This is a genomic window from Microbacterium amylolyticum (genome assembly GCF_011046975.1).
Lineage (GTDB): Bacteria > Actinomycetota > Actinomycetes > Actinomycetales > Microbacteriaceae > Microbacterium > Microbacterium amylolyticum.
The window spans coordinates 1,424,150-1,536,221 of the sequence record NZ_CP049253.1 but is presented as its reverse complement, the minus strand read 5'-3'; the positions used below and the strand labels follow the sequence as shown (position 1 = coordinate 1,536,221).

Below are 112,072 nucleotides of genomic sequence, written 5' to 3'. Positions count from 1 at the left end.
GTCTCGAGCAACACACTCTGACGCTGCTCGCGCAAATGCGCAGCTGACATCCCGACCCACGCCCCGGAAGCCTGCTGAGTGACTGCCGGCATCGCCAGCGGATTCGAGCGCATCAGCGCCCGAAAATCCGGATGATATGGACGCAGATCATCCCCAATCACGGGCACCACATCCGGATGCTCGCGCCGCACCGCTTCGATCGATCGAGATTTGCCGGCACCAGGTTGCGCCCCAATGATCACGAAGAGCGGACGCTCACGCGTCGGCGACGATGCGGCATCCAGACTCGGCCGCACCTGGGCTTCAAACAGCGCCCGAAGCTCAGCCTGGTCCAGGTTGCTACGCCTCGCCACTAGATCGACCGCAGCTCACTGGTGCGGCCGCGGAACTCCGCGGTCAATGACTCGACCGCCGCCCGGTCATAGCTATCAACCGCATCCACCTCGCGAGACACCGCTCGCTCAGCTTTAAGAAAGCGCGACCGCTCCGGCTCCGCCGACTCGTTCGCCAAGCCGATGTACTCACCGCGCAGGACGTTCGCTGCCTCCCGAAGGAGGTCATAGATCATCGGGTCGTAGTCGTACAAACGCTGACCCTTGCTGGAAGGAAGACTCTCTGTCATTGTGTCCTCTCAATTCTTTTCTGGTGGCGATCTGCCGCGCGATAGACGCTCGCACGTGACGTGCCGAACATCTGGGCGATCTCCATGGCGCTGAACTCGCCGTCGGCGAGGTGGCGGGCGATCGCCGCGTCCTGCTTCGGCGTGAGGCTCGGGCGACGGCCCTTGAGTTTCGCGCGGACTGACGGACGCGCCATCGCCTCCTGAGTGCGGAGGCTGATCCACCCGCCTTCCGCTTCGGCGATCGCGGCGAGGAACGTCAGGAAGAGCTTCGAGAACGGATCCGCAGGGTCGTAGACCGTCTTCCCGAACTGGAATGCGACACCGCGATCTGCAAGTTCGCGCACGATGCGCAGCGTCTCCTCAACGTTGCGCGCGAGTCGATCGAGCTTCGGGACCGTGAGCTTGTCGCCCTCGCCAAGGACCCCGAGTACCGTCCGCAGACCATCGCGATCAGCCGTCTTCCCCGAGAATCCGTGATCGAAGAAGATTCGCCCCTCGGGGATCCCCTCACCGAGGAGGAATGTGCGCTGCACCTCGAGATCTTGCCCGACGGTCGAGACCCGGGAGTAGCCGAAATCCATCAGTGATCTCGACGAGGCCGCAGCGTCTGGGAGATCTCGGTCTCATCCTCAGCCCGGCGAACTGTCGGCACCCACGTCTCCTGCTGGTTGTCTTCATCGCAGACCATTCCGGTCTCCTCTTCGATCACGTGGGTGCGTCTCATATAGGCGGGCATTAATGAGTTTTCCTATGGTCACCCTATATGAGACGAGGGTGTCGCGCTATGGCGCAGGATGTGACTCTCGGCTTTGAATGACGGTTTGACCGCGCCGCTAAATGTCGCTTTCGACGGGCATCGCACGGGGACTGGAGTGCTCTTCTTCGCTCGAAATCGGCACCGGCAGCGCCTTGAAGTCGCGAAGTACATGACTTGCGGTGAGGCGCATCCAGAGACCGTACGTGCTGGTGACAATCGCCGCACCAAGGCCGGAGACACCCCATACGGTCTGCCACGACACCGTTCCCTGAGTGGAGAGATAGAGCCCGACAGCGGCGACGATGAGCATTGCAGTTCCGAGGTAGAAGTCGATGGTTCGGCGGAAGATCCACGGCATAGGAAAGAAGTGCAGCGCGACGACCAGCACCACGACCGGGAGTATCCAGGTCCACAGTCCGAGAAGAGCTAGCGTCACGCCCGAGGTGAGTATGAGACCGCCTTGGATGCTGCTGACGATTGCCATGCACGTATGCCGGGTCGGTGTAGTGAGCGTTGATCGTTGTTCGTTGGGCTGCGTCGTAAGACGCTTCATCGAGCAACGTCTGTAGCTCGGCACGTTCGTGCGCCCAGCTTTCTTTCGCCGGGTCGAACACGTCAGGCACTGCGCCCCAGGAACCGTATCGGGCGAGGGTGCGTTGCTCGTCGGCGGTGGCCAGGCGCTGCTCACGATCGAGTTGCTGGGCAACACGGATCGCGGCGACGTTTGCTGCGAAGCGTGCTTTCGCACCTGATGGTGCGAGGTCATCCTGCGTGGCCGGCAGGAACCGGGCTACACCGGGAGAGGCCGCCCGAGCTTCTCCCACAACTTCCGATGCGCCTTCGTGATCTCTGCGCGTGACTGAGCCGACTCCAGTTCCAGCTCCGGGAACTTCGCGTCCCAGATCCGCTGCGTCATTTCCTCCGACAGTCCGAGCTCCTCGGACATCTGTTGCGGGCTCAGCAGCTCTGCTTCCTCGCGCGCCTCCGGAGTGTCCGCGGACTCCAGTGACCTCGCCCAAATGTGAAGGGGACCGCTGATATCGCTCTGGCCCGCCATCCACTCCTCGAACGTCTCGTCGTCCGTCGTCTCGGCCGGGATCCACACCAGGTCGGACAGGACGATCTCCTCCGCCTGCTTCCGCGCGGCGTTCAGCCGGCCCACCTTCTCGAGGTACCCCTCGGTCTCCCGATCGGTCCCCTCGAGCTTCGCCGCGAGCGACGTGATCTGCTCCATCGCCTGTTCCCCGAGCATCTCGAAAAACGTCGTTGGATTGTCGATTTCCGCGTATCGCTGCGGGGCGTGAGTCTGCCAATGACTCATCGCCAGCTGTCCGTATTGGTTCATCATTTCCTCCCTCGAATTCGTCAAGAAGTGAGAAGCCGAGCAAGCCGTCTACGAGCGCCGACTCGGTGGGGGTGGCTGAAGCCTCCCGCACCGCCCGTACTTCCGTATCTGCTTCCGATGGTGACATTCCCCACAGGTCCAGCTCCGGTTGCTGAAACGACTTTGAGCTGTTGGGCCGCCCCCTTCATTCGGTCCGGACGCTCTGTGAGTCGTCGGTTTCCATTTGATGAGTGCACTGCCGAGCGTACTCGGCTGGGGGTAGGTAGCCGAGCGAGGAGTGCCGGCGGTGATGGTTGTACTCGTCCTTCCAGTCGCCGATCACGACCTGCGCGTGCAGCAGCGAGTAGAAGCTGTTGATGCCCAGACACTCGTCGCGGATCCGGCTGTTGAACGACTCGACGTATCCGTTGCGCCACGGCGATCCTGGTGGGATGTAGGACAGGCCGGTGCGGGTGCCTGCTCAGTCGGCCATCGCTTCGCTGATGAACTCCGGCCCGTTGTCCGACCTGAGCGCCGCCCGGGGCGCCCCAGCCCTCGGCGCGACGTCTGCCCGGGCCTAGAAGTTTCCCTCAGCCAACTCCTTCAGCGCGCTGTTCGACATGATCTGACCAGTCTCCCTGCCCGCGACTCCGGGCGACAGGACGACTCTCAGAACCACCGGACCTACGAAACGGGGTCAGCCCACAGGCGTCGCGATGGCGGCTGTGCGCTTGGCATACTCCGCGGCCACCGGGTCGGCCTGTGTCACCTTCACATCGTCGGCGCTGTCCCAGCGGGCGATGTTGATGACGCGGCTCTTGTCGGCGCTGGCGAGCATCGTGACCGAGATGAACCCGGGCCGCCAGTGCGTCATCATCGCTTACGAGAGCGGACTTCTTATTCCGGATAGTGCCGAGGTGTAAGGCGCTGGGATACTTGTTTAGAATCCTTGCGAGGCCAGCCAACCGCGTAGTTCCGTTTCGCGTTGGGTGCGCTGTTCTGGCGTCCATTTGCCGATGCTCGCGGTGTCGAGAATCTGCCCGTCGCGAAGATAGATAACCCGGTCGGCGCGCGCCGCGCAATTCGCATCGTGGGTGACCATGACGATTGTCGTACCTGAGCTATGCATCGTGGTCAGCGCGTTCAGCACTTCTTCCGTCATGCTGCTGTTGAGTGCTCCGGTGGGCTCGTCTGCGAACACGATCCGGGGTCTTGTCGCGAGCGCGCGGCAGAGTGCTGCGCGCTGAAGTTGCCCGCCCGAGACACGGGTGATGCTGTGATGTGCGATGTGAGTGAGGCCGAATTGCTCGATGAGGGCGTCGACGTGCGCTTCGGCCTCGGCAGTGTCTCGACCGGCTGCTTTCGCTGCAGGGAGCAGGATGTTGTCTCTGGTGCTGAGGTTCTTCAGAAAGTGCGGTTGTTGGAACACGAACCCCATGGTGGTGAGTCTGAGGCGGCTGAGCTCGGTGTCGGTAAGGGTAGTGAGGTCGTGCCCGTCGAGGGTGACGGTGCCGCTGGTGGGCTGATCCATACCGCTCAGGGCGTAGAGCAGCGTGGACTTGCCTGATCCGGAAGCGCCCATGATGGCAAGAAATTCCCCTGCGCACACGCTGAGGTCGATACCGTGGAGCACCTGCGTTGGCGGGTCGGTGGTCGAGAAGGTTTTCGTGAGTGCTCGCGCCTCAAGCACGTAGGTATCTGGCCGGTGGGGGCTCTCCGGTGTTGTGCTCGTCATGGTGAGTCCTTTCGTCATCGAAGCCACTCGCTTCGATTGGTGTGGCGGAGCGTTCGGGTGAGGATGATGGCTCCGACGGCTCCTGTGGCAAGGAGCAGGGCGGGGTACCCGAGGTAGGAAAGCCACGGGTTCGGGATGAAGCTGAGCTGGCGGATCCCGGTTCCGGATGCGCTCAGCAGGGCAGATATGATCTGCTCACCGAGGGTGGCGGCGAAGAGCGTTCCGAGGACCGTCCCCACTGCCACCAGAAGCAAAGCTTTTGCTCTGAACTGGGCGATGATCTCACGGGCCGAGAATCCCAGCGTCGTGAGGACACCGACTTTGGTTCGGTCTTTGGTGAGACGGAGGCGGAGGAAGAGCACGGTGATCAGCGCGGCTGTTCCGATGCCGAAAGCAAGGGTGATGAGCGCTACCGCACGCAAGGATCCGATGATGTAGGAAAGCGTCTGCGAAAGGTAGGACTGCATGGCGAGCACAGCAGCGTCCTGATACTGCTCTTGATACTCCCTTGCGATCTCCTGGGGATCAGTCCCCGATGCGAGATCCGCGTAGATCGTCCACCGATCAGCGTGTTCTCCCACGTTGCCCTGGAGCTTCGCCGTGTATCCGCCGCTCGTGACATCTTGATACACGCCGCTGACGGTGACCGTGCGCTCGCTCTCCTCCTCTTTGACGGTGAGACTATCGCCGGGGCGCAGCCCGTATTTCTCGGCATTCAGCGTCGAGAGCGCAATCTCTCCCTCGCCGGGCGCATGGCCGGTGGCGAAAGCGAGACTGGTGTCTGTGTAATCTCCCACCTCGACACGAAACACTTCCCAGCCCTCTTCGCCCTGGATTTCGTAGAGCATCCCCGCATAGGGGTAGACAGCGGTAACTCGGGAGTCCTGTTCGAGCGTGGAGCGGATGTTCGCGCTCACGGCATCTCCGTCTTCGACGAAGTTGATGTCGACGCGAAGGTCGCGATCGGGAGCACCCAGGTAGGTCACAAAGCGGGGGCTCTCGAATGTGGTGAGGAGGTTCAGCGGGATAGTCACGAGGATCGCGACGAGGAAGAACACCAGAGGGAGAATTGCCCAGTCGCGCCGTTCGGCACGCAGATCACGCAGCACTAAGCGCGCTCCGATGCCACTCGGACGTGCACGGCTAAACAGCGACCGTGAGACGCGCTTTGCCCCGCGTCTCGCCTCGCGCTCAGCCCGCTTTCCCGCGGAGGAGATACCGTGGATGAGCGCACCGACCACATCAGCACGCGCTACCTGGCGGAGCGTGCGTGCGCAGATTCCGATGACGATAAAGAACATCGCGGCGAGGGCAGCGAGAGGGACGAGAATCGTCACAGCCGTCACTGGTGCCTCCGAGAAATTCGCTCGGATGCTCGCGGTAAATCCGCTGATAGCAATCGTGCTCAACGCACCGCCGAGCAGGCAGGCCACGAGTGTGATCACGGCGTACTGAGAGAGGTAGAGACGGGCGATAGTGCGGGGCGGCAAACCGATCGCGCGCATCGCTCCTATCTCATGTATTTCGTCTTCCAAGGAACCGCGAATCACGAACCTCGCGTTGAGCAGCGCAATGACGATGAGCAGGAACGCAGCAAACGCGAAGGCGATAGCAACAAGTCCGTCGCTGAGCATGTTGATGATGCGGATCATCACTCCGGTAACGGCTTGCCCATTCTTCGGGAGCGCGGAATCCGACTCGTAAGCCCGTTGGAAACTTGCGAGGTCTGCGCCGTCCGTCAAACGATATTCGACCATGATCTCGGGGGAAGCGCCCCCGGCGGCTAAAAGGTGATCGAAGTCCTTATCTGAGATGAGAAATCGGGTCGCCGACGACATCGAGGAAGCCATCTGCGCATCACGCACCGCTCCCGCAACTCGAAACGACTCTTCCTTTTCGTCAGTCTGGACCGTGAGCGTGTCGCCGATGCTGAGCTCGAACTGTTGGGCGACGGCAACGGGAATGAAAACCTCGCCGGCAGCCGGGGTAGGGATGGAGTCATCGTCAGCGTTCAGGAGGAAATCGAAGTTGGGGTTTTGAGTGACGAACAGATTGTCGATCTGGCTCTCGGAAAGATCCCCTTGAGAACCGTCTGCCTGCTTTGTCCAACTGACCAATTGCCCGTCGTTTCCGAGCATTTCTTGGACGACCCAAGAGTCGATGTCGGAGCGTTCCGCCGCGAAGGAGTCCAGGGCTTCACGGTCGTACTCTCCTGTGTGCATTTGGAGAAAGTGCGGTGGTTTCGCGACGGAGAACATCTGTCCCACCGACCCCGCGAGGCGTTCCATGACCATCGCCCCGCTGGAGAGGAGAAAGGCGCTGAGTGCGAGCACGGTCATGAGCGCTATGGTGACGCCCGGGTTCTGGCGCAGGTCGCCCATAGCCCGGCGTAGATAGAGTCGGCGGATCACTGATCCTCCTTCGATGAAGTGACGGATAGTCGGAAGCCTTCTTGCGCGTGACGCAGCCGCTGGTTTCGAGGAATGAGTATTGGGCCGCCCCCTTCATTCGGTCCGGACGCTCTGTGAGTCGTCGGTTTCCATTTGATGGGTGCACTGTCGAGCGTACTCGGCTGGGGGTAGGTAGCCGAGCGAGGAGTGCCGGCGGTGATGGTTGTACTCGTCCTTCCAGTCGCCGATGACGACCTGCGCGTACAGCAGCGAGTAGAAGCTGTTGATGCCCAGGCACTCGTCACGGAGCCGGCTATTGAACGACTCGACGTACCCGTTGCGCCACGGCGAGCCCGGAGGGATGTAGGACAGGCCGGTGCGGGTGCCGGCCCAGTCGGCCATCGCCTCGCTGATGAACTCCGGCCCGTTGTCCGACCTCGTCGCCGCCCGGGGCGCCCCGGGCGGCGACGAGGTCCTCGAGGTGGGCGGTGAGTCGGTCGGCGGTAATCGAGCGCTCCACGAGGCCGCCGATGCACTCCCGGGTGTGTTCGTCGACGATCGAGCAGATCTTGATCGGTCGGCCGTGCTCGTCGGCGTCGAACTGAGAGTCCACCGCCCACACCACGTTCGGCGCGTCCGCCCCGACTTTTATCACCGTGAGGACGGTTCGTGATGTCGGGGTGTCTTGACCTGGGGTTTTCTCGCGATGCGGGCCCGTTTCGGGGCACTAATCTTGAGGGGTGTCTCCGTATCTGCGCACCGTGAAGACCGCCTCTGGCGCGACCGCGGTGCAGATCGTGGAGAAGAAGCAGGGCTCGCGGCGGATCGTCGAGCACCTCGGGTCCGCGCATACGCCCGAGGACGTCGCGCTGCTGAAGGCCGCGGGGAGGCAGAAACTCGCAGGCTCCCAGCCCGAGCTGGACCTCGGGCTGGAGCCAGATCCAGACCGGGGTGGACCGTTGCCGATGCGGTTGACGATGGGTCCGCTCTGGAGGTGTCTGAATCTCGCGTTCGATGCGCTTCGGTTTGGCGATGTCGATGGGGCAGATGACGTCTTCCGGCAGCTCGTGCTCGCGCGGATCATCGAGCCGACCAGCAAGCTCGATACCCCGCGGGTGCTCGAAGAGGCGGGTGTCTCATCGGTGTCGTATCCGACGATCAATCGGCGGTTGCCGGTGTTTGCAACCGACACGTTCCGAGATGATCTCGCGCGAGTTCTCGCCTCGAACGCGGAGCTCGGTCCTGCGGCGCTGGTGCTCTACGACGTGACCACGCTCTACTACGAAGCTCACGAGGGTGACGGGTTCCGTGAGCCCGGGTTCAGCAAGGAGCGGCGCCTGGAGCCGCAGATCACTGTTGGCCTGCTCACTGATGCGGCGGGATTCCCGTTGCGGGTTGAGGCGTTCGAGGGCAACAAAGCAGAGACTGCGACGATGCTGCCGACGCTTGAGGCGTTCATGACGGCGCACGGCCTGTCAAACATCACGGTCGTCGCGGACGCGGGCATGGTGTCCAAGGCGAACCAGAAGGCCATCGAGCAGGCGGGGTTGAACTTCATCCTCGGCGCGAAGACCCCGAAGGTCCCGTATGTGATCGAGCGCTGGCGGAACGAGCATCCCGGGGAGCCGATTCCCGACGGACACGTGTTCACACAGCCCTGGCCCGCCGGCCCCACGGATGGCCGACGTGATCAGGTCTACTACTACCGCTACAAGCACGACAACGCTCGCCGGACGCTCAAAGGCATCGCGGAGCAGGTCTCGAAGGCCGAGAACGCCATCGCCGGGAAGACACCGGTCAAGCGCAACAGGTTCGTCAAGCTCACCGGCGGCGACAAGACCGTCAACCGTGAGCTCGAGGACAAGGCACGCGCATTGGCGGGCATCAAGGGCTACGTGACGAATCTCGTCGATGAACCAGCAGAGTTCGTCATCGCTTCGTATCACCGGCTCCTGCAGGTCGAGAAGAGCTTCCGCATGTCGAAGGGCGACTTGAAGGCGCGGCCGATCTACGCGCGATTGCGGGACTCGATCGACGCACACCTGCAGATCGTGATCGCGTCCCTCGCGGTGTCGCGTTGGATCGAAGAGACCACGGGCTGGTCCATCCGGAAGATCGTCCGGACGCTACGCGTCTACCGCGAGGGCGTCGTGACCATCGGCGACCAGGAGGTCGCGACCGCGGTCCCTCTCGACGAGGACGCCGCGGCAGTTGTTGAGGCGATCAAAACCCGCGTCTCCGCGGGGCACTAACCTGATAAAAGTCGGGGCGTCGAACTGAGAGTCCACCGCCCACACCACGTTCGGCGCGTCCGCCGTCGGCGCGTCGACGGTCGAGGACCCGACGTGCTTGCGTCAACGCCGCATCCGCGACCGCTCGCGGCGACGGTAGCCGGTTCACCCACTCGTAGTAACCGGAGGTCGAGACGTTCAGGAACCGGCAGGCCACCGCGACGGGGATCCCGTCCGCGGCGAGCTCCTGGACCAGCCGGAACCCTATTTTGGGAGCACGTTCTCCCGCGCGAAGTACGCCGACGCACGCTTGAGGATCTCGATCTCCATCTCCAGCACGCGGTTGCGGCGACGCAACTCGAACAACTCCTTGTGCTCGTCAGTGGTGACGCCGGCCTTGCGGCCGGAGTCGACCGCGTCACGGTTCATCCAGTTCCGCAGACACGACTCGCTGATCCCAAGATCACGAGCCGTCTGGCCGACAGGGTTTCCCTGCGCAACAAGGTCAAGGGCACGACGCCGAAACTCCGGCGGGTGAGCAGCAGGCATTACACGGACTCCTTCCGAGACGATCATCGCCTCAACTCAGGTGTCCGGGAAACCGGGTCAGGCTCCACCCAAGGATCATGTCGTTGAGGTTGTGCCGCCCAGCAGATCTCGCACTCGAAGTGTTTGGGCATAGGTCGCGTACGGATAGAGCTGGACGGCGAGGATCGACCGAAGGTCTTCAGGTAGAGCGTCGATGACTTCCGTGACGATCGATTGAAGGTTGGTCGCGACGTGCAGAGCGAAATCTTCGAGGTGTCCGCTGGGAAGCTCGGCGTCTTGCTCCAAGGCGCGGAGGCTCCCGACATTGACCTCGCCGATCGTTGCCGACCCGCCCATGCTGAACGCAAGCGAGACGCCGTCGTATGCTCGGTAGTCCTTCGCTCGGACGACATCGGGCAGCTCGAAAGGGAGGACAGTGTTGAGGTCGTAGAACGGAGAGAGGAATGACGCGTCGGGCGCATGAGTAAGTGAATAGTTCTTCGAATGCCCATCGTTATGCCCGATGATCCAGGAGAACGTGAGGCATTCTGAAAAGCGACGCTTCGCTTCCCTGGCCAGTGCGGGTGCGAGGTCGCGATCGAAGACGGCGAAGATCGTCCGATAATTCGGGCCCGCGTCACGCTCGTACTTGTTGAGATGTGACGTGCCGGTCGCTTGAGCGAGATCCTCCTGGTGCAGACGAACGTAGCTGTCGTCGATAAAGAATCGATCGAACCGTTCAACGACGAGGACATGCTCGCCGTCGAAACAGCCGATCTCGGTGCTCGCCACGATTAATCCGAGTCGACGTGCCACCTGCAGGGTGATGTGCTCGGTGACATCTGACCCGTCGAGATTGTGGACGCCGGGCTTGAAGATGTGGGTCGACGGGTGTCGACCCGTGGGCTCGAACCACTGTCCATCTCGTCTGGCCAGGGCGAACTTGCCCTGTGCACCGCCCAGCGAGAACCCTTCTTCGATCGGGTGATGTTCGAGCCAGTTCGAGTCATCGGCCCGAATCTGGCGGGTTCGAGCCGCGATCGCTTCGTCCGTCACGGGCGACAGCTTGGCGTCCACGCGCGGGATAGTACCTTCGCGGTAGAACTCAAGGGCGCCTGCGACGTCGGCCCCGTACACGGAGAGCAGATCGAACGCGCTCTCGCTGGTGAGCTTGGCTTCTCTGGCCCACCGGGTTCTGACATCTGCGCGGTCGGGGAGGAGGTTCTCCAGGAAACGCTTGGTCGTCTCGCTAGGGGCGACGCCTGCAACAACCGGAAGCTGCACCGATATGGGAACTGGATTCTCGCCCTGCACATAGTCTGGCAGGTAGCGCAACCGCAGGTTGTCTCCTCGACGTGAGATCGTTGCGACTCGCTGACCGTATAGATAAACGTCGAGCGTGTCAGCCATTGCCTGCACTGCCTGACAGATCCGCCAACGAATTTTCTCCGGAAGCCGTTGGCTTCTCCCGATCCGGATCTGCTGCCTCGATCGCGGCGTTCAGACGCGCCCTCTGTGCTGATCTCGCGCTGAGGTGGGATGCGGTGTGCGTAGCGGGTGCGTGAACGCCACGGATGAGATCGTGGATGGTCTTCGGCAACCGGGAAGTGGGGCGCGGATCGTCGGAGGGGGTTTGGGCGTTAGCCGTTGCGTCGAGACGGATCCCCAGCGTCTCGAAGATCCGAAGTACGGTTTCGAAAGACGCACCGCCGTGGCCACGCTCGATTCGAGCCAATGATTGCCGGGTAACCCCGACCGAGTCTGCAAGGCTCTGCTGGGTGAGATCCTGTATCTGTCGCTGCGTCTTCACGATGCGGGCAAGGTCAGCTGGCTTCTGAATCTGCACGGCGCCTCCCGGATCAGTGGATGTTCGAAAAATATAACACGCACCTCATGTTAAAGAAAAGTGACATCGCGGAAGGCTCCGTTCGCGCGGTGCCGGGAGACATGTGCCTCATCCGTGAGCGGAGCGGGTGGTCAGTCAACGCCGCCGCCGACGGGCGGCCTTGCTCCATCCAGTAGTGGGCGGGGCGCCGTTCTCGGACGGCTCATGATGTGTTGGTCGCCCGGCGCCCGAGGGTCGCAATATCAGGGTCAAACCGTCGATGTCGACGGGTGCCCAGTGGTGTCCGTGGACGCGAAAATCCAACCCCTGCTCGGTCTTCGCTTGAGTATCTGTGCCGCTCGGCAACACGGACCCCGCTCGCGCCACTTACCGCCGGCGCATGTTCCGGAACTGCAGCACGGCCGCCGCGACGGCGATCGCGGTGAAGCCGACCGCGTTTGCGAGGCCCACCGCGGTGGCCTGGGCGGCCCAGACGATCGCGGAGGCGGCCAGGCCGGATGCCGTCCACCACCGGGTCGTGCGCCCTGCGCCCAGGGCGGTGACAACCGCGACCGTCAGCAGCACGAATGCGAGCGCCGCGAGCCCGGGCAGCGTTGTGCGCGCCGGCGTGAGAATCGAACCGAACATGACTGCCGCGCTGCTTGCGCAGATCACGGCGTCGATCCAGGTCAGGTGTGGCCGTGAACGTGCGGCGAGGCGCTCCGGCGATACGTGCTGTCGCTTCTTCCACCGTCGCCCCTTTGCCACCGTGCCCAGCGCGTAGACCACCGTGGCGGCAGCAAGGCCCGCCCAGACCGGGGCGATCGGCGACGCAGCGGCGACCGCGAGGAAGGCAATGAACGCGGCGGACCCGCGCAGAACACGGTCGGTGCGCACCGCCGCCACCTGCTCACGGCGAGCGGCGCGCAGCATCGGCGTCGGCGCCACGCCTGAGAGGTGCCGTTCCACCTCAGCCATCACATCGACGCGGTTGTCGAAATAACGAACATGGTCGGCGATCGACGCGGACTGGGTGATCCGGTGCAGGCGCTCTGGCGCTCCGAGAACCGTCATCGGGTGCGAAACAGGATCGAACGTGGCGCAGATGTCAACGCCCGCCAGGCGCACCCGCGTGAGAGCGCGTACGTCATCCGAAAAGGACGCGACGGTTGCGGCGTACACGAGCATGACCACGGCGACCGCGGGAACGCAGAACGCGAGCAGCAGTAGATCCGGTGTGAGGGCGTCGAACGAACTCGTCAACGCCGCGAGCATCGTCTCCGCGGCGTGATTGATGTGGTGGCCGGCGACCTCCAGGTTCAGCGCGGCCGCCCACATCGCCGAGCCGGCATCAAGAAGCGCCACGGCCCCGCTGGAGGCGAGCGTTCCGGCGGTCAGGGCGATAGTTCGGATCACATATGCCGCAACGGCGACGTAGACAAGGATCGCTGCGATCAGGGCCGCGAAGGACCAGGGGCCAACATGAACCGACGCCCGAATGGGAGCCAGCAGGGCCTGGCCGCTGCCGATGGTGACAAGCGTCGTTCGCGCCGGATCGAGGCCACGGGCGGCGTTGCTCGCAATCGCCCCACCCTGTGAGTGGCCGATCAGAACAGTGCGATCGGCGGGGGCCTGTTTCGCTCGTGCATGAACGCGATCGATCACGGCCTGCCGGGTTTCGGGGTCGCTGGTCCACCCGAGCGCGTCGGCGACGAGGATGCGCGCCCAGGGGATGAGAAGAACCGCGAGCGTGAGGGGGACGACGAGCGCGAGAGCGGCGCTCCCCAGCGCGAGCATCCACACCATGGCCCGCAGTGCGCGCCAGACCGATCGGGCCAGATCACGAAGGCGCCCGCGCGGGAGATCGCGCAGCACCAGTGCGTTGACCAGCAGATGCACGGCGCACAGAACGAAGAGCGTGCGCAGAAGCCACCATGTTGCTCGCCACCGTGAGGGTTCGCGGATCTCGTCGAACCAGGTGACGGGGTCGAGAACCAGCTCGTCGCCATCGACACCGTTGAGGTGACGATGGCCGGGCTCGAATCCCGTGCACGCATCGGTGCACGCCGTTTCCTGCCATCGCCCGTTCGACGTGCCGAGATGCTCGGCGATACGGTCGACCGTCTGTTCGGCAAATTCGCCGTGGTGACGAATGCCGATCCCGTGCACGACGAGACCGTGAATGCGCCCGGCGGGGGCGGAGTTCGTGATGTCGCGCGGAGACGTCGCCATCGTTGCGCGGTCGCTCACGTGGTCGCGGCCGACTGCGTCCACTTCGGCGTCGGCGGCGTCCACCCGCGCAGCTGCGCGAGCAGGTCTTCCGGGGTGGTCGTCACGATGAGTCCCTCGCGGAAGCGTGCATCGACGAACCCTTCGCGAACGAGCGTGTCGACCAGGGCAAGCAGCGGCTCCCAGAATCCGTTGACGTCGAAGAGGGCAACCGGCTTGGCATGGATGCCCAGTTGCAGCCATGTCCACACCTCGAACAGTTCCTCCAGTGTGCCGATACCGCCGGGGAGCGCGACAAAAGCATCACCCAGTTCGGCCATGCGCATCTTTCGTTCGTGCATGTTGTCGACCACTTCGAGGCGCGTGAGATCGTCATTGGCGATCTCTTTGTCCACGAGCACGCGGGGGATCACGCCGATCACCTCGGCTCCGGCGCCGCGAGCGGCCGTTGCAACGGCGCCCATGAGCCCGACATCGCCGCCGCCGTACACAACGCCGACGCCCTCGCCGGCGAGCGTCTTTCCGACGTTCTCGGCTGCGGCACGATAGGCGGGGGAGCTCCCCTCGGAGGAGCCGGTGAAGACGGTGACGAGCGTGAGCGAAGCGGACATGACATCAGCCTATTTGCCGCGGGCGTTCTGCCGCCGTTCAGCAGGGCGAGAGACGGTGGAGAAATGATCACCCCTCCTCTCGATGTCGACACCTCCGCCCTGGACAACCCGGCATGGTCTGCGCTGACGGGCGCCCACGCACGGTTTTCCATCGGTGGCGATCGCGTCAAGCGGTACCAGGACGATGTTTCGCCCTTTCTCGGCGTCTCCAGCTGGGAGGACCCCCTCGTCTGGTCGGCTCTTATCGACATGCACGGGCCGGCTGCGACCGTGACGATTGCCGGTGCCGATCCGGCTCTTCCCGACGGATGGAGCGAGGTCTGGCGTGGCGCCGGCGTGCAGATGATCGAGACGGATCGCGTGATCACGGAGCGGTTCGATGAGGCTGTCGAACTGGGAGCAGAACACGTCGCGGAGATGCTCGCCATCGTCGAGCGCAACGCACCGGGTCCGTTCCTGCCCCGCACTCACGAGCTGGGCCGCTATATCGGCGTCATCCGCGAGGGACGGCTGGTCGCGATGGCGGGTGAGCGGCTGCGTCCCGCGGGGTGGACGGAAATCAGCGCCGTATCGGTGGACGAGTCTCATCGGCGCCAGGGGCTTGCCTCGCGGCTGGTGCTCGACGTTGCGCACGGCATTCGAGCGCGCGGAGATCGCGCATTCCTGCACGCAGCCGAGACCAACACCGGAGCTGTCGCCGCTTATGAGCGGATCGGCTTCGAGGTGCGCACCCGCGTTCCGTTCATCTCGGTCCGCACACCGGGCGCGGTGTGAGGCGACGCCGTCAACGCGCTCGGTAATGCCACCCCTGACGCAAACGTCTACTTCCTGACATCATGAGGGCATGTCCGTTATGGAGAGTCCGAAGGTCACGGTTGTTGGTGCGGGAGCCGTCGGATCGGCGACCGCCTACGCAATGCTCATTCGCGGCACCGCGCGCACGGTGGTGCTGTACGACATCGATGCTGCACGGGCCGAGGCCGAGGCACTCGATCTGACGCACGGGTCGATGTTCACGGGGTCGAACCCGGTTGTCGGTTCCAGCGACATTGCGGCGACCGCTGGCTCGCATGTGATCGTCGTCACGGCGGGAGCCGCGCAGAAACCCGGTCAGACGCGACTGGAACTGATCGGAACAAACGCACGCATCATTTCGTCGATGATTCCGCGGCTCATGGCGGCGTCGCCGGACGCGATCATCATCATCGTGACGAATCCGTGCGATGTTCTGGCGACCCTCGCGGTCCAGGAAACCGGCGCTGATCCGGCGCGATTGTTTGCTTCGGGCTGTGTGCTCGACACCTCTCGGCTGCGGGGGATCCTTGCCGAGCGCGCTGGCGTTGCGACGCAGTCGGTGCACGCGCACATCGTGGGTGAGCACGGTGACACCGAGTTCCCGCTCTGGTCAACGGCGAGCATCGGCCCCGTCCCGCTGCTGGAGTGGACACGCGACGGCCAGCATGTTTTCTCCGCCGATGATCTCCATGACATCGCCGAAGACGTGCGCACAGCCGCCTATCGGATCATCGAGGGCAAGGGCGCGACGAACTATGCCATCGGTCTGTCCGCAACGCGCATCACCGAGGCCGTGCTGCGCGACGAGAACGCGATTCTGCCCGTCTCGCCCGTGCTGAGCGACGTCGATGGCGTCGATGGCGTCGCGCTGTCCGTGCCCTGTGTGGTCAACCGAAACGGAGCTGTTCCCGTGCAGCAGATGCGGTTCTCCGACCGTGAGCGCGAACTGCTTCACGCGTCGGCCGAGACCCTGCTGCGCACCGTTGCCGACGTTCGCGGAGCCTGACGGCGGGGCGGTTCGCCCCGCTCGCTACAGGATGTTCCGGATCACCTGGTAGACGATGATCGCCGCGATGCCGATGCCGATGCTCCACGAGAAGCGAGTGCGCTGCAGGCGCCGGCCCTCGTGGGCGACGCCGTGCGGCGGGCGAAGCGCCTCCGGACTCTGGATGGCGGAGTGTTCGACGTGATCGGGTGAGACAGGGGTCGGCCCGCCGGCTCCCGCGGGAACACCGGCCGCGCGCAGCCGCTCGTCTCGCCACCTGCCCCACTGTGCGAGCTTGTCGAGCATGGCGCCGACAACGCTGAACGTCCACGCCCACTGGTCGGCGTCGAGCGTGACGAGGTTTCGTCGCGAGTAGAAGAACAACCAGTCGTCGACGATCTCCACATCGAGCTGTGCCGCCGAATCCAGAAAGCGCTGCATCACATCGGGCGTGAAGAGATAGAGCGCATCGGTTTCGTACCCGCCGGGGCAGTACAGGCTGAAGTGCGTATTGAAGTCACCCTCGAGATCGAGCCGTTGATCCTTCCGAAAGCCGATCGGCAGACTCGAACGAAACAGGCCGTTGTTGCTTTCGGCGTCGAGAACGATGTGCGGAAGGGGCGTATCGAGTTTGACGGCGATGTAGCCCCAGGTGTGCGTCGTCCGGTTTTTGCCCGATCCCGTTGTGTATTGATAGTTGCCGAATTCGACGAACCGCGGCTGATCGCCGTATACGAGGTGGCGTGAGGCCCGACTGCTGCCGATGTGGAAGATCATCCCCGGCAGGTTCGGGGCCCGGCGGCCCGGGTGATAGTGCATCCCGTTTGCTCGTGCGAACGCGTCGAGACGGTATCCGGTTGTGCTTTCTCCGCGGACGAGGATGAGGATGCCAACGCTGGCGAAAACGATGCCAACGAACGCGAACAGGATCGGGATGAAGGCGATCGTCATCGACGGGAAGAGGCCGCCGCTGGCCATGCCAACGCCAATCATGGTGATCCCCACGATGGCGAAAATCGAGCCCATGATCGTGAAGATCACGCCGCCGAGAACCCGTGACATGGTTCCGCCCGACCCCGCCGAGGCCTCGGACTGGCGCAGCGCCTTCATCCGCTCGGCGAATGCCTGCTTCGCCTGCGCGTCGACGGGGCCGGTGAGCGCTGTCGGGTCGAAGCGGTAGGTGGGTTGCGTCGGGACCATGGGTCCACCGTACGGCGAGGGTCCGTGGACGAAGCGCCGACAGCGTAGCGTGGCGGAATGGAATGGGTGAGTGATGTCGCGGTCGGTCAGTGGTTGCGAGACCAGCGGGCAGGTGCGTGGGGAGTGCCGGAAGGATTTCCGGCCTATGCACGCGTTTTCCACCCCGCCTATCGCGAACGCCCCGTCGGGACATCCTGGCCACCTCCCGAAGATGCTGCCGCGTGGGAGAGTTTCGCCGAGCGGCAGCCTGAGGTGGATCAGGAGCGCGTGACGTGGCGCGAGACGGCAGACGCGCTCGGCGTTCCGATGCATCCGCTCGTGCGCTGGAACGACCTGGTCGGTGTTGATCCCCATTCCGGCAGCGGCGATGTGCGCGATCTCGCAGGCTGGCGCTACCACGATCCGGAGGACGGAAACCTCGAACCGGACGTGCTGGCCGCCACCTCCCGGCATTTCATCGCCCACACTCCGACGCCCGACGACGCATACGCCGCCGTGTGGGATGGCTGGGCCGAGATCGTTGGCGCCCCGCTGTCCGGGGGTTCCGGCGCCGCCATGCGATACGCGGGAGGAAAAGATCCGCGCCACGACGCCGTTCTCGCATCGAGTTTCCGCGACGCGTTCGGCAGCATCTTTCGGAAGCCGCGATGGCGAGCGGGGATCCTGCCCGACGACGTTTCTCGGGGACCCCGCCTTCCGATGGTGGGGCGCGACCACATTCTCTTCCGTGCGCCCCTAGGTCACTGGGAGCACGACTCCTGGCCCGAGAGCACGCCCTGGTGTGCGCCCGAGCGGATGCGCGTTTTTTCGCCGAGCCTGATGTGGCCGGAGGATCGATCGTGGGTCCTCATGACGGATCCGGACGACAACTCGACGATCATTGCGGGTTCCGAGGCGCTGATCGACGCGATCTGTGCGGATGACGCGATCGAGGCGCTGCGCCTGGCGGAGCTTACGTAAAACTTGCCGCGACGCTGTTGCGGTGGTACTCGAAGATGATGCTGGTGCGGGTCGAGGCGACGATGCTGTCGTGGCGCGTTCCGCCGCGCAGGCTCACGCCGATGATCGCCTGTAGGCCGCGGCCGATGCGACCGTGGTCGACGGCGGCGTGGAACCCCTGAATAACACCCCTGTCCACGAGAGCGCGCATCCGGGCATGGGCTGTCGACGGTGCGATGCCGACCGCCGCCGCAAGATCGGCGATGGTGATGCGCCCCTCCTTGTTGAGCGCATCGACGATCTTTCGGTCAACATCATCGAGTTCAACCGTGCGCAGATTCTTCGACCCGGAGGCGCTTTCGGGGCTTGTCATGCGGGAAATCCTAGGTTCTCGTGCCACGCCACCGAAGAATCCACAGGCTTCGTACACAAGTGGCGAACGTCCTGCGAAGCTCAAAAGACGTCCCCGGCACGACAAGGCCGTCGTAGGAGAGGAAAAGCCATGAGGATCGCTGTCCCCACCGAAGTGAAGAACAACGAAAACCGCGTTGGGCTCACGCCCGCCGGTGTCGACCTGCTCGTGCGATCGGGCCATGAGGTGTTTGTGCAATCCGGGGCGGGCGAGGGGTCACGCATTCCGGACGAGGAATATGCGGAGTCAGGGGCGACGCTGCTGCCGGACGCCGCATCCACGTGGGCAGCGGCCGAGCTGCTCATCAAAGTGAAAGAGCCCGTTGCCAGTGAATACGACTTCCTGCGGCGAGACCTCGTGTTGTTTACCTACCTGCACCTGGCGGCCGAGCGTGCCCTGACGGATGCGCTGATCGCGGCGGGAACAACGGCCGTCGCCTATGAGACGGTGCAACTCGCGGACGGCTCGCTACCGCTTCTGACGCCCATGAGTGAGGTGGCGGGCCGGATGTCCATCGTCGCCGGCGCCTTCCACCTGCTGCGCTCGCAGGGTGGGCGCGGCGTCTTGATGGGCGGCGTTGCTGGCGCACCGCGAGCAGATGTGGTGGTGATCGGCGGCGGAGTTGCCGGAGAGCACGCCGCCGCAAATGCACTCGGACTCGGCGCGCGTGTGACGGTTCTCGACGTCAATCTGCCCCGTCTGCGCGAACTCGATGCGCGATACGCGGGGGCGCTCGAAACGCGCTATTCGACGCCGTACGCGATCGCCGAGACGCTGCAGAGCGCCGACCTCGTGATCGGTTCCGTGCTGATTCCCGGAAATGCCGCCCCCAAGCTCGTTACGGACGACATGGTGGCGGGGATGAAACCCGGATCGGTGCTCGTGGACATCGCGATTGATCAGGGTGGGTGCTTTGCGGGCTCGCGCCCGACAACGCACGATGAGCCCACATTCACGGTGCACAACAGCATCTTCTACTGCGTCGCGAACATGCCGGGCGCTGCCCCGGCCACGAGCACCGTTGCCCTGACCAACGCGACGCTTCCGTACATTCGGCGGATCGCCGACGTGGGATGGGATGCCGCGGCGGCGTCCGACGCCGCGCTCGCCCGTGGTCTCAACGTTCGCAGGGGAGAGGTGGCCAACGCCGGCGTAGCCGAAGCGTTCGGATACGCACTCCGCGCATGAGCGGGCCCCGTGCACTCGCCGTACAGGAACGAGTCGGGTAGACTGGACCGGTTGCCCGGCGTGCATCCGATTCCGGAAACCGCCAGGCAACGTGCACCACACCCTCCTGATGCCCGGAAGTACCGGGTATCCGTTCGAGTCCGAAGGAGGTGGGATAGTGACGCACGCACACCAGTACGAGCTGATGGTGATCATCCAGCCCGAGGTTGACGAGCGCCAGGTTCCCGCGTACCTCGACAAGTTCCTCAAGGTCATCACTGACTCTGAGGGAACCATCGAGAACGTGGACATCTGGGGCAAGCGCAAGTTCGCCTATGAGATCCAGAAGAAGCACGAGGGCATCTACGCCGTCGTCAACTTCACCGCAACCAGCGAGGCGACCCAGGAAATGGACCGCCAGCTGAACCTCTCCGAGCAGATCATGCGCACGAAGGTTCTGCGTGCTGAGGAAGCCATTGCAATGGTTGCTTCCGAGGCAAAGCGGGCCGAGGCGAAGGCTGCTCGCAAGTCGGCGGCGAAGGCCTAAGGTAATCGCATGGCAGGCGAAACCGTCATCACCGTCGTAGGCAATCTGACCGCCGACCCCGAGCTGCGCTATACGCAGTCCGGTGTTCCCGTGGCGAACTTCACGATCGCTTCGACCCCGCGCACGCTTGATCGCGCGTCGGGCGAGTGGAAGGACGGGGACGCCCTGTTCCTGCGCGCCAGCGTGTGGCGCGACTTCGCGGAGCACGTCGCGGGTTCACTGACGAAGGGCATGCGCGTCATTGCGCAGGGCAACCTCCGTCAGCGCGACTATCAGGACCGTGAAGGCAACCGCCGCACGTCGTTTGAGCTTGATGTCCAGGAGATCGGCCCGTCGCTGCGATACGCAACGGCGCAGGTCACCCGCGCAGCAGCCAGTGGGAACTTTGGTGGTCGCTCCGGCGGCCAGCAGCAGGTTCCCCATGGCGGCGGCAACGGCGGCGGACAGCCCGCTCAGCAGCCTTCGAACGAACCATGGGCAACGCCCGGTTCGGCCGGCGGCGACGCGTGGAGCACCCCGGGGTCGTTCTCAGACGACACCCCCTTCTGAATCTTTATCACCCGTAAGGACCCACAATGGCTGGAAAGTCTAGCGGCGACCGCCGCAAGCCGCGGAAGGGCGGCAAGAACGCCGCTCCCGCGAAGCACATCCGGGTCGGCGTCATCGATTACAAGGATGTCGCCACCCTTCGTAAGTTCATTTCGGAGCGCGGAAAGATCCGTGCCCGTCGCATCACTGGTGTCTCCGTCCAGGAGCAGCGCCTCATCGCACGCGCCATCAAGAACTCGCGCGAGATGGCACTTCTCCCCTACGCCGGCGCTGGCCGCTAAGGAGCACCCATGTCGAAGCTGATTCTCACTCACGAGGTCGACGGCCTGGGCAGCGCCGGAGACGTCATCGAGGTCAAGGACGGGTACGCCCGTAACTACCTCATCCCGCAGGGCTTTGCTGTCGCGTGGTCGCGCGGCGGCGAGAAGCAGGTCGCGCAGATTCGTGCGGCTCGCGAAGCTCGTGCGATTGCTACTCACGAAGAGGCCGAGGCTCTGAAGCAGAAGCTCCAGAACGCACGCGTGAAGGTGTCGGTCAAGGCCGGCGCCGAGGGCCGTCTCTTCGGTTCAGTGAAGCCTGCTGATGTCGTTGCTGCCGTTTCGGCTGCTGGCATCGGTGAGCTCGACAAGCGCAAGGTCACGATTCCTTCGTCGATCAAGGCTGTCGGCGACCACGAGGTTCTCGTTCGTCTGCACGACGACGTGACCGCGGTCATCAACCTGCAGGTCGTCGCTCTCAAGAAGTAGCGACCTCCGCGTCAAGCGGCGCCACCCCTCGTGGGTGGCGCCGCTTGACGCATTTCGGAGAGCGCAGGCCGAGAGACTCATCCACATGTGTGGGGAAAGCGTCAACCTTCAACCCCAACTTGATCCGAACCTGTTTCCACAGGGTGTGGACAAGAAAAATCACTGCTCATGCGCACAATATGACCTGATAATCGCCCCTGTCCTGATGGTTGTCCACAGGAGTTTTCCACACCACGTCCCCGGTTGTACCCAGGTCTCTCCACAGAGTTATCCACAGGTTGCCTTGAGAGGCGCGGGAGACACTCTTAATGTGAGTCGGCGGTGGTCCGTCAGGGGAATGAGACCGCGCGCGTCGAACGATTGTCAGGGGCTGGTGCTGTGATGAACAGCGTCACCACGAGAGCTGTGCACCCAGCTCCTCAGGGAGGAAAAAACTGTGACGTCGATCGCTGATATCGCCGCCGAACGTTTCGGAGAGCCTGCCGAGCCCCGCGGCGGACGCGAGCAGGAGCGCACCCCGCCGCACGACCTGCTGAGCGAGCAGTCTACGCTCGGCGGCATGCTCCTCTCGAAGGATGCCGTTGCCGACGTTGTCGAAACCCTGCGTGGCGTCGACTTCTACATTCCCAAGCACGAGGTCATCTTCGAGGCGATCCTCACGCTCTACTCGCACGGCGAGCCCACTGACGTCATCACGGTCACCGATGAGCTGATGAAGTCGGGCGACCTTCAGCGTGCCGGCGGCGTCGACTACCTCCATTCCCTGACCTCCATCGTTCCCACTGCCGCCAACGCGGGCTATTACGCCACGATCGTGCAGGAGCGTGCGCTGCTGCGCCGCCTGGTCGACGCCGGCACCCGCATCGCGCGGATGGGATACGACGGCGAGGGCGAGGCCGTTGAGCTCGTCAACCAGGCCCAGGCCGAGATCTATTCGGTCACGGGGCAGGAGCAGACGGAAGATTACGTTCCCCTCGAGGTCGCCATCGGCGCCGCCGTCGAAGAGATCGAGCTGGCCAAGGGACGCGATGGTCAGATGACCGGCGTTCCCACCGGCTTCGCCGAGCTCGACAACCTCACCAACGGCCTGCACGCCGGCCAGATGATCGTTGTGGCCGCACGACCAGCCATGGGTAAGTCCACGCTGGCACTCGATTTCGCCCGCGCATCAGCGATCACCCACAATCAGCCGGCCATCTTCTTCTCGCTCGAGATGGGGCGATCCGAGATCGCAATGCGTCTACTCAGTGCCGAGGGCCAGATTCCGCTGCAGAAGCTCCGCAAGGGTGATCTCGACTCGCGCGACTGGACGGCGCTCGCCTCCACGCGTGGCCGCATCAACGATGCGCCGCTGTACGTCGACGACAGTCCGAACATGACGCTGGTCGAGATCCGTGCCAAATGCCGACGGCTGAAGCAGCGCGTCGGTCTGAAAATGATCATCATCGACTACCTCCAGCTGATGACCAGCGGCAAGCGCGTCGAGTCGCGTCAGCAAGAGGTGTCGGAATTCTCGCGTGCCCTCAAACTGATGGCCAAAGAGCTGCGCGTTCCTGTTATCGCCCTGTCGCAGTTGAACCGTGGCGCCGAGCAGCGCCAGGACAAGCGTCCGATGGTCAGCGACCTGCGAGAGTCGGGATCGATTGAGCAGGATGCCGACATGGTCATCCTGCTTCACCGCGAAGAGGCTTACGACAAACAGGCCCGCCCGGGCGAAGCAGACCTCATCGTCGCCAAGCACCGAAACGGTCCCACGGCCGAAATCGCGGTGGCCTTCCAAGGCCACTACAGTCGTTTCCGCGACATGGTGCACATGGACTCGGGCTTCGGCGAGGAGTAGGCCGTTCCGGCCGGAGCGTGCGCGCGGCTTGAAGCCTCGCCCGATTTCCGCCGCGCGGGGGAGGTGCGCCGCTCTCCGGTGCGAGAAGGTTGTGGCATGAACGCCGCAGACCTTTTCTCTCCGCACGATGTCCGGCCCGGGATTCCGCCCGAGAAGGTGCCATGGGGCCCGGTGGCCGCATTCCTCGGCACAGCCTTCGGCCTCGGGTGGCTGGTGTGTCTCCCCCTTTGGCTGGGTGATGGGCTTCAGGATCCGCTCTTTCTGGTGCTCGTCCCATTGCTGATGTTCACGCCAACGGTGGCCGCGCTGATGGTGACCTTCGTCACGGTCAAAAAGGGCGCGCGTTCCCGCTATTTGGGCCTGCTGCCGTTCCGGCCGATCGCCCGAAAGATCTGGCTGTTTGTTTTGTTGCCGATCGGGTTCGTTCTGTGGGCCGTCGGATCGTTCTGGATGGCCACGCTGCTCGGGTGGGCGGAGGCGGACTGGGCGCTCGAGGCGCAGCGCGCGGCCCTGCCTGCCGGGATGGAGCTGGACGCGGTGCTCGTGATCCAGCTGCTGACCTTCCCCCTGGTCCTTCTTCAGGCAACGTTCTTCGCCTTCGGTGAAGAGCTTGGTTGGCGCGGTTATCTGACCACCGCGCTGTCGCCGCTGGGGTTCTGGCCCTCGGCACTCATCTCGGGAGTCGTGTGGGGCGCGTGGCACGCACCGATCATCCTGCTGGGCTACAACTTCGGCCGCACCGATGGGTGGGGCGTTGTGATGATGATCGGCTTCTGCCTGTTCGTCGGCATCTTGCTGCAGTGGACGCGGTACTGGACGCGCAGCGTATGGCCCGCCGCGCTCGGGCACGGTGCGCTGAACACGGCGGCGCCGGTGGGGCTGCTGTTCGCGACGCCCGACCTCAACCCGTTCTGGGGATCGTTTCTGGGCATTCCCGGCTGGATCCTTCTCGCCGTGATCATCGCCGTTCTCTTGCTGCTTCGCCAGTTTCGCCCCGCCCCCGACTGGACGCCGAAGCCAGATGCACGTGCGGCCCAACCCGGATTCGGGTCGGGCCGCGACGACGCGTGAACCTTAAGCGGGGCCGAGCAGCTGCACGCCGCCCAGGGCCAGCAGGCCGAAGGCTACGCCCCAGAGGACGATGGAGATGACTTGCCAGAAGATCACCTTGTTCTTCGGAGCGCCAAAACCGACGATGATCGCCGAGGTGATCTGGCTGGGCAGCACGAGCTGACCGAGCAGGCTGACGCCAGCGATGCCGTAACGGTCGAAGCGCGCCTTCAGCTTCTGCTTGCGGGGCGACAGCTCCTGCGGTGCGGAGTTCTTCGTCGCGGCGACGCGAACGCCGTGCGCAGACAGAACAAAGATGGCCATCGAGACGACGTTGCCGACGACGGCGGCGGCGATGGCGACAACCGGGTTGATTCCGGCAATGACGCCGATGAAAGCGCCGAAATAGGACTCAACGAACGGAATCGCGCTGATAAGAATCAGGCCCAACCATTGGAGGGCGGCGGGAAGGGACTCGGTGAAATCCTGGAGTGCGATGAACATGTTTCTATTCCATCGGAAAGCGTCTCCCGTGCCATCCTTCGGACGGATGAGATTGTTCTCCGACGAAGGGGTGAGGACGCTATGAGATCCCCGCGTCGCGTGCGATCACGGCGGCGCGCATACGCGTGGGGGCGCCGAGCTTGGTGAGCACCCGCGAGACGTGGCTCTTGGCGGTGGGCTCCGAAATGAAGAAGCGCTCGCAGATCTGCGCGTTGGAGAGTCCCTCACCCAGGGCGCCGAGGATCTCCTTCTCGCGCGGGGTAAGTTCCTCCAGCCCGGGGTGCTCGGTGCGAGAAGGCGTGGCGCGCGCCTTCTCGAGCACACGCCGGGTGACTTCGGGGGAGAGAACGCCCTCTCCGGCCGCGACCCGGCGCACCCCATCGGCGATGTCCTCGGGTTCCGCTGTTTTCAGGAGGTAGCCGGCCGCCCCGGCCGCCAGGGCGCCGTCAACGTAGTCATCGACCGCGAAGGTGGTCAGGATCAGAACGGGGATGCCGCGGTCAGTGAGCTGCGCGGTTCCGGCGATTCCGTCGACGCCCGGCATGCGGATGTCCATGAGAACAACATCGGGTTCGAGAGCAGCTGCCTGGGCGACGGCGCTCTGGCCATCAGAGGCCTCTCCGATGACGTCGATGTCGTCGGTCATGTCAAGAACGGCGCGCACTCCCGCACGGACGGCAGCATGGTCATCGGCGATGAGAACTCTGATCACGCTCCGACTCTACGGGGAGGGCGCGTCCGCTGCGGTAAGGGGAAGCGTGACCGTCACGTTCCACTGGTCGCCGCTCGGCCCCGCGCTACCGGTGCCGCCGAGGGCTTTCCAGCGTGCGGCCATGAGCTCTCGGCCGAGGCCGGACCCGTGCGTTCTCGCCGGAGTAGCGGGAAGCGGGTTGCTGATCGTCATGGTGATCGCCGCGTCGTCCCGGCGAAACGCTGTCCGGATCGTCTCGTGCGGCGCGTGTCGTGCGGCGTTGGCGATGGCTTCTTTGCCGATGCGCGCCAGCCCCTGAGCGACGGGGGCGGGGAGATTTCCGGGGTCGCCGTCGATGTGTACAGTGGCGCCGAACGCCGCGGCCTGTGCGCGAACGGCTCCGACCGGATCGGTCACGTCCGCTTCTTCGTCCGCACGTTCTTCGGCGAGAACGCCGATCAGCCGGTGCAATTCGTCGAGGGCCTCGTGACTGGAGGACCGCATCGCGGCGATCGCCGTGCGCCGTTTCGGGTTGTCGTCGGGAAGCGCGCCCAGAGCGCCCGCCTGCAGGGAGATCGCGCTGAGCCGTGCGGCGATCTCGTCGTGGAGCTGCGCCGCGACCTCACCCCGTTCGGCGCGAACGGCGGCGTCGCGCTGCGCCTCGGCGGCGAGGGCGATGGCCTCAGCCCGCTGTCGCTCGGATTCGAGCAGTTCGTCGCGCTGTTGCACCGATGTTCCCCAGAGGATCGGCAATCCAGCGATCGCCGAGATGCCGACAATCACCCATAGCAGGGTTCCGACCTCGGCGCGCGTGATGTGTTCGCTGGCGATGACGGCGGCTGTCTGGAGAATGACGAAGGAACACGCCAGGCCGATGAGCACGCGCCGGTGGCGAGAGTAGAGGGTGGCGGCGTAGAGCACATCGACCAGGGCGATCAGGGGGATGATCGGCAGGTTGCCGGTGATGAGCACAGTTGTGGTGACCATCAGTGCGATCGTGGCGGTGAGCGCCAGCAGGGGGGCGCGCCGCTTGAAGAGCAGAAGCACTGCGCCGGCGAGGGCGACGACCCACATCGACCCGGGGTAGCCGAGGGCAGGGGCGGTTGTGGCCGGGGGAGCGAACTCTGCCGTGATGAGAATCGCGCCGAACAAGACGAGCATGGCCGCGCTGGCAACGTCGCCGCCGGTGGAGCGATAGGGAACTCCGGGGAGCACGTACTCGTCGAGCGAAAGGCGCTGCTTGTGCATGTGTCCATCCAACACGTCCGGGGCGTGCCCGGCATCATCCGAAGGGAGGGAAAGAGGAAGGGGCCGGAGCTGCTACCAGCTCCGGCCCCTGGTTCCGCCGCACCCATTCGGCGGAACCATCGCGCGGACCCCAAACCCGCGCACGTCCTCGTTCAGCTTACCCCACTATTGAGAAACGTTCTCAATAAATTAGAGGTTCAGCGCCATCTCGTTCGGCGCTGCGGGAAGGGCATCGCTCTCCGCGATGATCTCGCCGGTTGCCAGGTCGACCGCGATGACGCGTTCGTTCGCCACGTCTGCGACGTAGGCGACCACGCCGTCCGACGTCAGAGCGGGGTGCGGGTCCTGCCAGTTGACGGGGCTTTCCCACGCGTCGATCACGGGGAACTCATCCGTGAACTCTTTGGCCTCGGGATCGAACACGTGGATCGATCCGTCCGAGGAGAGAACGTAGGCGAGGTCCTGCGGGCCACGGGTGATGCCGCGCCACGTGTACTCGATGTCGCCGATGTTCAGCGTCTCGTACTCGCCGGCCTCGGTGTCGAGGACGACGAGGTTGTTCAGGAAGTAGCCTTCGGCGTCCTGGTCATCCTTGTAGTCGCCCACCACGATCGGGCTGGTTTCGGAGACGAAGGCGTTGCCCATGCGGCCGTACTCGACGCCCGCATCGAACTTCGTGAACTCACCGTCGCTGTACAGCAGAGCGCCGTCTTCGCAGCCGAAGACAACGGCCTCGTTCTGCGCGGTGCCCTCGCCGTGGATGCCGGGGCAGTTCGTTGCCTCGGCGATCGTGTCGTAGTGGTCACCGTGGGGCTCGAGAGCGAGCGCTCCCGTGCGGCCGGTGTCGTCGCCAACCGTGGTCAGCAGCGTGCCATCTTCGAGGACGATCGATACGCCGTGGTGTGCGTGCTCCGCCTGGTAGGTCTCAACCTCGGGAAGACCGCCGTCCGATGCCAGAATCGCGTCGGTGTCGAGAATCGTGGTTTCTCCCGTGCCATCGGCGTACAGAACCGTCTTGCCCGCATGGCGCACAACGTGTGCGGCGGCTTCGGCGGCGAAAACGGTGTCCGTCAGCTCCGGAGTGGCCGTGTCGAGCACCTGGAAACCGGGCTCGGTGGTGACGAAGACGTTGCGTCCGTCACCCGAGGCGTTCAGGCGCGTGAACTCCTCCGTCTCGAACTGGCCCAGCACCTCGAGGGTGGCGGAGTCGAGCACCAAAACGGCGCCCTCGATCGAGACGGCGAGGCGGTCGCCTGCTGCGACGTCGGCCGGATCGATCGCGTCTGCCGCGTCCGTTCCGGTCTCGGCCTCCTGTGTGACCTGATCGTCGGTTGCCGTCTCTTCGGGCGCATCGCCCGCGGTCGCACCGCAGCCCGCCGCAAGAAGGGTGATCGCTGCGAGCGATCCGATCACGGCGCCAGCGCGCTGTCGTGAAAGCGTGGTCATCCTGTTCCTTTCGTTGGCCCTCATCGTGAGAGTCCGTTGGTTATGCGCTCGGTGTTGACGCGCATCATGGTGATGTAGGTCGAGGCTTCTTCGTCGGCGCCTGTGAGCGACTCACTGAACAGCTCGACGACGTCGATATGGATGTCGACCTCGCTCGCGAGCACCTGGATCAGACGATCCGGTTGCGAGGACTCCGCGAAGATCGCCGGGACGCCCGTCGTCTGGATCGCCGTCGCGAGGCTGTCGAGGTCCGCGGCGGACGGAGAGGCAAGCGTTGTGCCCCCGGGAATCACGGTGCCGACGGTGGTGAAATCAAAGCGATCCGCCAGATACCCGAACACGTGGTGGTTCGTCACGAGCGCCCGGTTTTCCCGCGGGATCGAGGCGAAGGACTCCGTCATCTCGGCATCGAGCTGTTCGATCTCGGCGAGGTAGGCGGCGGCATTCTGTTCGATCGTTGCGGAGTCGATTTCCGGCATCGCCGTGAGCTGTTCCTCGAGGGCGACAACAACGTCAACGATGCGACCGGGGTCGGTCCAGAAATGCGGATCGGGGCCGGACGCTTCGTCAGAGGCGTATTCGATGACTTCGATGTGGTCACCGGCGACGAAACGCATTGCGCCAGCGGACGCGGCTGTCGCGAGATGCAGTTCGACGTTCTCTTCCAAGCCGAGTCCGTTGGAGACGAGAAGGTCGGCATCTGCGAGCATCGCCGCCTCCTGCGCGGAAATCTCAAAGGAGTGCGGATCGGCATTGGGGCGCATGAGAACCGTGACGTCCGCTGCATCTCCGGCGACCTCCGACACAACATCGCCGAGGATGTTCGTTGTCACGACCAGGTGGGGACGATCTGACGAGAGGGTCGCGGGCGCACATCCAGCGAGAATCAGCGCGCTCGCCGCTGTTGTCGCGGCAGCGAGGCGAAACGTGAGCGTGGACGCGGTCATCGGCCGAGCTCCGTGGCGAAGTCGGGGGAAACCGACGGCGTCAGCTCGCGAGCGATGCGGGCACCGTCGGCGTAGTCGATTTCGTAGACGACGCCCTCGGACGGCGCACTGAGGTAGGCGCGCTGCTGGTCGACGACGAGGTCGACATGGGCGCCGTCTACGAGTGAGTCGGCGACGATCGGCTCGGTTTCTGCGAGTTGCTCACCGTCCTCGCTGAAAACGATGATCCGGCCATCGGTATCGAGGGCGACAACATGGCCATCGGCGTTATCAGCAGTCGTTGCGATCACCAGATCCTGGTCGGTGTCAACGTGCTGCCACGCGCGTGACCTGGTGCTGAGCAGCCAGAAACCGCCATCGCCGTCGACTCCCGAAACGGTGGGCCGGTTCTTGCGTCCGGAGAAACTCTCGGTCCGCGTCGCCCCGTCGGGGTACTCGACCATGGAGATGTCAATGCCATCACCATTCGTGACGGCGATGAGGGCGCCGTCCTCGCATCCAACGACCGTTCCCACGCGGGTGGTGATGGCGCCCGACGGCGCGATACAGGCCGCGCTTGCCCCGTCAACGGGTTCACCATCCGCGCCGAAGAACTGGGCGGTGTCAGCCAGGGCGCCGCCGTGCGTTGCGACGATCGCGCCGTCTCCGATGGGTGCGACAACTCCCGATTCGGCGCCCGTGTCGATGCGGAGCGTCTCGGTGATCTCACCGTCGGACAGCGCGCTGTTGTCGATGAGGACGGCCTCGCCCGAGCCGTCGAAGAACAGACCGGTTCCGCCCGCTGTGGACAACGGTGAACCCGTCACGTGAACAGGACCGCTTCCCGGAATCGTTCCGGCAAGCGCGGGCGTAGCACGGTAGTAGTGGAAGTGATCCCCGTGATCCCAGGACCAGCGGCCCCCATCGATCACGGTGGCACCGTCTTTGGTGGTGACAAAGGCATAGCGCCCGTCGCTCGCGATATCGCTGGGTGTTCCGACCGTGCCGAGCTCCGTCTCCTCGCCCGTCAGCAGGTCGAGAAGGCCGACGGAGCCGTCGGCGGCAACGGACACCAGTTGTGACTGCGGCTCAGCGACTTCTTCGGCCCCCGGTATCAGGCCGTGGTCGTCCTCATCCGCAGGTCCTTGTGCGTCGGATGCCGCCTCGGTTGCTGACGGCGCTGGCGGGGCCGGCTCTCCCGTTGTCGGTGCACAACCGGCCAGGACAAAGCCCAGGGCGAGTGGTGCGGCGACGAGAGAGAAGCGGGTGGTGCGGGTCATTGATCTCTTTCCGTGACGAGATCTCCCGGGGCGGATGCCGCGGAGAAGGCGGGGGCGGCCGAACGCGACGGGGCGTGGGGAGCGTGGGAACCGAGTCGCATGCGCACGTGACGCACACCGCTGGACACTGCGGCGGAAACGCCGGCGAGCACGATGGCGGTGCCAGCAATCGTCGGCCCTGCGGCGGTTGCGCCGTACCAAGAAACGAGCAGGCCGATCACAACGGCCACCGCGCCGAACACGGTGGCGAGCATCATCGTGGACACGATCGACCGGGTCCATCGGCCAGCGGCAACGGCGGGGGCCAGCAGCATGCCGACCACGAGAAGCGATCCGACGGCCTGATACGAGGCAACAACCGCCAGGGTGACCAGCGCCGTCAGCATGATGTGTGCCAGGCGCGGGCGGAGGCCGATCGTAAGAGCGATGCGCTCGTCGAAAGCTGCCGCGACGAAGGAACGATGGAAGGCCATGGCGACAACAACGGTCGCGACAAGAGCACCAGCAAGAAGAAGGAGGTCGCCCGCTCGCACCGCGAGGATGTCGCCGAACAGCATCACGGTTGCATCGGTGGCGAAGCTGCGCGAGTGCGACACGATGATCACTCCCAGCGACAGCATGCCGACGAAGAGAAGACCGATGCTCGTGTCATAGGACAGCCGGCCCCTGCGCTGCAGGAATCCGATCGTTGCGCTCATGAAGGCGGCGCTGACGGCGCCGCCGAGGATGGCTGGCCACCCGGCCAGCGTGGCGATCGCGACACCGGGCAACATGCCGTGGCCGATCGCCTCGCCAAGGAATGCCATGCCGCGTGTGACGACCCAGGTGCCGACGATTCCGCAGATCGCGGCGACGAGAACGCCGCCGAGAAGCGCGCGACATGAAGTCCGCGGCGAACGGGTCGAGGAGGAGGGGCATATTCGACGACTATATATGAGGATGAGAATGGTTATCGTTTAGGATTGCCAGAATGACAACACCAGCCCTCCTGGCCCGCGGCGTTTGCTTCGCCTACGCGGGCCATGACGTTCTCCACGACGTTGACGCGCGCCTCGACGCCGGCGTACTCACGGCGATCGCGGGCGAGAACGGATCCGGTAAGTCGACCCTGGTCGAGATCATGGCCGGTGTGCGCTCGCCGCGGAGTGGTGTCGTTGAGCGCACGGGTGATATCGCGCTTGTCGTGCAGCGCGTCCGCGTTCCCGAAGGATTTCCCCTCACGGTGCGCGAAACCGTGTTGATGGGAACCTGGACGCGCCGACGCCCGCGGCGCGAGGTGCAGATCGCGGTGGATGACGCGCTTGCGCGCGTGGGCCTCATCGATCTCGAGAAGCGATCGATCCATGAGCTGTCGGGTGGTCAACGTCAGCGCGCGCTGATCGCGCAGGGCATCGCACGCGATGCGGCGATCATGCTGTTCGACGAACCCGCCGCGGGCCTCGACGCGGAAAGCCGCGAGCGCACCCGCCAGATCCTCAAAGACGAAGCCGCCCGCGGTCGGGCGATCGGCTGGGTGACGCACGATGACGAAGACCTGCTGTGCGCCGATCGTGTGATCCGGCTCGAAGCCGGGCGACGCACAGGCGACGCAAAGGAAACGCTCTGAGGGCATTCATCAGCGGGAAACAATAGGATGGGTACCACCCCCTCCCGCTGAAGGAACCTGCATGCCCGCACGCTCTGTCACGCCGCGCGACGCGCGTGTTGTTTTGGTGCTCCGGGCCCTCATCGTTGCCGTGGCCGCACTGACCGCCACCTTCGTGCAGGAGCGAACCGGCGAGTTCAGCCTGCTGCTCTTCCAGGTATTCGCCGGCGCGATGGCGATTCTCCTCTGGGGCTTCGTCGCGTACCGCCGCGGAAACGTGGATCGCATCTACGGGATCCTCGGCGCCGTACACGCACTGGCGTTGATCGCGGGATTCCTCCCGTGGGGTGATGCGGCAACGCGTTTTCACTGGGTACTGATTGCCTGGGCTGTTGTCGCGGGCAGTGCCGAGTTGATGTCCGGACGTCGCGCCCGCGATATCGGAGAGCAGGAGCGCCGCGACCGCCTGGTCGTCGGAGCCTTGACGCTGCTGCTCGCGGTGGTTTCGCTCGTGGTGTCGCCGCAGTATTCGCTCGACTACTTCATCGAGGACGCCGGGCGCACCTTCACCCTGACGGGAACGATCATCGGCGTCGGCCTCTTCGGCGGATGGGCCGCGATCGTGGCCGTTTACCTCGGCATCGGCGCTGCGTCGCCCGCGCCCGTAGCCACGCATAAGGACGAATCGTGACCGACAAGCAGCCCACCCGTCGTGACCTGATGAAGCCGATTCAGCTTCTGGGGGTCGCGTTTGCGTCCGCGCTTTTCGCCGGCTTTGTTGCCGTGATGTCGATGGGCGGGTTTACGGGCGCGGGATCTGAGGTCGTCACCTCTGCGTGGCGCGTCGGCGGCATTCTCGCCGGCATCGTTTTCATCGCGGTGCTTCTGGGGCTTGCGCTTCTGCTGCTCGTTGTCGACCCCCGCGATGTCGTGACGCCGACGGATAAGCCCATCCTCACGCAGCACGAGGACGATGTTGACGACGGCGCAGACGGCGACGCTCCTGGGGAAAACCGAACCGAGTAGCGCCGGAGCACCGGTGCCACTCGTCGTTAGGCCAGCGTCCCGACAACCTCGACAACGCGGGCGATCGATTCCTCTTCTCCGACCGAGATCCGCACGCCCTCGGGGAACGGTCGCACCACGATGCCCGCGGCGTCGAACGCGGCCGCGACGGACGGGTCCGTTGTTGGCAACCACACGAAGTTGCCGTGTGACACGGGAATGTCCCAGCCCGTGTCGCGCAGCTGCGCCGCGAGGCGGTCACGACGATCGATGAGAGTGCGCACGCGCTCCGCCATTTCGTCCTCGTGCGCGAGGCTGGCCAGGGCTGCTTCTTCTGCCTGCTCCGTCACGGACAGGGGCATTTGGGTGGCCCGTGCGCCGTCGAGCACCCGGCTGTGTCCGATCGCGTAGCCCACTCGCAGAGCAGCCAGGCCGTACGCCTTCGAGAACGTGCGCAGCACGACGACGTTGGGGTGTGCATCGAACACGCGTTCGGCGATGCCATCGACGGCCTCGTCATCCGTGACGAACTCGGCGTAGGCCTCGTCCAACAAGACGAGCACATCGGAAGGGACCTGCGCGAGGAATTCACCGAACTCGGCGCTCGTCACGATCGGGCCCGTGGGATTGTTCGGCGAGCACACGAGGATGCACCGGGTGCGTTCCGTGATCGCCGCCGCCATCGCCTGCAGATCGTGTCCACCATCGGGCCGGTTCGGAACCTGCACGCTGGTGCCGCCGGCGACGAGCGTCAGTGAGGGATAGGCCTCGAAGGAACGCCACGCGTAGATGACTTCGTCCCCGGGGCCGGCGGCGGCCTGCAGAAAACCGGCGAGAAGGGAAACGCTGCCCGCGCCGATCAGTACCTGATCGGGGTCGACGCCGTAGCGAGCACCGAGCGCGGCGCGCAGTCGGCCGGCGGTGGCGTCGGGGTACCGGTTCAGCGTGACCGCACCGCGGACCGCGTCGATCACACCGGGAAGCGGATCGAAGGGGTTCTCGTTGCTCGAGAGCTTGAAACCCGTCGAATCGGCGGGGCGACCCTGGCGGTAGGGAGGAAGCGCCGCAATCTCAGGACGGATACGAGGCAGAACAGGTGTGTCAGTCACGCGATCGACTTTAGGTCATGTTGCCAGCTGTTCAGCACCCCTGAGTGTGCGGTCCGCTCACTTTTCCGTGGTGCGCCGCGTGCCACACCTCCCTCACGGGACATGCTCAGCGGATGGCCTGCGGCGGGGTGCCACGATGGGCGCATGAGATTTCTCATCACATCGATCATGAATGGCTTCGCCATTTGGGTGCTCACGCTCATTCCGTTTCTTAGCGTGAGCATCACGCCGTTCGGCGGCGACGACATGTGGTGGTTCCTGTTCACTCTCGTCGCCATCGGTGCGCTGTTCGGGATCGTTAACGCGATCATCCGCCCGATCATCAAGGTCGTGGCGTTCCCCCTGTTCGTGCTGACGCTGGGGCTCATCGCGCTGGCGATGAACGGTTTCCTGCTGCTGATCACCGCCTGGTTCACGAGTTTCTGGCACTGGGGCCTGGATGTGGGCGGCTTCTGGAGCGGTGTAGGAGCCGGCATCATCCTCGCGATCATCAACATGATCTTCGGAATCGTTCTGCGCCCCCAGAAGAAGCGCCGCTAGTCACCTTTCTCCTGTTCCGGCACGGAGAACACAAAGCGCTCGACGCTCTCAGCGCCGCCGAGATCGGCGAGATGCTCTCGGAAGCCCCCGACCCGCGGATCGCCGGATTCCTCGAACACTCGAGCGGTTTCGGCGTAGCTGTTTACCCGGTGTGATCCGGCGACCCACGGGTCCCAGAGCGGCCCTCCGCCATCGGCATGGCGCCGGGTGACCAGCACACTGTCCTCATCCGCCAGGGTGCTGGGAGACCCTCCCGCCGCCAGCGCCGCCACCGGATCGTCCGTATGCGCGATGGTGAGGGCGGTGGCGTCGTCGCCGAGCACCGCGTGCTGCGGCGAGCCGACGATCGTGACGCGCTGCACGTCGAAGTCGCTGTCGGTGGCGACTCGCTGAGCGATCATCGCTCCCTGTGAGAACCCGTGCACCTCAACAACATCTCCGGGCTGGGCGCCGGCCTGACGCAGTGCCTCGACAGTGAAGTCGTACCCCGCCGATTCGCGTTCTCCCAAATACAGGCCCAGGTTTCGCTGCCAGGACCAGGGGTCGCTCGGGTCGAGGGGGTTGCCCTGTGACCCTGCGATGTACGTCACGTACCGGGCGCTGCCGTCGGGCATGGTGTACCGATCGACGCGTACTCTGTCGCGGGCGTCATAGCCGTTTCCCTCATCGTTCGGGATTCGGCGAATCGACTCAGCGATCGTGGACGGGGCCGCGGAGCGCGACGTGGCAACCTCCATGCGTGGTGGTGGCCCAGCCGCGGCGCTGCCGCTGCGATTCTGCTGTCGGCGGAGCTCCCCCGTCGATCCCGGGCCCATGCGTGCGCCGGCGCGAAACATCGACAACCCCACGGTGAGCACCATTGCCAGGTCTCCGCCGCGGATGAACGGGGAAGGCGATGGCGTGTATGCCCAGTCATTGACCATCCGCATTCGGGTGAGGGTCTGCCAGGCGTCGAACGCTCGATCGGCGGCCGCGGCCGCATCGGGATGAGCATGCCTGAGCCGCACCAGGTGAACCAACTCATCTTCCGGCACGGTGGCACCCGCTTCGGAGAACATATAAGCGCGCATGCGCCCTTCCACCAGCTCGTAGACGTCTGCCGCGTGGCGAAGGGAGACCGCGAGTGTCTCGAGATCGTGGATAACGCGATCGAGGCGAGAAGGGATCAGTGTGCGCCCTGTCCATCCGATGGGGATCTCGGGCGGAACGAGGGCGCGGTGCTGATCGGCGGCGAGGCAACTCGCCTGTGCGCGCCGTGCTTCTGCGGGTACGTTGTCCACGCGCTGTGCCATGGTCCTGAGCTCATCGGGGTTGACTTCGACGATTGCGCCGTGCGTGACCGTGAGGCTCATAGGGGCAGGCTTTCGACGTACTGGGCCTGTGTGCGAAACAGGGCGGCCTCCGAGTCGAAGGACTCGACGATTCCCGCCAGCTCTCCGGCGATGTCCCACGTCGATTCGTGAAACCGCTCCGACGCCGGGGAACGCCAGGCGATGTCGCCCGCGACGGCCTGGAGCAACCGCATCGCATATTCCGCCTCGCCGCGGCCGCGCTCCATCGCCGCGGCGGCATCCGTGAGCGCCTGCCGTGCCTGCTCTCCGATTGACATGCTGTACATACGGCCAACGATGCGCGATGAACGGCGCCGTCACGCGCGTGAGAGCGGCGATCGTCAGATAACTTCACGAACCGGCGCGTGTGGACATGTAACTCCGTCTCTCGCGCGCGGACAAGTATCGTGTGAGGTGCTCCCTTCCCGCCTCGTACCGGAGGTGCCTCATGGCCGATTTTCCCCTTCAGCCCCTTAGTCCGCTCGATGGACGCTACCGCTCAGCGGTCGCGCCGCTGGCGAACTACCTCTCGGAGGCCGGCCTGAACAGGGCGCGGGTCGAAGTTGAGGTGGAGTGGCTGATTCACCTGACCGATAACCGCCTGTTCGGAACGGAACCGCTTGCGGGTGACGTGAAGGAACAGCTGCGCCTCGCCTACCGTGAGTTCGGGCAGGAGGAGATCGACTGGCTGGCCGAGCGCGAGGCCGTCACCCGCCACGATGTGAAGGCCATCGAGTACTTCGTGCGCGAGCGTCTCTCACAGCTGGGCCTCGATGCTCTTGCGGAGCTCACCCACTTCGCGTGCACCAGCGAGGACATCAACTCGGCGTCCTACGCCCTCACGGTCCAGCGGGCCGTAAAAGAGGTCTGGCTTCCCGCCTTCCGTGACGTCATCGAGAAGCTCCGCACGGTGTCGCTGGAGCTCGCCGACGCGCCCATGCTCGCCCGCACCCACGGTCAGCCGGCAACGCCGACGACGATGGGCAAGGAACTCGGTGTCTTTGTTTGGCGCCTGGAGCGCGTGCTCTCGCGCATCGAGCAGACGGAGTACCTGGCGAAGTTCTCTGGTGCGACCGGAACCTGGTCAGCTCACATCGCCGCCGAACCGGCAGCGGACTGGCCTGCTCTCACACAGACGTTTATCGAGGGCATCGGGCTGGGATACAACCCCCTGACGACGCAGATCGAGCCGCACGACTGGCAGGCAGAACTGTACGACCACGTCAAGCACGCCGGCGCGATTCTGCACAACCTCGCGCAGGACATATGGACCTACATCTCGCTCGGCTACTTCACGCAGATTCCGGTTGCGGGAGCCACGGGGTCGTCGACGATGCCGCACAAGATCAACCCGATTAAGTTCGAGAACGCCGAGGCGAACCTCGAAATCGCGGGTGGGCTGTTTGCGACGCTTGCGCAGACCCTCGTGACCTCGCGCATGCAGCGCGACCTCACCGACTCCACCACCCAGCGCAACATCGGCGTGGCATTCGGACACTCGCTTCTTGCGCTGAACAATCTGCGTGGAGGCCTTGACCAGATCGCGCTCGCACGTGATGTTCTGCTGGCCGATCTGGACCGCAACTGGGAAGTGCTCGCCGAGGCCATCCAGACGGTGATCCGTGCCGAGGTCGTCGCGGGCCGGTCGGACATCACAGATCCCTATGCTCTGCTCAAGGATTTGACGCGAGGTCACCGCATCGGAGCCGAGGACCTGACGGTGTTCGTGGACGGACTGAACATCTCTGACGAGGCGAAGGGCCGACTGAAGGCGCTGACACCCGCAGGCTACGCGGGCCTCGCCGAGAGCCTCGTTCGGTCGAAGCTCGAGAAGTAGGGGTTCGCGTAGCCCGCCAGAATGTGTCGGCGGGCTACGCGGCCGCAGGCGATCCATAGCTTTGTATAGACATTTTTGGCTTCCCGTTTCGTCAACAAGGGAGACCACTGTGTCCGACACCACCGCTACGCCTCACCGAGCTCCGAAGGTTCTTTCCGCCCTCATCATCATTGCCGGGGCGATCATGCTCATCGCCGGGATTGCCGCCTGGGTGGTGGTCGCTACTCAGCTCGCCGCTGATTATCGGTGTCTGTTACGCGAACGTCGTTCGCCAGACACCAACCCGCCGGAGCTTGAGCTCCGGCGGGTTTTTCGTTCTGCACCTCTGATCGTTGTGATCATCCACTAGAGGAAACGCCGATGCGTTGTGGGCATCCTTTCGGCACACTCATCAGCCGGGGGGCATAGCGTGGAACGGTGACATCGGCACAGAACCTGAACCCCGCGGCTGACGACGCCGTGGTGCGCTTCCTTCAGCCGGACGGAACGCTTGCGCCAAACGAGCAGGCAGAGCCGTACCGTGCGATCGTCGACACCCTCGACGACGACGCGCTCCGGCAGATGTACCGCGATATGGCGGTCATCCGAGCCTTCGACCGGCAGGCGACCCTTCTTCAGCGGCAGGGTCAGCTCGCGCTGTGGCCACCGTCCTGGGGCCAGGAGGCCGCGCAGGTCGGCTCCGCGCGGGCCACACGTGCGCAGGACACGATCTTCCCGTCTTATCGCGAGCACGTTGTCGCGAAAATTCGGGGCGTCGACCCGGTCGACATCCTCGGTCTCATGCGCGGAACAACGCACGGAGGGTGGGACCCGACAGACCCCAAGAACGGGAACACGCGCCTCTACACTCTCGTGCTCGGAACGCAGACGCTGCACGCAACGGGGCTGGCGATGGGCCTGAACTTTGACGGCCGCGCCGGAAGCGGCGACGTCGATACGGACGAGGCCGTCGTCGTTTACTACGGTGATGGAGCCGCGAGCGAGGGCGATGTTCACGAGGCGATGGTGTTCGCCGCGTCGTACAACACGCCGCAGCTGTTCTTCCTACAGAACAACCACTGGGCGATCTCGGTTCCCGTTTCCACGCAGGCGAAGGCGCCTCTTGTCGAGCGTTCCGCCGGGTATGGCATCCCCAGTGTGCGCATCGACGGCAACGATGTGCTCGCATCGTATGCCGTTTCGCGCATGTTGCTGGACGAGGCACGAACGGGCGGAGGGCCGCGGGCGATCGAGGCGGTCACGTATCGCCGAGGCGCACACACGACAAGCGATGACCCCACCAAGTACCGCACCCGCGAAGAAGAAGCGGCGTGGGACGCGAAGGACCCGATCTCGCGGATGAAGGCGTTCCTCGAAGCGCGGGGCGCCGATGCCGCCTTCTTCGCCGATGTGGAGCGGGAAGGTGATGAGCTCTCGGCTGATGCACGAGAGCGGATCGTGAAGCTTCCGGAGCCCACAGCGGACAGCATGTTCGCGCACGTGTACTCCGAACCGCACGCCCTCATGGAACAGCAGGCGGCGTGGTTGGCCGAATACGAGGCATCGTTCGAGGGAGGCACAGCATGAGCCGCGAGACGATGACCTTCGCGAAGGCGATGAACGCCGGACTGCGCAAGGCGATGGAAGACGACTCCCGCGTGCTGCTCATGGGAGAGGACATCGGCAAGCTCGGTGGCGTCTTCCGGGTCACTGAGCACCTGCAGCGCGACTTCGGCGAGAACCGGGTTCTCGACACCCCTCTCGCCGAGTCCGGCATCGTGGGAACGGCGATCGGTCTGACGATGGCGGGTTTCCGCCCCGTGATCGAGATCCAGTTCGATGGCTTCGTGTTTCCCGCGTTTGACCAGATCACCACACAGCTGGCGAAGCTGCAGAACCGCCACGAGGGCGGCATCACGATGCCTGTTGTCATCCGCATTCCCTACGGCGGACACATCGGCGCGGTGGAGCACCACCAGGAGAGCCCCGAGGCATACTTCACCCACACGCCGGGTCTGCGCGTTGTCAGCCCGTCAACGCCCAACGACGCGTACTGGATGATCCAGGATGCGATCCGCTCGAACGATCCCGTGATCTTCATGGAGCCCAAGAGTCGGTACTGGCAAAAGGGCGAGGTGGACATCGATGATCGGGCCCTGCCGCTGCACGCCACGCGGGTTGTCCGTCCGGGAACGGATGTGACGCTGGCCGGACACGGCGCGATGGTCGCCGTGCTGTTGCAAGCAGCCGCGATCGCTGAGTCCGAGGGTACGAGTTGCGAGGTTGTCGACCTGCGCTCGCTGTCGCCCGTCGACTACGACCCCCTCGTGGAGTCGGTTCGGCAGACCGGCCGCCTGGTGTGGGCCCAGGAAGCACCCGGGCACACATCGATCGGCGGGGAGATCGCCGCAACCGTGACGGAACGTGCGTTCTACTCGCTCGAGGCGCCGGTTCTCCGGGTGTCAGGCTTCGATGTTCCCTTCCCGCCTGCCAAGCTGGAGGGCACCTATCTTCCCGATGCGGACCGCGTGCTCGAAGCCGTGGACCGCGCGCTCGCCTACTGAGAGGATCTCCGTTATGGAGACGTTCAACCTGCCGGATGTTGGCGAGGGTCTCACAGAGGCCGAGCTGATTGAGTGGCGCGTGAAGCCGGGCGATCAGATCGCCGTGAATGACACGATCGCTGACATCGAGACGGCAAAGAGCGTTGTCGAGCTCCCGTCGCCCTTCACTGGCACGGTGGGCGAGCTGCTGGTCGACGAGGGAACAACGGTCGACGTCGGAGCTCCGATCCTGACGATCGACACCTCCGGTGGCGCGCCAGAAGAGCAGGCGTCGGCATCGGAAGGCGGGGCCACCCCAGAGCCGACGCCGGATGCCTCCGACTCGGCGGTGCTTGTCGGCTACGGTTCCGGAGCCGAGGCGAAGACCCGCCGAGCACCTAAGACGCACGATCGTGTTGTCGCGTCGAGCGTTGGTGTGATCGCGAAGCCTCCCGTGCGCAAGCTGGCACGCGACGTCGGCGTCACGCTGAGCGATGTCGCGGGCACGGGCCCGGCAGGCGAGGTCACCCGCGAAGATGTGATGCGGCACGCCGAGCAGGCGTCTGTTTTCCGCAATATGTCGACTCCGGAGTGGCCGGCAGAGCGCGAGCGTCGTATCCCCGCTCCGCAGAAGCCGCTGGATGATCGCTATGAGGCGATCCCCGTCAAGGGCGTGCGCAAAGCCACGGCCAGCGCGATGGTTGGGTCCGCCTACACGGCGCCGCATGTGTCGGTGTGGACAGATGTCGACGCCACGCGAACGATGGAATTCGTTGCCCGGTTGAAGAAGCAGCCGCAGTTCGCGGATGTACGCGTGTCTCCGCTGCTTGTGTACGCGAAGGCCGTGATCTGGGCCGCGCAGCGCACTCCCGAGATCAACGCCGCGTGGATCGATACCGAAAGCGGCGCCGAGATCCAGGTGCGCAACTACGTCAATCTGGGGATCGCCGCGGCCACGCCGCGCGGACTGCTCGTTCCGAACATCAAGGACGCGCAGAAGATGTCGATCCGCGAGCTGGCGATCGCCCTGCAGAGCCTGACGCAGAAGGCACGCGACGGCAAGACCAGCCCCGAGGACCAGCAGGGCGGAACCATCACGATCACCAACATCGGGGTGTTCGGAATGGACGCCGGAACGCCGATTCTCAACCCGGGTGAGGCGGGCATCGTGGCCATGGGCTCGATTCGCCAGAAGCCGTGGGTGGTCGATGGCGAGGTGCGTCCGGCGTGGGTGACGACTGTCTCCGGATCGTTCGACCACCGTGTCGTTGACGGCGACAAGATCAGCCGGTTCTTGGCGGACATCGCCGCCGTGTTGGAGGAGCCGGCGCTCCTGCTCGACTGAGTCTGTTCGTCAGAGGTGAGCTCTAACGTGGTGCGCATGCCCCGGCTCGTCCTCACCCCAGCGCACGTTGACGCGTTTTTCGCGGCCGATGACGCTGATGATGGGCGCGCGCTGTTTCACGGCCTTCCGGTGCGTGTTCTGCGCAAAGAGTCGGGGCGTTCTGTGGCCACGGGATTGGTCACGGTGGGGTCGGTCAGCGTTGAGGTGATCCTCGATGGCACCCAGGGCGAGACCAGTATCGACTGCTGGTGTTCTCACGACGGCGCCGGCATGTGTGCGCACGCCGCTGCCGCGGTTCACGCGCTGGCATCGGCCGAACCACCGCTGGCGCTGACGGGAACCGGAGCAGAAACGACCCGCCGCACTCCGCAGCCGCCAACGTGGCAGAAGGCGCTCGAGCGAGTGATCTCTGCGGAACCCGACGATGATCAGGCTGACCCGCCGTCCGACATCGCTCTGCTCTTTGCCGTGCGCGAGGCCGAGGCGGGTGATCCGCCCGGCGCGGGAATCGCGATCCGGCCCGCCGTTCGAGGCAAGGGCGGCACCTGGGTGCGCGGCGAGGTCACGTGGAAAAACCTTGCGGCCCAGCGGTGGAGTAACGATCCGCGGGCGCGCGTGCTGGGCGAGATCGAGGCACTGTTTTCGTCACGCGTGAACTTCCCCGCTCTCGTCGACCGCATGCGTGAACACAGTGGGAACCGTGTCTACTTCGGCACGGGATGGACAAGCGAGTGGATTCGCCTGGACGCGACGCCAGCGCGCGGCCTGTGGGAGTTGTTGCGGGCGGCGCACGACGCCGGCGTCGTCTTCGTGGCCGACGAGCGCGAGCAGCGCGAGATCGCGGTGGGCCAGATCCCGAGCAGGGCGGCGATCGATCTGCGCATGGTGCGCGGAACACTCTGGGTAGACCCCGTGATCACGCGCGACGATCGCGCGCCCGAGGCATCGGACGCTTCCGCCGTGTTGTCACTGGGCGCGCCGACGATCGCCGTTGCCCGCGCGGAGGGCACCGCAATCACGGATATTGTGCCGCTGGAAGCGCCGGCCACCGACGAATTCGATCGTCTCCGCCGTGGCGGCCGGCTCACGATTCCTGCGGTGGGGATCGAGGATTTCCAGCGGGACTATCTGCCCCATGTGCGCGAGGTTGCCCCGCTGTTCTCCAGCGATGAGTCGTTCGAGATTCCCCTTCCGCCGCGCCCCGTTCTTGTGCTCGCCGTTCGTCACGCGGACCCCGTTGCCCGGCTGTTCTGGGAGTGGGATTACCCCAACGGTGCGCGCCGGGATGGCGCGGCTGAGCGCGAGATCATGTCGATGGTTGAGAGCGCGGCCGGACGCTTTTCACACCTCCTGCAGCGCGGGCGGGCCGATCGCGTGTTCCCGGCGCGTGACCTGGACCGCGATGAGACGGTCGAGTTCCTGGCCGAGGTATTGCCGGCCGTGCGCGCACTCGACGATGTCCGGTACGAGCCGCACAGTGAGGTTCCCGCGTACGCGTTCGCCACAGAGGAACCGCTCATTTCTTTCGGTGCCGACCCCGGTGGACACGACTGGTTCGAGCTGAACATCGTCGTCACCATTCAGGGCGAGCCGGTGTCCAGCAGTCAGCTCGTCACGGCGCTCTCGCGCGGACAGACGTATTTCCGCCTGCTCAGCGGCACGGTATTCCCGTTGGTCGATGAGCGGTTCGCGCGCCTTCGCGACGTTCTCACACAGGCGAAGGCGCTGCACGACACCACATCCGACCGCGTTCGGATTCCGCGCTATCAGTTCGACATCTGGCAGGAGCTCGCCGAGATCGGGGTGATCTCTTCGCAAGAGAAGCAGTGGTTCGCGGCGATGCGGCAGCTGGGGGCGGATCGCGTGGAAATGCGGCATCCTCCGTCGTCGTTCACGGCAGAGCTACGCGAATATCAGCGCGAAGGGTTCTCCTGGCTCGACTTCTTGCGACGGCATCGCCTGGGCGGCATCCTCGCGGACGATATGGGGCTCGGAAAAACGGTGCAGGTTCTCGCGGCGCTCGCCCAGGCCCGCGAGGACGAACCGGACGCCCGCTTCCTCGTTGTCACGCCCACCAGCGTTGTCGGCCACTGGGTGGCCGAGGCCGAGCGGTTCGCACCAGCACTCGGGGCAACAGCCATCCGCGACACCGCCGGAAAGCGCGGTACTCGGGTTGCCGATGCCGCCGGAAACGCCGCCCTCGTCGTCACGAGCTATGCGATCTTTCGACTGGACCACGAAGACTTCGCTCAGATGGGGTTCCGCGTTCTCGTGCTCGACGAGGCGCAGCAGGTCAAGAACACCGCGTCACGCGGATACGCCCTCGCCCGCACGCTCGACGTGCCGACGAAGTTCGCGATCACGGGAACGCCCATGGAGAACAACCTGATGGAGTTGTTCGCGATCGCCACTCTTGTCGCGCCCGGGCTCTTCGGCACCCGCGCGCATTTCCGCGACCAGTTCCAGCGTCAGATCGAGCGCGAGCGGAACGCATCACGGCGTGATCGTCTGCGGGCGCGACTGCGCCCGTTCCTGATGCGCCGCACGAAAGAGCAGGTGGCGCCAGAGCTCCCTCCGAAAACGGAACAGACGCTCGAGGTGGTTCTGCACCCGGCGCACCAGCGGGCGTATGAGCGACGGTTCCGGCGTGAGCAGCAGAAGCTGTTGGGGCTGCTGGACGATGTCGAGAAGAACCGCATTCAGATTCTCGCGTCGCTGACCACGCTGAGAATGCATGCTCTCGACCCCAGCTACGCCGGCGCTGATGGCGGTTCGGCCAAGCTCGACAAACTGGGGGAACTTCTCGACGAGATCGTCGCGGATGGCCACCGCGTGCTGGTGTTCAGCCAGTTCACGTCTTTTCTTGGTCTTGCCGCACAGGTTGCCGAGGCTCGCGGCATTCGCTACGCATATCTCGACGGGTCCACCCCTCACGCACAGCGTGCGCGGGCGATCGACCGCTTCTCGGCGGGTGAGGTGCCGGCCTTCTTCCTTTCTCTCAAGGCGGGCGGAACGGGTCTGAACCTCACCGCGGCCGACTACTGCGTTGTTCTCGACCCGTGGTGGAACCCCGCGGCCGAGGCACAGGCCGTTGATCGCGCGCACCGCATTGGCCAAACCAAGCCCGTGATGGTTTATCGCCTGATCTCCGCCGGAACGATCGAGCAGAAGGTGCTCGATCTGCAGTCGCGCAAGCGTCGCCTGTTCGAGGAGGTGCTTGCCGGGGCCCCGGCCGAGGCGCTCGGAGCCGACGACTACCGTGCCCTGTTGGGGGAGCCTCGGCCATAGGTGCGCGGAGCGCCTACGCCACGGCCCAGGCGGGGAAGGGGTCGTCGTAGGTCATCCACACCGCCGGACCCTGCGCGAACTCTTCGTCAGTAAGGGTGGCGTCGCCGAAAGCGCGCGCGAGAGCGGGGCGATCGAGATCCAACCCGAACAGAGCGATGTCTTGTCCGGCCGCGAGCATTTCCTCGTCGTCCTCCAGCTCGTCGTCGCGGCTGACGGGAGGCAGCGACAGCATCGACCCGACGTGTTCCCAGTGCGCGGTGACGCCGGGCCGTGTGGCGAGGCGACAGAAGCCGGCCGACCGGAGAACGCTTCCGAACGCGCCTGCCTCGATTTGCGTGTCGAGCAGTTTCTCTAGCCGTGCGGGGTGGAACGGGCGTACCGACTGGAAGCGCAGAGCACTCACACGATCGTCGGTCATGTGCGGCTCGAAGTCGTCGTTGAGCAGGGCGATCCAGCCGGGTCGATCCTGAACGGCGGTGAGAGGGGTGGTCTGTTCCGGGGCATCGTATGGCGACGGGTGCAGGCGGGTGCGTACGCGGGGGCTGAGCGCGCTGATGAGCGCGAGCATCGTCGAGAGCTCGGGGGTGGAGAGGGCATCCCAGTTGATGAGGACGACGGTGGTGGCGTATTCGATCTGCGTGACCGTTGCCAGGGCACGAGCGCGGAAGACCCGATCGCCGTCGGGTGAGCGGTGCACGAGGTAGTCGTCGCGGGCGATGTCATCGAGCAGGTGAGGTGCGTCGACAACGCAAACGAGACCGACCAGGGACGCCGACGAGGTGGGGTGCGCAAAGCGGCCGATGATCTCGGTGGGGGCAACAGATGCAGGGAACTCCACAACGGCTCCTCCGGGACCATCCGCCCACGCCGCCAAGGCTTGTGCCTCATCGACGGGATCGGGAGAGACAGCGATCCGATGTGCGGGGAAGAACGTTCGCCCGGTGCGCTGGGCGATATGGACGCCGTGCTTTCCGCGCTCGGGAATGCACGTTCCCATGACCGCGACAACGTCAACCTGCTCCATGTGGGTTCCCTTCGAACTCTCGAACTGTCCACGGTACAGTAATAACGACAATCATTCTCAAGAAGGAGTCGTCATGAAGGTCCGTGCTTCACTCAAGTCCCTCAAGAATCAGCCGGGTGCTCAGGTGGTCCGCCGCCGCGGGAAGATCTACGTCATCAACAAGCAGAACCCCCGTTTCAAGGGTCGCCAGGGCTGAGCGCGCCGCGGGCACAGCCGTGCGAGTTGCATCAGGTGATGCGAGAGCCCCACTCGTTCCGGAGCATGATGAACCGGCGGCGAGTGGGGCTGTTGTCTGCTCGTTGAGTCTGATAACGATTCTCATCCGGTATTGTCGAGGCATGCGTAACCGTCGTCGTCTGATCCCCGCCGCTTTCCTCGCGGTGCCCGCCCTTGCTCTCGCCGGATGTGGTTCTGCGGGCGACCAGGGTGACGACGTCGCGTCGGGCGATGCCGCAACGGATGAACCCACGGCGCCCACGTTCCGCATCGTCGCGTCAACGAGCGTCTATGCCGACATCGCTCAGAAGATCGTCGGCGACGCCGCGGTTGTTGAGGCGATTATCGACTCGGCATCGCTTGATCCCCACGCCTACGAGGCAACGGCCCAGGATCAGCTGACGATCCAGGACGCCGATCTGGTCATCATGAACGGCGGCGGCTATGACGTGTTCATGGAGGGTCTGATCGAGCGGGCCGCCACCGCGAACGTCATCGAGGCCGTTGAGTACAGCCACGACTATCCCGGCGGTCACGAACACGCGGACGACGATGACCATGATCACGACGACCATGATCACGACGATCACGACGACCACGGTCACATTCACGGCTTCAACGAGCACGTCTGGTACGACCCGCACACGATCGAGCACCTCGTCGAGGCGATTCGCGACACCGTCGCGGACCTCGAGCCCGAACTGGCCGAGATCGTCGTCGACGGCGCGGACGAGGTTATCGCGAACATTGCGTCTCTCGAGGACAGGCTGTCGAGCCTCGAAGATGCGCACGCGGGGGCCACGGTGTTCTTCACGGAGCCCGTTGGTGGTTACCTCGCCGAAGCCGGCGGTCTGATCGATGTCACGGTGGACGGTTTTGCCGAAGCCGTCGAACACGGTCAGGATGTCTCGCCGGCGGTTCTGCTGGCCGCCCTGACGGCTCTGGAAGAGGATGACGTCGACGTGCTCGTCGCCAACGCCCAGACCGGCGGCTCGGAGACGGAGCGAATGATCACCGAGGCAGAGTCTCTGGGAATTCCGGTGATCGAGTTCACCGAGACGCTTCCCGACGGCCTCGAGTACTTCGGGTGGATGGACGCCAACATCGACGCACTGATGGACGCGCTGGGCTAATCCCGCCTCCGAGGCTCTGAGAGGGGCGCAGGTTCCCAGCCGCCGTATTGAGAATCATGATTATGGTGGTCTGGTGACGGAACCCGTTCTGCAGATTGCCGGTGCCGGTCTTCGGCTACGCGGCCGCGACCTTTGGCAGGGCCTTGACCTCTCGGTGGCGCCCGGCGAGCTGATCGCCGTTCTGGGCCCCAGTGGCTCGGGGAAGACGTCGCTGTTGCGCGCGATTCTCGGCCTGCAGAGCCTCAGCGCCGGTGACATTCGCGTGAACGGCCGCCCTGTGCGCCAGGGAAACAAGCGGGTTGGTTATATCCCGCAGCAACGTCCCTTCCCCCTGGGCACGAACATGCGGGGCCGTGACCTTGTCGCCCTCGGTGTGAGCGGCGCGCGTTTCGGTGCGCCGATTCCGCGCCGCGGCGATCGCGCCCGGACGGAAGCCCTGCTCGAGGCCGTTGGGGCATCGTCCTTCGCAAATGACCCCGTCGGGTCGTTGTCGGGTGGCGAACAACAGCGGTTGCGTGTGGGACAAGCGCTCGCCGATAACCCGGATCTGCTGCTGTGCGACGAGCCGCTGTCCAGCCTCGATCTGGCCAATCAGCGCGCCGTCACGCGCATCATCGACCGCGAACGTCGCGACAGGGCCGCCGGTGTGGTCCTCGTGACCCACGACGTCAACCCGATCCTCGACATCGTCGACCGCATTTTGTACATCGTCGGCGGCCGTTTTCGGCTGGGAACACCGGAAGAGGTGCTGCGAACCGATGTGCTCACAGATTTGTACGGGGCGCCTGTCGACGTGATTCGCGCCGCGGGTCGCCTGCTGGTCGTCGGAATTCCTGACGCCGAACCGCATCACCCGCATCACGAGCATGACCACGCCGACGATCAGGGAGTTCTCTGAGATGGCCACGATTGTTCCGGCTCTCGGGTGGAGCGACGTGCTCTCGTTTGAGAATTACGGCGCCCTGCTTCAGCTGATGATCAACCCGCTTATCGCGGGAACGGCGCTCGGTATTGTCGGCGGTCTCATCGGAGTCTTCGTGATGCAGCGCGATATGGCGTTCGCGGTGCACGGCATCAGCGAACTCTCCTTCGCCGGCGCAGCGGCGGCGCTGCTGTTCGGCGGTTCCATTGTGCTCGGTTCGCTGGGCGGGGCGATCGTGGCGGCGCTGCTCATCGGGCTCCTGGGAGCCAGGGCGCGCGACAGGAACTCCATTGTCGGTGTTCTCATGCCGTTCGGCCTGGGCCTGGGCATCCTGTTCATCTCGCTCTACGAGGGCAGATCAGCTAACCGCTTCAGCCTGCTGACCGGCCAGATCGTTTCGGTGTCGAGTCTGGACCTGAACTGGCTCGTCGGCATCAGCGTCGTCGTGCTGGTCGGCCTCATCGTCGTGTGGAACCCGCTGAGGTTCGATTCGCTCGACCCGCAGGGCGCGGAGGCCCGCGGCCTGCCCACAGGTGGCTTGAGCATCGTCTTCATGCTGTTGCTGGGCGCGATCGTCGCGGCGGCCGTGCACGTGATCGGCGCGCTTCTGGTGATGGCGCTGCTGGTGACCCCGGCCGCGGCGGCAATGCGCGTGAGTAACAACCCGGTGGTTGTTCCGCTGCTGGCGGCGCTGTTCGGCTTCGTGTCCGCCGTGGGCGGGATCCTGCTGGCGATCGCGGGAACGCTTCCCGTGAGCCCCTACATCACGACGATTTCGTTCACCATCTACCTCGTGTGCCGCATCACCTCGGCCTGGCGCGGACGCGTGGTTCACATCCGACTCCAGGCACTCGGTGCGGACGAACTCAGCACCGCAAAGTAGGGTTCGCACTATGGCACAGCGCAACACTTGGCAGAAGGAACGCGTGCGCGAGGCGCTCGGAGAGTCCGACGGTTTCGTGAGCGCGCAGGACCTCCATGCTCTGATCCGGGAGGACACCGGTATCGGGCTGGCAACCGTGTACCGCGCGCTTTCGTCACTCGCAAAGGCGGGTCAGGCGGACAGCCTGCAGAGCCCCGACGGTGAGAACCTCTACCGGGCGTGCGTGATGGAGGGCCACCACCACCACCTGATCTGCCGCAGCTGCGGTCGCACGGTGGAGATCGAGGCGACGGCCGTTGAGAAGTGGGCGCACGATGTCGCGTCCGAGAACGGCTTCACTGAGGCCGAGCATGTGGTCGACGTTTTCGGCCTCTGCGCCGACTGCGCTGCCAAGCGAGCGTAAGGTCCGAGCGTTTGTCCGAGCAGATCGCGCCCGCGCGTGATCGTCGCGAGGCCGTAGATCTGTACGGAAAGCCCCGCGGCGCCCGCCGAAACGGTCGTGCTCGCGCGATCTGGACGGCCATCGGCATCGGGGCGCTCCTCGTCGCGGCCACCTTCGCCGCCGAGCGATGGATCCCTCAGATCTTCGACGCACCCCTGCCGGACCGTGCGCAGGATGGGCTCACCCTTGCTCTGAGCGTCCTCATCGAGTCGATGCCCTTTGTCGCACTCGGCGTCTTCTTGTCGATCGTGATTCAGGTGTGGGTGCCAGCGCACATCATCCACCGTCTGCTTCCGAAGCGCGCCTGGGCGCGGCGCATGGTGATGGCCGGACTGGGCATGCTGATCCCCGTGTGTGAGTGCGGAAACGTGCCCTTCGCGCGCGGGCTCATGATGCGCGGGCTCACCCCCGCCGACACGCTCGCCTTTCTCGTTGCTGCACCGATCGTCAATCCGATCGTCATTATTACGACGCATCAGGCGTTCGGCTGGTCGGACGGCATTCTCGTCGCGCGCATTCTGGGCGGCTACGTTGTCGCGCTACTGATCGGCTGGCTGTATAGCCGGTACCCCAATCCGGAAGGGATGCTCACCGAGAAGTTCCAGATGGCGTGCGACGCTGCTGCGAGCGAAACGGGTCCGCGGTGGCGACTGAGTTTGGCGCAGTTCGTCATCGAGCTGCGCGCGGTGATGCCTGCCCTCATCATCGGTTCGGCAATCGCGGGGGCGGTGCAGGTGATGATTCCGCGCAGCATTCTGATCGCGATCGGTGCCAACCCCGTGTTGTCGGTCGTCGCGATGATGCTCCTGGCGCTGACGGTGGCGATCTGCTCGAACGTGGACAGCTTCTTCGCGCTGTCCTTCGCCTCCACCTTCACAACCGGTTCGCTCGTCGCGTTCCTCATCGTCGGCCCCATCGTTGACGTGAAGATGATCGCCCTGTTGCGCACGACGTTTACCACGCGCGTCATTGCGGGCCTCACAACGGTCACACTGCTGTTCGGCTTCGCGGTCGGGGTGGTGATGAACCTTGTTCTCTGATCAGCGTGCGCGGGCCCTCGGGGTGCGCTGGCTCGGTGTGGGGCTCTCGACGGTGATGTCGGTTGTGACGGTGGCGCTCACGGTGACGGGGCGCCTGCACCTGTACATCAACCCGGCGCAGGCGTGGTTCGCGTGCGGCATGGCGGTGTTGTTGCTCCTCGGCGCGATCGCGTCGTTTGCCCTTCCGCTCGGCGATGAGGAGGACCACGGTCACGCAGAGCACGAGCACCACCGCGGCGCTCCCGCACGAGGGACGTTCGTGGCAACGGTCGCGGGCGGGGTGATCGCGTCGGCGGTGGCCATCAGCGCGCTGATCCTTCCTCCCGCGACGCTGTCGGCCGAGGTCGCCATGGATCGAGATTCGGGAACGGCGCCCCTCTTCGCCGGCGCGGACGAGATTCAGCTGGGTCTCGTCGACACATCAGGCTTTGGGGTCGGCGACTGGTCGGCGGTGTTTTCAACGGCGACGAGCCCCGAGCGCTACGAGGGGGAAAACGTGCGGCTGACGGGCTTTGTGACTCCCGGAATGAACGGCTCTCTCAACCTCAACAGGCTCGTCATCACGCACTGCGTTATCGATGCGCAGACGGCGGCGCTCCCGCTGGCCGATGCCGATGCGATTCAGGGGCTCGAAACGGGCGAGTGGATCGAGATGACCGGCGCGATCACAGTCAACAGCGCGGGTGGTCTGGTGATCACCCCGGCATCAATCGACCGCGTTGACGAGCCCGAGGATCCGTATGAGTACTAGTCGCCGGATGCGACGACGGCGACGCGGGGGCTTTCTGCTGGCCTTCGGGGCGGTCGTGGGCGGTCTGGCACTGGTATCGGCGGTGGGCACCGTTGCGGGCCTGACACAGGGACCGCGGCTGACGGATGTTCAGGTGGATCCGGCCGCGTCAATTGCGGAGTCGGGAAGCCGCGTCATTCTCCGCGCGAACCAGGCGCTGACCGCGATCGACCCCGATCAGGTCACGATCATGCCCGAGACTGAGTACACCCTCGACGCCGCGGGGCGCACCGTTGGGGTGCGGTTTCCGACGGCACTCGATGCCGACACGACGTACTCCGTGAGCATTGGCGGAGTCATCGGCGCGGGAGGCGGCCCGGCGTCCACTCTTGAGACCAGCTTTACGACCCCGCGCGCGAGCATTCTGGTGGTGGAGCGCGACGGCAACGGCCCCGATGAGATCCGGCAGGTCGAGATCGGCGGCGACAGCACCCGCGTCATTCTTCGCGCTGACAGCATCGACGATTTTCGTGTGACGAGCCGCTATCTGATCGCGTCGATCGTCGAGGGGGAGGCGATGCGCCTGCTCGTGGTTGATCGTGAGGCCGGCGCCGAGGGGGAGGCGCAGCGCACGGTGGACGTTCCGCTTCCCGGGGAAGGGACGGTGACGGGGCTGCAGGTATCGGATCGCGGTGAGCTCTACGGGTTCACGTTCACGGACCGGGGCATCTCGGAGGGCTCAGGCCGCGCGAACGTGTTGTTCACCGGCTCCCTGCGTTCGGCTTTCGCCGGCGATGAGCCGGAGGCAGTTGTTGTGGGGTCAGATGAGCCGAGCATCGACCGGTGGCGCTTCGTCCCGGAGACATCGTCGCTGTTGCTCAATGATTTCGACGGTGACCTCACCCTGGTCGACCTGACCAATGCCGAGGCGGATGCGACGTCGTTCGGTGTGGCGCTCGGCATTGAGGGAGTGGCCAGATCGACCTACACGGCCCTGATCGAGCACGCTGAGCAGGGTTTTATCGAGCTCGATCTGGCGACGGGCGAGTCGCGAACGCTGGACGATGTCGACCTCGGTGTGGAGACGACGCTGGGGCACATTCTGCCGATTCCGCAGGGAACGCTGCGCAGCTACGCCGAGATCGAAGACAATCTTCCGACGCGAACGCTCGTTGTTGCGGTGACGGGCGAGGATGACCAGGTGACGGAGCTTGCTGAGGTCCCGCAGCAGGATGCGGTCCTGCAGGTGTGTGCATCGCCGAGCGCGCAGTATGCGGCGGTCACGGTGGCTCCCGATTTGCCGAACAATCGCTACGATGATCTCGTTCAGCGCATGCCGGAGCGCGTCGAGACGCGAGTTGTGGACGTTGCCTCGGGGGAGACCGTGACAACGGTGCCCGGCTTCGGCGCCAGCTGGTGTGATGTTGGCCCCTGGTAAAGCCTTTGCCTCTCGGGGCGGCCCCGAGAGTGATCATCGTGGCCGTGTCCATTGCGGATAGGGACAGCCCCCTCTCCCCATCAGCGTTTCTGCAACACGCCCGGGCCGTGGTAGGATCGTTCGTTGGCTGTGCACGCTCCTGTGCGCATGCCGCGTGATCCCCTCCCGACACAGCCCTCACGGGCGGGAGATGGATCGCGCAGACAAGAGATCTTGGGTGGTCCCATCGCGGATCACGGTATTGAAGGAGAGTGAACCATGGCAGCTGTGTGCCAGGTGACAGGAGCCATCCCCGGCTTCGGTCACAACGTTTCGCACTCGAACCGTCGCACCAAGCGTCGGTTCGACCCGAACGTGCAGAAGAAGACATACTTCGTTCCGTCGCTGGGCCGCAAGGTCACGCTGAACGTTTCCGCTAAGGGCATCAAGGTGATTGATGCTCGTGGCATCGAGTCGGTCATCAAGGACCTGATCGCGAAGGGTGTGAAGCTCTAATGGCGAAAAAGTCTCAGGATGTTCGTCCGATCATCAAGCTCCGCTCGACCGCGGGCACGGGCTACACCTATGTGACGAAGAAGAATCGTCGCAACAACCCCGACCGTCTCGTGCTCAAGAAGTACGACCCGGTAGTCCGCAAGCACGTTGACTTCCGAGAGGAGCGCTAAGCATGGCGAAGAAGTCGAAGATCGCAAAGAACGAAAAGCGCAAGGTTATCGTCGAGCGCTACGCCGAGAAGCGTGCCGAGCTCAAGAAGACCCTTGTTGACCCGAACGCATCGGATGAGGCTCGCGAAGCCGCCCGCGTTGGCCTGCAGAAGCTGCCCCGCAACGCTTCGCCGGTCCGCGTTCGCTCGCGCGACGTCATCGATGGCCGCCCCCGCGGTGTCCTGACGAAGTACGGCATCTCGCGTGTCCGTTTCCGTAGCATGGCGCACCGTGGTGAGCTGCCCGGCATCACGAAGTCCTCGTGGTGAGCTAAAGCTCAACTGCTGAAAGGCGGGATCTCTTCGGAGGTCCCGCCTTTTTGCTTTCCTCGAAAGTACCTATCTAGATAGGTATATGCTGGCCCGCCCGCACTGACGCGTCCCAGAGCACGTGCCAAAGAAGGCACTCTCTAGGACTCACACCGTTCGCGAGGTTCGCGACCTGCGATCGCACCTCGAACATGCCCCGATGTCCGTCTATCAGTGGCTGATCGTCGCCTGCGCCGTTCTTCTCAGCGCCACCCTCGTCGGTATGGCGATCGGCGCATTCACGATCGGCCGGCTGGCCGACACCTTGGGCCGTCGCTGGACGGTTGTCGGCTCCGCGGTGGTCTCCACCGTCGGGATGTTCCTCGCGGCATCGTCGCAGGACGTGGTTCAGCTAGGCGTCTGGCGGGTGCTGACCGGCCTCGGCGTCGGCGGAATCCTGGCGAGCATCACCGTTATCACGTCCGAGTACTCCTCCGGCAGGTGGCGTGGCCTCGCCATCGGCGGCGCGGCGCTCGACGCCGGCTGGACTAACGTCATGTTGTACACCGGAGCGGCCGTTTTGTTGCTGTTCGGAGCGGTCGCCGTGTTCTTCCTGCGGCGTATCCCCGAAGCCCCTGATGAGGTGTGAATCGGGCCGCTTTTGCCCCGCACGGTTCGCCTGGGGCGAAATTCGTGCCGACACGCCGTGCAGATTCCTCTGAAATCCGCGGAAATACGCGGAAAACCAGGGGAAGCGGCTAGTTTTGTGCTCGGTCACCTGACCGCCCGGGGGTACATGCCTTCGGTCCACTGAATCGTTGCGGCGCACTCGTGCCGCTGGAGGAAGACAATGGCCGACAAGAACATCACCAAGACCGAGCTCGTCGCGAAGATCGCCAGCGCCACCGGTGAGAGCCAGGCCACCGTTTCGGGTGTGCTCGACTCCCTCTTCGGAACCGTCTCCGAGGCTGTCGCCGCGGGCACGAAGGTCTCGATCCCCGGATGGCTCTCGTTCGAGCAGGTCGACACGGCTGCGCGCACGGGCCGCAACCCCCAGACCGGCGAAGAGATCAAGATCCCCGCTGGCAAGCGCGTCAAGGTCACCGCTGGCTCGAAGCTCAAGGCAGCCGTTAAGTAATTCGGCTCCCTTTTCACGCGAACGGCGCTCTCCTTCGGGAGGGCGCCGTTCGCGTTTTCGCACAGTGATGGCAAAGGGGCGGACATTAGTGTGTAGCGGGTGATCTCTCCGCGCGCGCTGCGGGCCGTCGGGCCCGGAATCCTCGTCGCCTCCGCGCTCGTCGCCGTCGTTTTTGCGCTGCGAATGACGGGCGGCGCCGCGCCGAGCGCGCTCCAGGACGCCGGGGCGATCGTGCGGTGGGGTCTTCCCATCGCCAAGATGCTCGTGAACGTTGCCGGCGCTGTGATGCTCGGTTCGATCGTTCTCGCGCTGTACGCGCTGACAACCACCGACAAGGCCTTTGCGCGGGCCCTCGACACGGCCTCGATCGGCGCGGCCCTGTTCACGGTCGCCTCCGGCGCAACGGCTTTCTTCAACTACCTGCGCGGCTTCAACCCCGAGTTGTCTCTCGGGCCGGAGTTCGGCGAGCAGCTCGGTTCCTTCCTCACGAATTTCGAGCTGGGCCAGGCATGGCTGCTGCAGACGGTCGCCGGCGCGATCGTCACGGTTCTTGCTTTTGCCGTGCGCGGATGGACGTCGACGCTGCTGACGGGAGTGCTCGCCGCGGCGAGCATGGTGCCGATGGCAACGCAGGGGCATTCCGGAGAGCTGTCAGACCACAATCTCGTCGTGATGTCGATGATTCTGCACATCCTCGGCGCTGCCGTGTGGTTGGGCGGAATCGTCGCGCTGGTGGCGATTCGTCCGTCCTTTGCGCAGGGGCAGATGCGTGCGGTGCTCGAGCGCTACTCGTCACTCGCCCTGGTCTCGTTCATCGTCGTGGCCCTCTCGGGCGTTCTGCGGTCGTTTTCCGCCATCGACAACCTGACCGAACTGGTCACCCACCCCTATGGCCTCGTTCTCCTGGCCAAGATCGTCGCGCTCGTCGCCATGGGCGCTCTCGGCGCCTGGTATCGCCGCCGCCTCATCGCGTCGAGCGCCGAAAAGCGCGGCGCGTTCTGGGGAGTGCTGACGGTCGAGATCGTGCTGATGGGTATCGCCTCCGGCGCCGCGGCCGCCCTTGCGCAGTCGCAGCCGCCCGTGAGTCTCGTTCCGCCTGCGACGCCAACGGCTGCGCAGATCCTCACCGAGTCCCCGCTTCCTCCGCCCCTCACCGTCCAAACGTTCTTCACCGAGTGGGCGATCGATCCGCTCTGGTTGCTGGTGGGCGGCTTCGGCATCGCCTTCTATCTGCTGGGCGTCCGGCGGCTGCGCCGACGCGGCGACAGCTGGTCGCCGTACCGCACCGTGATGTGGGTCCTGGGGATGCTCACGCTGATCTGGGTGACCAGCGGCCCGCTGAACGCCTATGGGCACTACCTGTTCAGCGTGCACATGTTGCTGCACATGCTGCTCTCGATGGCGATTCCGCTGATGCTCGTTCCCGGCGCCCCCGTGACTCTGGCGGCGCGCGCCATCGACAAGCGCTCCGACAACAGCAGAGGCGGGCGCGAGTGGATTCTCTGGGCCGTTCACAACCCCCTCGCCAAGGTGCTCACGCATCCGCTCGTTGCCGCCGGCATCTTCATCGGATCGCTGTGGGTGTTCTACTTCACCGACCTGTTCCGCTGGAGCCTCTACTCACACTTTGGCCACGAGTGGATGGTGGCCCATTTCCTCATCTCCGGCTATCTCTTCGTGATGTCGTTGACCGGCATCGACCCGGTTCCGCTCCGTCTGCCGTATGCGGGGCGCCTCGTGACGCTGATCGTCGTGATGGCCATGCACGCGTTCTTCGGCATCACGATCATGAGTCAGGACTCACTCATGGTCGCCGAATGGTTCGGGTCGATGGGACGGCAGTGGGGTCCGACGCCGCTCGAAGACCAGTACACCGGAGGCGGGATCGCCTGGTCGGTGGGCGAGATTCCCACGGTCATCACGGCGATCACGGTGGCGATCCAGTGGAACCGTCACGATGAGAAGAAGCAAAAGCGCCGCGACCGGCACGCCGATCGCACCGGCGATGCCGAGCTGGAGGCGTACAACGACCGGCTCGCGAAGATCGCGGCGCGCGACGCGAGCCGAGGGCTGTAGCGGCTACGGAGTTCGTTGCTGTGGGTCGCTGAGCGACGTATCTCGGATCAGCGCACGGATTTGTGTGCGTGCTCCTGACGAGCAGCTCGCCGGGCCACGATGCTTACCCCACTTGCGAAGAGGAGGCGTCCGGCGAATAGCGCAGCCCACACGGGCAGAGCACTGGCAGTGCCCGTCAGGACCAACACAAGAAAGATGACGGGAACGACACCCCCGTACACGGCAAAGAGTACGGGGGCTACGGTAGCTGGACCGTATTGCACCTGAGCCAGTGCGTATGCGATGCCGGCGAACGGTTCGACGAGGAGCTGTCCGAAAACCATGAGTGCGATCGGGAGGCGAATCTCCTCGGGAAGCATGATCATTGCCAGTGCGGCGGCGATGATTCCCGCGATAAGACAGGGCAAAAACGCTTTTTGTCGCGATTCGCGGGCAGAGCTGACGTCTCCGCCTCCGAGAAGCAACGATCGCCCGGCAACGAGACCAAACTGCTTGAGCGGGATAACCACGAGCCGCATGAACGAGACGATGAGCGCTACCGCCGCACCATCGGAAACACTGTGGGTCATCGCAACATAGGTTGCAATGAGAAACACCATCATGAAGACAAGGCCGTCAACGCCAGCGAGCGCACGGTCTCCGATCTCCCTCAACCGGGGGATCTTCCATGGCGGTGCATAAGTGCCACGAATCGACACGCCGAATGTGCGCGACACGAGCCGTGCCCGCCAGCACAGGACGCCGACACTGATCAATGCCTGTGATGCGCCCAGCAGGCATAGCGCCACGATGAGGCTGGGCCGGAGGAGCACGATCGCTAACGTTGCGCCCGCTTGAAGGGCGGCGATGATGATGTTCGCGAACAAGACCTCCTTGTCGCGGTTGTACGCCTGCATGGCGCCGAAGAGCACGTTTGAGATGGGGAACGATGCGATCCACGGCACGAGAGAAAGAAGGTATGCCGTTGTGGCGCCGCCCGTAGCAGGGAGAAAGAGGTGTGCTGTGGTCGCGAACAGGCACACAACGAGAACCCCCAGAACGGCTATGAACGCCGCAACCTGATTTTCCTGCCGGAGTGCGTCCCGCAACTGTGAGCCTTCCGCTCCCTCACGCCGCAGCCGTGCGAACGTTCGCACGGACATGACGGTGCAACCCGCCGAGAGCGCGACGGCGAGACCGATGTAGTTGACACCGGTTCCCACGACGAGACCACCGATGTCGCCATACCCGACTCGGAAAATCACGACTGAGACGAATCCAGAGATGAGCGGACCCATGGATGCCGCGGCGAGCATCAAAGCTCTGGAAACAAGAGTCATCTACATTCCGACTTACGACGTGAGGGATTCTAGCTTTCGTAAGTTTTCGCGAGTGATATCAAAACGAAAGTATTTCTTATCGTACGACTTGCCTTTGCAAATCTCGAAGTAGCACCAGAAAGACCTTGCCGAGGGGCGACAGATCGCCGAGATTGTCGTGGAGGCGTTCCATACCTGCCCGATCCCCGAGATCGCTCGGCTCGACCGCACACTCCGCCGCTGGAAGGATGCGTTCCTCGCCTACTTCACCACCAGCCGCGCGAACAACGTTGGCGCCGAAGCGGTCAACGGAATCATCGAGCTACACCGCGGGCTCGCCAGAGGATTCCGCAACCGACACAACTACCGCCTCCGCATGCTCCTCGCCGCCGGTGGCCTCATCCCATGACCCCACCGGATGTCGGAAGAGTCGCTAGAAGCCGCCAGCCGAGTAACCGCGACAGGACTGGTTACGCGGTCTGATCACGTCGGCCTCGATTTTACAGCGATCCATCAACGGAACGTTCGAGAGGGACTACAGCGAGCGATGCCACGACGCACGTGAAGAGCATGGCGCCGACCGCGGCGCCCGTAGCGTAGACGCTCTTCGTCATGAGCAGGACGCTGAGTACAAGGGTGCCCGTGGTTGCCCCCGCAGCGATAACCGCGCCCGACCGCGCAACGGCACGCCGACCGATCCGCCTCAGGACACGGTGGGTGAGTGCTCCGCCCAAGAATGAAGCTGTGCCCGCAAGCGAACCCACAAGCGCCGCGCCCGCCCCCACCCACACGACAAAGCCGCTGCCGTCAGAAACGACAATCGCATACCCTGCACCGACAACCGCACCAACCACTGCGGAGAAGAGCGTTGCCATCAAAAAATGGCCGAGCCCTGGCGCCTCAGAGATCGCGAGTCCATGCTTCTTCCCTCCTACTTCGCGTTATTCAGGTTTGTGGCGAATTTCTGCCAGTTTTGAGCGGCGCCCGCTCGGTAGCGAGCATTACGGCAGATCGAGATCGGCCTTATTGATCACGATCTCCACCGATCCGCCCTCGTGGATCTCAACCGTTCCATCCATCGCGAAGTGCACGTCTTCGTCCACCTGCTCCATCACGCCGTCGAAGTAGCGCTGCATCGTGAGGGTGAGGTGCATCACGCCCGTGGTGGGGGAGATCCGCCAGCCGTCGCCATCGGGCACAAGAGCCGTCTGCGGATAGCGAGCGACGGTCCACTCGATATCCGGCTGGGCGATGCCCCATGACCCGTCGTACTCGAACGGGCAGTCTTCCGGTTTCAGGCGTCTCTGCACGGTGCACACCTCGTCGAAGTGGCGCTGCACACCGTCCTGCACCAGCTGGCTGAGCTCGGCCGTCGGCAGAGCCTGCACGTCGATGTCGACGACGTCGAGGGCGGCCTGAGCGCGCACCGTTTCGGGAGACGCGGCGGTGGCGGCGGTATCGACCGACACCTCGTACGCACCGGGGGCGAAGGCGAGCATCGGAATCGGCTCGAGGGGGTCGGCGTCATACCCCGCGAACGAGACCTGGCGCTTGTCCATCTCGAACCCATTGATCGTGTAGCGCCACGACCCGCGCACGGTCACATCGATCACCGTCATCGGCGATGTGGTGAACGCCCAGTCGGGAACGAGTCCCGCCCAGCCGGTCCGCGTCACGGAGAACGTCATCGCGCCGGGGACACCATCGATGGTGTATTCCACGTCGACCTCGACGGCGTCATCACCCGTGCGGCGCTCAGCGACGGCTCGGATGTCCTCAATGTCGCTCGTGAGTGTTGCCGACCGCAGCAGCGCCGCGGAGGCATTGGGGTATCCCGCGGCCTCGAGCTGCGTGAAGTCGGGGTCGACGCCGGGCATCGCCAGCGCACCGGATGCATCGCCATCGGCGATCTTGTGCACATACCGCTCCGCGAACGCGCTCGCACTCCAGAAATTCTTGTGGAGAACGAAGAAGGACGCGACGATGGCGGCGATCAGCGCGAGCAGCAGCAGGATCGCGAGCACCAGTCGCAGCACAGGGCGCGACGGAGCCGGCGAAACGGCAGGCTGCGCGACAGATCCGACTGGCATAACGCTAAGTGTAGGAACGCGTCGTTGTGGAACAGCTATCCGCCAGCCGTTCGTTGTCGGACCGTTTCGTGAGCACGGGCGAATATCCTGGAGGAATGGCCGCTCCCACCCTCTCCGCCGAACAGGAAGCCCTGTTTCGGCTGATTGAGGACACCCGAGAGCATGTCTTCGTCACGGGGCGCGCAGGAACAGGAAAGTCAACGTTGCTGCGGCACCTGCTGCGCAAGACGAGCAAGCAGATCGCCGTGTGCGCACCCACCGGTGTTGCGGCGCTCAACGTCGAGGGTCAGACGATCCACTCCCTGTTCAAATTGCCGATCGGCCTCATCGCCGACGGCGATATCGACCAGAACTCGGCAACCCGCAAAATTCTGGGCGCGATCGATACGCTCGTCATCGACGAGATCTCGATGGTCAACGCCGATCTGATGGACGCGATCGACCGCTCCCTGCGGCAGGCGCGCGCACGGCGCCGCGAGCCGTTCGGCGGTGTGCAGGTGGTGATGTTCGGCGACCCCTACCAGCTGGCACCGGTGCCCCCGCGCGGTGACGAGAAGCGCTACATCGAGGACCACTACCGGTCGTTCTGGTTCTTCGACGCGAAGGTGTGGGCGGGAGAGAACTCGTCTGACGGTGTCCTCGAGATGGGCCGGCATGGCGCCGAACTGCACATCCGAGAGCTCACCGAGATTCACCGTCAGTCCGACGACGGTTTCAAGACGATGCTGAACGCGGTCCGCTACGGCAGGGTCACGGCAGATATCGCGTCAACGCTGAACGAGATGGGCGCGCGCACGCCGCCCGAGGACGTGGACAATCCGATCCTCACGCTCGCCACGCGCAACGACCGCGTCAACGCGATCAACGCGAAGCACCTCGCGGCGCTCCCTGGAAAGTCGCAGACAGCGGTCGCCGAGGTCAGCGGCGATTTCGGCCGGGGTGATGCGTATCCGGCGGATGAGAACCTCGAGCTGAAGGTGGGCGCGCAGGTGATGTTCCTGCGCAACGATTCCGCCTCGGGCGGTGAGCCGCCGCGGTGGGTCAACGGAACGCTGGGAACAGTCACGCGCATCCTCGGTGACTCTGTGCGCGTCGAGGTCGGTGACGAAGAACACGATGTTGAGCCCGCCGTCTGGGAGAAGCACCGCTACGCGTATGACTCGCTCTCCAAGAAGCTCTCCAGCGAGATCGCGGCGGAATTCACGCAGTTCCCGCTGCGGCTGGCCTGGGCCGTGACGATTCACAAGTCACAGGGGCAGACCTACGATCGTGCGGTTGTCGACCTCGGCGGCGGCGCGTTCGCCGCGGGACAAACCTACGTTGCGCTTTCTCGGCTGACATCGCTCGAGGGCCTGTACCTCGCCCGTCCGCTGCGCCCGAGCGACATCCGCGTGGACGAGAACGTGCGGCGATTTATGAGGGCTGCATGGGAACGTCAGGGACACGAGATGCGGGTCGCTGCCACATCGTAGCGCGCGGCTAGACTCAGTGCATTCTGTCTTTTCAGGGGGTTTCATGTGCGTGATGCACCGCCGCGGTCGCGTTCTCGCCGCTGGCGCGACGCTGGTCGCCGCCAGCGTCGTTCTGGCCGGTTGTACGGGTCAATCCAACGATCCTGCTCCCGCCGAGATCACCAATCCTCTTCCGGATGACATCGTCTCGCAGCTCGAAGACGCAACAACGAGGGCGATGGCTGCCACCGGTGCTCCCGGCGCCATTGCGGGCGTGTGGGTGCCATGGGCTGGCGAGTGGATGACGGGCCTTGGCGAGACCGCACCAGGGTCTGGCGAGCAGCCGGCGACGGATATGACCTTCCGTGCCGGCGAGATCACGCGCTCGATGACGTGTGATGTTCTCTACGAACTTGACGACGCCGGCCGTGTTTCGCTGAACGATCCCGTGATGAAATACGTGCAGAGCACTCCGCAGCTCGACGAGATCACACTCGTTGACCTCTGTGACGGCGTCGCCGGAATCGCGGCATCGGAGCCCCTGCTGTGGAACCAGATCAGCAGCAACCGCGACCGGGTGTGGAAGCCGCGCGAGTTCGCGGCGGCCGGTCTCGGCCGCGGCATGGGTGAGTACGGTGTCTGGCGCGACTCCGACACGTCGTACTTCCTGCTCGGGATCGCGCTCGAGAACGCGACGCGAACGAGCATGGCTGATCTCTACACCGAGTACGTCACGGCTCCGCTGGGTCTCACCGACACACAGCTGCCATCTGCCGCTGCCGGAGAGCCGGGCGCGCGGCCCCTTCCCGGCCACTACACATCGTTTGCCGCTCGCAAGAACAACTGCGTGGCTGAGCCCGGCGACGTCACAACGCTGTCGTCCTCCATCGGATACGCCAACGGCGGTGTTGTGACGACGCTGCCCGATCTGCGTGACTATGCCTTCGACCTTGCGCGCCGCGCCGGAACATCCGAGGACCTCGGCGATCGGTGGGCGAACTCGTTGCCGACGAACTCCGACGGTGATCAGTGGGTGCGGTACGCGGGCGGAGACCTGATGTACGGGCCCATGATCGGCCAGGCCGGCGATATCGTTGGCTACTCCACGGCAGCGTTCTCCGATATTGACACGGGCCTGACGGTGGCGGTCGTGCTCAACAACTCTGCCGGCGGAAACGAGCTGGCGGGGGCTCTCGCGCGCGAACTCGCTGCCATCGCTGCGGAGGTCCCCGGCACCGAGGATCGCACCGTGAGCTTGCCCTGGACGATCGACCAGGCGCGCTCGGCCGTCAACGACGCAGCAGTCTGCCCCATCGACTGACATGCCGGTTCCTGCCTGGGCACTTTTTGTCTGGGTCGGGCTCGCCTGCCAGGAGGTGGGCGCCGCGTTCGCGGTGCTCCTGTTTCCGGAGGCGGGCCCGCTCGGCATGGTCTTGCTGCACCAGGCGATGAGCGTGCTGGAAGTCGTCGGCCTCGTCCTCGTGATCATCGCTTCGGCGGGAGCCGTGCTGATGAAATGCGTCCCGCCGCCCGTTCGGTCGCTGACGGAGTCGCCCTAGTTTCCGCGCACCATCCGCGAGAGTTCGGCGACGATCGTTTCCCGGCGTCCGTCCGGGTACGGCGCCTGCTGCATCGCCTCGTCGACCCAGATGCCGTCGGCGGCCGCGAGAGCGATCTGCTGGGTGATCGTGAGGGTCGAGACATCCCCGATCCACTTCTCGCGAAGCGAGGTCCAGATTCCGACGTAGCGGTCGTCGCGCATCACATCGACGAGGACCGAGAGGTCGCCGGCCGCGGTGATCTCATAGCCCGGGTCAACGCACGAGAGAAGGAACGCGATGATGCGGTCTTCGCGGGTGGCATCATCGAAAGGCACGCCGAGGTGGCGGCTCGCGTCGGCATCCCACTCGTCGATCAGCTGTTGTACGACGGCCCGCACCAGGTCGTCCTTGGAACGGAAGTGATAGATCACTCCGCCCTTCGTCTTTCCCGCAGTTTCGGCGACGGCCTCGAATGTGAGTGCGGCGAGGCCCGTGTCGGCGGCCAGGCGCAGTGCGGCCTTGACCACCTCCTGCTTGGCGCTGGGGCGACTCATGCCCTCACGCTACCGCGCGTTCGCGGGCATCCGGTGTGGGCTATGCGCCGACGTAGCGGCCGGGGCGGTGGTTCAGCGCGAGAATCAGGTTCATGACGATCGCGCCGATGGCGGAAGCGAGAACGTGGGGCCAGTCGGCGACGAAGAATGCGCCGAGGACGACGCAGGCGTCGAGAACCATCAGCACGTACCCCGCTCGGACGCGCGCGAAACGCTCTTGCAACACGAGCGCGATGATGTTGAACCCGCCCAGGCTGGAATTGTGTCGGAACACCATGAGAACGCCGACGCCCGCGAGAATCGCCCCCGTGACCGCGGCGTAGAAGGGGTTCAGCTCCAGGCCGGAGAAGAAGCCCGTCATCCCGTGTACGGCGGAGAAGAGGGAAACGAGGGCGACGGAGATGCCGCTGCGGATGGTGAAGCTCCATCCCTTGTCGCGAATGGCGAGCAGGAAGAACGGCAGATTCACGAGGAAGAAGATCATCCCGAACGAAATCGGCACGACATAGCTCAGCAGGAGCGACAGCCCGGCCGTGCCACCCGTGACGTCACCTCCGGCCCGCAAGATGAACAGGCCGAGCGAGACAATGAACGCGCCGAACAGGATGCTCAGAATGTCCTCAAGCGGCGAGTGCTTGAGGATGCGCGGGTCGATTGTCTGAGGGGAAGTCACGAGTCGTATCGTCGCCGCGTTTTACAGTGAGCGCAAACTGGAATCTCAAACATGATCATAATGATCAAAATAGCGGCCCAGGATGGGTCGCGACCGGGCGGGAACGTGCGAAACGGGCGCCAGCCGGATATGTCCCTAGTGGGTATCGCCAGCGGGTTCGCGCAGATCCCTCGTCGTGCCGAGGGTCGTGCGGATCGCGATGCCGATCGCGCGAACGAGATCCGCGTGGGCAATCGACGGGGCGCCATCAGGGGCCGTTTCCGCCGACCAGGGAACGTGGATGAAGCCCGCACGTGCATCCGTGGTCGCGGCGGCATCCGCCGCGACGTAGAACGTGTGATTGCACACAAACGTTCCCGCCGTATCGGAGACGGCGGCGGGAATACCGGCCCGTGTGATGTCGCGCACGATCGCCTTCACGGGAAGGGTCGCGAAGTGTGCGGCCGGGCCTCCGGGAACCGACGGCTCATCCACGGGGCGCGCTCCCGCGTTATCGGGGATCCGAGCATCGCGAAGGTTAATCGCGACGCGCTCCGGAGTGACGGCGGTGCGCCCGCCGGCAAGTCCCACCGCGATGATCACATCGGGAATGTGTTCCGCGATCAGCTCTCGCAACCGGGATCCCGCCGCGTCGTACGCGACGGGAAGGATCTCGGTGACAAGCCGCTCTTCTCCCTCCCACTGCTGTGCAACATCGCGGACGACCTCCTCAGAGGGATTGCGCGCATCGCCGGCAAAGGGGGAGAACCCGGTGAGAAGGACGGTTGTCATCCCTCCAGAGTAGAGCGGCCATCGCGTCACTCAGCCGATCAACGACGGCCGCAGATCCCGCAGGGTGCGCTGCCGCGTCATCCGCGCGAGCACCACAAACGCCACGATGAGCGCCCCGATCAGCCATGCCATCAGCGACCACACATCCGCCCAGGCACGCGCCATGTCACCGCCGTACATCAGCTGGCGCATGCCGTCCACGGAATGACTCATCGGCAGCACCTGGTGCAGGGTGCGTAGCGGCGCGGGAAGCGTCTGCCAGGGGAACGTGCCGCCAGCGGTCACCAGCTGCAACACCATCATCACCAGGCCGAGGAACTGACCAACGCTGCCGAGCAGAACGTTCAAACACAGGATGATCGCGGCGAAGGTGACGGACGTCAGAACCATGAAGGCGAGCATCGGGCCCGGCATCGCGATCTCGTATCCCAGCCCGAACGACAGCACGCTGAACACGGCCGCCATTTGCAGGGCGCCGAGCAGGGCGGGCGTTGCCCATGCGCCCAGCGTGATCGGCAGGGGACGGCGTAGCGCCGTCACGGCCCGCTGGGAGTATGGCTTAACGATGAGGAAGAGGGCGTAGATGCCGATCCATCCCGCAAGGCTGATGAAGAACGGTGCCATCCCGGCGCCATAGGAGGACGCCTCCGTGAAGGCAGAACTCGACACCGTGACGGGATCGGACATCATCGCCGCGGCGGTCCCACGCTCTTCTTCTGACTGATCGGGAATGTCGGAAACGGCATCGGACAGCCCGGAAGCCAGCTCCGCCGATCCGCTCTCGAGCTCACCGAGCCCATTCGCCAGGTCGTTCGACCCATCACGCAACTGGTCGAGTCCGCCCGAGAGGTCGTTTGCGCCGCGCGCGGCGCTGGCGATTCCGTCGGTCAGAGCGGGGATCCCGTCGGAGAGGCGCTGCGTTCCCTCCGCCACCTGGCGGGAGCCATCCGCCAGTTGTTGCACGGCGCTCGCCGCCTCCTGTACCTGCGTGTTCGCGTTCGTCAGCTCTTCGCGCCCGGGGGAGACAACGCCGACAATCGCGGCGATCTCTTCCTCACTGAAGCCCTGTTCCGTCAGGCGCGCGCGCATATCGTCTTCCGTGGGGAGAGCGTCGATGGCCTGCCCCACACGTTCCGCCGCGGGCGTGACGGCCTGAGCGAGCTGCGCGTTTCCATCGGCGACCTGGTGGGCGCCATCGTTGAGCTGCGAGATCTGGCCGGGAAGCTCCGCGGCAGAAGAGTTGAGGGTGACAAGTCCGTTCGCGAGATCGCGCCCGCCGTCGGCGGCGCTGCCCGTGCCATCGGCGAGTGTGGTTGCGCCGGTGTGCGCGGATGTGGCGCCCTCCGCGAGCTGGTCGGCGCCTGAGGCGGCGTCGACCAGGCCGGAGCGAACCGTTGCCAGCCCGTCGAGCAGTGTGCGAGCCGCCGTTTCTCCCACCTCCTGCGTCAGGCTCTGGCGCACGGAATCGGTGACCTTGTCGGCAATGGTGCGAGCGATGTAACTGTTGGAGTCGTTCGTTGTGAGCTCGACGACGGCGCGCGTCGGATCGTCATCGGCGATCGAGGTCAGGTTCGTCGAAAAGTCGGGTCCCAGGGTGACGATGAAGTCGTATTCGCCGGTTTTCAGGCCAACCGCCGCGGTGTCGGACGTTGTGACCTGCCAATCGAGCGTGCCGTCGTCGAGCAGGTTGTCTCGGACGGTTTCGCCGTAGTTGACGTGTTCGCCGTCGTCATCCGTCGCTCCCGTGTCTTCGATCACGAGGGCGGCCGGAACGTCATCGAGGTTTCCGTAGGGGTCGTCATTGCCCCACAGGTACAGGCCCGAGTACAAAACGGGGATCATCATCAGGGCGACGAGCGCGAGAATCGCCATCGGAGACGATGTCAGGCGCCGCAGTTCGGTGCGAATGAGGGCGATGGTTTTCATCGTGCGGTTCTTTCTGGCTGCGCGATCGAACCGGCCGAGGCGAGAACGATGACGGCGTATCCGCGGGCGGCCCAGGCGTTCGCCGTGCCCAGCCAGCCGCTGGCGTCGCCGCCGTGCCGGTCGGGGGTGACGAGGATGAGGGCGTCCACATCGGGGTGTGACGCGGCTGTGCGCGTCAGAACGCGGGTGCGTGCGCTGGGGGACAGCTCGCTGATCGGTGTGCGGGCGTGATCGGCCAGGCCCTCGTCGGCGATGAGTCGGCGGGTTGCGGCCTGCGGGCGTCGGATGCCGGCGAAGGTGAGTTCCTCGCGCACGACGGCGGCGAGGGAGAGGCCGTCGGCTGGCGCGCTGGCGTCAGGCGCATCGACAACCGCCACGCGCGTGCGCAGGGCGCGAGGATCGTGCTGTCCGTCGATCGTGACCTCGCCCGCATCTGGTGCCATGCGACCGGAGAGAATCAGGGCGAGCAGTGTGGGGCGCTGACCGCTCTCGACCGGGACAACAGTGACCTCGCCGGTGGAGGCGTGCACGCTCGTCTCGGTGAGGGGCCCCTTGGCGATTCCGCGTGCGGAAATTCTCATGCGACCTTCCTGATGGCGGCGTCGGCGTCCCGCCACGAGAGGCCGGCGATGCCGAGCGCGGTGGTGATCACCAGGCGCTGAGCTTCGTCATCGGGGATATCGCGGGTGACGACGGTGTCGAGAACGGCCAGAGCCGAGGATTCGATGAGCCGTGCGATCACCTCGGGATCAGCGTCCCTGCGAAGCGATCCGTCCTGGGCGCCGCGGGTGACCCCGTCGCGAAGGGACCGGCGAATCAGTTCTAGGCCGCGAGCCGCCGTGCGATCGAGCGGGCTGCGGACGATCATCCTGGCCACGAGCTTCACATGCGCGATCTCTTGCCACACGGCTGCGCCGATGCGGGCGATGTGCAGGGCGGGATCGTCGTCGCGGACTCCCTGCACGGCCGCGGAGATGCGGGCGGCGCCGCGGTCCACAAGAACGGCGAGCATCTCATCGCGCGAGGCGAAGTGGCCGTATACGGCGCGGCGCGTAAGCCCCGCCTCGTGCGCGATGGCGTCGAGCGAGGCGTTGGGTGAGGTCCGGAAGACGCGTGCCGCCGCTTCAAGCAGTGCCTCGCGATTGGCGACGGCGTCTCGGCGGCGCGGACGTGAAGGGGAGCTCATGCCCCCAAGCGTACTAACTTGCACATCGTTGTGCAGGTTAATTCAGCAAACTCTTGACAAATGCCGCAGCGTCGAACAGGCGGAGCGGCGGCTCGCCGCGCCCGTGCGGTCGGCTCGCGCCTCGTTCGCGAGCGGGGTGGTTATTGGCGCACCGTCGGGCGCCCGGCCTCGCGAGCGCTGCCCGGGTTGCCGAGTGGCGTGTTTATTGGCATGCCACTCGAAGGGGTGTATGCCGCTCGCGAGGGGGCGTCTTGGTGCCGGGCGCGATGCCGGCACGCACCGCGCGAATGCAAAGGCCCCGCTCACCCTGTCGGGCGGCGGGGGTGCTACTCGGGAAAATCCCTGGTTGGAGGGGCTGACGGGAATCGAACCCGCGCTGTCTGCTTGGGAAGCAGAAGTTCTGCCATTGAACTACAGCCCCGTGCGGTCCGGGCGTGCGCTCGGACCAGACGATCGGCACGAGCCTACCGGCCGCCGAACCCTGCGGCAAACCTCACGCCGCGTCGACGGGCGGGGTGCTGTCGCGGAGGATCACCTGGGCGGCGAGTGGGGCGGGCGGTGTCCACGTCTCGGCGACGACGGCGCGCACGGCCTCTTCGCCGAGTTTTTCGAGGGGCGCGTGAACCGTGGTGAGGCCGGGAACGATGTCGCGGCCCGAGTCGATGTCGCCGAAACCGGCGATCGCGATGTCGGTTCCCACCTCGAGGCCGGCGGCGCGGACAGCGGACATGGCGCCGAAGGCGACGACGTCGGTGATGCCGAACACGAGAGTTCCCGGGTGCACGCCCTGTTCGAGCGCCGACGCCATGGCGGTGTACCCGCTGTCGCGGGAGAATCCGCCGCGGACGATGAGCGGGGCGTTACCTCCGGACGCGACGAAGCCTTCCTGGAAGCCCGCCAGGCGCTCGTCGCTGGTGACGAGCCCTTCTGCTGCTCCGATGAGGATCGCGTTGCGGTAGCCGATGCCGGACAGCGCTTGTCCCAGTTCTCGTGTGCTGCCGAAGTTGTCGAGGGTGAGTGTGCGCGTCTGCATGCCGTCAGCGGGCGCGCCGATCGACACGACGGTTCCGCCGGCCGCTTCGATGTCGCGCAGCACATCGGTCAGGGCGGGGCTGTGGTGGCGCGCCGAACGGGAGGCGGCGAGGACGATGCCGCGGGGGCGCTGCCCGCGCAGTGCTCGCACGAGTCGCGTTTCACGTTCGGCTTCGCGTTCGGTGATGCCGATCGTCATGATCAGCCGCTCTTCGTCTGCCGCGCGGGCGACACCGGCGGCGATCTGCGAGAAGTAGGGGTCGGCGATATCGGCGACCAGCAGCGCGAGGGTTGCGGAGGTGCCGCGCGCCGTTGCCTGAGCGGACATGTTCGCGGAGTAGCCGAGCTTTGCGGCGGCCGCTTCGACGCGTTCTCGGTAGGAGTCGGCGACTTTTCGCGCGGAGCCGTTGAGAACGCGCGATGCGGTGGCAAGCGACACTCCCGCCTCGCGTGCGACGTCGTGGAGCGTCGCCGCGCGCGAGGCGGGAGTGTCGGTCATGCGGATCAGGATACTGGCGTGTTGCTGAGGAACGGTGCTACGGCTCGCTCGAAGCCATCGATCGTACGGCGAACGGCCTCGGCGGGGTCGGTGTCCCAGATCTCCTGGCTCAGCAGTTCGACCTCGACATCACCGGTGTACCCCGTGGCCTCGACGGCCTTCGTGAAGGCGGCGAAGTCGATGACGCCGTCGCCCGGGTAGTGACGCGAGAGCAGCACGTCAGCCGCGAGCGGTGTTTTCCAGTCACACACCTGGTACGAGGCGATACGGCCCTCACGGCCGGCGCGCGCGACCTTGTCGAACACGTCCGGGTCCCACCACAGGTGGAAGGTGTCGACCGTGACGCCGACGACCTCGGGGGCGAAGTCCGCCGCGATGTCGAGCGCCTGATCGAGCGTGGAGAGCACTGCCCGGTCCGAGCAGTACATCGGGTGCAGAGGCTCGAGCGCCAGCTGCACACCGTTGGCCTCGGCGTGCGGGGCGAGCGTGGCAACGGCATCCCGCACGCGCTCGCGGGCGCCGACGATATCGCGCGATCCCTCGGGCAGACCGCCGACGACGATCACAAGGGCCGCCTTCGATCCGGCTGCTCCGGCGGCTGCCAGCGCGGCTGTTTCGTCGATGGCCACGCGGTTGTCGTTGAGCGCCGCCTGGCGCGCGGGTCCGGGCTCGGCCGTGAACCAGCCACCGCGGCAGTGTGTCGAATAGCGCAGGCCCGAGTCGGCGATCATCTTGACCGATTCGTTCAGGCCAGCCTCCTGTACCTGCTCGCGCCACAGCCCGATCGACTGGATTCCGGCGGCGCTGACGACATCGATCGCCTGCGCCACCGTTGTGTACTTGATGGTCGCCTGATTGATCGATAGGCGGGGGTGCGGGGTTGTCATGCGTCCACTCCGTTCAGGCGGAGCAGGCTGTGCCAGCGTTCCGCCGCCAGGTCGGGCTTTTCGAGCGCGTGCGCCGCATTGGCGAGGCGCACGATCTCGCTGAGGTGCGGCAGGCTGCGCGCGGAGTGCAGGCCGCCCACCATCTGGAATGCCGTCTGGTGTCCGTTGAGCCAGGCGAGAAAGGCGACGCCAGTTTTGTAGTAGAACGTCGGCGCCGCGAATACCTGCCGGCTGAGGGCTTCCGTGGGTTTCAACAACTCGTAGTACCGATCGGCGTCGCCCGCGTCGAGCGCCTGGATCGCCGCGGAGGCGACGGGCGTGATCGCGGCGAACGCGCCGAGCAGCGCGTCTGAGTGGGTGCGGCTGGTGTCGGCGGACCGCGCCGGCTGGGCTGCCTGCGGAACGTCGGCGCCGCCGATGAGGCCAACATAGTTGAAGTCGTCGCCCGTGAACATGCGCACGCCCTCGGGGAGACGTTCGCGAACGGATACCTCGCTGGCGGCGTCGAGCAGGCTCATCTTGACGCCGGCGATCTTGGCCGGGGCGTGGTGGATGATCTCCAGAAGAACGTCCGACGCACCCTGCCAATCGGGCCACCCGAAGTACCCGGCAAGCTGCGGGTCGAAGGCGGTTCCCAACCAGTGCAGGACGATGGGAGTTGTCGCCTGGTCGAGAACGGTTCGGTACACGTGAAGGTAGTCCGCCGGCGACTGCGCAACGCGCGCGAGGTGCCGGCTGGCCATGAGAACAGGAACGGCGCCCTGTTCTTCGGCGTGGTGCAGCTGATACGTGTAGCCATCGATGATCTGCTGTAGCGAGATCATCTCGTCGTCGATGTGGTCGGTGTTGACGCCGACCGCGACGGAACCGCCCTCTTCCCGAGCTACCTGAGCGCTCCGGGCGATCAGCTCGCGCACAGCGGCAGGGTCGAGGCCCATGTTGCGCTGTGCCGTGTCCATGGCGTCGGCCACGCCGAGCCCCCAGGAGTACACCGCGCGGCGGAAGCCGAGCGTCTCATCCCAGTCGATGTCGGCGGGCTGACCGGGGGTGTTGTCCGCCCAGGCGATGGGCGTGACGTGCGCGGCCGCGTAGGCGACGCGCGAACGCAGACCCGCTGCGGGCTTCGTGAACGCGGGCGCCTCGTTCAGCGGTGCCGGGGTGACCTTGCCCGCGGCGTCGAGCAGTGCGAGTGTGTCTGCCATCGCGATCAGTCCAGGGCGAGCTTCGGCAGGGACACCTTGCTGCCCGTGCGGTCCGACTCGAGGCCCGCTTCGGCCAGCTGCACGCCGCGGGCACCGGCCAGCAGGTCGTATTCGTAGTCGGTTCCGGTGACGTAGCTGGTGAGGAATTCCTGCCACTGCTGGCGGAAGCCGTTGAGGAACACGTCGTTGGTGGGCACGTCCTGCCAGGTGGCGTCGTAGTCGATCGTGTCTTCGAGGTCGGGGTTCCACACCGGCTTGGGCGTGGCGATGCGGGGCTGCACCTTGGCGCCGAACAGTCCGACGACGGCCGAGCCGAGCGTGCCGTCCACGTGGAACTCGACGAGCTCATCGCGGTTGACGCGGGTGGTCCAGCTGGAGTTGATCTGCGCGATCGCACCGCCCTCGAGCTCGAAAACACCGTAGGCGGCGTCGTCGGCTGTTGCGGTGTACTTCTCGCCGTTCTCATCCCAGCGCTCGGGGATGTGGGTTGCCGTCTTGGCATAGACGCTCTCGACTGATCCGAAGAGGTTCTCGAGGACGTAGTTCCAGTGGGGGAACATGTCGACGATGATGCCGCCGCCGTCTTCCGAGCGGTAGTTCCAGCTGGGGCGCTGGGCGGGCTGCCAGTCGCCCTCGAACACCCAGTAGCCGAATTCGCCGCGCACGGAGAGGATGCGGCCGAAGAACCCGGAGTCGATCAGGCGCTTGAGCTTCTGGAGGCCCGGCAGGTAGAGCTTGTCGTGAACGACTCCGGCCTTGACGCCGGCGTCCTTGGCCAGCTTCGCGATTTCGAGGGATTCCTCGAGCGACTCGGCCGTGGGCTTTTCGGTGTAGATCGTCTTGCCTGCGGCGATGGCCTTGCGCAGGGCGGAGGAGCGGGCCTTCGTGACGAGGAAGTCGCCGTAGATTTCCCACTTGGGGTCGGCGAGCGCTGCGTCGAGGTCGGTGGTGTAGTCCTCGATGCCGTGGCGCTTCGCGATCTCGGCGAGCTTCGCCTCGCTGCGGCCGACGAGGAGGGGACGCACGGTCACCTTGGTGCCGTCGGGGAGCTCGAAGCCGCCCTCGTCGCGGATGGCCAGAATGGACCGCACCAGGTGCTGGCGGTAGCCCATGCGCCCGGAGGCGCCGTTCATGATGATGCCGATCTCGCGGACGGCGGGGGTGTTGTCAGTCACGATGATGCTTCCTTGCCTCTCGTCGATCCGGGTAAACGCTTTCCCGTTGCACCGAGTGTGACATATGACCGCCCAGAAGAGCAAACGCTTTCCCGATGCAAAGTCTCATCAGGTGAGATGTCGGCTGTGCGTCCTGCGCCCGCGGTGACGTCCCGATCTACCACCCCGGGTAAGGGACCGTGTCGCCGATTCGCGCGGGGAACGCCGCAGGAACAAGGCGCTCGATGCGCTGAGCCCGTACTGGACGTGACACATCGGATCGGTGAGGCGCCGGTTTACCCAGGAGCCCACGAACATGGGACCCGTCGCAACGGCCGTTCTGGATGACACCTGCGGCAACCTGATCCAGCTCACCAGCCCGGTCTGAGTGCGACGGTGACACACGCCCCGGTCACCGCGGCGCGAGGACGAAGGCAAACTCCTGCGGGGTGAGGGTGCGCGTGCCGAACGGCTCGCCGCTGTCGAGGACCGTTCCCGGGGCCGTCACCTGCGCCGGTGTCTCGCCGTGGTTGATGATCGTCAGCAGATCCCCACGCCTGGCCACCTCGACGCCCGCGGGGACCTCGGCGATCTCGCCGTGAATGCCCGCCGCATCGAGCAGCGCGCCGACAACGGCATCGAAGGATTCGGGCGTGGGGTGCGTGGCCAGGTACCACGCGGAACCGTCTCTGTGATCGTGGCGCGTGACGGCAGGGCGCCCGGAGCTGGGACCCGTTGTAAAGGTGGCGACAACCTCGGCGTGGTCCGCCCAGATCGCCTCGGCGACGAAGGATCCGGCACCGCTGAGTGAGCCATCAAACCGCGCGAATGACCTCTCGTCGGACGCACCCGATGCGGCCGCGCCGGTCTCTCCGGCGCGCTCGGCAACGTGGTCGCGCGCGGGAGGGACGATCGGGCGGAAGTCCTCGAAGGTGACGCCGAGAACGGGGCCGAGCTGGGTCAGAAAACCGCCGGGACGGAAGCGGTCGTTGTCGTCGACGATGTCGGTGAACGGCCCCGCCGCCAGAACGCCGCCCTGCTGGACAAAACGAGTGAGCGCTGCGGCGCCCTCTTCGCGCAACAGGTACATGAACGGGGCGATCGCCAGGCGGTAGCGGTCGTCGACGTCCTCGGGGCGCACGACGTCGACCATGACGCCGCGGCGCATGAGCGCCGCGTGCCAGTCGCGCACCAGGCCGAGGTAGTCGAGCGTTGCGGGGTGTCCGTCGCCCTCCACCGCCCACCAGTTCTCCCAGTCGAACAACAGGGCAACGCGGGCGTCGTCGCCGGGATCGGGCAGATCGGGCAGGGCGGCGAGCGTCTCACCCAGCTCGACCGCTTCACGCCAGGTGCGTGTGCGGGTTCCGGCCTGCGGCAGCATCGCCGAGTGGAATTTCTCAGCGCCCGCCCGCGACTGACGCCACTGGAAGAACATGATGCCGTTCGCGCCGCGTCCGATGGACTGCGCCGTTTCCGCGGCAAGCTGCCCGTCGTTTTTCGACGGATTGGTCGGCCGCCAGTTGACCGCGTCGGTCGCCTGCTCCATGAGGATCCAGGGAGTTCCCCGCTTGAGGGAGCGCACGAGGTCGCGCTGGAACGCGGTCGTGGCGGGGCGGTGCGGGTCGAGAGGATCGGGGTAGCAGTCATCGGTAACGATGTCGATGTGCGGCGCCCACGATGCATAGTCTGCGGGAGGGAACGCCCCCATCATGTTCGTCGAGATGGGCTGCGCGGCACCGGCCGCGCGAATGATCTGCTTCTGCTCCAGGTACACCTCGAGCCACATATCGCTCATGAAGCGCTTGTAGTCGAGCACCTGGGAAGGGTTGCGGATGAAGGGGGCGTTGCGCGGGGGAAACACCTCGTCGAGCGATCCGTAGCGTTGCGACCAAAAGGCTGTTCCCCAGGCCTCGTTGAGCGCATCCACCGACCCGTATCGACCGGCGAGCCAGCGCCGGAACGCATCGCGTGCGGCATCGGAGTAGTCGGCGTTCAGGTGGCAGCCGAGCTCGTTGTCCACGTGCCACATGACAACGCCGGGGTGTTCGCCGTATCGCTCGGCGAGCCGTCGGACCAGTTCGGATGCGAGGCGGCGATAGGTGGGCGAAGCCGGCGAGTGGTGCTGCCGCGAACCATGCCAGTACGGTGCGCCCGATTCGTCGGCGGCGAGAACGTCGGGGTGGTGAACCGTGACCCACGGCGGAACCGAGGCCGTCGCTGTGGCGAGGTTAACCGCGACGCCCCCGGCGTGCAGCAGGTCGATGATGCGGTCGAGCCACGCGAAGTCCCACACATCCGGGGAGGGCTGAATGCGCGACCACGAGAAGATGCCCAGGCTGACGGTGGTGACGCCCGCCTCGCGCATGAGGCGAACATCCTCCTCCCACACCTCTTCCGGCCACTGGTCAGGGTTGTAATCGGCGCCGTACAGCACAGTGCTCCTCCAGGAGAGAATTTGCGGGGCGCCGGGGCGGGAGTCCGCTCCGGCGCCCCGGGGATGTCGTCAGTTCAACGGCGCCGCGGCCGTTCCGGAATCGCGACGGCGGCGAGGGCCGCGCAGCCGAGAGCCGGAAGAACGAGCGGCGGCAACATGGAGCCGGCCAGTGCGATGAACCCCGCGGCGATGATCAGATAGATCGCGCCGGGGATGTCGCTGGCCATTGATCGGGGAAGGCCGCGGAAGGCACCCTTCCATCCGCCATCGGCCGTCCAGCGGCCGGTTGCCGCCAGAAGAGCGCCCGCGGCAACCGCGGCGAGCACCCATCCTGCGGCGACGATCGCGCCGCCGCCCGGGAGCGCCCCGGAGCGGCCGATGGAGATGTCGACCCAGAGAATGGCGGCGACGGCGACGCTGGTGGCCCCCACCACCAGCCCTCCTGGCAGAGCACGCACGAAGTCTGCCCATGCCTGCCCGAACGATGAGGTCTCCGCGCGCACGTATCGGCGCAGGTGGCTGGTGGCCGCCGCAAGAGCGGCGGGGAGCGTCACGATCAGCGCGCCCCCGACCGCTACGAGAACACCGGTCAGCAGCACTTCGCCGAACAGGGCGAAGGCTCCCGTGGCGCCGGGGTGACGCGCCGGTGCATCGTTCGTGTGCCCGGAGCCGGACGTCGCGGCCCTCCGCAACGCCCTGTCGACGCGTGCCATGGTCAGCCCTTCAGGCCCTGTGTGGCAACGCCGTCGACGAGGAAGCGCTGGAACACGATGAAGAACAGCAAAACGGGTACCAGGGCAACGAACGATGCCGTCACGGTTGCGCCGTAGTCACTGGTCGACGTTTGGTCGTTGTAGAGCCGGAGGGCGATGGGGAGCGGGTAATTGTCGGGGCTGTTCAAATACAGCAGTGGGCCGAGGAAGTCGTTCCATGACCAGATGAAGGCGAAGATCGCGCAGGTGATCAGGGCGGGCTTGACTAGCGGCAGGATGATCGAGAAGAAGATCCGTCCGTGGCCGGCGCCGTCGATGCGAGCGGCCTCGTCCATGTCGCGGGGGATGCTGCGGATGAACTGCACGCACAGGAACACGAAGAACGCCTCGGTGGCGAGGAACTTCGGCAGGATCAGCGGCACGAAGGTGTCGACGAAGCCCAGCTGGTTGAACCAGATGTACTGGGGAATGATCACCACGTGGAACGGCAGCAGCAATGTGCCGATCATGGCCGTGAACAGAATGCCAACGCCCTTGAAGCGGATGCGCGCGAAGCCGTAGGCCGCGAGGGCCGAGGACGCAACGGTTCCGATCACGGCCGCGACGGCGAGGATCAGCGAGTTGGCGAAGAAGCGCCACATGGGCACACCGCCGATGCCGTCGGCAACCTTGATGTAGTTCGCAACGGTGGGATTCCACGGCAGCAGTCCGGGGTTCTGGCCGAACTCGGGGTTCGGCTTGAACGTGGACATGAACAGCCAGATCAGCGGATAGATGACGACGCAGGTGATCGCGATCAGGGCGATCATCCAGATCACCGTCTGCCATCCGCGGCGGGTGATGCGGCGTCGCGGGGCGGGCGCGCCCGTGGTGATGAGGGCGGTGGCGGTCATCGGTCTTCTCCCGCGTAGTGAACCCAAGACTTCTGGGTGCGGAACAGGATTACGGCGAGCACGGCCACAACGGCCATCACGACCCAGCCGAGCGCCGCGGCGTAGCCCATCTGGCTGTCCTGGAATCCGCGCTTGTAGAGGTACAGGGTGATGAAGTTGGTCATACCGGCGGGGCCACCCGTTCCGTTCGAGATGATGTACGCCGAGGCGAACACCTGGAAAGCACCGATCAGTTCGAGGACGAGGTTGAAGAAGATAACCGGGGAGAGCATGGGGATCGTCACCGCGCGGAAGCGGCGGATTGCTCCCGCACCGTCGACCTCAGCGGCTTCGTAGAGCTCCTTGGGGACCTGCTTCAGGCCGGCGAGAAAGATCACCATGGCGCCGCCGAACTGCCAGACGGCGAGCAGGATCATCATGGGAACGACGAGGCTGACGTTACCGACCCAGCCGCCGAGGTTGATGCCGACGGTCGAGAGAGCGTTGTCAACGGGGCCGTCGGTGTTGAACATGGCACGCCAGACGATGGCGACCGAAACGGATGCGCCGATCAGGCTGGGAGCGTAGAAGGCGGAGCGGAAGAATGCGGCGCCGCGGTCGCGATAGTTCAGCAGCAGAGCCACCGAGAGAGCGGCGGCGAGCTTGATGGGTGTTCCGACGATCACATAGGTGAGGGTGATCGTGGCCGACTGGATGAACACGGGGTCGTCCGTGAACATCCGGATGTAGTTACCCAGCCCGATCCAGCGAGGAGGGGAAAACAGGTTGTAGGACGTGAACGACAGGTACAGCGAGTACGCCATCGGGCCAACGGTGAGGCCGATGAAGCCGATCAGCCACGGGGTGAGGAAGGCGTAGCCCGCGAGCATTTCGCGCAGCGACCTCTTCTTCAGCTCGCTTCGCACGGGCGGAGCCGATAAGGCTGGTCGCCGGAGCGACCCGCGGGTCACCGCCGTTCTCGTATCTGTCGCGGTCATGTTCTCCCGATCTGTGGGGGTGGGCGGGGCGTCATCGCCCCGCCCACCGGAGGGCAATTAGTTGAGGATGACGTTCATCTCGGAGAAGAACTGGCTGACGGCGGCGTCGACCGTGGTCGTGCCGTAGCCCAGCTCTTCGCCCAGCTGACGGAACTTCTCTTCGAGGGTGCCGTAGCCGACGATCGGCACAGGCGGGGCGGCTCCGATGCGGTCTTCGATCGAGGCCTCGTAGTCGGCGATCTTCTGGCTGAAGTCATCGAGCGTTGCTGCCTCGAGCGCCGTTGCCGACGCGGGAAGACCGCGGTTGGTGCCGAAGATCTCGCCCGACTCCGGGCTGTTGATGAGGAAGTCGACCAGCGTTGCCGCGGCGTCGGGGTGGTCGGAGTTGGCGGCAATCGCGTGCAGCATCGAGGGCTTCAGGTACAGGTCTGTTGCGCCCTCGACGGTGACCGGGGGTGCGACCAGGTCGAGCGTGTCGTAGCCCTCGCCCAGGTTGGCGAGGTAGCCGGCGCCGAAGTTGTCCCACGTGAGCTCGCTGGCCACGGCGCCGATGTCGAATCCGCCCAGAGGGTGGAGTTCTTCGTTGCGCTGCATCGGCATCACCGAGCCGTCGGTGCGAACCTCAGAGCCCTGCTCCCAGAACTCGCGCAGGTCGTCCTCGGTGAAGTTGGGCTCGCCGTCCTCCGTGAAGAGGTCCTGGCCCTTGGCGCGCTGCTGCACCTCGAAGTTCTGGATGCGGCCGGTGAAGTCCGACCCGCCGAAAGCGTCGACGCCGTTTGCGGCGGCCGTGTCGGCAGCGTCCTTCATCCAGGCGGCGTAGTCCTCCCACGATCCGCCCGCGAACGGCGCGACGCCGATTTCCTCGATTGTCGTGGGGTTCAGGAACATCGCCCAGGCGTTGGTGGAGGTGGGAATGCCGAACATGCCGTCGGCGACCTGTCCGATCGAGAGGATCTCGTCCGACAGCGGTTCGTCGTCGATGATGCTTCCGACATACGGCGTCAGATCCAGCAGCAGGCCGTTCTCGGCGTACTGGCGCAGGTAGGAGTAATCGAACTGCATCACATCGGGCAGACCGCCGCCGGCGGCTTCCGTCTGGCGCAGCTCCCAGAATGCGGGGAAGTCCAGGAAGGAGCTCTGGATCTGAATGTTGGGGTATTCCTCGTTGAAGGCGTCGAAAGCCTGGTTGTACAGGTCGGCGCGCACATCGTTGCCCCAGAAGGCCATGGTGAGCGTGATCTGCTCGTCCGGGTCGACCTCGGCCGGCTCGGCGCCGCCTCCGGTGTTGCTGGAGCACCCAGCGAGGGTGAGACCGCCGATAGCGGCGATGGCTGTGATCGCGGCCGTCTTCTTGGTGCGGAACATCCTTGTCCTCTCAGAACGTCATTGTTCGATGCCCGTCGATGGGCGAGCGCTTGGGAAAGCGCTTGCCGGTGAGTTTAGGGCTCTCCGAAACGATTCACAAGGGGGAGGAACCCCGGCGACGTCACGATTTCGTCACGCCGCCGGGGCGGGGTCAATCGGTGAGAATCACGCGTGATTCCGCGAAGAACTGGTCGACGGCAGCGTCAACCGTGAGGGTTCCAAGGCCGATTTCCTTGCCGATGTCCCAGAACTTCTGCTCGAGCGAGCCGTAGCCCACAACGGGCGCGGGGGGCGCGGCTCCGATGCGGTCTTCGACCGACGCGAGGAACTCGGCAACCTGCAGGTCCGCGCCCTCGAGTGTGGCGCCATCGAGCTTGGTCTGCGAGGCAGGGAAGCCGAGGGATGTGCCGAAGATCTCGCCCGCCTCGGGGCTGTTGACGACGAAGTCCAGGAAGATCGCCGCGGCCTCCGGGTGCTCGCTGTTCGCAGAGACGGCCATCTGCAGGCCTGCCTGCTGGTACAGGTCCGCCGAGCCGGCAACGTCCGTCGGTGGGGCGGCCATCGTGATGCTCGATGCGCCGGAGTCGCCGAGATAGCTAGCGATGAAGTTGCTCCAGCTGGCCTCGCTGGCGGTGAGGTTCGCGCCGAAGCCCGAAACGGGGAAGGACTCTTCGAGGCGCTGCTGCGGGACGACGGCGCCGTCGCGGTCGGCCGCGCCCATCTCCCAGAAGTCGGCCAGCTGCTCTTCGGTGAATCCGAGCTCGCCGTCCTCCGTGTAGAGGTTTCCACCCGAGGCGCGCAGAACGTTCTCGAAGTTCTGGATGCGCTGCGTGTAGTCCGTGCCGCCGAACACCTCTCCGCCCGTTGCTTCGGTCACATCGGCCATCCACTGCGAGTATTCCTCGAAGCTGGTGCCGCCGGCGTAGGGCTCGATGTCGTACTCGGCCAGGATGTCGTCGTTCAGGAACACAGCCCACGTGCTGTAGCCGAGGGGCAGCGAGTACTGCGTGCCCTCGAGCTGGCCCGTTCCGAGCAGGCCCTCTTCGATCGCGTCCGTCGTGACGTACTCGCTGAGCGTGCCGAGGTCGACGAGCAGGTTGTTCTCGGCGTACTGGCGCAGGTAGCTGTCGGAGAACTGCCACACGTCGGGAAGGCCGCCGCCGGCAGCTTCGGTCTGTCGCTTCTCCCAGTACGAGGGGAAGTCACTGAACGATCCGTTGATGCGGATGTTCGGGTGCTCTTCGTTGAAGGCGTCGATGAGTGTCTGGTAGCGCTCCGCACGATCGTCGTTGCCCCACCAGGTGAAGGTCAGAGCAACCTCGGCGTCGGGGTCGTACTCTCCGGACCCCCCTCCCGTGCAGGAGGTGAGGGTGAGAGTGGCGACACCGATCCCCGCGAGGATCGTGATCGGGCGCGTGAACGGTCGCTTCATTGCTGTTCCTTCGTGCGTCGTTGCCGGGGGAGGATTGCGCCCATTGGAAAGCGCTTCCCCGATCAAGCTAGCGCACGAAGAAACGTTTTACAACACCGCCATGTGGGGGGTGCCACGGGCGGGCGCGGCGCGCTGGTCGGGCACCGCTCGGCGAGCGCGCCGTTCCCGCGAGAGGGCCCCGGCTACGGTGTGAGGCGTGCGGCGAGCGCGGCGATCTCCGGGGCGCTGTGGATGCGATCGGTGATCACGAAGCGATGCGAGAGCTCGAGGCGGTCGCCGGGGGATAGCACGATCGTCTCCGAGAACGTGGGCGATGGTGCGATCACGGGGAACGGCTCGGATCGAACGAACCAGCGCAGCGGTGGCTGTCCGGTCGATGTTCCGGCGAAGGCGAGCACGGTGGCCCCACCATCGATCTCGTCGTGCGCTCCGGAGAAGGCGAGCCATGGCGCCTGTGTTCCCATGACGGCGTCCGCCTCGGCGCCGCGGTATTCGCCGTCGGGTGTTGTCACCACACCGCCGGCGAAGGAGCGGGTGAGCCGCAGGAACGCACCGGAATAGCCGGCGTTCTCGCGGCCGAGCGTTGTCGGACTGCCGAGCACGAGCTCGTGGCCGCCGACGTTGACCAGCGCCGAGGTCATGTCGAGGGCCCAGGTGCCGCCCGCGCGGTCGACGCTGTGAAAGCGGTGCTGCCGTTCCTCCGACAGCCACTCCTGGCCCGCCCGTGTGATCCAGGTCAACCGTTCATCGCAGTGGGCCTCGACGCCGGAGGCCACCGCCGTGAACTCGTCATGCCGGATCTGGCCGATGTTGTCGAGGGGCAGGTAGCCCTCGCCGTGGACGTAGGTGTTGCCGCCCCAGAAGTTCTGCCCGGACACGTCGGTGAGGGTCATCTGCAGACCCTTGTGCCACCGGTGGTCCCAGGGGCGGTAGCCCGTGATGGGCGCGCCGCTCAGCGTGCGCAGCGGGTGCAGGAACGGTTTTGGCCCTTCGAACGCGTCGGCGTTGTCGCGGAACACGTACCGGGCGATGTCGGTTCCGCCCGCGGTAACGGTGAGTGCCTCGTCCTCACGCGCGATCGTGATCTCAGCCATGGGTCACCTCGTGTGCCGAGGACCTGATCGTTCCGGCGTGAATTTGTGCGGTTGCGGCGGCCGGGTCGGCTCCCGCCATCGACGCATAGAAATCGTCACCCGGTGTGAGTTCGTCGCGTGAGACGGAGCGTCCCTGCAGCGCCGACTTGTACATGCCCGCGGCGAGTTCCATCACCCGGCGTCCGTCCGCTCCGCTTGCCCGCGGGCGCTCTCCGCGCTCCATGCAGTCGATCACGTGTGCGAACAGGGGTGCGTGGGAGTCGCTCGGAACGTTTTCGGTGGGGGCCCATGTGGCGGCGACGGCGGGGTCCACGTGCGGCGCGGGTGTCCACGTCCAGTGCGCGTTGTCGTACCCATAGAGGTGCTCGACCTCGACGGTGGCGTGTTCGAAGTCGATGCGGATCACGCTGGTTTCCCGCGGAGAGACGAGGCTGTTGGCGATCGAGCACATCGCCCCGGAGGCGAACCGCACGGCGGCCATCGAGACGTCTTCCGTTTCGGTGTCGCGGGCCAGGTTCGACATCACGGCAGAGACGTCGGTCCAGTCGCCCAGAAGCGACAGGAGGAGGTCCATCTGGTGGATGCCATGCCCCATGGTCGGCCCGCCGCCTTCGGATTCCCATCGGCCGCGCCACGGAACCGCGAAATAGTCGGCGTCGCGGTACCAGAGGGTGTCGCACCGTGCGACGAGGGGGCGTCCGAGCGTTCCGTCGGCGATCAGCTGCCGCAGGCGTTCGGCGGCGGAGCCGAAGCGGTGCTGGAAGATGTAGCTCGCGAAGGGGCCGCCTTCGCTCTCGTGCGTCGAGATGCGGTCGTAGTCGGCCAGCGAGAGGGTCGGTGGTTTTTCTGACAGCACCCATGCGCCCGCGCCCAGTGCGGCGATCGCGGCGTCGCGGTGCGCGACGGGAGGCGTGGCCAGCGTCACGAGGTCGGGGCGTTCGCTTGTGAGGAGCTCAGCGAGGTCAGACGACGAGCGGCGGATGCCGAACTCGCGCGCGGTGGCCTCCGCGGCGTCGGCGTTGACATCGCACACGGCGATGACGTCAACGCGGTCGCCTAAGGCGAGGAGGCTGGGCAGGTGTTGCCCGCGAGCGATGGCTCCTGCTCCGACGACAACGACGCGAATGGGCATGTTCCTCCTCGACTGGAAAGCGCTTGCCCACAGGCTAGACGTCATCCGTCGATCACGCCACCCGGCCGCGACGATCACCCACTCTGCGTGTTGTGAAGATCGGCATAGCGACCGCCGTGATTGATCAACTTCTCGTGGCGCCCCTGCTCGACGATCTGACCGTCCACGAGCACGACAATACGGTCGGCGGAGCGAATCGTCAGGCTGACGTCGTCCAGCGCTGGAGTGTCCGCATCGGGGTAGGCGTGTGTGACGTGTTCGAGGGCGACCGAACCCTCCACCGCCGCGACAGGGGCGCGCCCCGCGTTGATCTCCAGGTCCGGCTCCTCCAGGATCTCGGCGATCGATCGCACGGATTCGATACCGCGCGTTGCGACGGGGATCAGCATCAGCATCTGCGTGAGTCCCTGCGTCAGAAGCGTGAAGTACGCCGACAGCATCACCACCTCGCCGGGGGTGATCGGCAGCAGTCCGGTGAGCGTGAATGTTGCTGCCAGGGCCAGGCAGATCACACCCAGCAGCTGCATCGCCACCCACGACATCGACGCGATGCGGCCGTTGAGCATGTCGAGCACGAGTCCCTCACGCCGCACATCGTCCGCGCGCCGGACAGCACCATGACGGCTGACAGCAAGGGGTGGGTGATCTGCTGCAGCATGATTTCGACGTTTTCGACGTCGCGAACAACGGTCATGAACATGCGCGTGTAAATCAGGTGGTTCGGGTAGTTCTGGAGCAGCAGAACGACGGCCAGCGCAAACCACCACCACACCGTGCTCACGGCGCCGCCGAGGGATGCGGGAAAGCGTTTGCTCGGGCATGATGTCCATCATGCGCCCTTTGGGCATCATAAGGAGATGACGATGACGTATCACCTGGCGGGAGACTCCACCGTTGCTGCCTGCCCACCCGAGGAATGGCCCATGTCGGGGTGGGGTCCGCACCTCTCACCGCATGTCGATCGGCCCGTGCGCAATCTCGCATTCGGCGGCGCAACAACGGAGTCCTTTTTGGAATCCCGGTGGGACGAGCTTGTCAGCGAGGTGCGCGCCGACGACACCGTGGTGATCCAGTTCGGGCACAACGATCAAAAGCAGCCGCAGCTCCTCGATTCACGCGGGGGATACAGCGATCGTCTGCGGCGGATGGTGGGTGACGTGCACTCGCGGGCCGCGAATGCCGTGCTGTGCACCTCGTGTGAACGGCGCTGGTTCGATGGTGACCGAGTAACGCCAACGCACGGCGACTATCCGAACGCCGTCCGAGACCTCGCCGCCGAGCTGGCGGTGCCCCTCATCGACCTGACGGCGTTCACCACGTGGCTGTACGAGGACGAGGGGCCCGAAGCATCCGTGCGCCTTCTCAGCCATTTCGCCCCGGGTGAGCACGATCTCTGGCGCGATGGGCTCGCCGACGACACGCATTTCCATGAGCGCGGTGCGCGGCGTATCGCGGCCTTCGTTGGACGTCAGTTGCGCGGTATTGCACGGCTGGATGGCCACGACGCTCCGAAGGGCGGCGCGCTCGTCCACTGACGGGCGTGCGGAAAGGGGGACAGCTGTGAGGGTGGGAATTCGCGAGGTCGCTGCCCATGCGGGCGTGTCGATCGCGACCGTATCGAACGCATTGAATCAGCCTGATCGTGTCAGCGAACCGCTTCGCGAACGCGTTCGCGCGTCCGTCGCCCACCTCGGCTACATCCCGATGCCCGCCGCGCGGCAGCTGCGCGCCGGGCGCAGTGGTCTCATCGGCATGACGGTCATCAACATCTCGAACCCCTACTTCGCCGCGCTGATCGACGGGGCGGAGGGCGCCGCATCGGATGCCGGAATGCGCGTTCTCGCGGCGAACAGTCACGACGACGCGATTCGTGAGCGCGATCACCTCGGGCTCTTCGAGTCCGTTCAAGTCGAAGGCGCTTTGGTATCGCCGTTTGGCGATACCCGTGCGCAGCTGGAACGACTGCGGCGCCACGGTATTCCCGTTGTGCTTGTCGATGCCACCGACCCGGAACACTCCTCGGTGGCATTCGACAACCTGGCGGGAGGCCGAATCGCGGCCGAGCACGTAATCGCCCGTGGACGACGGCGCGTTCTCTTCCTGGGCGCCCGCGACGAGCTCCACCAGGTGCGCGAACGCGCGCAGGGCGTGCGCGATGCGCTTGCTGAAGCCGGCCTCGAGCTGGAGACGCGTCGTGTTCCGCATACCGATCCGGCGGCAGGGCGCGCCGCCGGAGCAGAGATCGCCGCGGCGGCGCAACGCCCCGACGCGATCATTTGCTCCAACGACCACCTGGCGATGGGTCTCGTGCGTGCCCTCGTCGACGGCGGGATCCGCGTGCCCGAGGACATCGCTGTTGTGGGCTATGACGACACCGAGCTGGCGGAGGTTGCCGCCGTTCCGCTGACGGCAGTCCGCCAGCCCGCAACGGCCATTGGGCGTCGTGCCGCGGAACTCCTGATCGCGCGTATTAGCGACCCGCACACCCCGCGCGAAGCGCTGGTCTTCCCGCCGGCGCTGTCGGTGCGGGCGTCAACCGGCGGGTAGGGCGGGGCGAGCTCATGGAGCTCGCCCCGCCTCACTCATCCCTGTTCCGGGCGTGGCCGTGAGGTCGTGCGCCGCACGATGAGGTCGAAGGGAAGGGGCGTTTCTGCCGGAGGCTCTGCGGCATTGGGCTCGATCTGTGCCAGCAGAATGTCGACGGCGAGGGCACCCTGCGCGCGGGGATAGTGAGCGATGGTCGTGAGCCCGAAGAACTCCGCCGTGTCGTGATCGTCGATGCCGATGATCGACACGTCCTGCGGCACGGAAAGGCCGAGGTCCTGCGCGGCGAGTATTGCGCCGATCGCCATTTCGTCTGATGCGGCGAAGATCGCCGTTGGCCGCTGGGGGCGTCCGAGGAGCAGTTTGGCAACGCGGTAGCTGCCCTGCACGGTGAAGTCGGCGCCGCCGACCATGTGCTCGTCCAGATCGATGCCAGCGGTGCGCAGCGCCTGTTCGTAGCCGCGCCGACGCTTGAGCGGCATGTGGAAGTCGCGGTCGGATGCCGCGTCGCCACCGATGTGCGCAATACGGGTGTGGCCGAGGCTGAGCAGGTGCTCGGTGGCCAGGCGCGATGCGGCGATGTCATCGAGCGCGAGGGTCCGAACGCCTTCGATGGGTCCGCCGACGCCGACGATCGGCTTCCCGAGTTCGCGCAGACGGGTGACTTCGCATTCCGTGAGTTCGAGGGAAACGGCGATCACCGCGTCAACGCGTTGGCGGGGAAGGAAGTTCTCGAGCACGATGCGCCGCTCATCCCCGCGCCCGGCGAGGTTATAGAGCGTGATGTCGTATCCCGCGTGCATCAGGCGTTCCTGGGCCCCGGCCAACACATTGGTGAAGAACCAGCGGTCGAGGAAGGGAACGACGATGCCGACGTTCCGGTTGCGGCCGCTGGCTAGCGTTGACGCAGCCTGTGACACGACGTACCCGAGGTTGCGGGCCGCTTCGACGACCTTTTCCCGTGTGGCGGGGGAAACGGATCCCCGGCCGGACAGCGCCCGTGACACCGTTGCCGTCGACACTCCCGCAGCGTGGGCAACTTCATCGATGTTCACGCCTCGTATCCTCTCATCGTCCGCCCCCGATCATGTTGCGCACGCGTTTCTCCCCCGACGCGCGTGGCGCCAGGGGAGAAACGCGTCGATCGTTATGGCAGCTCGATCCAGACGGCCGTGTCGACCGGCAGCAGGTTCTCACCGACGAGCGGTCCGCTGGTCGTGAGGACGCGCGCGCCCTCCGGCAGCGTCAGCGGAGCGGTACCCAGGTTGGCGATCACCGTGACAGCGCCGATGCGGAAGGCAATGGCATCGTCGGGGTAGCCGTCGACCCAGACGAGGTGCCCTGTTGCCATCTCGCGTTCGCGTCGCAGGCGCAGCAGCGTGCGGTACATCTCGAGTGTCGAAGCAGGGTTGCCGCGCTGCTGATCGCGTGCCAGTTCGGCCCATTCAGCGGGCTGCGGCAGCCACGATTCGCCGGAATCACTGAAACCGTATGCCGGCTGCTCGGCCTCCCAGGGCAGGGGGACGCGGCATCCGTCGCGGCCATAGCGCTCGCCGGAGAATCGGAACCATGTCGGGTCGCGGCGCGCATCGTCCGGCAACTCAATGACCTCGGGAAGGCCGAGCTCCTCACCCTGGTAGAGGTATGCCGAGCCGGGAAGTGCGAGCATGAGCGTCGTCGCGGCGCGGGCGCGGCGCAGGCCAACGCGAGGGTTGGGCTTCCCCTCGGAGCGCGGTCCGATGCCGTGTCCCTGCGGGAAATTGGCCTCGAGGGCGAGCCGTGAGGCGTGACGGATGACGTCGTGGTTCGACAAGACCCAGGTGGCGGGCGCGCCGACGCCGGGGAAGATGCGCAGCGACTCATCGATCACATCACGCAAGACCGTGGGGTCCCACTCGCTCATGAGGTAGCTGAAGTTGAACGCCTGGTGCATCTCGTCGGGGCGCACCCACTGCGAGATTTCCTGCATTGTCGGCAGCCATGCCTCGGCGCAGAGCACGCGGTTGCCGTCGTAGCTGTCCACGAGGCGGCGCCATTCGCGGTAGACCTCGTGCACGCCTTCCTGGCCCCAGTACGGAACGGGCTCGTTGCCGCCCATCGAGTCCCCGTCGGCCGGCGGGGTGTAGTCCGGAAGATCCGGGTGTTTGATCAGGCCGTGGGCGACATCTACGCGGAAGCCGTCCGCGCCGCGATCCAGCCAGAAGCGCAGGATGCGCAGGAACTCTTCGCGCACCTCGTCGTTGCGCCAGTCGAAGTCGGGCTGCGAGGAGTCGAACAGGTGCAGGTACCACTGGCCGGGTGTTCCATCGGCGTTCGTCAGTCGCGTCCACGCGGGCCCGCCGAAGATCGACTGCCAGTTGTTGGGAGGTTCGTTGCCGCCCTCACCGGTGCCGTCGCGGAACATGTACCGCGCGCGTTCTGGGCTGCCGGGCTCGGCCGTGAGCGCCTGCTGGAACCAGGGGTGCTGGTCGGAGGAGTGGTTCGGAACCAGGTCAACGATGACCTTGATGCCGAGCTCGTGCGCACGGGCAAGGAGGCGGTCGAAGTCGGCGAGGGTACCGAAGAGGGGATCGACGTCGCAGTAGTCCGCAACGTCGTATCCGGCGTCCTTCTGGGGCGACGTCATAAAGGGAGAAAGCCACACGACATCAACACCGAGGTCGTGGAGGGAATCAAGCCGGGCCGTGATGCCGGCGAGGTCGCCGACGCCGTCGCCCGATGCGTCGCTGAAGGAGCGCGGATAGATCTGATAGATCACGGCGGAGCGCCACCATTCGTTGGTCATGGCGAGAAAGCCTAAGCGAGATGCCGTAAAAATGGAAACGCTTGCATTTTGCGTGGCGATGTTGCATCCTTTAGTTCCCAGCAGCGTTCGCCAGTGATGTGAGCGCGGCGGGAACCGAACCAAGAGACGTAACCTGTAATCGCTTCCACTGCCGGTGATGCTGCCGGCATCAACAGAAGGGCCACCAATGACGGTGAAGAAGAAGGGCCGCGTTTTCGCGGCCGTCGCGCTCGCGACAACTCTCGGCCTCGCAGGCTGCGGCAACGGCGACCCCGCACCGGGTAACGGCGACGCCGCCGGCTCCGGCGACCAGGGCGGCGCCAGCGCCGCGCTGACCGTATGGGTCGACGCCGAACGCCTCGATGCCCTGCAGGACGCAGCTGACGCATACTCAGAATCGACGGGCGTCACCGTGAACCTGGTCGGCAAGGACACCGCCGACATCAAGGACGACTTCATCCAGCAGGTGCCGACGGGCGAAGGCCCCGACATCGCCATGGGCGCACACGACTGGCTCGGCGAGCTCGCCACCAACGGTGTCGTCGCCCCGCTCGAACTCGGTGAGTCCGCTGGCGACTACCTTCCCGTGGCGATCGACGCAGCCACGTACGACGGCACCGTCTACCTGCTCCCGTACGCGGTGGAGAACATCGCCGTTCTGCGCAACCAGGAGCTCGTCCCCGAGCGGCCCACCGACTTCGACGACATGATCGCCAAGGGTGAGGCCGCTGGCCTCGACCGTCCGTTCGTCGTTGAGCAGGGCGCAGAGGGCAACCCCTACCACCTGTACCCCTTCCAGACCGCGTTCGGCGCTCCCGTCTTCGGAACGGACGACGCCGGCTACAACGCTGACGACCTGCAGCTGGGCAACGCCGGCGGCGAGGAATTCGCCGAGTGGCTGTCCAGCCAGGGCCGCGGTGGCTCCGGTGTCTTCAACACCGACATCGATGGCGACCTCGCCAAGCAGTCGTTCCTCGACGGCACATCGGCCTTCTGGCTGACGGGACCCTGGAACGTCGGTAGCGCTGTGGACGCCGGCATCGATGTCGCCATTGACACGGTTCCGAGCCCCACGGGTGACGCCGCATCGCCGTTCGCCGGTGTGAAGGGCTTCATCGTCTCGTCCGAGTCGAACAACAAGGTCGCCGCAACCGACTTCCTTGTCAACTACATCGGCACCGAAGACGCACAGGTCGCCCTGTACGAGTCGGGCCAGATCCTTCCCGCCCTCGAGTCGGCCGCCGAAACGGCATCGGCTGACCCGATCATCGCCGGCTTCGCCGAGGTGGGGCTGGAAGCAGTTCCCATGCCCGCCATCCCCGCCATGGGTGCTGTGTGGGAGTTCTGGGGAGTTGCCCAGGCTGAAATCATCAACGGCGCCGATCCCGTGGAGCGCTGGCAGAAGCTCGCCACGGACGTCGAAAACGCCCTGAACTAGCACCGGACGCGGGCGGCGCTCCTTCCGGGAGCGCCGCTCGCCCCTGCCCGAGGGGCCGGAGGAGATATGACCCATTCTCAGACCGAGACCGAACGCGTGACGGTCGATCACAGGCGCTCGCGACGCGAACGCCAGGCCCGCCACATCGCAGATGCGGCCGGTGGTGGCTTGAAGTCGCTGATCCTGAAGATCGCGCTCATCGCCATCGTCGATGCGATCGCCGTTTACGCGGTTTTCGTGCTCATCAGCTTTGAGGAGTGGGGCGTTGTCGCGGTTGTCGTCGCGGTGGCGGCCGTCGTCAACTGGATCTACTTCTCCCGCCGCGCCCTGCCGGCAAAATACCTTGCGCCCGGGGTGATCTTCCTCGCGCTGTTCCAGGTGTTTGTTCTGCTCTACACGGGCTACATCGGCTTCACCAACTACGGAACCGGCCACAACGGCAACAAGGACCAGGCCGTGTCGTCGCTTCTGGCGTCGTCGCTGGAGCGCGTTCCTGAATCACCCGCCTACCCGGTGACGATCGTCGAGTCGGACGGTGAGATCGGACTTCTCATCACCGACCCCGACGGCATCGCCTTCCTCGGAACGGCCGATGACCCCGCCGAGATCGTTCGCGACGCCGTGTTCGACGGCAACCGCGCTGTTGAGGCACCCGGCTGGCGCACCCTGCAGTTCGCCGACGTTCTGCAGCGTCAGAGCGAGGTCCAGGCGCTGGCCGTGCCGTTCTCCGACGATCCCTCCGACGGCGCCTTCCGCACGCCGGACGGTTCCAGCGCCTACCGCTATACGTCCACGCTCGATTACGACACTGCAACGGGCGACCTGACAGACACCGCCTCTGGTGTGGTCTACCGAGACGTGGGAACGGGCGCGTTCACCTCCGACAGCGGCCAGGAGCTCAAGCCCGGCTGGCGAGTCACGGTGGGCTTCGACAACTTCGCGAAGGCTGTCACGGACGAGCGCCTCGCCGGCCCCCTCGTCTACGTCACCCTGTGGACGTTCGCCTTCGCGATCATCACGGTGGCCGCGACGTTCTTCCTCGGACTGTTCCTCGCGATCGTCTTCAACAGCAAGCGCATGAAGGGACGCCACCTCTACCGTGCGCTGCTGATCCTGCCCTACGCCGTTCCGTCCTTCCTCTCCGCCCTCGTGTGGGCGGGCATGATGAACCAGAGCTTCGGATTCTTGAATCAGGTGCTCTTCGGCGGCGCCGACATCCCCTGGCTCACCGATCCGGTCATGGCGAAGGTGTCGGTGCTGATCGTGAACATCTGGCTCGGCTTCCCCTATATGTTCCTCGTCTGCACGGGAGCGTTGCAGTCGATCCCGGACGAGCTACAAGAGGCCGCAACGGTCGACGGGGCGAAACCATGGGCGGTGTTCCGCCTGATCAAGCTGCCGCTGCTCCTCGTGAGCATCGCGCCGCTGCTGATCGCCTCGTTCGCGTTCAACTTCAACAACTTCAACGTCGTCTACATGTTGACGGACGGTGGTCCACGCGATTCGAACGCGCCGATCCCCGTCGGACACACGGACATCCTCATCTCGATGGTCTACAAGGTGGCCTTCACCGGTCAAACGCGTGACTTCGGGCTCGCGAGCGCCTACACGATCATCATCTTCTTCGTCGTCGCGGTGATTTCGATCGTCGCGTTTAGACGCACCAAGTCGCTCGAGGAGCTGAACGGATGAGCGCCACCGTGACAACACGTCGTCGCCGCAGCATCGGCAAGTGGTTCTTCGACACCGGCTGGCGGCACGTCGTCGGACTGATTATCCTGGCCTTCGCGCTGTTGCCGATCGTCTTCGTCATCTCCAGCTCGTTGAACCCGCAGGGAACCCTTACGGGGTCGAACCAGCTGTTCTCCGCGATTGGCTTTGACAGCTACCAGCGCATCCTGAGCAATCCGCAGGCGCCGTTCCCGAAGTGGTTCGCCAACACGCTAATCATCTCGGGGATCACCGGCATCCTCACCGTGTTCCTGGGAGCGCTCGCGGCATATGCGTTCTCGCGTATGCGCTTCGCCGGTCGGCGCGTGGGCCTCATCACGATCGTCGTGGTGCAGATGTTCCCGCAGCTGCTCGCCGTTGTGGCGATCTTCCTGTTGCTGACGACCATCGGCGAGTGGTTCCCCGTGCTGGGGCTCAACAGCCGGATCGGCCTGATCATGGTCTATCTCGGCGGTGCCCTGGGCGTGAACACGTACCTGATGTACGGGTTCTTCAACACGATTCCGCAGTCGATCGATGAGGCTGCCCGCATCGACGGCGCCGGTCACGCTCGCGTCTTCTTCACCATCATCCTTCCGTTGGTGACGCCGATTCTGGCGGTGGTCGCGCTGCTGAGCTTCATCGCCTCGGTCAACGAGTTCGTTGTGGCCTCTGTTGTGTTGATCGACACCGATGTTCAGACGCTGGCGGTGGGGCTGACCAAGCTCGTCTCCAACCCGCGGTACGCCGACTGGAGCGCGTTCTCGGCGGGTGCCGTGATGGCGGCAATCCCCGTTGTGATCCTGTTCCTGCTGCTGCAGAAGTACATCGTCGGCGGCCTCACGGCCGGCGCCGTGAAGTAAGCCGAATACACCGAACGCCCCGGGTTTCCCCGGGGCGTTCGGTGTTTTGGGGCCCGTGCGGCCGGGGCGACGGTGCGGAACAGCGGGGGCGAATGCCTAACGAAGGAAAATTGTTGGCATATGGGCCCGTATCCGCTGTTTTCGGGCTGCGGGCGCCAGTAATTCCTTCGTTAGGTTCGGCTGGCGCGGCGGAGCCGAGCTGTGCCCGGGGCTTTCCGGGCGCGTTTGACGCTTCTGGGGGCTAGGACAGGCGCTTCAGAACGCCGTCGATTGTGGCGGCCGTCGCATCCCAGTCGTAGGTTCGCGTCTGGGGCATGACGCGACGGTGCGCGTTCACGGCGTCCTCGATGCGATCAGCCCATTCGACGGCATCCTGCGAGTCTTCGATCGCCCAGCCGTCATCGCCGACGGTTTCGGCAACGGCGGAGCAGCCCTCCCAGAAGATGACGGGTGTTCCCGTCATAATGCTCTCCAGTGGCGGCAGCCCGAAGCCCTCGACGACGGAGGGCATCACGGTGGCGGAAGCGCCGCGGTACTGACGGGCCAGGTCGTCGTCGCTGAGCCCCGCAAGCAGCTGCACGCGATCGGTGATGCGGAGCCGATCGCAGATGGCGTGGGCTTCGTCATGTTCGCCTGCAGGAATCAGCGCTCGCAGGTGCGCGCCGGGAAGATGCTTCAGGGCGCGCAGCACCGTGCGAAGGTTTTTGTGCGCGCGGAGGTTGCCAACGTACATCACATAGGGGTCGTCGGCGGGGGCGGCCTCAACGTCGGTGCGGAAGGCATCGGACGATCCCAGACCGGCGTTGATGATCTCCACCGACGGATCCTTCAGCCAGGCGGCGATCGCGCGACGCGAGGTTTCGGACACCGTGAACACAACACCGGCCCGGCGGATGACGGGGCGGGCAACGGCGTTGTAGAACGCCAGGTACTTTGCGCGCTGCGGCCAGGGCGTCTGCAGGTGGATGAGATCGTGGATCGTCATCACCTGGCGCTCGGCACGGGCAAATGCCGCGTATCCGGGGGAGTAGATCAGCCCCTTCGGTACGCGCTTGATCGCGTTGAGTCCGGAGGCGGTTGCGCCCCGGACAGGGAGGGGGGAGGACTCGACGGTGAGGCGCGGATAGATTTCCCGCGCGTACCGGCCGATTCCGTGTTGCCCGTCCCAGCGGGTATCGATCCACGTGGTCATCACCACCAGCGTAGGGGGTGCGGCCGGGTCGCAGGAAAAGTGTTTGCCGAGGGCGCAAACCGATGGGTGGCTCTCTTCATGCGCCCCGTTCGGCAACGGCCAGCACGGTGTCCAGGGTGACGTCGGCACGGAGGATGTGCGAATGCCCGAGGCCCACTGTTTCGACGAGCCGTACCTGGCCGGGATGCCGGGCGGCGAAGCGCCGACTTTCGGTCACATCAGACAACGGGTCGTCGGTGTCGTGGACGACGTCAACATGGAGGTGCGGCGGAAGGTCTCGGGCGAGGAGGTCGTAGGGTCCCGCATCGACGCCCTCTCGTCGCAGCCGGGCGGCGAACCACCCCTCGTGGCGCAGCCGCGCGGCATTCCCCAGGCCGGCCATGCGCGCGAATGCCTCGCCGAGATAGGAGAAGCGCACGACGGGGGAGATCGCCACGATGCGCCCGGTGATGCCCCGATCCGCTGCCGCGACGAGCGCCGCGAGAGTTCCGGCCGAGTGTGCGACGACCAGGGGGAAACGGCCCGTTGGCTCGCGTCGTGCGAGCACGCTGATCACCCGTTGGAACTCTCCCATGTGCGTCCGCCTTCCTTGGGAATCGCCGGAGGCGGGTGCGTCGAACGAAACCACGCGGAATCCGGCGGACCGCAGCTCCCGCACGATCGACGCGAACTGGGAGGCGCGTCCGCGCCAACCGTGGACGAGGAGCACGGTGCGGGGTCCTGTGCCCCATTCGTACACGATGATTCGGCGGCCGCCGATGTGCATACGGGTTCGCCGCGCCTCTTCATGGGTCGCGCGTTCGCGTTCATGCACCGCACGCCGCTTCCCTCCGCCGACATAGGTGGGGTAAGTGATGGCGGCGGCGAGCGTGGGCGACAGACGATCAATGGCGTGAGTCAGGGCTTTCGCGGGCATATCGGTCCTCAGAAGACAGGGAGTAACAATACGGACGATCGTTCATAAAGATATACGGACGATCGTACTGATACCTTGGTGAGATGACAACCGTGGTCGACGGGCGCCGGGCACGCGGCGACAGGTCCCGCCAGGCCGTGCTCGCGGTCGCGATGCAACGGGCATCGACCGATGGGCTCACCGGCGTCTCGATCGCGCAGCTCGCCGCCGAAACATCGACCAGCAAGAGTGGCGTCGCGGCGCTGTTCGGCTCAAAGGAGCAGCTTCAGCTCGCCGTCGTTGCCGAGGCCAAGCGCACTTTTATCGACGTGGTCGTGAAGCCCGCCCGTTCTGCCCCTCGCGGTATTCGGCGCCTCCGGGCGCTCGTTCGCACGTGGATCGACTACTCCTCCGGGCGCACCTTCGCCGGCGGGTGTTTCTTTCTCGCGGTATCCGCGGAGTTCGCCGCACACCCCGGTCCGGTGCGCGACGCGATCACCGAGGCCATGGATCTCTGGCGCTCGTATCTGGAGATCTCGATCGCACGCGCGATGGAAGACGGGGATCTGCCGCGCCTCGATGATGCGACACAGCTGGTTTTCGAGCTTGAGGCGATGCTCTCCCACGCCAACGCCGCGTCCGTGCTGCATGGCGGCGACGTCCCGTACCACCGCGCCGAGCGCGCGATCTCGGAGCGTCTCATCGCCCTGGGGTACGCGCCGCGGTAGGAAGGGGCGCCGCCCGCCTTCACTCCTCGCGAGCGGGGTACTTGTTGCCGAGCGGCAGGTTTGTATCTGTGCCGGTCACCCTCGCGCCGACGTTCTCCACCGCGACATCATCGACGCGGACGGTCTTCCCCCTTCCGAAGAACTCGGCGGAGTCAGGGATTTCGACGCAGCTCCACGTCTCGCCCTTCACCTCGACGCCGATCGTGGTCTGAAAACGCAGCTTCTCCGCACTCATGGTGAACGGGGTAGGTGTTGGGCGCCCGCCCGCGACAGGGACCGGGAGGATACGCAACCGCACGGGTAGGGTCCCGGTATGACGGACACACTCGCTGCCGCCTATAGACACTGGGCCGATGTTGAGGCCCGCGGTGTTTCACCCGTGTACGAAGACTGGGCCCGTGGCATTGCGGAACATCCGGCCACGCTGCGACTCATCGCGTCACTGCCGCACGGCAAGCGTCAGCCGAATCTTGTCTTTGGCGCCGCACGCTTTGTCGGGGCGCCCGTCGGATCGTCGAGGGACGTCATTTCGTGGCTCGCCGAGCATTGGCATCGCGTTGATCCGGTGATCGTTTCGCGCAGCACTCAGACCAACGAGGCGGGCCGGTGCGCCGTTCTGCTCCCTGTTCTTTCGCGAATGGATGGGCCGCTGGCGCTGATCGAGGTGGGCGCATCCGCGGGTCTGTGTCTGTTCCCGGACCGGTACAGCTATCGCTACGCCGCGGACGGCGCAGAGACGACGATTGATCCGGCGGAGGGGCCGAGCCCCGTAGTGCTCCCGTGCTCTATCGACGCCCCATCCGTCCCATCCCGGCTGCCGGAGGTGGTGTGGCGCGCGGGCGTCGATCTGAACCCGATCGACGTGACCGATGCCGACCAGATGAACTGGCTGGAAACGCTTGTCTGGCCAGAGCATCATGATCGCCGTCAACGTCTGCGCGCCGCTGCCGCGCTCGCCGCTGGCGATCCGCCACACGTGGTGCCGGGAGACCTTATCGAGCGACTTCCCGACCTCATCGATCAGGCTCCGGACGGCGCGCGCGTGGTCGTGTTTCACAGCGCCGTTCTCGTGTACCTGACGCCGGAAAGGCGCGAAGAGTTCGCCCGGCTGGTCAGATCGTTCCCGAATGTGACGTGGGTGTCGAACGAAGGCGCGGGCGTTCTCCCGGAGGTCACAGCGCGGGTGCGCGAACCCATCGGCGGCAGGACGATTCTTGCTGTCGACCAGAAGCCGGTTGCGCTGGTCGCCCCGCACGGGCAGAGCTATCAGGCGGTGTCGGCGGCGTGAAGCCCACCCCTCGCGAGTGGCTTCGCCAAACCGGGCACGAAACCCCCACAGAGCAGAAACGCAACGCGGGGATGACCGCCCTACGCCCGAACGGCTTTCGCCACGGGCGTCGGTAGAACGAACACCACGCGCGCCGGGGTGCGCATCGCGAGCTCGTACACGGCGATCGCGGCGGCGGCGCAGCCGAGGGTGATGAGGATCGGGCTCAGCTGCAGCAGGGCCTCGCTCGATTGCAGCGGGCGCACCCACCAGCCGGGGAAGAGGATGAGCAGCTCCAGGAGAAGTCCGTGCATCACGTAGATCGGCAGGGTGCGCCGGCCGATCCACGCGAGCGCCGTGCTGGCGGGACGCAGGCGGCACACGAAAACGATGGCGGCGAGTAGCGCCAGGGCGCCCGCGATGTCGCGGGGGAGGGCCACGAAGTCACCGATGTGCTCGGTGTCGACGAACCACTCCAGTCCGCGGAACGCGACGAATGCGAGCGCCGACCAGCCGAGAACGCGCGCCGGTTCGTCGCTCATCCACCTGCGCAGGAGCCGGGCCCCATAAACACCGATCGCGAAGAACACGGCGTACCGGCAGATGTTGCGGTACTGGTCTGAGCCTTCGAGGAGCGGCATCCAGGAGCTCAGTACCGAGACGGTGCCCAGGAGCACCAGCACGAGGCCGGGGTCGGCGCGGCGCACGGTGGTCAGCAGCGCGCTCCACACGGCCAGCGCCAGCACGTACCAGAGCACGGTGCGCGGCAGGATCAGTTGTGACGCGAACGCCTGCCAGGCCTGCTTTGTCGTGCCCATGCCGATCGGCCCTGTCCAGAAGAAGGATCCGACGGTGATCGCGAAGATCGTGAACAGCAGCAGCCAAACGGCGTAGAGCCAGAGGGAATGGGCGATCGATGAGCGCACGGAGCTGTCATGCCACCCGGTGCGGATGCGGCGCGAGAGCAGCAGGCCGCTGAGCAGCGAGAGCGCCGACATTCGGAAGGGCCCGAACTCGTCAACCGCGATGCGCCACGTGGGAATGTCGAGGCTGAACGCCTGGATCGACAGCACGGTGTGCATGAGAACAACGCCCAGCACGCAGATGGCGCGTGCGGCGTCGATCCAGGCGATCCGTGATGCCGGGTGCATTACGTGTTCCTGGCGACGAAGTCGCGGATTTTCTCGTCGAAGACCTCGGCGGAGAAGTCCTTTGCGCGCTCGCGGCAGGCGGCGGGGTCCGCGGCCGTGGCGCGTTCGACGGCCGTGCGCAGTTCGGCGTCACTGTTCCAGTCGTGCACGTGGGCGCCCGTTGTGCCGTCGATCACCGATTCCACGGCTCCGCCGACCGCGCCGGTGATGACGGGGGTTCCGGCGGCCATTGCTTCCACGGGGATGATGCCGAAGTCTTCGATGGGGGCGAATACGAGCGCGGTGGCGCGGCGGAGGATGGCCGACAGCAGCGCGTCGGAGGGGTTTAGGCAGAAGGTGACCTTGCCGGGGTGGCGATCGTTGCCGTATGCCCGCAGCTGGGCTTCGCCGTCGCCGCCGCCGGCGAGGACAACGGGAAGTCCCGAGACGCGACCGGCGTCGATGGCTGCTTCGAGGCGCTTATAGGGCACGAAGCGGCTGAAGCCGAGGAGGAAGTCGGCGGGCAGGGCATCCAGCGTGGCCTGTTCGGCGGGGGTGAGTTGCGGTTCGGCGAGGATTCGCGTGACGTCTACGTTGGGGTAGATCACCTCGGCGTCCCGTTCCCAGGTGTCGGCGATGCGCTGGGCGATGAAGCGGCTGTTGGCGGCGATCGCCACGGGCTCCTGGGCGCGCTTGCGGTCTAGGGGCTTGAGCAGTGCGGAGGCGGCACGGGCCGGCAGGCTTTCGCCGCGGCCGTCGAGCTCTGGCACCCAGATGTACCGAGCGGGGGTGTGGGCGTAGACCAGTTTGGGGGCGTCGCGGGCGGGGCCGGCAAAGCGGGCGTGGTGCGCGAACAGGTGGGTGCTGGCGAGGATCCAGTCGGCGTCGCGCCTCGGGAGGTTGCGCCACACCGCCGGCATGAAGGGCAGGGCGAGGGCCTTTTTTCCCTTGAGGGGAGTGCGGGCGAGGACCGTTTCGTTGATGGGCTGCAGCCGGTTTGCCTCGTTCCACAGGCACCAACGTTCGGCGTCCGGGAAGGCGCGCGCGATCGCCTCGAAGACGTTCTCCGATCCGCCAGCGGGGGAGAGCCATTCGTGCATGATGATCCCGTTTGTCACGGCCCTATCTTCGCTGATCGTTCCGGGCGTTGTCACACAACGTCGCACAGCTCGCAAAGTTGAGCAGCACCACTAACCTGACCAATTAAGTCGAGTTTGAAGAAGGAGGGAAACATGCCGATCATCATCGTTGCATTGCTTGCGGGGTTCGTTGCGCAGATGGTCAACGGCAGCCTCGGGATGGGTTACGGCACCATCACCGCAACGGTTCTGCTCGGCATGGGCATCGCTCCCGCCCTCGTTTCCGCCTCCGTGAACATCGCCACTGTGGCCAGCGACATCGTCAGCGGCATTGCCCACCACCGCTTCGGCAACGTGCACTGGCCCACGGCAATCGCGCTGGGCATCTCCGGCGCCGTTGGCGGATTCGTCGGGGCATGGGCCCTGGTATCGCTGTCGGGGCTCGACGCCGCCCGCCCCTTCACCAGCTCCGTTCTTGTGGCGCTGGGGGTTCTGATCGTGTGGCGATTCGTCCGCCGCGGCGGACGCCTCCGGCAGTCGGCGGGGCCGCGTCGGTTCATCATCGCCCCCACGGGCCTGACGGCCGGCTTCCTCAACGCGGTCGGCGGCGGCGGGTGGGGCCCGGTGACCATGCCGGTGATGCTCACCACGTCGAAGCTGCCCGCGTACCAGGTGGTCGGATCGGTGTCGGTGGGAGAGATTTTCGCCGCGGGCGCCGCCGTGCTCGGATTCTGGTGGGCGCTCCCGAACGGCCTGACGGTTGCCTGGCCCCTCGTGATCGGCCTCGCGGTGGGCGGCATGATCGCCGCGCCGTTTGCGGCCTGGCTCACGCGGCGCATCCCCACCGAACGGCTCGGAGCGACGATCGGGTTCCTCGTGATCGGCCTGAACCTGCGCACCTTCTCGAACTCGGTTGGCGTGCCCACCTGGCTCACCGTCACGCTGTACATCACGGTGGCGGCGGCCTGGATCACGTCGATCGTGTGGGACGTGCGCCGTTCGCGCTCGCCGCAGCCCGTGGCGGTCGGCTGACGCTAGGCGTTGGCGTCGACCTTGGCGAGGGCGGCGATGATGCGATCGACGGACTCATCGGGCGTGAGCGTGTGGTCGATCGTCACATCGGGATCGATCGGGAGCTGATACGGGTCGCTGATGCCGGTGAACTGGTCGATCTGCCCCGCGCGCGCCTTAGCGTAGAGGCCCTTGCGGTCGCGCTCCTCGCACACCTCGAGGGGGGTGGCCACGTGCACCAGCAGGAATCGGCCGTGCTGTTCGGCGCGGTCACGCATCTCGGTGCGCATCACCTCGTACGGGGCGATCGGCGCGCACACGGCAATCCCGCCATGCTGTGCGACCAGCGCGGCGACCCAGCCGATGCGCCGCACGTTAGCCAGCCGATCCTCGCGCGAGAAGCCGAGGCCGGCGGTCAGCATCTGCCGCACCTCGTCGCCGTCGAGCAGGGTGGCGATGCGTTCGTCCGTTTCTGCGAGCCGCTGGACCAGCAGCTTGGCGATCGTGGACTTCCCGGAGCCGGAGAGGCCCGTGAGCAGCAGAACGCGGCCGGGGGAGACGGGTAGGGGCGTTTCCCACACCGTGATGGTGTCGGCGACGATCTGCTCGGCCCACTCGGCAGCGTTGCGGGGAGGCTCGGGCAGGACGATCGCGCGTCGCTCTGCCGCTGCGACGGCCGTGACCGCCGCGGCCAGGTGGCGGGAATTGCCGCGATCGATGACGATGACGGGGCCGGGATGCGATGCCCACCCGGCGTCGCCCGGGGCAGGAACGGTTCCCGTGATGAGCACCGCCTGAGGCAGGCGGGGGAACCCGTGTGAGACGCGCAGTTCGCGCTGGTCGAGATGACCCAGCGGGCGGCGGGGGGTCAGCGTGCCGTCGATGATCACCTCCGGCTCGGGCGCCGGCGCCACTCCCGTGCCCAGCTGCGCCGGTGTGATGCAGACGGCGGCGCTGATGCGCACGCGCTCGGCGCTGAGGGAGGCGATGTCGGTGCCCTCCTCATCGCGCAGCACGAGGGTGTCGCCCTCGTGGGCGTCGAGGCCGGGGCGGGTCAGGCGGGCCGTCCGCGTTGGGCTCGCCAGGGCAAGCTCGATGTGGCGCAGTTCGGCGGCGCTGAGGGTGATGTGCACGTCGGTCACGTGACCCAGAGTGCCCCGCGGCGCGCGAAAAATCCAACTCTGCGGTGCACCGGAACAACGGGCCCGTTGTGACGTGACTTCACAGTGCGTAACGCCGCGTCAGATGGATGCGGTGGGGGCGATGCCTGCGCGGTAGAGTCACGGCGGCGCCCTCCGAAACACGGGGAAGGGGCCGGGGCCTAGAGGATGTGAACGTGAGCCACGCGCAGTCGACACCGCTCGTCGGTCAGGCAGATGCCGCCGACGCCGGTATTGCGCGTTCGCTCGCGGTTGCCGCGGCCACGCGACTTCTCGAGGTGCGTCGGGACAACCCGCACCTTCGAAGCCAAGCGCTCAAGGACTTCGCCGATCGTGCGGCGCAGGACGCGATCGCCACGCGGCTGGCTCAGCTGGTTCCTTCGGACGCCGTGCTCAGTGAAGAGGCGCCGGACAGCGATCGCCGTCTCGGCGCTGATCGTGTGTGGATCATCGATCCGCTGGACGGCACGCGCGAGTTCGGTGAGGGCCGCGACGACTGGGCCGTGCACATCGCGCTCATCGTTCGAGGCCAGCTGGCCCTCGGCGCTGTTGCCCTGGGCGGGCCGGAGGATGTTCTCGTCTCGTCCGAGGTGGCGCCCGCGCCCCGCACGCCGGGTCCGATCCGCATTGCCGTCAGCCGTAGCCGCCCGCCCGCGGTGGTGCAGAGCATTGCCGCAGCGCTCGGCGCCGAGCTGGTGCCGATGGGATCGGCCGGCGTCAAAATTTGCGCCGTTGTGCGCGGCCAGGCCGATGCCTATGTTCACGCCGGCGGGCAGTACGAGTGGGACAGCGCTGCTCCCGTTGCTGTTGCGCGCGCCGCGGGGCTGTTCACCTCCCGCCTCGACGGCTCAGATCTTGTCTACAACCAGCCCGACCCCTACCTTCCCGACCTCGTGGTCTGTCGTCCGGATGTCCGGGACGATGTGACGGCCGCGATCCGCGCCGCGCTGGCGGAGTGAAAGGAACCGGATTGTCCACTGACACTCACTATTCGATCTCGCAGCTGAGGCAGCTCGAGGCCGAGTCGATCCACATCATCCGCGAGGTGGTGGCTCAGCTCGAGAAGCCGGCGCTGATGTTCTCGGGCGGCAAGGACTCCCTCGTCATGCTGCACCTGGCGATGAAGGCGTTCGCGCCGGCGCGGCTGCCGTTCCCGGTTGTGCACATCGACACGGGGCACAACTTCCCCGAGATCCTCGATTTCCGCGACAGCTACGTCGAAAAGCACGGGCTGCGTCTGATCGTGGCGTCGGTGCAGGAAGCGATCGACAAGGGTCTTGTGCGCGAAGAAGCGAACGGATCGCGCAACCGCATCCAGACGCCCGTGTTGCTGGACGCCGTGGAAAAGCACGGCTTTAACGCGATGCTCGGCGGCGCTCGCCGCGATGAGGAGAAGGCCCGCGCCAAGGAGCGGGTGTTCTCGTTCCGCGATGAGTTCGGGCAGTGGGATCCGAAGAACCAGCGCCCCGAGATCTGGAGCCTGTACAACGGCCGCGTGAACCCCGGTGAGTCGATCCGCGTGTTCCCGCTGTCGAACTGGACCGAGCTCGACATCTGGCAGTACATCAAGGAAGACGGCGTCGAGATCCCGTCGATCTACTTCGCCTCCGAGCGTCAAACGTTCGTGCGTGGCGGCATGGTGTTCGAGGCGAACGAGTTCTGCCAGCCGAAGGACGACGAAGAGGTGTCGACGCGCCTTGTGCGGTACCGCACGGTGGGCGATGCGACGCTGACGGCTGCCGTGGAGTCGGACGCTGTCGACATCGACAAGGTGATCGAAGAGGTTGCCGCAACGCGGATCACCGAGCGCGGCGCCACTCGTGGTGACGACAAGGTCAGCGAGGCCGCGATGGAAGACCGGAAGAAGCAGGGGTACTTCTAAACCATGGACATGCTGCGATTTGCGACCGCGGGTTCGGTCGACGACGGCAAGAGCACGCTCATCGGCCGGTTGCTGTTTGATTCGAAGTCGATCTTCGAAGACCAGCTGCTCAGCGTTGAGGAGACCTCGAAGAGCCGCGGGAACGAGTACGTCGATCTGTCGCTTCTGACGGACGGTCTGCGCTCAGAGCGTGAGCAGGGCATCACGATCGATGTTGCCTACCGCTATTTCGCCACGCCCAAGCGGAAGTTCATCATCGCCGACACCCCTGGCCATGCGCAGTACACGCGCAACATGGTCACGGGGGCGTCAACGGCTGATCTGGCGATCGTGCTGGTGGATGCGCGTAAGGGCGTTCTGGAGCAGTCGCGTCGTCACGCCACGATCGCGTCGCTGCTGCGCGTTCCGCACGTGGTGCTGGCCGTGAACAAGATGGACCTTGTCGACTATGACGAGACGGTGTTCGACGAGATTCGCGCGGAGTTCCTCGACTTCTGCTCGAAGCTGAACATCACCGACATCACGGCGATTCCCATTTCGGCGCTCAACGGCGACAACGTCGTCACGCGCAGCGAGAACACCCCCTGGTACGAGGGCTCGTCGCTGCTGCACCACCTCGAGAACGTGTACATCGGCGCAGACCGCAACCTGCAGGATGTGCGTTTCCCGGTGCAGTACGTGATCCGCCCGCAGCAGAAGGACGTGATCGACTACCGCGGGTACGCCGGCCAGGTGGCCAGCGGTGTCATCAAGGTGGGCGATGAGATCATCGTGCTGCCGTCGGGGCTGACCTCGCGCGTGAAGGCGATAGATACGGCTGACGGCCCGCTGCAGGAGGCGTTCCCTCCCATGAGCGTGACGATTCGCCTGGAAGACGAGATCGATGTTTCGCGCGGTGATGTGATTGCGCGGCCGGGTAACCAGCCGAACGTGTCGCAGGACATCGATGCGACGATCTGCTGGATGGACGATCAGCCGCTGATCAAGGGCAAGAAGTACGCCGTTTTGCACACCACCCGCGAGGCGCGGTGCGTTGTGAAGGACGTGCAGTACGAGATCGACGTGAACACCCTGCACCGTTCGCTGGGCGCCGAAAGCCTGGGGCTCAACGCGATCGGCCGCGTGACGCTGCGGATGACGACACCGCTGGTGGCCGATTCCTACGCCACCAACCGCCACACGGGATCGTTTGTGCTGATCGACGAGGCCACCGGTGCCACGGTGGCGGCGGGAACGATCAACGCCGCGGAGTAACGCCAGGTTCTTCACGGGCCCGGGAGCGCATATGCGTTCCCGGGCCCGTTTTGTGTACACGCGGTGTTAATCCGCGGTGCGCTGTGGTTGTGCTCGATTGTGAGGAGCTTTTCGCGAGCGGCACGCTATCGCGGCGCGGCGAGGGTTCTGGGCATTGATGAGGTGAGTATCGAGCTACTCGAGGGGCAGCGCCTGGGGGTTGAGGCACGGAACGGCTTCTTCAACCACCAACCTTTTTCGGTGGCCGTATCGGGCGCGGAGCCCGATTCTGCTTCGTAGCCCGGCGGGCCTGCACCACACGCTGAGCGTCGGCGGCCGCGGGGCCAGCCCACTACAGAGGACCGCCCCCGCGGCGTACGGGCTAGTGTCCGAAGATCATCTTGTAGGCGACTTCGGGGAGGAACTGTCCGGCCGTGGAGCCGAGTCCCACGCCGCAGTCGCCGTCCGACTGCCCGGGGGTCTTGATCCAGAGGAGCATTTCGGCGCCGCCGCCGTACCGGCTGGTCGCGCCGAGCTTTTGACCGGCGGGGTTGCACCAGGGGGTGTTCGCCGCTCCGACGCCGTTCCGGCTGGTATCGATCACGAAGGGCTTCGTGTAGCCGAATCGGCTGCTGAGCTGAGCGTTGATGGCGTTTCCGTACGAGGTGTTGCTCGCTGTGCTGATGAAGTTCGAGATGTTCAGCGAGAAGCCGCGAGCGTTCTGCACTCCGGACGAGTGAAGGCGTTCTGCCATGGCGGCGGCGCTGATCCACCCGGGGTTCCCCGCGTCTAGGTACGTCCATGTGTTGGGTGCCTGGGTGTTCAGCTGATTGATGGCGTTTCGGAGTAGGGCCTGCCGCTCGCTCACCTGCGCTGAACTGAGGCAGTTGAAGTCGCCCAGGGCATCCGGTTCGAGGATGACAACGGCGGGCCGCTGCGCGATTCCGCCGGCGAACGCGGCGATCCATGAGTTGTAGGCGCTTGCCGTTCCGGCGCCACCGCCCGAGTGCCCACCGCACGCGTCGCGACCGGAAATGTTGTAGGCGACCATGATCGGCAATTTCCCGCTATGGGAGGCGGCTCCGGCGTATGAACCGGTGGCCGTGCCGATCGGTCCGCTCCAGTTCCCGAACCAGCGCGCCATGGGCTGTTGTGCGATCGACTGGCGGATGGCTGCTGATCTGCCGTCCTGGGGATTGGCGTTGGCCCATTCCGCCGGTCCTGAATTGGGATCGACGTAGAACCCGGACGTGAGGTCGGGGGGATTCGCTGCGGACGCCGCTGGTGCGGCGCCAAAGGCGGTCAACGTGAGGGCCAGGGTCGTTGCTGCGATCCGGATCCATGGTCGCGAAAGCAGGCGCATGTCGTTACTCCAGTCTCTGAAGCCTCGGGGGCTGCCGTAGCCCGCGAGGTTCCCCTGCGGAGGGGCACTCCGGTGACACACGAGCGTCCCATCTTTGGGAGCGGTGCCAGTTTTTTCCGGGAGCGATTCCGGACAGTTTTGCGTGAATGCCCCCGGGAGTCAAGGGAGTTTTTCTGGATGGAATCGTTCGTCGAAGTGAGTACCGTGGATGACACTGGAAGCGCTCCCGGCTTGTCAGAGCGTGAGCGCGATGGTACTTTCATGCCACCCAATGATCGTGAGGCGCACCCCTGCTCAGCGTGGGAGCGCTCCCAAATAGCTTGGAGTCCACTTGCTACCCCATGACCGTAGAGCCCGAGCGCGCGCCGTTCGGATAGGTGCTCTCACAACCTCAGTTCTTGTGCTGAGTTCGATGGCGACGATGCCGTCGGCACTCGCTGATTCTCACGATGCCGTGGGAATCATTCATGACTTCAGCGACGGCGATGCCGCTGGATGGCACGCTTACGCAAACGCCGGTTCGGTCTCCACATCGACCGACACCGAGGAATTCTGCGCCACCGCCTCGGGCGGAGAAAACCCCTGGGACATCGCCGCGCAGCTGGATGACGTTCTTTTCGAACGCGGCGCAACGTACGCCGTCTCCTTTGACGTTCACGCCTCGGCGCCCGTCACCGTTCCCTTCCAGGGCGGTGCCGGCTACCCCGCCGTGTTTATGCAGTCAGTCACGGTGGATGGCACGGCAACGCCGCAGCATGTTCAGTTCACATTCGCGCCCGACGACTGGGCGACGGTGGCGGACAACCCGGAATCGCCGTTGGACGATTCGTGGACAGAGGCAACAGGCCCCATCAGCTTCCAGCTGGGCGCACAGGCCGAGACGTACACGCTGTGCTTCGACAACTTCCGCCTGCAGAAGGAGCAGTCGGACGAGGGCGAGGACGAAGACGTGAACGTCGGCAACCCTGCCGAGCAGGTCGTGGGCGGCGACTTCGAAGACGGAGAGCTTGCCCCGTTCTACGCCGCGGGAACCGGCGTGGACGCCGGAGTGGAAAACGGCGTGATGTGCGCGCGGTTGGACGGCGGAACGTCCCAACGCTGGGACCAGATGATCGGTTTCAACGGAATCGTTCTCGAGCCTGATGTGACGTACACGCTGTCGTTCGACGCGAGTTCCTCCACCGGGCGGCCCGTTCGCGTCGTCATCGGCGAAGACGCTCCTCCCCACACCGTGCTGTTCGAACAGAGTCCGACGCTGTCGGAGGAGATGGAGAACTACAGCTACACCTTCACCCCCGAGGTCGGATTCACGGCAGCGGATGGCGAAGGCCTCGGAAGCGGCGAGCTTTCCTTCCAGGTGGGAGGGGCGCCCGAGGACTGGACGTTCTGCCTGGACAACGTCTCGTTCCTCACGGGAACGGAACGCCAAGCGTATGCTCCGGAAACGGGCCCCCGCGTGCGCGTGAACCAGGTCGGGTACCTGCCCGACGGCCCCAAGCGGGCAACGCTCGTCACTGACGAGACGTCTCCCGTTGCGTGGGAACTGGTGAACGAAGAGGGCACGACGGTCTCCGCTGGCGTCACCGAGCCGGCAGGGATCGACGAGACCGCGGGCTTGAACGTTCACGTGCTCGACTTCGGTTCGGTTACCGAACCGGGCACCTACTCGGTCCGCGCCGATGGTGAACAGAGCTACGACTTCGCCATCGCGCCGGACCTGTACCAACAGCTGCGGTACGACGCGATCAACTACTTCTACCCGGCGCGCAGCGGAATCGCCATCGATGGTTCGGTGATGGTCGGTCAGCCTGATGCCGATCAGTACACCCGCGAGGCCGGCCATGTGGGTTCTCCTGGCGACGATTCCGTCAACCAGGGCGACTGGAACGTTCCGTGCCTCACGCCTGAGGCGGAGGGCGAAGACTATTGGATGTACGACGACTGGACGTGCAACTACACGGCTGACGTCGTGGGCGGTTGGTACGATGCCGGCGATCACGGAAAGTACGTCGTCAACGGTGGCATCTCTGTCGCTCAGCTTCTGAGCACGTACGAGCGGACGCTCTACACGCCGACCGGCGCAGACGCGGATCTGGGCGACGGCACCCTCAACATTCCCCGCGACGAGAGCAGCAATGGCGTTCCCGACGTGCTGGATGAGGCGCGCTGGCAGCTCGAGTGGATGATGAAGATGCAGGTTCCGGCCACGGCGGACATGTACCCCGGCATGGTGCACCACAAGATCGCCGACCTGAACTGGACCGGTTTGCCGCTGATGCCTGCCGATGACCCGCAGGAACGCTACCTGCACCGACCGTCGACGGCAGCCACGCTGAACTTTGCGGCCGTTGCTGCTCAGGGATCGCGGTTGTGGGAGAGCTACGACCCGACATTTGCGGCAGAGCTGCTGGCAGCGGGCAAGGTGGCCTGGGAAGCGGCGCATGAAACACCGGATCTCTATGCGCCCGCGCCCAACCACAACCCGAGCGCGGGTAGTGGACCCTACGACGACGACAAGGCCGAGGATGAGTTCTACTGGGCTGCGGCGGAGATGTTCCTGACGACGGGTGATTCTGAGTTCCGGGATTACGTTCTTGCCAGCGACTACAACACGGCTGACATTTGGTCGGCCGGAGGGTTCAACTGGTTCGAAACGGCAGCGCTTGGACGAATCAGCCTCGCGATCGTCGAATCGGATATTCCGGGACGAGCAGACATCCGCCAGTCGGTGGTTGATGCGGCCGAGCGATACCTGGGCTGGCAGTCTGAGCAGCCTTTCGGCACGGCGTACCCCGGGGTTGATGGGAACTACGACTGGGGATCGAACAGCTCGATCCTCAACAACCAGGTTGTCCTCGGAACGGCGTTCGACCTCACCAGCGACCAGCGGTTCGCTGATGGTGTTCTCGAGTCGATGGACTACCTCCTCGGCCGCAACGCGCTGAACAACTCGTACATCACCGGTTACGGTCACCAGTATTCGAAGAACCAGCACAGCCGTTGGTTCGCGAACTCCCTTGAGCCGAGCCTGCCGAACCCTCCTCGGGGATCGGTGTCGGGTGGCCCCAACTCGATGACGGAGACATGGGACCCCGTTATCAAGTCGCTGTACAACGAGGAGCACCCGTGTGCGCCGCAGTTCTGCTACGTCGATGACATCCAGTCGTGGGCGACCAACGAGATCACGGTCAACTGGAACTCGGCGTTGACGTGGGTGGCCTCGTTTGTGGCCGATCAGGCGGCGGTATCTGACCAGCCGTCAGAAGCGCCGGATGATCGACCAGCCGAGCCGGACGATCGACCAGCCGAGCCGGACGATCGGCCAGCGGTGCCGGATGAATCACCGGCTGACGATCCCACACCCGCACCTGAGCCGGACGAGGTTGCGGATGATGCGGATCTCGTCGCAACAGGTTCGGAGCAGATGGGGATCGTGTTCGTGATTCTGGCGTCGCTCGCTCTGGGCGCTGGAGCGTTCGTGCTGACTCTCCGCCGCCGACGGATGTCTGCGGAATGAGCGTGAGCTGACACCGTCCGCGCAGGAAGCGCCGGCCCCTTTCGAATGCCCGAGAGCCCTCACGGTTCTTCGGGTATCCGGAAGGGGCCGGCGCTCTGCGGTGCCCCATCATGATGACAGTAGGCTTCAGATATGCCGGATTCACCCACAGGGCGTCGTCAACCTTCCGGCTCCGCGTCCGATTCTCTTCGCCCGCGTCGCGATGCGCGCAGCATGCCGTCTCTGGAAGAAGTGGCGCACCGTGCCGGAGTGTCTCGTTCGGCTGCTTCGCGAGCGCTGAACAACGCTCCCCACGTCAGCCCGCTGAAGCGCGAGGCGATTCTGAAGGCAGCCGAGGAACTGGGCTACGTTCCCAACGCGACAGCGCGTGCCCTTGCCACGAACAAGGTCGGCTCGGTGGTTCTGGTCGTGCCGAACGAGGAGCCGGGATTCTTCGCCGACCCGTTCTTCTCGCAGATCGTCGTGGGAATCGCCACGGCTCTGGAGAAGTCCGATCTGGTCCTGACGCTCATGTTGGCATCGTCGGGGGAGGGCTCAGACCGCCTGAAACGACTGCTGAGGTCTCGCAGCGCGGATGGTGTGATGGTGTTGGCAACGCGCAAAGATGACCCTCTGAACGACATCATCGAATCAACCGACCTGCCCGTTGTGTTCTGCGGCAGAACGCTGGGCCGAGAGCCGCGGTGGTACGTCGACGCCGATAACCGCGGAGGTGCGCGGCTGGCGGCCGAGCACCTGCTGGGCGCCGGACGCCGGCGTATCGCATCCATCGTTGGCCCCATGGATTCGCAAGCATCGGTGGCCAGGTATCAGGGCTTTGTGGATGCTGTGGCTGCTGTCGGTCTTCCGACGGACTGGATAGAAGAGGCCGACTTCACGTATGACGATGGCGCCCGCGCCATGACGACGTTGCTGGACAGGCACCCCGACCTTGATGCGGTTTTCGTCGGATCAGACAATATGGCTGCGGCAGCGCTTCGCGTTCTGAAGGCACGCGAACGTTCCGTGCCCGACGACGTCATGGTTGTGGGTTTCGACGACTTGGCCGTTGCGCAGCAGGCGGAGCCGTCCCTGACCACGGTGAGTCAACCGATCCGTTCCCTGGGCCATGAGATGGCCCTGATGCTGATGCGTGTGATCGATGGCGAAAGCCCCAGCCCGATCATCCTCCCGACGCACCTGGTCGTGCGCGAATCCGCCCCGAGCGCGGAACGCGGTTAGGTGGTCGAGACCCTCTCACGAGCGGCGCTCGAGCATCGCGGGGTTCTTCGCGAGCGGCGCTCGACCATCCCGGCCCCTCATCGTCACCCCACCAAAACCTCCACCTCACCCGCTTCGAGCGCCTCGGCGAGTGCTCCGGTGGCCTGGGTGACGGTGCGCACAGATCCGCCGAACAGGAACGGTTCGCCCCTCGCGTCGCGGCGGCGCTGTGCGACACGGTCGATGTGTTCGGGATGAATGAGGACGACCTGCAGGTGCGCATCGGGCGGTCGATTGATCTGCACGACGTGGGCGACGTTGCCATTGCGCTGGAGGAGTTGCGGCAGGCGATTCCCGGTCCGACCCTGGTTGTTCACACCCGGTTCTGATCGGTGTCGATCGGTCTGCGCGCGGAACAGTTTGCGCAGGCCATGGATCATGGAAACGCCTCGGCCGCCGCCCGGTACCTGCACGGTGATGCCGTGCGAGAGCAGGACATCGTGCGTGTGCTGCAGGGCCCGTGGCAACCGGCCAGTGAGGTGTTCGCCCAGGGCTTGACGGTGTTGCCGGGCGGGCGGGGCCTTCGCGCAGGAATACCTGGGGCGTGCGCATGGCAAAGCGGAGGCGTGGTGGATTCTCACCTCGGGCGTCGTTCACGTGGGGCTGAAACGCGACATCAGTAAGCCCGATCTGCTCCGCCTGATCGAGAAACAGGACACCGCAGCGCTGCTGGACGTCCTGCACGAGGTTCCCGGGCGCGGTGGAGACGTCGTCTTCGTCCCGCCCGGAACGCTGCATGCGATCGGTCAAGGCATTCTGCTGGTGGAGGCACAGGAGCCCGAAGACCTCTCGATCCTGGTGGAGTGGGAGGGCTTCGATCTGGACGGCTCCCGCCACGGGCACCTGGGTCTCGGATTCGACCGTGCGATCGATGCCATCGACCTGCGCGGTGTGGCGCCCGCCGATGTTTCGGCGCTCGTGCGGCGCAGCGAGCTTCCCGCCCCGGCGGAGGAGTACTTCCGGATGGAACGCGTTGTGTGCCACAGCAGCGCGACGATAGGCATGGGCTTCGCCGTTCTCGTCGTCACGGTGGGTGAGGCCACACTCCGGCCCGCCACCGGTGACCCCCTGCGCGTCACACGCGGATCAACCGTTCTCGCGCCGTTCGCCGCGGGAGACATCGACGTGGACGGAGAAGGGGAGATTCTGGTGGTGCGGCCGCCGAGGGTGGGGTGATACAAGCACTCCTCGTGGTGTTCGCGTGGTTAATGAGCCAGGGATAGACAGCCGCGATCCGTGCACCATGACGATTTTCACGGTGAGTTGGTCCTCCGACTTTCCCAGTCGCGGTCAGGACTAGGGATACCCGGCTATAGAGAAGGGTCGAGCTTTTCGCCCTAGCTCAGCTGAACGGAGCGGGCTGCTCCTGCGCGATGACTACGCCGGAAGCGTCTTCGACGATGATCCAGCCAATGTCTACGGACTCGATCGTGTCTGCTGATAGGAGCGTCGACAGAGCCTGCGCGGCGCGCTGGCCAAGGTCATCACGCATGGGATCGTCGGCGGCAACCTGAAGCGTAATGAACGCCAAATCGCCTTCCGTGCGGACTCCGTTGATGTAGCCACCCCAGAGTGACG

Annotated in this window: 112 protein-coding genes, 1 tRNA gene and 4 pseudogenes (2 of these 117 cut by a window edge); 54 read left to right on the top strand and 63 right to left on the bottom strand. The window is 65.4% G+C overall.

From position 1 onward, the window contains the following. From G6N81_RS07585 to G6N81_RS07535, 11 genes and pseudogenes are all read right to left on the bottom strand, one after another. Positions 1 to 353: the 5' end (the start) of a zeta toxin family protein gene (locus G6N81_RS07585; protein WP_165135159.1), read on the bottom strand. Its footprint begins 679 nt before the window's first position; 353 of the gene's 1,032 nt are visible here — the first part of the coding sequence; its start codon is at positions 351 to 353; its stop codon lies beyond the left edge, outside the window. Then, the gene (locus G6N81_RS07580; RefSeq protein ID WP_165135156.1) at positions 353 to 622 is read right to left on the bottom strand and encodes a hypothetical protein; all 270 of its coding nucleotides are present in this window, start codon (positions 620 to 622) and stop codon (positions 353 to 355) included. The genes G6N81_RS07585 and G6N81_RS07580 overlap by 1 nt, the downstream gene beginning before the upstream one ends. Continuing rightward, complete coding sequence (locus G6N81_RS07575) at positions 619 to 1,203, bottom strand: recombinase family protein (RefSeq protein ID WP_165135153.1); 585 nt, start codon at positions 1,201 to 1,203, stop codon at positions 619 to 621. Before G6N81_RS07575 ends, G6N81_RS07580 begins: the two co-directional genes overlap by 4 nt. After that, positions 1,203 to 1,346: a hypothetical protein gene (locus tag G6N81_RS07570; protein ID WP_165135150.1), complete on the bottom strand. Its 144-nt coding sequence runs from the start codon at positions 1,344 to 1,346 to the stop codon at positions 1,203 to 1,205. The genes G6N81_RS07575 and G6N81_RS07570 overlap by 1 nt, the downstream gene beginning before the upstream one ends. Before the next feature lie 109 nt (positions 1,347 to 1,455). Further along, complete coding sequence (locus G6N81_RS07565) at positions 1,456 to 1,815, bottom strand: hypothetical protein (protein ID WP_165135147.1); 360 nt, start codon at positions 1,813 to 1,815, stop codon at positions 1,456 to 1,458. Between the two features lie 354 nt (positions 1,816 to 2,169). Next, positions 2,170 to 2,727: a hypothetical protein gene (locus G6N81_RS12575; protein ID WP_206527853.1), complete on the bottom strand. Its 558-nt coding sequence runs from the start codon at positions 2,725 to 2,727 to the stop codon at positions 2,170 to 2,172. A gap of 181 nt (positions 2,728 to 2,908) precedes the next feature. Continuing rightward, positions 2,909 to 3,256: pseudogene (locus G6N81_RS07555) on the bottom strand (integrase core domain-containing protein); the annotation flags it as partial. Positions 3,257 to 3,400: 144 nt separating this feature from the next. Beyond that, on the bottom strand, positions 3,401 to 3,580 hold the full coding sequence (locus tag G6N81_RS07550) for a hypothetical protein (protein WP_165135144.1): 180 nt from the start codon (positions 3,578 to 3,580) through the stop codon (positions 3,401 to 3,403). 63 nt (positions 3,581 to 3,643) lie between these two features. Next, on the bottom strand, positions 3,644 to 4,438 hold the full coding sequence (locus G6N81_RS07545; RefSeq protein WP_165135141.1) for an ABC transporter ATP-binding protein: 795 nt from the start codon (positions 4,436 to 4,438) through the stop codon (positions 3,644 to 3,646). Between the two features lie 14 nt (positions 4,439 to 4,452). Further along, entirely contained in the window at positions 4,453 to 6,849 is a 2,397-nt protein-coding gene (locus G6N81_RS07540; RefSeq protein WP_206527852.1) for an ABC transporter permease, read from the bottom strand. Positions 6,850 to 6,942: 93 nt separating this feature from the next. Next, positions 6,943 to 7,468, bottom strand: a pseudogene (locus G6N81_RS07535) (integrase core domain-containing protein); the annotation flags it as partial. Positions 7,469 to 7,568: 100 nt separating this feature from the next. On the opposite strand from G6N81_RS07535, the gene G6N81_RS07530 reads away from it, so the two are divergent. Continuing rightward, on the top strand, positions 7,569 to 9,080 hold the full coding sequence (locus G6N81_RS07530) for an IS1634 family transposase (protein ID WP_420901781.1): 1,512 nt from the start codon (positions 7,569 to 7,571) through the stop codon (positions 9,078 to 9,080). A 243-nt stretch (positions 9,081 to 9,323) separates the two neighbouring features. On the opposite strand, the gene G6N81_RS07525 is transcribed toward G6N81_RS07530, so the two are convergent. The 5 genes from G6N81_RS07525 to G6N81_RS07505 form a co-directional block, all read right to left on the bottom strand. Next, positions 9,324 to 9,608 (bottom strand): transposase, encoded by a 285-nt coding sequence (locus G6N81_RS07525; RefSeq protein WP_165135138.1) that lies wholly within the window; start codon positions 9,606 to 9,608, stop codon positions 9,324 to 9,326. 75 nt (positions 9,609 to 9,683) lie between these two features. Beyond that, positions 9,684 to 10,997: a HipA domain-containing protein gene (locus tag G6N81_RS07520; RefSeq protein ID WP_165135135.1), complete on the bottom strand. Its 1,314-nt coding sequence runs from the start codon at positions 10,995 to 10,997 to the stop codon at positions 9,684 to 9,686. Further along, positions 10,990 to 11,397, bottom strand: coding sequence for a helix-turn-helix transcriptional regulator (locus G6N81_RS12965; RefSeq protein WP_378732065.1), 408 nt, complete (start codon positions 11,395 to 11,397; stop codon positions 10,990 to 10,992). Before G6N81_RS12965 ends, G6N81_RS07520 begins: the two co-directional genes overlap by 8 nt. A 402-nt stretch (positions 11,398 to 11,799) precedes the next feature. Continuing rightward, positions 11,800 to 13,707, bottom strand: coding sequence for a hypothetical protein (locus tag G6N81_RS07510; protein WP_165135129.1), 1,908 nt, complete (start codon positions 13,705 to 13,707; stop codon positions 11,800 to 11,802). Beyond that, entirely contained in the window at positions 13,659 to 14,252 is a 594-nt protein-coding gene (locus tag G6N81_RS07505; protein ID WP_165135126.1) for an LOG family protein, read from the bottom strand. Before G6N81_RS07505 ends, G6N81_RS07510 begins: the two co-directional genes overlap by 49 nt. Positions 14,253 to 14,315: 63 nt before the next feature. On the opposite strand from G6N81_RS07505, the gene G6N81_RS07500 reads away from it, so the two are divergent. Both G6N81_RS07500 and G6N81_RS07495 read left to right on the top strand, forming a co-directional pair. Beyond that, positions 14,316 to 15,026, top strand: a complete 711-nt coding sequence (locus tag G6N81_RS07500; RefSeq protein ID WP_165135123.1) for a GNAT family N-acetyltransferase — start codon at positions 14,316 to 14,318, stop codon at positions 15,024 to 15,026. Between the two features lie 70 nt (positions 15,027 to 15,096). Next, entirely contained in the window at positions 15,097 to 16,053 is a 957-nt protein-coding gene (locus G6N81_RS07495; RefSeq protein WP_165135120.1) for an L-lactate dehydrogenase, read from the top strand. Positions 16,054 to 16,077: 24 nt separating this feature from the next. On the opposite strand, the gene G6N81_RS07490 is transcribed toward G6N81_RS07495, so the two are convergent. Continuing rightward, positions 16,078 to 17,232, bottom strand: coding sequence for a hypothetical protein (locus G6N81_RS07490; RefSeq protein WP_165135117.1), 1,155 nt, complete (start codon positions 17,230 to 17,232; stop codon positions 16,078 to 16,080). Positions 17,233 to 17,289: 57 nt separating this feature from the next. On the opposite strand from G6N81_RS07490, the gene G6N81_RS07485 reads away from it, so the two are divergent. Next, positions 17,290 to 18,192 carry a hypothetical protein gene (locus G6N81_RS07485; protein ID WP_165135114.1) on the top strand — a complete coding sequence of 301 codons (903 nt, stop codon included), beginning with the start codon at positions 17,290 to 17,292 and terminating at the stop codon, positions 18,190 to 18,192. Here the strand turns inward: G6N81_RS07485 and G6N81_RS07480 are convergent. Then, entirely contained in the window at positions 18,185 to 18,544 is a 360-nt protein-coding gene (locus tag G6N81_RS07480; RefSeq protein WP_165135111.1) for an Lrp/AsnC family transcriptional regulator, read from the bottom strand. The genes G6N81_RS07485 and G6N81_RS07480 overlap by 8 nt on opposite strands. A gap of 129 nt (positions 18,545 to 18,673) precedes the next feature. Here G6N81_RS07480 and ald point away from each other — a divergent pair, with 129 nt between their 5' ends. The 7 genes from ald (at position 18,674) to G6N81_RS07445 (ending at position 24,503) form a co-directional block, all read left to right on the top strand. Beyond that, positions 18,674 to 19,771 (top strand): alanine dehydrogenase, encoded by a 1,098-nt coding sequence (gene ald, locus G6N81_RS07475; RefSeq protein WP_165135108.1) that lies wholly within the window; start codon positions 18,674 to 18,676, stop codon positions 19,769 to 19,771. Positions 19,772 to 19,955: 184 nt separating this feature from the next. Next, positions 19,956 to 20,297: a 30S ribosomal protein S6 gene (gene rpsF / locus G6N81_RS07470; protein WP_165137845.1), complete on the top strand. Its 342-nt coding sequence runs from the start codon at positions 19,956 to 19,958 to the stop codon at positions 20,295 to 20,297. Positions 20,298 to 20,306: 9 nt separating this feature from the next. Continuing rightward, positions 20,307 to 20,846, top strand: a complete 540-nt coding sequence (locus tag G6N81_RS07465) for a single-stranded DNA-binding protein (RefSeq protein ID WP_165135105.1) — start codon at positions 20,307 to 20,309, stop codon at positions 20,844 to 20,846. Between the two features lie 26 nt (positions 20,847 to 20,872). Then, positions 20,873 to 21,127, top strand: a complete 255-nt coding sequence (rpsR, locus tag G6N81_RS07460) for a 30S ribosomal protein S18 (protein WP_165135102.1) — start codon at positions 20,873 to 20,875, stop codon at positions 21,125 to 21,127. A 9-nt stretch (positions 21,128 to 21,136) separates the two neighbouring features. Then, positions 21,137 to 21,592 (top strand): 50S ribosomal protein L9, encoded by a 456-nt coding sequence (rplI, locus tag G6N81_RS07455; RefSeq protein ID WP_165135099.1) that lies wholly within the window; start codon positions 21,137 to 21,139, stop codon positions 21,590 to 21,592. Positions 21,593 to 22,151: 559 nt separating this feature from the next. Then, positions 22,152 to 23,432, top strand: coding sequence for a replicative DNA helicase (dnaB, locus tag G6N81_RS07450; protein ID WP_245325276.1), 1,281 nt, complete (start codon positions 22,152 to 22,154; stop codon positions 23,430 to 23,432). A 96-nt stretch (positions 23,433 to 23,528) separates the two neighbouring features. Continuing rightward, positions 23,529 to 24,503 (top strand): CPBP family intramembrane glutamic endopeptidase, encoded by a 975-nt coding sequence (locus G6N81_RS07445; RefSeq protein ID WP_165135093.1) that lies wholly within the window; start codon positions 23,529 to 23,531, stop codon positions 24,501 to 24,503. 3 nt (positions 24,504 to 24,506) lie between these two features. On the opposite strand, the gene G6N81_RS07440 is transcribed toward G6N81_RS07445, so the two are convergent. The 7 genes from G6N81_RS07440 to aztB all read right to left on the bottom strand — a co-directional run bounded on the left by G6N81_RS07440 (position 24,507) and on the right by aztB (position 31,413). Next, positions 24,507 to 24,986, bottom strand: a complete 480-nt coding sequence (locus G6N81_RS07440; protein ID WP_165135090.1) for a hypothetical protein — start codon at positions 24,984 to 24,986, stop codon at positions 24,507 to 24,509. 79 nt (positions 24,987 to 25,065) lie between these two features. Then, a complete protein-coding gene (locus G6N81_RS07435) occupies positions 25,066 to 25,698 on the bottom strand; it encodes a response regulator (RefSeq protein ID WP_165135087.1) in 633 nt (210 codons plus the stop codon). 9 nt (positions 25,699 to 25,707) lie between these two features. Next, positions 25,708 to 26,925 carry a sensor histidine kinase gene (locus G6N81_RS07430; protein WP_165135084.1) on the bottom strand — a complete coding sequence of 406 codons (1,218 nt, stop codon included), beginning with the start codon at positions 26,923 to 26,925 and terminating at the stop codon, positions 25,708 to 25,710. Positions 26,926 to 27,114: 189 nt separating this feature from the next. Further along, positions 27,115 to 28,371: a zinc metallochaperone AztD gene (aztD, locus tag G6N81_RS07425; protein WP_165135081.1), complete on the bottom strand. Its 1,257-nt coding sequence runs from the start codon at positions 28,369 to 28,371 to the stop codon at positions 27,115 to 27,117. Between the two features lie 20 nt (positions 28,372 to 28,391). Continuing rightward, positions 28,392 to 29,318 carry a zinc ABC transporter substrate-binding protein AztC gene (gene aztC, locus G6N81_RS07420; protein ID WP_165135078.1) on the bottom strand — a complete coding sequence of 309 codons (927 nt, stop codon included), beginning with the start codon at positions 29,316 to 29,318 and terminating at the stop codon, positions 28,392 to 28,394. Beyond that, a complete protein-coding gene (locus G6N81_RS07415; RefSeq protein ID WP_165135075.1) occupies positions 29,315 to 30,577 on the bottom strand; it encodes an ABC transporter in 1,263 nt (420 codons plus the stop codon). The genes aztC and G6N81_RS07415 overlap by 4 nt, the downstream gene beginning before the upstream one ends. Further along, entirely contained in the window at positions 30,574 to 31,413 is an 840-nt protein-coding gene (aztB, locus tag G6N81_RS07410) for a zinc ABC transporter permease AztB (protein ID WP_241245133.1), read from the bottom strand. The genes G6N81_RS07415 and aztB overlap by 4 nt, the downstream gene beginning before the upstream one ends. A 134-nt stretch (positions 31,414 to 31,547) precedes the next feature. Between aztB and aztA the strand changes: the two genes are divergently transcribed. The 3 genes from aztA (at position 31,548) to G6N81_RS07395 (ending at position 33,188) form a co-directional block, all read left to right on the top strand. Beyond that, positions 31,548 to 32,183 (top strand): zinc ABC transporter ATP-binding protein AztA, encoded by a 636-nt coding sequence (gene aztA, locus G6N81_RS07405; RefSeq protein WP_165135072.1) that lies wholly within the window; start codon positions 31,548 to 31,550, stop codon positions 32,181 to 32,183. A gap of 61 nt (positions 32,184 to 32,244) precedes the next feature. Then, positions 32,245 to 32,853: an acyl-CoA synthetase gene (locus tag G6N81_RS07400; protein ID WP_165135069.1), complete on the top strand. Its 609-nt coding sequence runs from the start codon at positions 32,245 to 32,247 to the stop codon at positions 32,851 to 32,853. Further along, positions 32,850 to 33,188, top strand: coding sequence for an amino acid transporter (locus tag G6N81_RS07395; RefSeq protein ID WP_165135066.1), 339 nt, complete (start codon positions 32,850 to 32,852; stop codon positions 33,186 to 33,188). The genes G6N81_RS07400 and G6N81_RS07395 overlap by 4 nt, the downstream gene beginning before the upstream one ends. A 26-nt stretch (positions 33,189 to 33,214) precedes the next feature. Here G6N81_RS07395 and G6N81_RS07390 read toward each other — a convergent pair whose 3' ends face one another. Continuing rightward, positions 33,215 to 34,276, bottom strand: coding sequence for a histidinol-phosphate transaminase (locus G6N81_RS07390; protein ID WP_165135063.1), 1,062 nt, complete (start codon positions 34,274 to 34,276; stop codon positions 33,215 to 33,217). Positions 34,277 to 34,420: 144 nt separating this feature from the next. On the opposite strand from G6N81_RS07390, the gene G6N81_RS07385 reads away from it, so the two are divergent. After that, complete coding sequence (locus G6N81_RS07385; RefSeq protein WP_165135060.1) at positions 34,421 to 34,816, top strand: phage holin family protein; 396 nt, start codon at positions 34,421 to 34,423, stop codon at positions 34,814 to 34,816. Here G6N81_RS07385 and G6N81_RS07380 read toward each other — a convergent pair. Next, on the bottom strand, positions 34,813 to 36,168 hold the full coding sequence (locus G6N81_RS07380) for a hypothetical protein (RefSeq protein ID WP_165135057.1): 1,356 nt from the start codon (positions 36,166 to 36,168) through the stop codon (positions 34,813 to 34,815). The genes G6N81_RS07385 and G6N81_RS07380 overlap by 4 nt on opposite strands. Next, positions 36,165 to 36,434, bottom strand: a complete 270-nt coding sequence (locus G6N81_RS07375) for a hypothetical protein (protein WP_165135054.1) — start codon at positions 36,432 to 36,434, stop codon at positions 36,165 to 36,167. The genes G6N81_RS07380 and G6N81_RS07375 overlap by 4 nt, the downstream gene beginning before the upstream one ends. A gap of 161 nt (positions 36,435 to 36,595) precedes the next feature. On the opposite strand from G6N81_RS07375, the gene purB reads away from it, so the two are divergent. The 6 genes from purB to G6N81_RS07345 all read left to right on the top strand — a co-directional run bounded on the left by purB (position 36,596) and on the right by G6N81_RS07345 (position 45,139). Continuing rightward, positions 36,596 to 37,984: an adenylosuccinate lyase gene (gene purB / locus G6N81_RS07370; protein ID WP_165135051.1), complete on the top strand. Its 1,389-nt coding sequence runs from the start codon at positions 36,596 to 36,598 to the stop codon at positions 37,982 to 37,984. A 109-nt stretch (positions 37,985 to 38,093) separates the two neighbouring features. Then, positions 38,094 to 38,333, top strand: a complete 240-nt coding sequence (locus G6N81_RS07365; RefSeq protein ID WP_165135048.1) for a hypothetical protein — start codon at positions 38,094 to 38,096, stop codon at positions 38,331 to 38,333. Positions 38,334 to 38,419: 86 nt separating this feature from the next. Beyond that, positions 38,420 to 39,550, top strand: coding sequence for a thiamine pyrophosphate-dependent dehydrogenase E1 component subunit alpha (locus G6N81_RS07360; RefSeq protein ID WP_165137844.1), 1,131 nt, complete (start codon positions 38,420 to 38,422; stop codon positions 39,548 to 39,550). Next, complete coding sequence (locus G6N81_RS07355) at positions 39,547 to 40,527, top strand: alpha-ketoacid dehydrogenase subunit beta (protein ID WP_165135045.1); 981 nt, start codon at positions 39,547 to 39,549, stop codon at positions 40,525 to 40,527. Before G6N81_RS07360 ends, G6N81_RS07355 begins: the two co-directional genes overlap by 4 nt. Before the next feature lie 13 nt (positions 40,528 to 40,540). Then, a complete protein-coding gene (locus G6N81_RS07350; protein ID WP_165135042.1) occupies positions 40,541 to 41,851 on the top strand; it encodes a dihydrolipoamide acetyltransferase family protein in 1,311 nt (436 codons plus the stop codon). Positions 41,852 to 41,887: 36 nt separating this feature from the next. Then, positions 41,888 to 45,139, top strand: coding sequence for a DEAD/DEAH box helicase (locus tag G6N81_RS07345; RefSeq protein WP_165135039.1), 3,252 nt, complete (start codon positions 41,888 to 41,890; stop codon positions 45,137 to 45,139). Between the two features lie 13 nt (positions 45,140 to 45,152). On the opposite strand, the gene G6N81_RS07340 is transcribed toward G6N81_RS07345, so the two are convergent. Continuing rightward, positions 45,153 to 46,163, bottom strand: a complete 1,011-nt coding sequence (locus tag G6N81_RS07340) for a GTP-binding protein (RefSeq protein ID WP_165135036.1) — start codon at positions 46,161 to 46,163, stop codon at positions 45,153 to 45,155. Positions 46,164 to 46,236: 73 nt separating this feature from the next. Here G6N81_RS07340 and ykgO point away from each other — a divergent pair, with 73 nt between their 5' ends. The 14 genes from ykgO to G6N81_RS07270 all read left to right on the top strand — a co-directional run bounded on the left by ykgO (position 46,237) and on the right by G6N81_RS07270 (position 57,133). Beyond that, positions 46,237 to 46,359 carry a type B 50S ribosomal protein L36 gene (ykgO, locus tag G6N81_RS07335; RefSeq protein WP_165135034.1) on the top strand — a complete coding sequence of 41 codons (123 nt, stop codon included), beginning with the start codon at positions 46,237 to 46,239 and terminating at the stop codon, positions 46,357 to 46,359. A 142-nt stretch (positions 46,360 to 46,501) separates the two neighbouring features. After that, the gene (locus G6N81_RS07330) at positions 46,502 to 47,512 is read left to right on the top strand and encodes a metal ABC transporter solute-binding protein, Zn/Mn family (protein WP_165135031.1); all 1,011 of its coding nucleotides are present in this window, start codon (positions 46,502 to 46,504) and stop codon (positions 47,510 to 47,512) included. 73 nt (positions 47,513 to 47,585) lie between these two features. Next, the gene (locus G6N81_RS07325; RefSeq protein ID WP_241244912.1) at positions 47,586 to 48,410 is read left to right on the top strand and encodes a metal ABC transporter ATP-binding protein; all 825 of its coding nucleotides are present in this window, start codon (positions 47,586 to 47,588) and stop codon (positions 48,408 to 48,410) included. Between the two features lies 1 nt (position 48,411). Next, positions 48,412 to 49,317, top strand: a complete 906-nt coding sequence (locus G6N81_RS07320) for a metal ABC transporter permease (protein ID WP_165135028.1) — start codon at positions 48,412 to 48,414, stop codon at positions 49,315 to 49,317. Between the two features lie 10 nt (positions 49,318 to 49,327). Continuing rightward, the gene (locus tag G6N81_RS07315) at positions 49,328 to 49,720 is read left to right on the top strand and encodes a Fur family transcriptional regulator (RefSeq protein ID WP_165135025.1); all 393 of its coding nucleotides are present in this window, start codon (positions 49,328 to 49,330) and stop codon (positions 49,718 to 49,720) included. A gap of 11 nt (positions 49,721 to 49,731) precedes the next feature. Further along, on the top strand, positions 49,732 to 50,799 hold the full coding sequence (locus G6N81_RS07310) for a permease (protein WP_241244911.1): 1,068 nt from the start codon (positions 49,732 to 49,734) through the stop codon (positions 50,797 to 50,799). Further along, entirely contained in the window at positions 50,789 to 51,550 is a 762-nt protein-coding gene (locus tag G6N81_RS07305) for a TIGR03943 family putative permease subunit (protein WP_241244910.1), read from the top strand. Before G6N81_RS07310 ends, G6N81_RS07305 begins: the two co-directional genes overlap by 11 nt. Continuing rightward, positions 51,540 to 52,967, top strand: a complete 1,428-nt coding sequence (locus G6N81_RS07300; RefSeq protein WP_165135022.1) for a hypothetical protein — start codon at positions 51,540 to 51,542, stop codon at positions 52,965 to 52,967. The genes G6N81_RS07305 and G6N81_RS07300 overlap by 11 nt, the downstream gene beginning before the upstream one ends. A 258-nt stretch (positions 52,968 to 53,225) precedes the next feature. Continuing rightward, positions 53,226 to 53,462, top strand: coding sequence for a 50S ribosomal protein L28 (rpmB, locus tag G6N81_RS07295; RefSeq protein WP_165135019.1), 237 nt, complete (start codon positions 53,226 to 53,228; stop codon positions 53,460 to 53,462). Beyond that, a complete protein-coding gene (gene rpmG, locus G6N81_RS07290; RefSeq protein WP_165135016.1) occupies positions 53,462 to 53,632 on the top strand; it encodes a 50S ribosomal protein L33 in 171 nt (56 codons plus the stop codon). The genes rpmB and rpmG overlap by 1 nt, the downstream gene beginning before the upstream one ends. Positions 53,633 to 53,634: 2 nt before the next feature. Then, on the top strand, positions 53,635 to 53,940 hold the full coding sequence (rpsN, locus tag G6N81_RS07285) for a 30S ribosomal protein S14 (protein WP_165135013.1): 306 nt from the start codon (positions 53,635 to 53,637) through the stop codon (positions 53,938 to 53,940). Between the two features lie 199 nt (positions 53,941 to 54,139). Further along, positions 54,140 to 54,568, top strand: coding sequence for an MFS transporter (locus G6N81_RS07280; RefSeq protein WP_165135010.1), 429 nt, complete (start codon positions 54,140 to 54,142; stop codon positions 54,566 to 54,568). 201 nt (positions 54,569 to 54,769) lie between these two features. Beyond that, entirely contained in the window at positions 54,770 to 55,057 is a 288-nt protein-coding gene (locus G6N81_RS07275) for an HU family DNA-binding protein (RefSeq protein WP_165135007.1), read from the top strand. Between the two features lie 102 nt (positions 55,058 to 55,159). Further along, the gene (locus G6N81_RS07270) at positions 55,160 to 57,133 is read left to right on the top strand and encodes a bifunctional copper resistance protein CopD/cytochrome c oxidase assembly protein (RefSeq protein WP_241245132.1); all 1,974 of its coding nucleotides are present in this window, start codon (positions 55,160 to 55,162) and stop codon (positions 57,131 to 57,133) included. Between the two features lie 47 nt (positions 57,134 to 57,180). On the opposite strand, the gene G6N81_RS07265 is transcribed toward G6N81_RS07270, so the two are convergent. Continuing rightward, positions 57,181 to 58,452, bottom strand: coding sequence for a hypothetical protein (locus tag G6N81_RS07265; RefSeq protein ID WP_165135004.1), 1,272 nt, complete (start codon positions 58,450 to 58,452; stop codon positions 57,181 to 57,183). Between the two features lie 154 nt (positions 58,453 to 58,606). On the opposite strand from G6N81_RS07265, the pseudogene G6N81_RS07260 reads away from it, so the two are divergent. Further along, positions 58,607 to 58,840, top strand: a pseudogene (locus G6N81_RS07260) (transposase); the annotation flags it as partial. Positions 58,841 to 58,931: 91 nt separating this feature from the next. On the opposite strand, the gene G6N81_RS07255 reads toward G6N81_RS07260, so the two are convergent. Then, positions 58,932 to 59,306 (bottom strand): hypothetical protein, encoded by a 375-nt coding sequence (locus G6N81_RS07255; RefSeq protein ID WP_165135001.1) that lies wholly within the window; start codon positions 59,304 to 59,306, stop codon positions 58,932 to 58,934. A gap of 126 nt (positions 59,307 to 59,432) precedes the next feature. Then, positions 59,433 to 60,521 (bottom strand): hypothetical protein, encoded by a 1,089-nt coding sequence (locus tag G6N81_RS07250; protein WP_165134998.1) that lies wholly within the window; start codon positions 60,519 to 60,521, stop codon positions 59,433 to 59,435. 95 nt (positions 60,522 to 60,616) lie between these two features. Here G6N81_RS07250 and G6N81_RS07245 point away from each other — a divergent pair, with 95 nt between their 5' ends. From G6N81_RS07245 to G6N81_RS12570, 3 genes are read left to right on the top strand one after another with little or no spacing between them, the layout of a single operon-like run. Then, the gene (locus tag G6N81_RS07245) at positions 60,617 to 61,993 is read left to right on the top strand and encodes an ATP-dependent DNA helicase (protein WP_165134995.1); all 1,377 of its coding nucleotides are present in this window, start codon (positions 60,617 to 60,619) and stop codon (positions 61,991 to 61,993) included. Between the two features lie 43 nt (positions 61,994 to 62,036). Then, entirely contained in the window at positions 62,037 to 63,293 is a 1,257-nt protein-coding gene (locus tag G6N81_RS07240; RefSeq protein WP_165134992.1) for a serine hydrolase domain-containing protein, read from the top strand. Position 63,294: 1 nt separating this feature from the next. Then, positions 63,295 to 63,531, top strand: a complete 237-nt coding sequence (locus G6N81_RS12570) for a hypothetical protein (protein ID WP_206527851.1) — start codon at positions 63,295 to 63,297, stop codon at positions 63,529 to 63,531. On the opposite strand, the gene G6N81_RS07230 is transcribed toward G6N81_RS12570, so the two are convergent. The 11 genes from G6N81_RS07230 to G6N81_RS07180 all read right to left on the bottom strand — a co-directional run bounded on the left by G6N81_RS07230 (position 63,528) and on the right by G6N81_RS07180 (position 73,376). After that, positions 63,528 to 64,067 carry a TetR/AcrR family transcriptional regulator gene (locus G6N81_RS07230; protein ID WP_165134989.1) on the bottom strand — a complete coding sequence of 180 codons (540 nt, stop codon included), beginning with the start codon at positions 64,065 to 64,067 and terminating at the stop codon, positions 63,528 to 63,530. The genes G6N81_RS12570 and G6N81_RS07230 overlap by 4 nt on opposite strands. Before the next feature lie 40 nt (positions 64,068 to 64,107). Further along, positions 64,108 to 64,740 (bottom strand): YitT family protein, encoded by a 633-nt coding sequence (locus G6N81_RS07225; RefSeq protein ID WP_241244909.1) that lies wholly within the window; start codon positions 64,738 to 64,740, stop codon positions 64,108 to 64,110. A 135-nt stretch (positions 64,741 to 64,875) separates the two neighbouring features. After that, positions 64,876 to 65,511, bottom strand: a complete 636-nt coding sequence (pcp, locus tag G6N81_RS07220) for a pyroglutamyl-peptidase I (RefSeq protein WP_165134986.1) — start codon at positions 65,509 to 65,511, stop codon at positions 64,876 to 64,878. A 30-nt stretch (positions 65,512 to 65,541) separates the two neighbouring features. Continuing rightward, the gene (locus tag G6N81_RS07215; RefSeq protein WP_165134983.1) at positions 65,542 to 67,437 is read right to left on the bottom strand and encodes a YhgE/Pip domain-containing protein; all 1,896 of its coding nucleotides are present in this window, start codon (positions 67,435 to 67,437) and stop codon (positions 65,542 to 65,544) included. Further along, positions 67,434 to 68,018: a P-loop NTPase family protein gene (locus tag G6N81_RS07210; RefSeq protein WP_165134980.1), complete on the bottom strand. Its 585-nt coding sequence runs from the start codon at positions 68,016 to 68,018 to the stop codon at positions 67,434 to 67,436. The genes G6N81_RS07215 and G6N81_RS07210 overlap by 4 nt, the downstream gene beginning before the upstream one ends. Then, positions 68,015 to 68,623: a TetR/AcrR family transcriptional regulator gene (locus tag G6N81_RS07205; RefSeq protein ID WP_165134977.1), complete on the bottom strand. Its 609-nt coding sequence runs from the start codon at positions 68,621 to 68,623 to the stop codon at positions 68,015 to 68,017. The genes G6N81_RS07210 and G6N81_RS07205 overlap by 4 nt, the downstream gene beginning before the upstream one ends. Before the next feature lie 347 nt (positions 68,624 to 68,970). Further along, positions 68,971 to 69,044 (bottom strand) — tRNA-Gly (locus tag G6N81_RS07200). 72 nt (positions 69,045 to 69,116) lie between these two features. After that, positions 69,117 to 70,154 carry a LacI family DNA-binding transcriptional regulator gene (locus G6N81_RS07195; RefSeq protein WP_165134974.1) on the bottom strand — a complete coding sequence of 346 codons (1,038 nt, stop codon included), beginning with the start codon at positions 70,152 to 70,154 and terminating at the stop codon, positions 69,117 to 69,119. Between the two features lie 5 nt (positions 70,155 to 70,159). Further along, a complete protein-coding gene (locus tag G6N81_RS07190; protein WP_165134971.1) occupies positions 70,160 to 71,041 on the bottom strand; it encodes a sugar phosphate isomerase/epimerase family protein in 882 nt (293 codons plus the stop codon). Further along, complete coding sequence (locus tag G6N81_RS07185; RefSeq protein ID WP_165134968.1) at positions 71,038 to 72,243, bottom strand: DUF993 family protein; 1,206 nt, start codon at positions 72,241 to 72,243, stop codon at positions 71,038 to 71,040. The genes G6N81_RS07190 and G6N81_RS07185 overlap by 4 nt, the downstream gene beginning before the upstream one ends. 5 nt (positions 72,244 to 72,248) lie before the next feature. Further along, complete coding sequence (locus tag G6N81_RS07180) at positions 72,249 to 73,376, bottom strand: Gfo/Idh/MocA family protein (protein ID WP_165137838.1); 1,128 nt, start codon at positions 73,374 to 73,376, stop codon at positions 72,249 to 72,251. Positions 73,377 to 73,692: 316 nt separating this feature from the next. On the opposite strand from G6N81_RS07180, the pseudogene G6N81_RS12720 reads away from it, so the two are divergent. Continuing rightward, positions 73,693 to 73,785 (top strand): annotated as a pseudogene (locus tag G6N81_RS12720) (VOC family protein); the annotation flags it as partial. Between the two features lie 24 nt (positions 73,786 to 73,809). Here the strand turns inward: G6N81_RS12720 and G6N81_RS07175 are convergent. The 9 genes from G6N81_RS07175 to G6N81_RS12715 form a co-directional block, all read right to left on the bottom strand. Then, entirely contained in the window at positions 73,810 to 75,831 is a 2,022-nt protein-coding gene (locus G6N81_RS07175; protein WP_165134965.1) for a beta-galactosidase, read from the bottom strand. A gap of 74 nt (positions 75,832 to 75,905) precedes the next feature. After that, a complete protein-coding gene (locus G6N81_RS07170) occupies positions 75,906 to 76,544 on the bottom strand; it encodes a hypothetical protein (protein ID WP_165134962.1) in 639 nt (212 codons plus the stop codon). A 2-nt stretch (positions 76,545 to 76,546) separates the two neighbouring features. After that, the gene (locus G6N81_RS07165; RefSeq protein ID WP_165134959.1) at positions 76,547 to 77,437 is read right to left on the bottom strand and encodes a carbohydrate ABC transporter permease; all 891 of its coding nucleotides are present in this window, start codon (positions 77,435 to 77,437) and stop codon (positions 76,547 to 76,549) included. Next, complete coding sequence (locus G6N81_RS07160; protein WP_165134956.1) at positions 77,434 to 78,414, bottom strand: carbohydrate ABC transporter permease; 981 nt, start codon at positions 78,412 to 78,414, stop codon at positions 77,434 to 77,436. The genes G6N81_RS07165 and G6N81_RS07160 overlap by 4 nt, the downstream gene beginning before the upstream one ends. 57 nt (positions 78,415 to 78,471) lie before the next feature. Continuing rightward, positions 78,472 to 79,779, bottom strand: a complete 1,308-nt coding sequence (locus G6N81_RS07155; protein ID WP_165134953.1) for an ABC transporter substrate-binding protein — start codon at positions 79,777 to 79,779, stop codon at positions 78,472 to 78,474. A 151-nt stretch (positions 79,780 to 79,930) separates the two neighbouring features. Then, a complete protein-coding gene (locus G6N81_RS07150) occupies positions 79,931 to 81,211 on the bottom strand; it encodes an ABC transporter substrate-binding protein (protein WP_165134950.1) in 1,281 nt (426 codons plus the stop codon). Between the two features lie 182 nt (positions 81,212 to 81,393). Then, positions 81,394 to 82,305 (bottom strand): DUF6807 domain-containing protein, encoded by a 912-nt coding sequence (locus tag G6N81_RS07145; RefSeq protein WP_165134947.1) that lies wholly within the window; start codon positions 82,303 to 82,305, stop codon positions 81,394 to 81,396. Then, positions 82,298 to 83,437 (bottom strand): Gfo/Idh/MocA family protein, encoded by a 1,140-nt coding sequence (locus tag G6N81_RS07140; RefSeq protein WP_165134944.1) that lies wholly within the window; start codon positions 83,435 to 83,437, stop codon positions 82,298 to 82,300. The genes G6N81_RS07145 and G6N81_RS07140 overlap by 8 nt, the downstream gene beginning before the upstream one ends. 74 nt (positions 83,438 to 83,511) lie before the next feature. Then, on the bottom strand, positions 83,512 to 84,012 hold the full coding sequence (locus G6N81_RS12715; protein WP_241245152.1) for an ABC transporter ATP-binding protein: 501 nt from the start codon (positions 84,010 to 84,012) through the stop codon (positions 83,512 to 83,514). A 288-nt stretch (positions 84,013 to 84,300) separates the two neighbouring features. Between G6N81_RS12715 and G6N81_RS07130 the strand changes: the two genes are divergently transcribed. Together G6N81_RS07130 and G6N81_RS07125 are read left to right on the top strand one after the other, a co-directional pair. Further along, positions 84,301 to 84,972 (top strand): rhamnogalacturonan acetylesterase, encoded by a 672-nt coding sequence (locus G6N81_RS07130; protein ID WP_241244908.1) that lies wholly within the window; start codon positions 84,301 to 84,303, stop codon positions 84,970 to 84,972. Positions 84,973 to 85,036: 64 nt separating this feature from the next. Continuing rightward, a complete protein-coding gene (locus tag G6N81_RS07125) occupies positions 85,037 to 85,984 on the top strand; it encodes a LacI family DNA-binding transcriptional regulator (RefSeq protein ID WP_241244907.1) in 948 nt (315 codons plus the stop codon). A gap of 35 nt (positions 85,985 to 86,019) precedes the next feature. On the opposite strand, the gene G6N81_RS07120 is transcribed toward G6N81_RS07125, so the two are convergent. Next, positions 86,020 to 87,036, bottom strand: a complete 1,017-nt coding sequence (locus G6N81_RS07120) for a LacI family DNA-binding transcriptional regulator (RefSeq protein WP_165134937.1) — start codon at positions 87,034 to 87,036, stop codon at positions 86,020 to 86,022. A gap of 92 nt (positions 87,037 to 87,128) precedes the next feature. Continuing rightward, positions 87,129 to 88,766, bottom strand: coding sequence for a glycoside hydrolase family 13 protein (locus G6N81_RS07115; RefSeq protein WP_165134935.1), 1,638 nt, complete (start codon positions 88,764 to 88,766; stop codon positions 87,129 to 87,131). Positions 88,767 to 88,953: 187 nt separating this feature from the next. On the opposite strand from G6N81_RS07115, the gene G6N81_RS07110 reads away from it, so the two are divergent. From G6N81_RS07110 to G6N81_RS07100, 3 genes are all read left to right on the top strand, one after another. Next, positions 88,954 to 90,204 carry a sugar ABC transporter substrate-binding protein gene (locus tag G6N81_RS07110; protein ID WP_165134933.1) on the top strand — a complete coding sequence of 417 codons (1,251 nt, stop codon included), beginning with the start codon at positions 88,954 to 88,956 and terminating at the stop codon, positions 90,202 to 90,204. Between the two features lie 66 nt (positions 90,205 to 90,270). Next, positions 90,271 to 91,896 (top strand): ABC transporter permease subunit, encoded by a 1,626-nt coding sequence (locus G6N81_RS07105; RefSeq protein WP_165134931.1) that lies wholly within the window; start codon positions 90,271 to 90,273, stop codon positions 91,894 to 91,896. Then, positions 91,893 to 92,777, top strand: a complete 885-nt coding sequence (locus G6N81_RS07100) for a sugar ABC transporter permease (protein ID WP_165134929.1) — start codon at positions 91,893 to 91,895, stop codon at positions 92,775 to 92,777. The genes G6N81_RS07105 and G6N81_RS07100 overlap by 4 nt, the downstream gene beginning before the upstream one ends. 241 nt (positions 92,778 to 93,018) lie before the next feature. Here G6N81_RS07100 and G6N81_RS07095 read toward each other — a convergent pair whose 3' ends face one another. Further along, entirely contained in the window at positions 93,019 to 93,969 is a 951-nt protein-coding gene (locus G6N81_RS07095) for a glycosyltransferase family 4 protein (RefSeq protein ID WP_165134927.1), read from the bottom strand. Between the two features lie 76 nt (positions 93,970 to 94,045). Further along, a complete protein-coding gene (locus tag G6N81_RS07090) occupies positions 94,046 to 94,885 on the bottom strand; it encodes an alpha/beta hydrolase (protein WP_165134924.1) in 840 nt (279 codons plus the stop codon). An 83-nt stretch (positions 94,886 to 94,968) separates the two neighbouring features. Here G6N81_RS07090 and G6N81_RS07085 point away from each other — a divergent pair, with 83 nt between their 5' ends. Continuing rightward, positions 94,969 to 95,592: a TetR/AcrR family transcriptional regulator gene (locus G6N81_RS07085; RefSeq protein WP_165134921.1), complete on the top strand. Its 624-nt coding sequence runs from the start codon at positions 94,969 to 94,971 to the stop codon at positions 95,590 to 95,592. A 19-nt stretch (positions 95,593 to 95,611) separates the two neighbouring features. Here G6N81_RS07085 and G6N81_RS07080 read toward each other — a convergent pair whose 3' ends face one another. After that, positions 95,612 to 95,827 carry a hypothetical protein gene (locus tag G6N81_RS07080; RefSeq protein WP_165134918.1) on the bottom strand — a complete coding sequence of 72 codons (216 nt, stop codon included), beginning with the start codon at positions 95,825 to 95,827 and terminating at the stop codon, positions 95,612 to 95,614. Between the two features lie 78 nt (positions 95,828 to 95,905). On the opposite strand from G6N81_RS07080, the gene G6N81_RS07075 reads away from it, so the two are divergent. After that, a complete protein-coding gene (locus G6N81_RS07075; RefSeq protein ID WP_165134915.1) occupies positions 95,906 to 96,880 on the top strand; it encodes a DUF2332 domain-containing protein in 975 nt (324 codons plus the stop codon). 80 nt (positions 96,881 to 96,960) lie between these two features. Here G6N81_RS07075 and G6N81_RS07070 read toward each other — a convergent pair whose 3' ends face one another. Together G6N81_RS07070 and G6N81_RS07065 are read right to left on the bottom strand one after the other, a co-directional pair. Continuing rightward, positions 96,961 to 98,010: an acyltransferase family protein gene (locus G6N81_RS07070; RefSeq protein WP_165134912.1), complete on the bottom strand. Its 1,050-nt coding sequence runs from the start codon at positions 98,008 to 98,010 to the stop codon at positions 96,961 to 96,963. Further along, positions 98,010 to 99,107, bottom strand: coding sequence for a glycosyltransferase (locus G6N81_RS07065; RefSeq protein WP_241244906.1), 1,098 nt, complete (start codon positions 99,105 to 99,107; stop codon positions 98,010 to 98,012). The genes G6N81_RS07070 and G6N81_RS07065 overlap by 1 nt, the downstream gene beginning before the upstream one ends. 114 nt (positions 99,108 to 99,221) lie before the next feature. On the opposite strand from G6N81_RS07065, the gene G6N81_RS07060 reads away from it, so the two are divergent. Beyond that, positions 99,222 to 100,100 carry a sulfite exporter TauE/SafE family protein gene (locus G6N81_RS07060; protein WP_165134909.1) on the top strand — a complete coding sequence of 293 codons (879 nt, stop codon included), beginning with the start codon at positions 99,222 to 99,224 and terminating at the stop codon, positions 100,098 to 100,100. Positions 100,101 to 100,102: 2 nt separating this feature from the next. Here the strand turns inward: G6N81_RS07060 and cysC are convergent, their stop codons facing one another. Continuing rightward, positions 100,103 to 101,221 (bottom strand): adenylyl-sulfate kinase, encoded by a 1,119-nt coding sequence (gene cysC / locus G6N81_RS07055; RefSeq protein ID WP_241244905.1) that lies wholly within the window; start codon positions 101,219 to 101,221, stop codon positions 100,103 to 100,105. A gap of 194 nt (positions 101,222 to 101,415) precedes the next feature. On the opposite strand from cysC, the gene G6N81_RS07050 reads away from it, so the two are divergent. Genes G6N81_RS07050 through cysN form a run of 3 tightly spaced genes read left to right on the top strand, consistent with a single transcriptional unit; the run spans position 101,416 to position 104,375 of the window. Next, positions 101,416 to 102,198, top strand: a complete 783-nt coding sequence (locus G6N81_RS07050) for a 3'(2'),5'-bisphosphate nucleotidase CysQ (RefSeq protein ID WP_277602638.1) — start codon at positions 101,416 to 101,418, stop codon at positions 102,196 to 102,198. An 11-nt stretch (positions 102,199 to 102,209) separates the two neighbouring features. Continuing rightward, positions 102,210 to 103,121, top strand: coding sequence for a sulfate adenylyltransferase subunit CysD (gene cysD, locus G6N81_RS07045; protein ID WP_165134903.1), 912 nt, complete (start codon positions 102,210 to 102,212; stop codon positions 103,119 to 103,121). Between the two features lie 3 nt (positions 103,122 to 103,124). Further along, positions 103,125 to 104,375, top strand: a complete 1,251-nt coding sequence (gene cysN / locus G6N81_RS07040) for a sulfate adenylyltransferase subunit CysN (protein ID WP_165134900.1) — start codon at positions 103,125 to 103,127, stop codon at positions 104,373 to 104,375. Between the two features lie 361 nt (positions 104,376 to 104,736). On the opposite strand, the gene G6N81_RS07035 is transcribed toward cysN, so the two are convergent. Further along, complete coding sequence (locus G6N81_RS07035; RefSeq protein WP_165134897.1) at positions 104,737 to 105,717, bottom strand: glycoside hydrolase family 6 protein; 981 nt, start codon at positions 105,715 to 105,717, stop codon at positions 104,737 to 104,739. 412 nt (positions 105,718 to 106,129) lie between these two features. Between G6N81_RS07035 and G6N81_RS07030 the strand changes: the two genes are divergently transcribed. Together G6N81_RS07030 and G6N81_RS07025 are read left to right on the top strand one after the other, a co-directional pair. Then, a complete protein-coding gene (locus G6N81_RS07030) occupies positions 106,130 to 109,234 on the top strand; it encodes a glycoside hydrolase family 9 protein (protein ID WP_165134894.1) in 3,105 nt (1,034 codons plus the stop codon). A 132-nt stretch (positions 109,235 to 109,366) separates the two neighbouring features. Continuing rightward, positions 109,367 to 110,455 carry a LacI family DNA-binding transcriptional regulator gene (locus tag G6N81_RS07025; RefSeq protein WP_241244904.1) on the top strand — a complete coding sequence of 363 codons (1,089 nt, stop codon included), beginning with the start codon at positions 109,367 to 109,369 and terminating at the stop codon, positions 110,453 to 110,455. Between the two features lie 83 nt (positions 110,456 to 110,538). Here the strand turns inward: G6N81_RS07025 and G6N81_RS07020 are convergent, their stop codons facing one another. After that, positions 110,539 to 110,961: a hypothetical protein gene (locus G6N81_RS07020; RefSeq protein WP_165134891.1), complete on the bottom strand. Its 423-nt coding sequence runs from the start codon at positions 110,959 to 110,961 to the stop codon at positions 110,539 to 110,541. 130 nt (positions 110,962 to 111,091) lie between these two features. Here G6N81_RS07020 and G6N81_RS07015 point away from each other — a divergent pair, with 130 nt between their 5' ends. Continuing rightward, positions 111,092 to 111,670, top strand: coding sequence for a cupin domain-containing protein (locus tag G6N81_RS07015; RefSeq protein ID WP_165134888.1), 579 nt, complete (start codon positions 111,092 to 111,094; stop codon positions 111,668 to 111,670). A gap of 166 nt (positions 111,671 to 111,836) precedes the next feature. Here the strand turns inward: G6N81_RS07015 and G6N81_RS07010 are convergent, their stop codons facing one another. Next, positions 111,837 to 112,072: the 3' portion of a hypothetical protein gene (locus tag G6N81_RS07010; protein WP_165134885.1), read on the bottom strand. The gene runs 142 nt beyond the window's last position; the window shows 236 of its 378 coding nt (coding positions 143–378); its start codon lies off the right edge, out of view; the stop codon is at positions 111,837 to 111,839.

Excerpts from the sequence above, each read along its gene's own strand:
- G6N81_RS07580 (WP_165135156.1), bottom strand. The coding sequence starts at position 622 with ATGACAGAGAGTCTTCCTTCCAGCAAGGGTCAGCGTTTGTACGACTAC.
- G6N81_RS07575 (WP_165135153.1), bottom strand. The coding sequence starts at position 1,203 with ATGGATTTCGGCTACTCCCGGGTCTCGACCGTCGGGCAAGATCTCGAG.
- G6N81_RS07570 (WP_165135150.1), bottom strand. The coding sequence starts at position 1,346 with ATGAGACGCACCCACGTGATCGAAGAGGAGACCGGAATGGTCTGCGAT.
- G6N81_RS12575 (WP_206527853.1), bottom strand. The coding sequence starts at position 2,727 with ATGATGAACCAATACGGACAGCTGGCGATGAGTCATTGGCAGACTCAC.
- G6N81_RS07550 (WP_165135144.1), bottom strand. The coding sequence starts at position 3,580 with ATGATGACGCACTGGCGGCCCGGGTTCATCTCGGTCACGATGCTCGCC.
- G6N81_RS07545 (WP_165135141.1), bottom strand. The coding sequence starts at position 4,438 with ATGACGAGCACAACACCGGAGAGCCCCCACCGGCCAGATACCTACGTG.
- G6N81_RS07525 (WP_165135138.1), bottom strand. The coding sequence starts at position 9,608 with ATGCCTGCTGCTCACCCGCCGGAGTTTCGGCGTCGTGCCCTTGACCTT.
- G6N81_RS07520 (WP_165135135.1), bottom strand. The coding sequence starts at position 10,997 with ATGGCTGACACGCTCGACGTTTATCTATACGGTCAGCGAGTCGCAACG.
- G6N81_RS07505 (WP_165135126.1), bottom strand. The coding sequence starts at position 14,252 with ATGTCCGCTTCGCTCACGCTCGTCACCGTCTTCACCGGCTCCTCCGAG.
- G6N81_RS07500 (WP_165135123.1), top strand. The coding sequence starts at position 14,316 with ATGATCACCCCTCCTCTCGATGTCGACACCTCCGCCCTGGACAACCCG.
- G6N81_RS07495 (WP_165135120.1), top strand. The coding sequence starts at position 15,097 with ATGTCCGTTATGGAGAGTCCGAAGGTCACGGTTGTTGGTGCGGGAGCC.
- G6N81_RS07490 (WP_165135117.1), bottom strand. The coding sequence starts at position 17,232 with ATGGTCCCGACGCAACCCACCTACCGCTTCGACCCGACAGCGCTCACC.
- G6N81_RS07485 (WP_165135114.1), top strand. The coding sequence starts at position 17,290 with ATGGAATGGGTGAGTGATGTCGCGGTCGGTCAGTGGTTGCGAGACCAG.
- G6N81_RS07480 (WP_165135111.1), bottom strand. The coding sequence starts at position 18,544 with ATGACAAGCCCCGAAAGCGCCTCCGGGTCGAAGAATCTGCGCACGGTT.
- ald (WP_165135108.1), top strand. The coding sequence starts at position 18,674 with ATGAGGATCGCTGTCCCCACCGAAGTGAAGAACAACGAAAACCGCGTT.
- rpsF (WP_165137845.1), top strand. The coding sequence starts at position 19,956 with ATGGTGATCATCCAGCCCGAGGTTGACGAGCGCCAGGTTCCCGCGTAC.
- G6N81_RS07465 (WP_165135105.1), top strand. The coding sequence starts at position 20,307 with ATGGCAGGCGAAACCGTCATCACCGTCGTAGGCAATCTGACCGCCGAC.
- rpsR (WP_165135102.1), top strand. The coding sequence starts at position 20,873 with ATGGCTGGAAAGTCTAGCGGCGACCGCCGCAAGCCGCGGAAGGGCGGC.
- rplI (WP_165135099.1), top strand. The coding sequence starts at position 21,137 with ATGTCGAAGCTGATTCTCACTCACGAGGTCGACGGCCTGGGCAGCGCC.
- dnaB (WP_245325276.1), top strand. The coding sequence starts at position 22,152 with ATGCTCCTCTCGAAGGATGCCGTTGCCGACGTTGTCGAAACCCTGCGT.
- G6N81_RS07445 (WP_165135093.1), top strand. The coding sequence starts at position 23,529 with ATGAACGCCGCAGACCTTTTCTCTCCGCACGATGTCCGGCCCGGGATT.
- G6N81_RS07440 (WP_165135090.1), bottom strand. The coding sequence starts at position 24,986 with ATGTTCATCGCACTCCAGGATTTCACCGAGTCCCTTCCCGCCGCCCTC.
- G6N81_RS07430 (WP_165135084.1), bottom strand. The coding sequence starts at position 26,925 with ATGCACAAGCAGCGCCTTTCGCTCGACGAGTACGTGCTCCCCGGAGTT.
- aztD (WP_165135081.1), bottom strand. The coding sequence starts at position 28,371 with ATGACCACGCTTTCACGACAGCGCGCTGGCGCCGTGATCGGATCGCTC.
- aztC (WP_165135078.1), bottom strand. The coding sequence starts at position 29,318 with ATGACCGCGTCCACGCTCACGTTTCGCCTCGCTGCCGCGACAACAGCG.
- G6N81_RS07415 (WP_165135075.1), bottom strand. The coding sequence starts at position 30,577 with ATGACCCGCACCACCCGCTTCTCTCTCGTCGCCGCACCACTCGCCCTG.
- aztA (WP_165135072.1), top strand. The coding sequence starts at position 31,548 with ATGACAACACCAGCCCTCCTGGCCCGCGGCGTTTGCTTCGCCTACGCG.
- G6N81_RS07400 (WP_165135069.1), top strand. The coding sequence starts at position 32,245 with ATGCCCGCACGCTCTGTCACGCCGCGCGACGCGCGTGTTGTTTTGGTG.
- G6N81_RS07385 (WP_165135060.1), top strand. The coding sequence starts at position 34,421 with ATGAGATTTCTCATCACATCGATCATGAATGGCTTCGCCATTTGGGTG.
- G6N81_RS07380 (WP_165135057.1), bottom strand. The coding sequence starts at position 36,168 with ATGAGCCTCACGGTCACGCACGGCGCAATCGTCGAAGTCAACCCCGAT.
- G6N81_RS07375 (WP_165135054.1), bottom strand. The coding sequence starts at position 36,434 with ATGTACAGCATGTCAATCGGAGAGCAGGCACGGCAGGCGCTCACGGAT.
- purB (WP_165135051.1), top strand. The coding sequence starts at position 36,596 with ATGGCCGATTTTCCCCTTCAGCCCCTTAGTCCGCTCGATGGACGCTAC.
- G6N81_RS07355 (WP_165135045.1), top strand. The coding sequence starts at position 39,547 with ATGAGCCGCGAGACGATGACCTTCGCGAAGGCGATGAACGCCGGACTG.
- G6N81_RS07350 (WP_165135042.1), top strand. The coding sequence starts at position 40,541 with ATGGAGACGTTCAACCTGCCGGATGTTGGCGAGGGTCTCACAGAGGCC.
- G6N81_RS07345 (WP_165135039.1), top strand. The coding sequence starts at position 41,888 with ATGCCCCGGCTCGTCCTCACCCCAGCGCACGTTGACGCGTTTTTCGCG.
- G6N81_RS07340 (WP_165135036.1), bottom strand. The coding sequence starts at position 46,163 with ATGGAGCAGGTTGACGTTGTCGCGGTCATGGGAACGTGCATTCCCGAG.
- ykgO (WP_165135034.1), top strand. The coding sequence starts at position 46,237 with ATGAAGGTCCGTGCTTCACTCAAGTCCCTCAAGAATCAGCCGGGTGCT.
- G6N81_RS07330 (WP_165135031.1), top strand. The coding sequence starts at position 46,502 with ATGCGTAACCGTCGTCGTCTGATCCCCGCCGCTTTCCTCGCGGTGCCC.
- G6N81_RS07320 (WP_165135028.1), top strand. The coding sequence starts at position 48,412 with ATGGCCACGATTGTTCCGGCTCTCGGGTGGAGCGACGTGCTCTCGTTT.
- G6N81_RS07315 (WP_165135025.1), top strand. The coding sequence starts at position 49,328 with ATGGCACAGCGCAACACTTGGCAGAAGGAACGCGTGCGCGAGGCGCTC.
- G6N81_RS07300 (WP_165135022.1), top strand. The coding sequence starts at position 51,540 with ATGAGTACTAGTCGCCGGATGCGACGACGGCGACGCGGGGGCTTTCTG.
- rpmB (WP_165135019.1), top strand. The coding sequence starts at position 53,226 with ATGGCAGCTGTGTGCCAGGTGACAGGAGCCATCCCCGGCTTCGGTCAC.
- rpmG (WP_165135016.1), top strand. The coding sequence starts at position 53,462 with ATGGCGAAAAAGTCTCAGGATGTTCGTCCGATCATCAAGCTCCGCTCG.
- rpsN (WP_165135013.1), top strand. The coding sequence starts at position 53,635 with ATGGCGAAGAAGTCGAAGATCGCAAAGAACGAAAAGCGCAAGGTTATC.
- G6N81_RS07280 (WP_165135010.1), top strand. The coding sequence starts at position 54,140 with ATGTCCGTCTATCAGTGGCTGATCGTCGCCTGCGCCGTTCTTCTCAGC.
- G6N81_RS07275 (WP_165135007.1), top strand. The coding sequence starts at position 54,770 with ATGGCCGACAAGAACATCACCAAGACCGAGCTCGTCGCGAAGATCGCC.
- G6N81_RS07265 (WP_165135004.1), bottom strand. The coding sequence starts at position 58,452 with ATGACTCTTGTTTCCAGAGCTTTGATGCTCGCCGCGGCATCCATGGGT.
- G6N81_RS07255 (WP_165135001.1), bottom strand. The coding sequence starts at position 59,306 with ATGGCAACGCTCTTCTCCGCAGTGGTTGGTGCGGTTGTCGGTGCAGGG.
- G6N81_RS07250 (WP_165134998.1), bottom strand. The coding sequence starts at position 60,521 with ATGCCAGTCGGATCTGTCGCGCAGCCTGCCGTTTCGCCGGCTCCGTCG.
- G6N81_RS07245 (WP_165134995.1), top strand. The coding sequence starts at position 60,617 with ATGGCCGCTCCCACCCTCTCCGCCGAACAGGAAGCCCTGTTTCGGCTG.
- G6N81_RS07240 (WP_165134992.1), top strand. The coding sequence starts at position 62,037 with ATGTGCGTGATGCACCGCCGCGGTCGCGTTCTCGCCGCTGGCGCGACG.
- G6N81_RS12570 (WP_206527851.1), top strand. The coding sequence starts at position 63,295 with ATGCCGGTTCCTGCCTGGGCACTTTTTGTCTGGGTCGGGCTCGCCTGC.
- G6N81_RS07230 (WP_165134989.1), bottom strand. The coding sequence starts at position 64,067 with ATGAGTCGCCCCAGCGCCAAGCAGGAGGTGGTCAAGGCCGCACTGCGC.
- pcp (WP_165134986.1), bottom strand. The coding sequence starts at position 65,511 with ATGACAACCGTCCTTCTCACCGGGTTCTCCCCCTTTGCCGGCGATGCG.
- G6N81_RS07215 (WP_165134983.1), bottom strand. The coding sequence starts at position 67,437 with ATGAAAACCATCGCCCTCATTCGCACCGAACTGCGGCGCCTGACATCG.
- G6N81_RS07210 (WP_165134980.1), bottom strand. The coding sequence starts at position 68,018 with ATGAGAATTTCCGCACGCGGAATCGCCAAGGGGCCCCTCACCGAGACG.
- G6N81_RS07205 (WP_165134977.1), bottom strand. The coding sequence starts at position 68,623 with ATGAGCTCCCCTTCACGTCCGCGCCGCCGAGACGCCGTCGCCAATCGC.
- G6N81_RS07195 (WP_165134974.1), bottom strand. The coding sequence starts at position 70,154 with ATGACCGACACTCCCGCCTCGCGCGCGGCGACGCTCCACGACGTCGCA.
- G6N81_RS07190 (WP_165134971.1), bottom strand. The coding sequence starts at position 71,041 with ATGACAACCCCGCACCCCCGCCTATCGATCAATCAGGCGACCATCAAG.
- G6N81_RS07185 (WP_165134968.1), bottom strand. The coding sequence starts at position 72,243 with ATGGCAGACACACTCGCACTGCTCGACGCCGCGGGCAAGGTCACCCCG.
- G6N81_RS07180 (WP_165137838.1), bottom strand. The coding sequence starts at position 73,376 with ATGAACGGCGCCTCCGGGCGCATGGGCTACCGCCAGCACCTGGTGCGG.
- G6N81_RS07170 (WP_165134962.1), bottom strand. The coding sequence starts at position 76,544 with ATGGCACGCGTCGACAGGGCGTTGCGGAGGGCCGCGACGTCCGGCTCC.
- G6N81_RS07165 (WP_165134959.1), bottom strand. The coding sequence starts at position 77,437 with ATGACCGCCACCGCCCTCATCACCACGGGCGCGCCCGCCCCGCGACGC.
- G6N81_RS07160 (WP_165134956.1), bottom strand. The coding sequence starts at position 78,414 with ATGACCGCGACAGATACGAGAACGGCGGTGACCCGCGGGTCGCTCCGG.
- G6N81_RS07155 (WP_165134953.1), bottom strand. The coding sequence starts at position 79,779 with ATGTTCCGCACCAAGAAGACGGCCGCGATCACAGCCATCGCCGCTATC.
- G6N81_RS07150 (WP_165134950.1), bottom strand. The coding sequence starts at position 81,211 with ATGAAGCGACCGTTCACGCGCCCGATCACGATCCTCGCGGGGATCGGT.
- G6N81_RS07145 (WP_165134947.1), bottom strand. The coding sequence starts at position 82,305 with ATGGCTGAGATCACGATCGCGCGTGAGGACGAGGCACTCACCGTTACC.
- G6N81_RS07140 (WP_165134944.1), bottom strand. The coding sequence starts at position 83,437 with ATGCCCATTCGCGTCGTTGTCGTCGGAGCAGGAGCCATCGCTCGCGGG.
- G6N81_RS07130 (WP_241244908.1), top strand. The coding sequence starts at position 84,301 with ATGACGTATCACCTGGCGGGAGACTCCACCGTTGCTGCCTGCCCACCC.
- G6N81_RS07115 (WP_165134935.1), bottom strand. The coding sequence starts at position 88,766 with ATGACCAACGAATGGTGGCGCTCCGCCGTGATCTATCAGATCTATCCG.
- G6N81_RS07110 (WP_165134933.1), top strand. The coding sequence starts at position 88,954 with ATGACGGTGAAGAAGAAGGGCCGCGTTTTCGCGGCCGTCGCGCTCGCG.
- G6N81_RS07105 (WP_165134931.1), top strand. The coding sequence starts at position 90,271 with ATGACCCATTCTCAGACCGAGACCGAACGCGTGACGGTCGATCACAGG.
- G6N81_RS07100 (WP_165134929.1), top strand. The coding sequence starts at position 91,893 with ATGAGCGCCACCGTGACAACACGTCGTCGCCGCAGCATCGGCAAGTGG.
- G6N81_RS07095 (WP_165134927.1), bottom strand. The coding sequence starts at position 93,969 with ATGACCACGTGGATCGATACCCGCTGGGACGGGCAACACGGAATCGGC.
- G6N81_RS07090 (WP_165134924.1), bottom strand. The coding sequence starts at position 94,885 with ATGCCCGCGAAAGCCCTGACTCACGCCATTGATCGTCTGTCGCCCACG.
- G6N81_RS07085 (WP_165134921.1), top strand. The coding sequence starts at position 94,969 with ATGACAACCGTGGTCGACGGGCGCCGGGCACGCGGCGACAGGTCCCGC.
- G6N81_RS07080 (WP_165134918.1), bottom strand. The coding sequence starts at position 95,827 with ATGAGTGCGGAGAAGCTGCGTTTTCAGACCACGATCGGCGTCGAGGTG.
- G6N81_RS07075 (WP_165134915.1), top strand. The coding sequence starts at position 95,906 with ATGACGGACACACTCGCTGCCGCCTATAGACACTGGGCCGATGTTGAG.
- G6N81_RS07070 (WP_165134912.1), bottom strand. The coding sequence starts at position 98,010 with ATGCACCCGGCATCACGGATCGCCTGGATCGACGCCGCACGCGCCATC.
- G6N81_RS07060 (WP_165134909.1), top strand. The coding sequence starts at position 99,222 with ATGCCGATCATCATCGTTGCATTGCTTGCGGGGTTCGTTGCGCAGATG.
- cysN (WP_165134900.1), top strand. The coding sequence starts at position 103,125 with ATGGACATGCTGCGATTTGCGACCGCGGGTTCGGTCGACGACGGCAAG.
- G6N81_RS07035 (WP_165134897.1), bottom strand. The coding sequence starts at position 105,717 with ATGCGCCTGCTTTCGCGACCATGGATCCGGATCGCAGCAACGACCCTG.
- G6N81_RS07030 (WP_165134894.1), top strand. The coding sequence starts at position 106,130 with ATGGCGACGATGCCGTCGGCACTCGCTGATTCTCACGATGCCGTGGGA.
- G6N81_RS07025 (WP_241244904.1), top strand. The coding sequence starts at position 109,367 with ATGCCGGATTCACCCACAGGGCGTCGTCAACCTTCCGGCTCCGCGTCC.